Raw genomic sequence first — 115343 nt, 5'->3', positions numbered from 1 at the left:
TTGGCACCAGCCTCCAAGGCTTGTTCGAAGCCTTTTAGGTTTGGTGTCAGGGCTGAATAAGTAACATGATTTCGCCTTGTTATTGCTTTCATGACCTCTGTTGAGTCCGCCATTTGTGGCACCCATTTGGGCGAAACAAAAGAGCCCGCCTCAATATGCGTTAACCCAGTATCAGAGAGTAAGTTGATCAGCCGGATTTTAGTCTGGGTCGCAACAGGAGGTTCATTTTGCAACCCATCTCTAGGACCTACTTCGACAATCTTTACTTTGGAAGGTAGCATTACTTGTCCTGTGACTTGGTGACCCAACTTGGGCTACGTTTTTCAAGAAACGCTTGCAGCCCATCTTGACCTTGGGGTGATACTCTAATGTCCGCAATGAGCTTGCTAGTATAGTGAATCAGTTGTTGATCGATGGGGTTTTGATGACATTGATGGCAGAGCGTTTTCGCTTTACGCATCGCATCTGGGCTATTCAGTAGCAACGTCTTGATTACGCTATCGACCGCATTTTCAAGCTGTTTGGCTTCTTTCACTTCGTGCACAATACCAAACCGTTCGGCATCTTCGGCTGAAATGACTTCACCACTTAAGATATAGCGTCTAGCTTGTCTATTCCCCATCGCGCGCATGACGTAAGGCGCAATGGTCGCTGGAACTAAACCAAGCTTAACTTCACTTAAGCAAAAGTTGGCACTTTGGCTTGCGATGGCGATATCACTACAACAAATCAACCCTAAAGCACCACCATAAGCGGAACCTTGAACAACTGCGATGGTGGGTTGAGGGAACGAATCTAATGTTTCCATGAGTCTTGCCAAGTTTTGGGCATCAACGAAGTTATCTTGCCTCGTGCTGTCGGCCATCGACTGCATCCAATTCAAATCGGCCCCGGATGAAAAGTGCTTGCCGTTACTTCTTAATACCAAGCACCGCACATCCGTTCGTAAAGCGAGATAATCTAGGCGGTGGATCAGCAAGTCGATCGTACAAGCGTCAAAAGCATTGTGTTTAGCTGTTCTGTTTAGGGTAATGGTCGCTACGCCATTATCATCGACATGCCAAAGAACATCATCTTGCCTTTGGGCGTTGGGAATAATGCTTGGTTGCATTTCCTGCATACTAACTTCCTTAATTCATCTTTGGATGTTTACATTCTGAAGACGCCAAACTCGCTATCAGGAATGGGGGCATTTAATGCTGCCATTAACGCTTGACTCAACACCTGACGCGTTTTTTTAGGGTCAATAATTCCGTCATCCCATAGCCGAGCACTCGCAAAATAGGGATGTCCTTGTGTTTCATACAAGCCTATGATCGATTCTCTAAAAATGTGCTCTTCTTGCTCTGACCACTCTTCCCCCTGACGTTCCTTCGCGTCTTTTCGAACTTGTGTTAAAACGCCTGCTGCTTGTTCTCCGCCCATAACAGAAATACGCGCGTTCGGCCACATCCACATCATGGTTGGATCATACGCTCGGCCGCACATGCCGTAATTACCAGCGCCGTACGATCCACCGATGATCACGGTAAACTTCGGCACGTCAGCACAAGCGACTGCCATCACTAGCTTGGCGCCATGTTTTGCGATGCCTTCTTCTTCAACCTTTTTTCCGACCATAAAGCCGGTAATGTTTTGGAGAAAGAGAAGCGGTGTTTTCCGTTTGGCGCACAGCTCAATAAAGTGCGCGCCTTTTTGTGCCGATTCAGAAAACAAGATACCGTTGTTTGCCACAATACCAATCAAGTGTCCTTGAATACGAGCGAAGCCACACACTAGCGTTCTGCCGTACAAGGCTTTGAATTCGTCGAAATCAGAATCATCGACGATGCGGGCAATAATTTCTCGAACGTCGAATGACAGTCGTAAGTTGGCATTCACAATTCCGTAGATTTCTTCTGCGTCGTAGCGGGGAGGAAGCACGGTGTTTTCTGGCTTAACAGGTCTTGTTCTATTGGCATTGGCAATGGCTTCTCTCGCAAGCATTAGGGCATGTTCATCATTTTCAGCGTAATAATCTGCGACACCAGATTTTCGACAATGCACGTCTGCACCGCCGAGCTCTTCACCCGTCACGACTTCGCCAGTGGCCGCTTTCACCAAAGGTGGCCCCGCCAAAAAAATGGTGCCTTGCTCTTTAACCATAATGGACACATCCGCCATGGCAGGAACGTACGCGCCCCCAGCAGTGCAAAGCCCCATCACAACAGCAACTTGGGGGATGCCTTTCGCCGACATTCTCGCTTGGTTAAAGAAAATGCGACCAAAGTGTTCTTTATCGGGGAAGACGTCGGACTGATGAGGGAGATTTGCGCCACCGGAGTCCACCAAGTACACGCAGGGGAGTTGGCAACGTTGGGCAATCTCTTGCGCTCTAAGGTGTTTTTTTACCGTGAGTGGGTAGTAGGTTCCGCCTTTTACCGAAGCATCGTTGGCGATGACCATGCATTGAATCCCCTCTATGATACCAATGCCGGCGATAACGCCAGCGCAGGGGATCGCTTCGTCATACACTTGCCAGGCGGCAAACTGGCTGATTTCAAGAAAGTCAGTGTTGTCATCAAGCAAGCGCGCGATGCGTTCTCGTGCGGGGAGTTTTCCTTTTTGCCTCTGGTGCTGAATGGCTTTTTCACCGCCGCCCTGTTTGATGGTCTCGATGTGTTGATTAAGTTGAGTGACCAACGTTTCCATCGCAGCTTTATTGGAAAGAAATAACTCGTCAGTTGGCTTAGTTTTACTTTTGATAATGGCCATAATGACTTCCTTGTCGTATGTTCCGTTAGCGAGATTCTTCGAACAACTCTCGGCCTATTAACATGCGGCGAATCTCTGAGGTACCCGCGCCGATTTCATAAAGCTTTGCATCACGTAGCAAACGACCAGCAGGGTATTCATTGATGTAGCCATTCCCACCGAGCAGTTGTATTGCATCGAGTGCCATTTGTGTGGCGAGTTCTGCACTGTACAAAATCGCGCCAGCGGCGTCTTTGCGTGTTGCGTTACCTCGATCACAAGACGCTGCGACGGTATATACATACGCTTTTGCTGCACTCATTCGAGAGTACATATCGGCGATCTTGCCCTGAACTAACTGAAACTCGCCAATGGATTTTCCAAACTGCTCTCGTTCATGTACGTACGGGACCACAATGTCCATGCAAGCTTGCATTATCCCGAGTGGTCCGGCAGCGAGGACGACGCGCTCGTAATCCAGCCCACTCATTAACACCTCGACGCCTTGATTCAACTCGCCAAGAATATTCTCTTTTGGCACTACGCAATGGTTAAATACAAGTTCGCAAGTATTCGAGCCTCTCATGCCTAGTTTGTCCAGCTTTTGAGCATGAGTGAAACCTGCGAAGTTACGTTCAATAATGAATGCGGTAATGCCACGTGAACCTGCGCTGACATCCGTTTTAGCGTAAAGCACCACTACGTCAGCATCGGGCCCGTTTGTTATCCACATTTTGTTGCCATTCAGTACAAAATGGTCGCCCTTGTTCTCCGCTTTCAGTTGCATGCTTATCACGTCTGAACCAGCATTGGGCTCACTCATCGCTAGGGCGCCAACGTGCGTACCATCAATGAGTTTGGGAAGGTATTTTTCGCGCTGAGAAGGCGTGCCGTTACGAAAGATTTGGTTGACGCACAGGTTAGAATGAGCGCCGTAGCTTAAAGCGACAGACGCAGAGGCACGGCTAATCTCTTCCATGGCAACAACATGAGCGAGGTATCCCATGCCTGCACCACCAAGCTCTTCATCGACGGTCACACCAAGCAACCCCATTTCTCCCAACAAAGGCCATAAATGATTCGGGAACTGGTTATCGCGGTCTATCTCAGCGGCGATGGGCGCAATGTGTTCCGTAGCAAAGGCATTAACGTGTTCTCGGAGCATATCGATGGTATCACCAAGTCCGAAATTGAGTGGGGTATAGGTGCTTTTCATAACGTCTCCCGGTATCAGAGGTAAGGTGGAAAAGCCGGTAGCGGTGTTGCTAATTGAGTATAGCGTTTATGTCTGCTTGCTTTTGAGTGTTTGAATACAACGCTCCTTAGCGGCATTCAACTCAGCCATAACGACGCTGATGTCGTTGAGTTGTTGTTGTAGGACGGCTTGTTTCTCTTCAATGATATTGAGCATTTTCAATAACTGTCCTTCGGTTTGTTGCATGTCGTAGAGCTCGAAAAGTTCACGAATTTCTGCCAGCGAAAAACCGAGCCGTTTCCCTCTTAAAATCAGTTTGAGGCGAATTCTATCCCTGCGTTGATAAACGCGCATATTGCCTTTTCGCTCTGGTTCAATCAGACCCACGTCTTCATAAAACCGGATACTGCGAGTAGTAATATCAAACTCCTTGGCGAGGTCACTGATCTTGTATTTTTCCATAACATACTTACCTCGAATAAAAATCCAGTTTCTGGAAATCGAACCTTAAATGGGAAGGCCGAACATCAACTTTGAAATATAAACGTCTGCTTGGTGTGTTTTTTCATCTCATTGTAAAGGCTAGTGCTATGCTTACGTAAACGTCAAGAAATCGCGGAATGAAAGTTTGTTAGTGAAAAAGGCGATAAAGGCTGGTGTGGCGCTTGGTGAGTAATTCTATGTAGGGTGTCATCAGTCTGCCAAGTGTTCACATGTACCTTAAGGGAATGCGAATCATGGGAAAAGACATCTGGATTGTCAGCGCGAAAAGAACGCCAATTGGGCGCTTTCAAGGCAAGTTGCAAACTTACTCTGCTCCTCAATTAGGCGCACTGGCGATCAAGGCGGCAATGCACGAAGTGAATGTGACTTCGGTGGATGAAGTGTTCATGGGATGTGTGCTTCCAGCAGGGTGTGGACAAGCTCCTGCGAGGCAAGCATCTATGGGGGCAGATCTTCCTTTGGGTGTAGGGTGCACCACCATTAACAAAGTGTGTGGCTCTGGCATGAAGAGCGTCATGTTAGCGCACGATCTCATTAAAGCTGGAACGATTCGCTCTGCCATTGCTGGTGGTATGGAAAGTATGACCAATGCGCCGTATCTGCTGAGGGAGGCGAGAAAGGGAATGCGTATGGGGCACCAGTCTGCGTATGACCACATGTTTCTCGATGGGCTACAAGATGCTTACGAAGGGCACTTAATGGGTGTTTATGCTCAGCAAGTCGCTGACAGGCTTAAGTTCACCAGAGAGCAAATGGATGAATGGGCCGTGATGTCGGCAAAACGTGCGTTGGAAGCTCAAGAGCGAGGCTTGTTTGCCGATGAACTTTCGCCGGTTTCACTCAATACCAAGTCAGAACAAGCGGTGCTGAACTACGATGAGCACCCTCGCTCGATTGACCTTGGTAAAATTCCTCAACTCAAACCTGCATTCGATGAAAAAGGTACGGTGACCGCTGCTAATTCGAGTGCCATTTCAGATGGCGCAGCGGCTCTTGTGCTTATGGATGAAGACACTGCGCGTCATCAGGGGCTTAAACCACTTGCGATCATCAAGGCGCACTCTACACATGCCAGAAAACCTGCAGAATTTACTTTGGCACCCGTCTACGCAATTGAGCAACTGCTGTTCCAGCTAGATTGGTCAATTTATGAAGTGGACCTGTGGGAAATCAATGAAGCCTTTGCCGTCGTGACACAAATAGCGGTGGCGGAACTTGGACTAGATACGAGCAAAGTAAATATTAAAGGTGGAGCCTGTGCGCTTGGGCATCCGATAGGGGCTAGTGGCGCACGAATTCTGGTGACATTGATTCACAGTTTGCGTCAGCTACAAGCGTTAGGCACCAATGGTGATCTCGAAGCCAAAAAAGTGATGCGGGGTGTTGCGTCACTTTGTATCGGTGGTGGAGAAGCCACGGCGATAGGCATTGAAATACCGCTTTAATTGAAATCAGAAAGGAGTAAATGATGACTCGTTTGGTTCCCTTGTTTATTGGTGGCGAGTTTCGTGAATCTCAAACATCGGATTGGGTTGAGGTAACCAATCCCGCCACTAATGATGTCATTGCGTACGTTCCATGTTCCACAGAGCACGAGATGGAAGCCGCCATTGATAATGCGAAAGAGACATTCCAATCTTGGAAGGAAGTGGCAGTATCCGAGCGTGCCAGAGTCATGCTTCGCTATCAGCACTTGCTCAAAGAACATCATGATGAGCTTGCCACACTGCTTTCTCATGAGACGGGTAAGATTTTAGCGGATGCCAAAGGCGATGTGTGGCGTGGTATCGAGGTGGTTGAGCAGGCGGCAAACATTGCTAGCAACATGATGGGAGAAACCGTCGAAAACGTTGCCACGGATATTGATAGTTACTCAATGATTCAGCCCTTAGGTGTGTGTTGTGGGATCACGCCGTTTAACTTTCCTGCCATGATTCCGTTGTGGATGTTCCCAATCGCCATCGCTGCGGGCAATACGTTTGTGCTCAAACCCTCCGAACAAGTGCCATTGACCTCTATTCGTTTAGCCGAACTATTTGAGCAAGCCGGCGCGCCAAAAGGGGTGTTGCAGATCGTTCATGGCCGCAAAGAGCAAGTCGACTTTCTGCTGGCTCATCCTGATATTCGAGCGGTGTCATTTGTTGGCTCGGTTCCTGTTGCCCGTTATATCTACACTACGGGTACGAAACACTTTAAACGCGTTCAAGCTTTTGCTGGTGCTAAAAATCACATGGTGATCATGCCTGATGCGAACAAGGAACAAGTGGTGAATAACTTAGTGGGGTCCTCCGTTGGGGCGGCGGGGCAGCGTTGTATGGCAATTTCTGTTGCGGTATTTGTCGGCGATTCAAAACAATGGATTACAGACCTTAAACAGGCAATGGCGAAAGTACACCCAGGGCCTTGGGACGATGAGCAAGCTGCTTATGGCCCACTGATCAGTGAGCAAGCCAAACAACGCGTATTGGACCTAATCGAAGATGGCAAACAACAAGGCGCAGTGTGTGAACTGGATGGCAGTCAGTGTGAAGTGGAAGGCTTTCCCGATGGAAACTGGATTGGCCCAACCTTGTTTAGCGGTGTAACAGCGAATATGTCGATTTACACGCAAGAGATATTTGGCCCTGTTTTAGTTTGTATGGAAGTCGAAACGTTGCAAGAGGCCATTGAGTTGGTGAATCGCAACCCATACGGGAACGGCACTTCCATTTTTACGGCTAATGGCGCTGCTGCGAGAAAATATCAGCATGACATTCAAGTCGGTCAGGTTGGGATCAATGTGCCTATTCCAGTCCCTTTACCATTTTTCTCCTTTACTGGTTGGAGAGGCAGTTTCTATGGTGATTTACATGCGTATGGTAAACAAGCGGTACGTTTTTATACCGAGACCAAAACGGTGACGGCGCGTTGGTTTGATGACGATATTCCAACGGGGCTCAATCTGACCATCCAACTGCGCTGAGTGAATAGAAGGAGCTTTTATGGACTTTGAACTTAATGAAGATCAACGTGCATTTGCCGATACCGCTCAGCAATTTGCCGATGAGTGTTTAGCACCGATGGCGGCGGAGTGGGATGAAAAGCAGATCTTCCCCAAAGACGTATTGAGAGAGGCGGGGGAACTGGGGTTTCTCAGTCTCTACACTCCAGAAGCGCAAGGTGGCCTAGGGCTGAGTCGCTTGGATGCTTCAATTATCTTTGAACAACTGGCCATGGGATGTACGTCCACTACGGCGTTTATGACGATTCACAACATGGTCAGTTGGATGATAGCCAGTTTTGCTACCGATGAAGCCAAAACGCAGTTCTGTCCGAAATTAGTTACGGGGGAGTGGTTAGGCTCCTATTGCTTAACCGAGCCTAATGCGGGATCGGATGCCGCTTCGTTGACCACAACCGCGAGCAAAAAAGGTGATACTTACGTGCTGAATGGCGGCAAAACCTTTATCTCTGGCGCAGGAGAGACAGATGTTTTGGTCGTGATGGCGAGAACTGGAGAAGCGGGTGCCAAAGGCGTGTCCGCATTTGTTGTCCCTGCTCACGCTGATGGTATCAGCTATGGGCGCAAAGAACCCAAAATGGGTTGGAACAGCCAGCCAACACGAGCGGTTACTTTTGAAAATGTCGTTATTCCAGCTAGCCATTTACTGGGCGAAGAAGGGCAAGGTTTTGTCTTTGCGATGAAAGGGCTTGATGGAGGGCGTATAAATATTGCGACCTGTTCCGTCGGTACGGCTCAACAGGCCCTTGAACAGGCGACACAGTATATTCAGGAGCGTAAGCAGTTCGGCAAGTCGCTTGCGCAGTTTCAAGCCTTACAATTCAAATTAGCAGACATGGCGACAGAGCTAGTGGCTGCTCGGCAGTTAGTGCGCTATGCCGCCAGCAAGCTCGACCGAAATGACCCAGATGCCACGGCTTATTGCGCGATGGCAAAACGGTTCGCAACCGATGTGGGCTTTCAGGTTTGCGACCAAGCGCTGCAGCTTTATGGCGGCTATGGTTACATCAAAGAGTATCCAATGGAGCGTCATTTCAGAGATGTGCGTGTGCATCAAATTCTGGAGGGAACGAACGAAATCATGCGCTTGATCATCGCGCGCCGTTTGCTCTCTGAGGAATCGGCCTTGCTGTAGCGAAGTATTGGATTTGCTCATTGAGAAAGGATTCAGATATGCCATTAACCCAAGAAGCCATTCAACATACGATCACTAATCACGTTGCGGTGGTGACGATGAACAACCCGCCAGCCAATACGTGGACATCAGAGAGCCTCAAGGTACTGAAGTCGCTGATACTCACACTTAACAATGATAAGCAGGTCTACGCACTGGTTTTAACCGGCAGTGGAGAAAAGTTTTTCTCTGCTGGTGCGGATCTCAAGTTGTTTTCTGACGGTGACAAAGCGGTTGCGTTAGACATGGCGCGATGCTTTGGTGAAGCGTTTGAAACGCTCTCGGAATTCCGTGGTGTTTCCATTGCCGCTATTAATGGTTACGCCATGGGTGGAGGTTTAGAAGTGGCATTAGCTTGTGATATTCGAGTCGTTGAAGAGCAAGCGGTACTTGCTTTACCTGAAGCCAAAGTCGGACTTAAGCCCTGCGCTGGCGGTACCCAAAACCTCACAGCGTTAGTAGGGGAAGGCTGGGCAAAGCGTATCATTTTATGTGGAGAGCAAGTCAGCGCTGACAAAGCAAAAGAACTAGGCTTGGCTGAGGAGTTGGTCTCCAAAGGCGAAGCTTTAAGTAAAGCGATGGAGCTTGCTGAATCTGTTTCGAACCAGTCGCCATCTTCTGTCGCCGCATGTAAGGCGCTCATTCAAAATATGCGCTCTGCGCCACTTAAGCACGGCTTAATGAAAGAGCGAGAGTTGTTTCTGAATCTTTTTGATACGGAAGATCAAGTTGAGGGTGTTCGCGCCTTTTTAGAAAAACGCCCACCGCAATGGAAAAACCGATAGGAGGCCACATGGCAGGGATGGTAGCCATTAGTGAAATAGAGTGCTTCGATGGCGTGCACCGCATTGGTATCGCAACGTTAGACAACACCGCTTCATTGAATGCATTAACGTATGACATGTTAGTCCAACTTAACGATCAGCTTATCAAGTGGCAAGACGATCCGCATGTGACTTGTGTGGTACTCACTGGCGCTGGAGAAAAAGCATTCTGTGCTGGTGGCGATGTTCGAGCTATGTATCACGTCATGCATAACGAGAGTAAAGAAAAAATCGTAGAGTTCTGTACGGACTATTTCTCGTTGGAGTATGAGTGTGACTATCTCATCCACACTTACAACAAACCCATTATCGGTTGGGGAGAAGGTATTGTCATGGGCGGTGGGATGGGGCTTTTTATGGGAACCAGCCATAAAGTTGTGACAACAACATCACGCCTTGCTATGCCAGAAATCAATATTGGACTGTATCCCGATGTGGGAGGTACGTGGTTTTTAAGCCAGATAGATCCGCAAGTGGGTTTATTCCTCGGATTGACAGGTTCCATGGTGAATTCAAGTGACGCTGTCACTATTGATTTGGCCGATTGGTTACTGTTGGAAGAGCAGTATCCCACCTTACTGGATGAGCTAAAGCGGCTCCGGTGGGGCAAAGAAGATGCGAAAGAGTTGGTAACTGCGCTACTACAATTAATGGAAGAACAGGTTATTGATAGCAAACCAACCACGCAAATTGGTCCATACTTAGATCAGATAGAGGAAGCGTGCAAAGGCTTTGATCTTAATGCGATAGCACAGCGAATCATGGCTATCGACGGGAATAGCCAGTGGATAGAAAACGCGAAACAAACGTTCGCATCGGGCAGTCCGATCACCGCGCATATTTGCTTTAGACAAGTGAAAGAGTACCAGAGCTTACCGCTTGCAGATTGCTTCCGTTTAGAGTTGAGTTTGTCGGTTCGCAGTGCCTTATTAGGTGAGTTTAAAGAGGGCGTCCGTTCTCGGCTCATTGACCGGGATGGCGAGCCGAGCTGGATATTTAACAGTGTCAGTGAAGTCGATGAAGATGTTATCGATACTTTGTTTACCTCGCTTTGGTCAGATAACGAGCATCCGCTTGCTAATTTGGGTGAACAAACACTAGGTCAATAAGGAGAATGATCATGAGTACCATCGCATTTATCGGTTTAGGAAGAATGGGGCATCCGATGGCGCAAAACTTACTCGCGTCTGGATTTAACGTGCAAGTATTCGATGTCGATAGCGAAGCCGCAAAGCAACTAGTACCTTTTGGTGCGGTGGTGGCGAGCTCTATTGAGGAAGTCGTGGATGGTGCTAGCACAGTCATCACGATGCTACCAGCAGGGTCTCATGTTCGTTCCGTGTATCTTGGTGACTTACATGGTGGCGTAGGTGTCCTCAATCTTGTCTCGCCAAGTACCTTGATGATTGATTGTTCAACCATTGATCCGGACTCTGCGCGATTAGTCGCCAATGAAGCGGCAAATAAACGCGTGTTGTTTGTCGACGCGCCCGTTTCGGGGGGCGTTGCTGGCGCTAAAGCGGCGACATTAACCTTTATTGTTGGTGGTTCGGATCAAGCGTTTTCTAAAGCCAATGCCATTTTGCAGTATATGGGAAAAAATGTTTTCCATGCTGGCAAAGCAGGCGATGGTCAAATGGCGAAAATCTGTAACAACCTTATGCTCGGCATTTTAATGTCTGGTACGTGCGAGGCATTAAACCTAGGTATCGATCATGGACTCGATCCAAAAGTGCTATCAAACATCATGCTGCAAAGCTCTGGCCGAAATTGGGCATTGGAGCTTTACAATCCTTGCCCAGGCGTGATGGACAGTGCGCCAGCCAGTCACGATTACCAACCGGGCTTTATGAGCAAACTCATGCTGAAAGATCTCGGCTTGGGGTTAGATGCGGCGTTACAAACACATTCTTCGGTTCCGATGGGGTCGTTAGCGCGCAACTTATATTCTTTCCACAACGCGAGCGGCCACGGCGAACTCGATTTCTCAAGCTTATTTGAGTTATACAAGAGTAAGAAAGGCTAGACCGAGTTTTGTGACAAACCAGCCCGAGATGGTGACGTAAAACGCGCATCATTTCGGCCAACTTAGACTGGTTGAGATAGAGAACATTACGAGTTATGGAGTGCACCAATATGGACATAAAAAGTAGTGTTATTGCCATTACAGGAGCAGGGCAGGGGCTTGGGCAAATGATGGCCATTACCCTTGCTCAAGCTGGCGCTGATTTAGCGTTGTTGGATGTAAACGCCAGTGGCTTAATGGAAACACAAGAGCAGTGTCGAATGCTGAGTGCGAAAGCGTTGACATATCAAGTGGATGTTACCAACGAAATCGACGTTGAAACCACGTTTGAAGCGATTATCCAAGATTTTGGTCAACTCAATGGGTTAGTCAATAACGCTGGCGTATTAAGAGATGGGTTACTTGTAAAAGCAAAAGATGGAGTGATCAGTAAGATGTCTTTGGAGCAATTCAATTTGGTCATGAACGTTAACGTGACAGGAACATTTTTGTGTGGGCGTGAAGCTGCCGTCAAGATGATTGAGAGTGGCTCCCAAGGCGTTATCATCAATATTTCTAGTGTTGCGAGAGCAGGGAATATCGGACAAACCAATTATTCTGCATCTAAAGCGGCGGTCGCGACCATGGCGACAACATGGGCCCGTGAGCTCGCAAGATACGGTATTCGTGCGGCGGCGGTTGCACCAGGTGTAGTTCATACCGCGATGGCAGAGCAAATGAAACCCGAAGCCATAGAGCGATTAGAAAAGATGATCCCAGTTGGCAGGATGGGCGAAACAAGCGAAATCGCGCATGCAGTAAAATACATTATTGAGAGTGATTACTTTACTGGCAGGGTTTTAGAAGTGGATGGCGGCATTCGTATGTAAGTGATCACTGAAATAAGGCTCTGATAGACCTGAATAATAAGTCTCTTTCCATTTCAACATTTTCTATGTTGTGGAGTGCTAATTCTGCGCAACCCAAATGTATTTACAACTTATGTTTGGATTTACCTTGAGAATGATTTCTCACAATCCAATAAAGAGATGTAAATACCACTCAAATATTAAGTGAAATCATTAATTTGATTCTTATCACACTTTTGGTTTTTTAGTTTCCGCTTCTGATTAAGGCTATCTGCGTAAATGAAGTTGATAGTCAGTCTCATCAATTTTAAGTTTCAACTATTTGTTTTTAAATAATTAATTGTTGAAGCACGAGAAATTCGTGTTGAGGTTAATATTCGATTTAAAGTGTGTAACTTCCATTAATGGAAGGTTAGTTTCCAGTTGTGGCTAATGAGCTTTAACTTTTTACTCCTCATAATGCGCCAAATGTAACATAGTGTTTCAAAGTGTAACAATAAACTCACACTAAGAGTGTGGTTTTGATCTCCACTCAATTCCGTTTTGTTTCGCTCTGAGCCCGACGTTACTCATGCTCAACACATAAACATTCTAATGACTATAACAACTGGTTCTTGGCTTGATACCAATCGTATCGTAGCAAATAACGGTTCATTCTAGCTGGTTAAATGCTTGATGACGAAGTTGAAAAATTGTAAGTAGAATAACTACTTATCGAAGTTTTTTCTTGTTCTCATACATTACCTCTGCGCTATTTGTGAGCTCTTATTTACTTTGATTGGCATCTGTTTTGAAACCAGACAACCATCGAGAAAGTTAATGGAAGCCTCAAGATATAAACGCATCTTGTCGAGGGGAAGTTTGGCGTCCGTCATACTTATGCTCTCAGGATGTAATTCAGCTTTACTTGACCCCAAAGGTGCCATTGGTGTGCAGGAAAAAGAGCTAATTATTACTGCTCTTTTGCTGATGTTGATCGTTGTAATCCCTGTGATTTTAATGACGATTTACTTCGCTTACCGATACCGCGCCTCTAACACTGAAGAAGAGTACGCACCCGAGTGGTCACACTCGACCAAAATCGAAGTGGTGGTATGGACAATTCCAATCATCATCATTGCGATTCTTGCGACGATCACATGGCGTTCTACTCATGAACTAGAGCCATCCAAACCTTTGGAAAGTGATGTTAAACCAATGACCATCGAAGTGGTGTCACTCGATTGGAAATGGTTGTTCATCTATCCAGAAGAAAACATTGCGACGGTGAACTATGTGGCGTTCCCGAAAGACGTGCCAGTGCAGTTCAAACTGACTTCGGACAACATCATGAACGCGTTTTTCATCCCTCGCTTAGGTACACAGATCTACGCGATGCCAGGAATGGTAACCAAGCTCAACCTGATAGCGAACCACGAAGGTGACTATAAGGGTTTTGCATCGAACTACAGCGGCGAAGGCTTTTCGCAAATGAAGTTCACAGCTTCAGCAATGTCTGATCGTGCTGCGTTCCTAAATTGGGTGCAGAAAGTGAAGGCGAGCCCTGATCGTATTGAAGATTGGGAGCAATACAGCTCACTGGCAGCGCCAAGTATCGCAGAGCCAGTCACTTTGTTCTCTAGCGTTCCTCCGTTCTTGTTCACCGACGTTGTGACTCAGCATCCTGGTTCAATGAACTGTTTGCCTGAAAACCAAGGATAATCGTAATGTTTGGAAGATTAACTCTTGATTCAGTTCCATTCCACGAACCTATTATCGTCATCACCCTAGCGGTTGTGGCGCTGGTTGGTTTAGCCGTAGTTTACGCGGTGACCAAAGCCGGAAAGTGGCAATATTTGTGGAATGAATGGTTTACTTCAGTAGACCATAAAAAACTTGGCTTCATGTACATCGCAGTAGCGATGGTGATGCTTGTTCGTGGTTTTGCTGACGCAGTCATGATGCGTAGTCAGCAACTCCTTTCTTCTGCGGGTGAAGCAGGTTACTTGCCACCGCATCACTACGATCAAATTTTTACTGCCCACGGCGTGATCATGATCTTTTTTGTAGCGATGCCATTGGTCATTGGTTTGATGAACATCATCGTGCCATTGCAGATTGGTGCACGTGACGTGGCTTTCCCGTATCTGAATAACTTGAGCTTCTGGCTGTTTGTTGTTGGTGTCATCCTAACAAACATGTCTCTCGGCTTAGGTGAATTTGGTCGTACAGGTTGGCTAGCGTATCCGCCGCTTTCAGGTATTGAGGCAAGCCCAGGAGTCGGGGTCGACTATTGGATTTGGGCGCTGCAGATATCAGGTGTTGGTACGACGTTAACAGGCGTGAACTTCTTTGCGACCATTTTGCGTATGCGTACACCGTCTATGCCAATGATGAAGATGCCAGTTTTCACTTGGGCGTCTCTGTGTGCAAACATTTTGATCATCATTTCATTCCCAATCCTAACGGTGACTATCGCTCTGCTTACGCTGGATAGATACCTAGGCATGCACTTCTTTACCAATGATCTTGGCGGCAACGTAATGATGTACGTCAACCTGATTTGGGCTTGGGGTCACCCAGAAGTGTACATTTTGATCTTGCCAATTTTTGGTGTGTTCTCAGAAGTCACCGCAACCTTCTCACGTAAAAAGTTGTTCGGTTACACATCGCTAGTTTGGGCTACCGTAGTTATCACGATTCTTGCCTTTGTTGTTTGGCTACACCACTTCTTTACGATGGGGTCTGGCGCGAACGTAAATGCCTTCTTCGGTATTGCCACGATGATCATTTCTATCCCAACAGGGGTGAAGATCTTCAACTGGCTATTCACCATGTACAAAGGCCGCATCCGCTTTACGACGCCAATGATGTGGACGGTGGGTTTCCTGATCACCTTTACTGTTGGTGGTATGACGGGCGTACTAATGGCTGTTCCGGGTGCAGATTTCGTTCTGCATAACTCAGTATTCCTTATCGCTCACTTCCACAACGTTATCATCGGTGGTGTGGTGTTTGGATGTTTCGCTGCGATCACTTACTGGTTCCCGAAAGCGACCGGTTTCACCATGAATGAAACTTGGGGCAAACGTGCGTTCTATCTTTGGATTATTGGTTTCTTAATGGCGTTCCTACCGCTTTATGCGCTGGGCTTTATGGGGATGACTCGTCGTTTAAGCCAAGACATCAACCCAGAATACTTCCCACTGTTGTCGATTGCCGCAGCAGGTACGGTTGTGATTGCGCTGGGCGTATTGTCTCAGTTCATCCAAATTTACGTGAGTATCCGTGACCGCGAGCAAAATCGTGATTTAACTGGTGACCCGTGGGGTGGACGTACTCTTGAGTGGGCAACATCGTCTCCACCGCCGTTCTACAACTTTGCGCACCTACCAAAAGGTGATGTGCTGGATGCCTTCTGGTACCAGAAACAAAGTGGCGAGTTCGATCCAACTAAAGAAGTGGAATACGAACGTATTCATATGCCAAAAAACACGGCAACAGGCATCTACGTGTCGGCTTGGTCGCTCCTATTTGGCTTCGGCATGATTTGGTACATCTGGTGGCTAGCGGCGGCAAGTTTGGTCGGTATTATCGTGACGTGTATTCAGCATAGCTATAACGATGATGTGGATTACTACGTGGAAGTTGAAGAGATCAAAGCAATTGAGGCCGAACGTCGAGCTCAGCTTGAAGAAGCGAAGAAAAACTCAGTGAAAGACAGCGAAAGTAAAGATGATCTGGAGGTGACGTATGCAAACTAATATCGCAGCACATCACGACCATGATCACCACCATGACACGAATGGCAACAAGCTATTTGGCTTCTGGGTTTACCTGATGAGTGACTGTGTACTGTTTGCGACCTTGTTCGCGACATACGCTGTGCTGTCGAGCAATTCAATTGCGGGCCCAACAGGTAAAGACATTTTTGAACTCCCATTCGTGTTTGTCGAAACCATGCTGCTTCTGTTTAGCAGTATCACATTTGGTTTTGGCATTATCGCGATGAAGCGCAACAACGTTGCTGGTCTCAAACGTTGGATGTTAGTCACGTTCGCGCTTGGTCTTGGCTTTATCTGTATGGAGGTCTATGAGTTCCATCACCTGATTGAAGAAGGCTATGGGCCACAAACAAGTGCATTCCTATCGGCATTCTTTACGTTGGTTGGTACGCACGGCCTGCACGTAACCTTTGGTCTGATTTGGTTAGCGGTAGCGTATCATCAACTGTCGACGAAAGGTCTGAACGACAATATGGCAATGCGCTTTAACTGCTTAAGCCTATTCTGGCACTTTCTAGATATCGTTTGGATTTGTGTCTTTACCATCGTTTACTTACTGGGGGTAATGTAATGGATCAACATGTAGAAACCAGTTCGTCAGATTACGTGAAAGGCTTTATTGCCTCACTGATTCTGACGGTAATTCCGTTCTACTTTGTTTGGACGAAATCATTACCAGATACAACGACCTATGCGATTCTATTTGGATGTGCATTAGTGCAGATATTTGTTCACTTTAAATACTTCTTGCACATGGAAACAAAAACATCCGACGGACGTTGGAACCTTGTATCACTGATGTTTACCGCCATTGTTGTACTTATCCTTATCGCTGGCTCGGTATGGATCATCTACAACATGAACGTCAACATGAAGTTGTAGGTCAAGGTATGCTGAAAAGTTATTTGTCTATCACTAAACCGGGCATTATTTTCGGCAACCTGATTTCTGTTGCGGCGGGGTTCTTCCTCGCCGCAAAAACAGAACCAGCCAGTCTAATGCTGTTCGTTACGACGTTAGTTGGTGTTGGGTTAGTCATCGCTTCAGGTTGTGTGGTGAATAATATTTTCGATCGTGATATCGACCAGAAGATGGCACGTACACGAAATCGTGAAACAGTGAAAGGCAACATCAATATCGATATTGCGTTTGTTTATGCACTTGCTTTATTGCTGGTAGGAACCGCACTGTTATTTATCCGAGTGAACCCACTATCCGCTGTCGTCGTGTTGCTTGGCTACGTGTATTACGTGTTCTTTTACACGATGTGGTACAAACGTAACTCGGTGTATGGAACCTTAGTGGGAAGTATCTCAGGCGCAGTTCCGCCATTGGTGGGTTACTTAGCGGTAACAAACTTCATTAGCTTGGAAGCGATTTTACTCTTTACCATGTTCTGTCTCTGGCAAATGCCGCACTCGTATGCCATTGCCATGTTCCGCATGCAAGACTACCGAGAAGCCGGGATTCCCGTATTGCCACTTAAAGAAGGCATTCATAAAGCGCATCGACACATGAAAGCGTATGTCGTAGCGTTTGGAGCAGTATCGTTGGGGTTATTTTTACTAGGTGAAGCAGGGTATGAATACTTAGCAGTTGCAGCGGTTGTTTGCTTTATGTGGACGAAAGTGACCTTTCGCAGCATTGATGACAACAACTACATCGCTTGGTCAAAGTCGGTGTTTAAAGTCTCACTGCTAGTGGTGATGGGGATTAGTGGTGTGCTTGGCGTCGAGTTGATTCCTCTAGCTCTGTAACAACCAAACCTAAGCGTTTGCTAAGCGCCAATATCTTTTGCTGCTGAATGCATGAATGACCTTACCTAGAAGTAAGGTCATTTAACTTTCTATTGTCCTTTATTTTCCCTGTTTTTCCTGTTCCTCCTCTAGCTTCACTATCACGTATTCATATCTAAAAGCAAAAACAACCAGTGTGTAAAACATAGTAGATCGCGCGTTTCCGCTGACTCGTAATAATGTCAAGAGATAGCGACGATTAAGCTAAAAAGTATAAACAGCGCAATAACTCTACTTACCATATGAGAATTCAATATCGATAGTTTGTAATGTAAACATTTGGGGGGAGTGCTAGTTCCCATAGCAGCATACAAACTAACAATGTGAATGTTTGAGTTGAATCACCAGCTAGCGAAATACAAAAGTTTTACGACTGAAAGTAGGTGAGGAAGCATCTTAGCTCCAGTGAAATGAACACGATTAAGAATCATCTTTTTACATAATCTAAAAACTCACTAAACATTAACCCAGATTAAAGTTTTGTCGTCTCCGAGGCATTAAGGTGCGCCTGTAGTTTGCAGGTCTCAAGGATTCAGAGAAGGAACAGCCATACATCGTGTATCGCTGTTCCTTTTTCGTTCTTGTTTACTTGCGAAAAGATAAAACATAAAGACAACTTTAAGAGGACTGGTTTTGAGCATTTTGTTTTCCGAAGCCCGCATTGGCAACATGATCCTAAAGAACCGTTTTGTGCGAAGCGCAACGTGGGAGAACATGGCGACCGAAGATGGTCACATGACGGTAAAGCTTTACGATATTTACGAAACGCTTGCGAAAGGGGAAGTTGGGCTTATTGTCACGGGTTATGCCAATATCGTTGAAGAAGAGAAACCCAACGCAGGTATGATGGGGATCTACAACGACTCTTTTATTGAAGAATACAAAAAGCTAACAGAGCTAGTACATCAACAAGATTCTAAAATCGTGATGCAAATTGCTTACGGTGGCACCAAAACCACCCATAACGTCGGTGAGCGTGTCATCTTCGCTCCGAGTGACGTGCCTGAGCGTGGTACAAATACGCAAGGCAAAGCGATGACAAAGGACGAAATAGACTACATCGTAAAGGCATTCGCATTGGCGAGTAAACGTGCTCAAGACGCTGGTTTTGACGGCGTAGAGATTCATGCGGCGCACACTTATTTAATTAACCAGTTTTTAAGCCCGTACTATAATCGTCGAGAAGACGAATATGGTGGTGACTTAGAAAATCGCATGCGCTTTCTTTTAGAAATTTATTCTGAAACCAGAAAGCTGGTTGGAAGCGAATTTCCCATCCTCGTAAAACTGACGGCAACAGAGTTCTTTGACGGCGGTTTAACGTTCGATGAAACTCGCGTCGTCTGTAAGAAACTTGAAGAAGTAGGCGTTGATGCGATCGTCGTGTCTGGCAATATTCACGGCAAAGCAAACGAACTTGTTGGTCAAACGTTCGATGGTTACACACTACAAGAAGAAGGTTACTTTCACGAATATGGTCACGTGATCAGTCAGGATGTTAGCATACCGGTGATTACTGTCGGCGGGCTGAGCGACATTGATGCGATTGAGAAAATTGCAGAAAACACAGATATCCAATTTTTTGCTGTGTCACGCCCTTTATTGGCTGAGCCACAGTTGATCAAACGTTGGAAAGAAGGCAATCGCGCACCAGTAGATTGTGAACGTTGTTCAAAGTGTCGTACCAAGCGTGGTAACTTTTGCGTGGTGTATAAGAACCGAAATCGTCGCAAAAAATAGAACGAAGCGAATACACAAATACAAATTAGCCTCCACTCTGAATATGGAGGCTTTTAATTATCCGCATGTTAATCGAACCATTATTTATCTTCTTTTTGATAGTTTAAATAATGCACACAAAGATCGTGAAATGCTTTAGCTTGAGGCGAGATCGTGCGATCGGTTAACGTAAATATACCAATTTGCCTTTCAAGTGGTGGATCGATAAGCGGAATCCAAACCAAGCGTGTTTCATTGGTTGGGAAAGCAAGCTTCGGTAGGGTCGTGACACCAATCCTAAGTTCTAAGACAGAAAATAGCGAAGTAATATTTTCGACCGAATAGAGCGCTTGCTGACTCAGAGCTCTTGCTGGGGTTGGATCTAGAAGTGTACAAGTGCCGTTACGGATAAAGGGTTGTTCCAACAAAGTTTGCCACTCGATTCCTTCTGGATGACTCGCAATAGGGTTGTCCTTTAAACACACCACGCCTATTGGATCGGCTAACAGCGGCGTAAAGTCAATGCCGCCCTCATCGAGGTGAGAGGGGTTACCGAGCGCTAAGTCGACTTCACCGGAGAGTAAGCGAGCCTCGACGCCCGCCGCGTTATCATCGATCAAGCTTACTTCTACATTTGGATACTGCTCGCAAAAGGCACCCAACACGCTCGGGATGAGTTTCGCTGCAACAGAAGGAACGCTCGCAATTCGCACTCTCCCTTGCTGTCCGGCCGCGGCAGCTTTGAGATCGTTGTCCAGCGCACTGTAGATATTGAGAAACTGAACCACTTTGGGCAGACAAACTTCACCAAACGGGGTCAATTTGGTTTTGTTTCCGGGTTCAAACAGCGTTTGCCCTAGAATTTTTTCAAGCTCTTTTATCGATGTGGACAGTGCCGCCTGAGAACGATTTGCACGATGTGAAGCGGCTCGAAAGCCTCCTTCCTCGACTACCATCACAAAATGCATTAATTGTTGAAGCTTAATACTCATCCCTAATGCCTCTTAATCCCTTTATTTACGTTATTTTAAATAGAGTGATAAGTTTAATTTATCAAATGTCAAAAATTTACCGTTAGATTTATCGCCTGTCAATGTGCATCATTTAACCATATTGAAACAAAGCTGTTACAAAGGTTGAAAGGCACGTGAATACTCCTACTAAAAAACACCCAGTTAAAACCAGTCTATTTGCTTCTAAAGCGCCGCTTGAATGGGCGATAGTCAACAACGGAACCCTGTATACGGCTCAAATTCCTATTGATGACACAGGCGCGGTTGTGGAAGGCGGTATCGAAGCACAAACACGTCAAACCTTTAACAATCTCATTCACACACTGGAGTGTGCAGGGGAGTCTTTGGACTCGGTGTTGCAGGTCCTGATTTATGTGACCGACAGAGAATACTTAAAGACCGTTAACCAAGTGTACGCGGAATATTTTGAAGCGCCGTACCCAAATCGCGCCGCCATGGTGGTTGCAGGGTTAGCGCGAGAAGAGATGTTGGTGGAGTTTGTCGTCTACGCGTCGGCAAGCCAACCAGAATAAATCCAATAAGAACAATTAGAGATCAGTGAGTGGGTGGCTTGCCATCACAAATCGGAAGAACAAGGAAAGAACCATGACTTTTATTAACAATGTTCAAGCAGAAAAATCCCTCTATATAGCGGGTGAGTGGCAATCGGGCATGGACACCATCGCCAATATTAACCCTTCTGATATCAGCGAAAACATTGGCGATTTCGCACAAGCGAGTGTGTCGCAAGTAGAGCAAGCGATTCAAGCGGCTAAATCAGCGCAGCCAGAGTGGGAAAAAACACCAATCGAGCGCAAGCAAGCAGTGCTACAAGCGATTGGTGATGAGCTCATTGCACGATGTGACGAATTGGGCACCTTACTTTCGCGTGAAGAAGGTAAGCCATTTGCTGAAGGTCGAGGTGAGATATACCGTGCTGGCCAATTCTTCCAATACTTTGCTGCTGAGGTTCTGCGTCAAATTGGCGATAACGCTGCTTCCGTCCGTCCAGGTGTCTCCGTTGAAGTTACTCGTGAAGCCGTCGGCGTTATCGCCATTATCTCTCCTTGGAACTTTCCAACAGCAACAGCGGCTTGGAAAATCGCGCCAGCACTTGCGTTTGGTAACAGCGTCGTCTGGAAGCCTGCCAACCTAACCCCAGCAAGTGCCGTTGCGCTGACAGAGATTATCCATCGCCAAGGTTTACCTGCCGGCACGTTTAACCTCGTTTTGGGTAGCGGTTCGCAAGTCGGTAATACCCTTATCAATTCGAAGGATGTGAACGGCGTGAGCTTCACTGGTTCTGTGGACACAGGCCGTAAAGTTGCAGCGGCAACGGCACCAAATTTTGTGCGTTGTCAGCTAGAGATGGGTAGCAAAAATGCGCTCGTAGTGGCAGATGATGCAGACATTCAAATTGCCGTTGAAGCGACAATCGCAGGCTCATTCTCGGGTGCAGGTCAAAAGTGCACCGCGTCTTCTCGTCTTGTGGTTATGGACGGAATTCACGACGCGTATGTTGAAGCGCTAATCAAACGCATGAGCGAATTAAAAGTGGGTCACGCACTGGAAGAGGGCGTATTCATGGGTCCTGTTGTTGATGGTAACCAGCTGAATGCGAACTTTGAGTGGATTGAAAATGCACGCCAAGCAGGCGCGGAGCTGGCTTTCGGTGGTGAGCGTCTGAGCCTAGAGCATGACGGTTACTATATGTCACCAACCCTGTTCTTGAACACACAAAACAGCTGGGAAGTGAACCAAGAAGAAGTCTTTGCACCAATGGCAAGCGTGATTCGCGTTTCTGATTTGGATGAGGCGATTGCAGTCGCGAACGATACGCGCTTTGGCCTGACAGGCGGCATTATCACGCAAAGTCTGCGCAATAGCGCGATCTTCAAACAGCAAGTCCAAACGGGCTGCGTCATGGTTAACTTGCCAACTGCGGGTACAGATTATCACGTCCCATTTGGTGGCCGTAAAGAATCTAGCTTTGGCCCTCGTGAGCAAGGGCAGTACGCCAAAGAGTTCTACACCGTGGTGAAAACCGCTTATCAGCGCCCTTACTAAGAACAGCAGGGTAGCTGATGGTGTCAGTTACCCGCACTGAAAGGCTAAGAAATTGTTTAAGGAGTGGTTATGTACCAACAACGGATTGTGATTGACGGATTGCAGTACTGCAATTGGGATCGAGAGTATTTCCAAACGCTTAAGGCGAGTGGCATTACCGCCGTTCATGCCACTATCGTCTACCACGAAACTGCGCGCGAAACCTTAACGCGTTTTGCTGAATGGAACTTGCGCTTCGAGCAAAATGCGGACCTCATCATGCCTATTTATTCAATGGCAGATGTAGAAAAAGCCAAAGCAGAAGGCAAAGTCGGCATCTTCTTCGGCGCGCAAAATTGCTCACCTATCGATGATGAAATTGGTCTGATTGAAGTGATGCGCCGCCAAGGTCTGCTGATCATGCAACTGACCTACAACAACCAAAGCTTACTGGCGACAGGTTGTTACGAACAAAACGATTCCGGCGTAACTCGCTTTGGTAAGCAAGCGATTGAAGAGATGAACCGAGTCGGGATGATCATTGATATGTCCCACAGCGCGGAGCGTTCGACGTTGGAAGCTATCGAGCTCTCTTCGCGTCCAATTTGTATCAGCCATGCTAACCCGACGTTTGCGCATGACGCACTGCGCAACAAATCCAACACCGTGATCAAAGCACTGACGGAGCGCGGTGGTTTGATTGGATTCAGTTTATATCCATTCCATTTGCCAAATGGCAGCCAGTGCACGCTGGATGATTTCTGCCAGATGGTAGCGAAAACCGCAGACATGTTTGGCGTCGACCATTTAGGTATCGGTAGCGATTTGTGCCTAAATCAGCCGCAACAAGTGTTGGAGTGGATGCGCAACGGTCGTTGGTCAAAAGCGATGGATTACGGCGAAGGTTCAGCAAGTAACTCGGGATGGCCAGATGCGCTGCCATGGTTCTGCGGCAGCGCAGGGATGGAGAACATCTACAACGGATTAATGGGTCACGGATTCAGTGAATCTGAGGCTGGAAAAATATTGGGTGAAAACTGGTTCAACTTCCTTAAAGAAGGATTAGAGCCTATTTCATAGCATTCCCCAAAGTAGGAACCGCCTGCCCACATAATAACAATACGGCAGGCGTAAAACTCACATTTGTAGCCAGTCTTTGGCTGCTGCAAAGAACCTCTGGAGCCAGAGTATGTCTGATTTAACCAATAGCATGAAAGCTTCCACGATGAACGTGTCATCGGGCAAGTCGAAAGCAAAACACAACACATCAACAACAGAAAACACGACGGACAAATTAGGACTGAATAACCCGGCCTTTTGGTATAGCGGTGGTTTCATCGCGTTGTTCGTTGCTATTGCACTTTATGACGGCGAGCTGTTATCTACGATCGTTAACGCTGGCTTTGGCTGGGCAGTTCAGGTATTTGGTCCATACTGGCAGTTACTGCTGCTTCTCACTTTTCTTATTGGTCTTGGCTTGGCTGCAGGGCGAACAGGCAAGGTGATGTTGGGCGGGATTGCAAAACCAGAAATGGATTCTTTCCGCTGGATGGCGATTATTTTCTGTACCTTATTGGCTGGTGGTGGCGTTTTCTGGGCCGCGGCTGAGCCTATCGCACACTATGTTAGCCCACCCCCTTTATACGGCGCGCAAGATAACCCGCAGCAAGGTGCGGTGAATGCGTTGTCGCAATCCTTTATGCACTGGGGCTTTCTGGCTTGGGCGATTGTAGGTAGCTTAACTTCGATCGTGGTGATGCACCTGCATTACGACAAAGGTTTACCACTAAAACCCCGTATTTTGCTTTACCCAGTCTTGGGCGAACAAGCACTTAAAGGCCAACTCGGTGCATTGATTGACGCGTGCTGCATTATCGCGGTAGCCGCAGGCACCATCGGGCCAATTGGGTTTCTAGGCTTGCAGGTTAGCTACGCGTTAAATGCGCTGTTTGATATTCCTGATGGCTTTACCACTCAGCTTATCATCATCTTGTTTGCGATTGCTCTTTACACCTTGTCAGCACTCAGTGGATTAAGCCGAGGCATGCAACTGCTTAGTCGTTACAACGTGATTCTGGCAATGGCATTGATGGTTTACATCCTGTTTTTTGGCCCTACGAATTTTATCTTTAACGGATACATTCAAGGTGTAGGAAGCATGTTGGATAACTTTATCCCAATGGCGACTTATCGCGGTGACGAAGGTTGGCTAAGTTGGTGGACAGTATTTTTCTGGGGCTGGTTCCTGGGTTATGGTCCGATGATGGCAATCTTTATTGCGCGTATTTCCCGTGGTCGAACTATTCGCCAAGTTATTTCCACCATCAGTATTGTGGCTCCGTTAACCACCTGTTTTTGGTTCACGATTGTGGGCGGCTCAGGTCTTGCGTTTGAAATTGCTGAACCGGGTAGCGTGAGTGCGGCGTTCGAAGGCTTTAACCTGCCAGGTGCTTTGCTTGCGGTGACTCAGCAACTACCAATGCCAATGCTGACTTCAATTCTATTTCTGATTTTAACCACGATCTTCATCGTCACGACGGGCGACTCAATGACCTACACAATCAGTGTCGTGATCAGTGGTGAAACGGAGCCGAATGCGATCATCCGTACCTTCTGGGGAGTAATGATGGGTGTGACGGCATTGATCCTGATTTCTCTTGGCTCTGGTGGCATCTCTGCACTGCAATCTTTCATTGTGATTACCGCGGTTCCGGTTTCGTTGATTCTGTTACCGTCACTTTGGAATGCGCCGCAAATCGCAATCAAAATGGCGAAAGAGCAAGGGCTATAACAATTATCTAATTCAAACAACGTGGAGCTTGTGCGGGTGTTTTCCTCCTGCATCCGCACAAACCCTAGTATTCTTACAATAACAAATAGGTGGTGAGCAAAATGGATGCACATCGTTCTACTTATACGGAAGCAACTATGCGCGATGCAGCGATTGTCATGGCAGCCGAAAGGCTTGGCGCAATGCACCAAAACCGAATCAGCTTTGTTCGCAGTCTGATTCGTAATATGGCAAGCCAAAACTGGCAAGTAACCAAGCATGAGTGGCAGCTTTGTCCTCGTGGTTATGGTCATGTGATTTACAAATTGACCACGCCAGAGCACGTTTATCATTTGGTGGTATTCTGTGATGAAATTGCCGACGACGAGCGTAATGATCGCGTAATTGCTGAAAAGTGGGACGTCACATTTGCACTGGTTCAAGGCTATGTTGATGTTACTTTGTTGGAAAGATTGCGAGAAAATGTACCGCTGCAAGAAGCGGGACGTAATCCAAACAACGTACTTGTTCTTGCTCGCGCAAACAAAAGTGTGCGCGTGTTTGAGCACATTGTTAGCGCGCTTTCTCAAGGCGAGCAGCCTGAGCCGAAAGAATTAGCGGAAGTGGGTTATATCCTGCGTACCACAGCTGTTTATGGTAACGGAAAGTTTGGTATCGCCGACTTCAAACTGTTAGAGAATAACTCAGATTTCAGCCAGTCTTTTAGTGCGCAAATGTGTGCCGTATATATGTTGCGTGAATTCAGCCTAGATTGGGTGCACTATCTGGCACTTCAACAAGGTGGCGACAACGCGGTGGCTTTGCATCGTGGCTTGCAGCGCTACCTTGGTGTCGGTAATGCTACTGGCTTAGGCATGGCTCCATACTTGATTAATCACCCGTGTATTGTTGACCAATGGATGACCTCTCGCGAACGTGCGGTAGCGCGAGTCTTTGCGATGCCGTGTGAAGCGTCGTTCCATGATCCTTTGCAAGGATTGCTGCAAAAAGCACAGCGTCATTTAGAGCAAGTCATCACCATTAATGAACATCAAGACAGGCTCAATCATCAAGCGATAGCAGACATCAAACAACTGCTATCGGAGCTAACAACGTTAATGGCATTACATCCGAACTGGGCGAGTTTGGTCGAGCATAAGAAAACAATGAGTGTGGAAGCCCAAGAAATCCTCACCTCTTGCTTGATCGAACTCTACCCATCTTTAGTGGATGAATTTGCTAGCCAAATGAATACGGATGAAACGTTATCTATTCCGGGCGGGAAAAAGATCCAAGATTTACTGGAAGTGTTGCAAAGCAAGTACCGCTGGGCGATTGATGCGGATTACTCACTAGCCGAGAACAACTACTGGTTCTGGTATCGCTCACAAGATAAAGAAGAGCCAAGGCTTGGTGTTCGCGGGGAAGAGGCTGGAGAAGAAAAAGAACTGCCGCTTGATATTGGCAGACAAGTGAATCGCTTGTACCAGGCCTTGCTTGACTGTGATGTAGAAATGTCCGTAGCAGAGTTTCTATTGCAAAAACCGGCTTATCGTTCGATCACACGTCGCGTATGGACGTTAGGCAACCGTGCGATGGGGGATATTCAAATGAATGTGCTGCGTAAAGATGCGTTACCAATGCACTTACTGCGCTGTAAATTGGCGATCTTTGGTGCGACTAAGTTTGATCCGCGCTCGGATCGTTGGGTTCGAGTAACTTTCTTCCAAGGTGCGCCGTTGTTAGATGAAATTCACGCCCCTAAACTGGCAGACACATGGATTTTCCCTAGCATGCCGCCGCGTGACGAAATTGCGCAAAGTGATAATCAAAAAATCAATGGAGGATTTGCATTATGATCGTCTCTCACAACGAATTGGTGGCCGCGGTTAATAAGGCATTTCTTGGCATGCGCCGTCACTGTGGTGAGGCGGATGTCATTGCGAACATGGTGGCGGACTTGCAAATGGTTGGCTTACATGGAGTTCGCCATTTTAATAACGCCAGTCTGTTTCTTGGGTTAGATTCAGACTGCGCCGTATCGGTGACCAACAGCACACCGTCAAGCATAGAGGTAGAACTGCACAACGGGAGTGTGGCGTGTCATTTACCCGCGGTGTTGGATTTCGCGCTCGAGAAAATGATCAACCGTAAGTCGATTACCATTACGTTGAAACAGTGTCATAACCGTTGGTTGGGTTTCAGTGAGTTGTTGAAGCTCTCTGCGAAAGGCATTGCGTGCCGTGCACAATGGGTCAATGGCTCTAGTCCCAAGCGAACGCTTTATGTGTTAAACCGCGGACGAATCGCACCAGAAGTCTTTTTCTCGGATCAGTTTGATGGGCATGATACGGATTTGCATAGTATGGTTATCGAGCTCTCCGTGAACGATTTCGATATCGAGAAAAGTGCACAAGGATATACCACCCACATTGAAGGCGATGAGTTAAGCCGTACGCAACAAGCTTCTTGGCAAAATGGTATCTTTGTCGAAGACCAAGAATGGGAAACGCTGAAACAAACCGCAACCGCGTTGCTGGTGGAGAACAGTGAGCGTTCTATGCTCGGTGCTGGTGGTGTGGTTTAAGCGATGAAAGGCGATGATTCCAAGTAGAAGTGATGAAGGCTGCTCTTTAGCGGCCTTTTTTGTGCGCGAAGTTTGGTCACTTCTGAAGTTCAAAGACTATGATTACCGTTATCCGCAAGATGGATCAACACAGGTAAGAAAAATGGTTCTGCAAGAGAATAAAAGAAATGCCATTGCGTTTTACGAAACCGCCTATAGAGGTAATCCAAGAAAGGCAGTTGAAGACTACGTAGGTGATGAGTACATCCAGCACAATCCATTAGTTGGAAATGGCCCCGAGGCTTTTATCGAGTATTTTGAGCGGATGCAAAACGAGTATCCCGATAAAGATATTACGTTTGTGCGAGCTATTGCTGAAGGGAATTTGGTGGCACTACACACTCACCAAACATGGCCTAATGATATTGAATACGTGACAATGGATTTCTTTCGTTTTGATCATAATGGGAAGATTGTTGAACATTGGGACGCTCTGCAAGAGATCCCTAAAGAAACATTGAATGGTCACACCATGTATTAACGAGTCGTTGACGAGTCTCCCATGCCGTTTATTCAAACGGTATGGGAGGTTAAATGATTTGTGGCACTCGAAGTATTAATCATCAAAGCGCTTTTTCGATTCTCACCGCGACGTCTTCAGATACCCAGCCTTTCCACAAGTCAGGGTAGGTATTAAAGAAGTAAAACATCGCTTCTTCACCGTCCGCGTAGTTATCTTCCATCCAGGCCAGCATTTCACTCATTTGCTCGTTGGTAAATCCGCGTTTCTGCAAGTACGCGAATGCTTGGGGTTCTTTGCTCGCAAACGCCTCCGTTGTTACTGTGCGAACTGGAGAAGGTGGGTACATTGTTACTTTTGGTGAAGTGCAATCAGGCTGAGTGGTACAGTTGCGATACTCTTCTAAATCTGTTCCGCTACCAAAATCCACTTTGACCATATCATACTTGCCCAATACGGGAGTCGGTGACCAGTAGTAACCAAACCAAGGTATTTTGCGGTCATAGGCTTTAGCGATGGTGCCAGCTAGTGCTGCGCCAGAGCCTGGGTCAACCATCTCAAAGCCGTGCTCACTTAACCCTAATGCATTAAACAAGTGACCGGAGGTGATTTGGCATGTCCAACCAGCAGGGCAGCTATAGAACGCGAACTTGTCATCATCCTCTGGGTGTTCAAATAGTTTGGCGTGCTTGATGACGCCTTCTATCGTCGCGAGTTCTGGATACTGTTTTACCAGATAGGCGGGAACCCAAAACCCTTCTTCACCACCATTGACAAGCGATTCACTAGCGATGCGCAAGCGTTTATCCTCAATCCCTTTATCAAGTGCTTCTTTAATACCGTTTGTCCATAACTCTGGCGCAACGTCAGGCTGTCCCTTTTCAATCATAGAGGTGCCTGTAGGAACGCTATCACCAGGGATCAATTCCGCATCGCACTGGTAGCCTTCATTTAAGACAAATTGGTCGATGTGCGCCATTAAGCTTGCCGAATTCCAATTCATGTCTGCGATGGTTATTTTTCCGCATTCGTCCGCATTTGCATGAGTAGATAATGCTGATAGCAGCAGAACAGAGAGCATTGAAGGTGTCGTCTTCATGTGACTGAATTTCCTTGTCGTTGTCATTTACTTCAGTATATACATCGGTTTATAAAGATTCAGTGAACAAGTTTTTTTCAGTGACGTTGAGCATAAAAACGGCGATTTATGAAGCGTTTGGTGAGAGGGGTTGAAAGGGAGTTAATGTAGCAAGAACACTCCTTCGTAGCCGCCAATCTCAATATGAGAAACATAGTCGCCGATGTTACCGTCTTGATCTACAGGTCGCATAGGCTCTGGAAGCGCGATTGTCATCTTCGGTGAGGTGAAATAATCGATATTCTTGCCAAAGAAATCAGTTCGATACAGAACTCTGCCTTTGGTGAATTCTCGGGCTAACACCATCTCTGTAGGGCCATGCATCACTACCGTATCGTCTGAGTGATACGCAAAGTACGTATGGGTTGGTAACAAATCGATAGAGCCATTGGGCAAGTCAGGATGAGCCACTTTGCTCATAGAAGCATCTCCAATGACTGTGTAATCGGCAGGATAGGGCGTGCTGGTGGACATCATTACCGGAGTCGCCTGATATCCCTCTGGTGTTTGATTGGCAGGCTCTCCCAAATCAACGGCAAGCAAGGTGCTAGGTTGATAAGCAATATTCTTTGGTACGCCTGCTTTCCAGAAGTTGTCACCTGTTGTGTTATTACTTCCATATAAGTAGCCATTGTTCCACTGATTAAAGTAACTGCGCTCAGGGTGATAGTTTAAGTAGAACACCGCTAGTGCAGAGTATTGGTCCTGTTTCCAGTTATCCTCAGTGTTGCCAAAGTATTGAACTCGACCATAACGCGTGGTCGCTTGATAAATCACTTTCTGACCCGCTTTGGCGAGTGCAGAGTTATCCCAAAATTTAGCCAAGCCAGCATAGCCACTAAAGCCGGTAGCAGGGAAAAGGTAGTGCTCGCGCAAGTACAAGGAGCCAGCGTTAACCAAGTGGTTTTGCCCATTACGACCGAATAAGTTTGCCGTACCTATGTTGAGGCCAATTAACGCATCTTCATCCAGCGTTGCCAGTTTATTCAAGAACGCCGAGAATTGCGCTTTGTAAGCATCGTCAGCAGCTTGGCTACCCGCCACCAAACCAAGTTCATCCACTGTGCCTCCGGAATATATGTAGAACTGATTTGCACCGAGTAACTTATTCGTATCGTCGTTGTACGCACCATTTAAACCTTGTTTCGCCCATTCAGCTTGGTAATAGTGGCGCATTGTATTGGTAAAAACGGGATTACCGAGATTGGTCAATGCCCAAGAAGAGGTTTGATTCCACATACGACCAAATGGAATAACCCGTGACTCCCAACGAAATCGGGCCGTTGCATTCTTATTCGAACGGTTTTTGTATTCATTCCAAGAAAGATAATTGTCTTGGTTTCGATCTGCAGATTTGTCGAAGCCACGAATTTTACGCCAGCGTTGAATGGTTTGGCCTTCCGGTGTCTCCGTTGGTGCTCCTGAGATATTGACGGCAGGGAAGCTATCTTTGAGTTGAATGTTTTCGAGACGTGGGCGGTTTTCTATGTTGTCGTCATGCCAAGTAATTTTCGCAACGTAAAGGCGGCCGCCGTCGCGTAAAAAGGTGGAGCCAAAGTACTGACCGCCACCATAAGTTTTTCCGCTACCATCATGCGTTGTAGCGCGAACCCAATCCAAAGGAACAGACCAGCTTACTGTTTGGTTTTTAGTCATGTTCTCAGTTTTGTCTTTTTTAATCGCGAAGATTTTCCATTCAGTTACCCGACTAAACGAGTCGATAGCAGAAGGGTATTCAATCGTGAAGCTGCCGCCTTGAGCAAACTGAGAAAACGTAAAGGTTAAGCGGTCGAACTTCTCTGAGTGATAAACATAGAGCGCACCATCATTATTCGCCTGACCAAATACGTCAGCATCCCATGGCGGTGTTTGATATAGCCAAAAGCCGGCGTGGTCAGCGCTGGCGGTATAGCCAACGATCATCGGTTTTCGATTGAGTAATGTATTTTCACCATGGCTTGAGTCGACTTCAGCTAGGATAGTGTCTTCAGAAAAGTGGAGAAAGAAATCTTCGTAGTCAATTCCATTCAGTTCTGTTTGGTTACGTATATCGTTTTCCAGCCAACCTGAGTTAAGTTCCAGCTTTTGGTTGTGCATGTAACCAAGTGCTTGTACACGCTCATTATGACTTTTACTTTCGTAAGCGCCGAATACGATATCAGCATGATCCAGTTCCCATTCACGTGTAGCAACAGCAGAGATAGGCTTATCTTGAAGATCAATACCCTGTTCATGCAATCCAGGTAACACGATTGATGTTCTACTCCAAACGCTGGGTATAGAAAGTAAGCTCAGAGAAGCAAGTGCAATGAGAGAAAAACAATGCGACTTCAACATGGGGTTATCTCACTCATACTTAGATGACTCGAATTAAGGGCCAGAATACAAAGAGAAATTATAGTCCATTCACAAAGTCCTAATCAGGAACCCGTCGATAGAAGGCTTTACCGGAAATCGAGGGGGGAAGCCCGGCAAAAATGAGAAGGTCTGCGTCGGGTGTAGTACGTTCAAAGACTCAAAATTCCGTCTACACAAGCACAAAAGTAACCAGAATTTTAACCTTATTTCGATTGCCATCATATTGTTGGATTTTCATCAACAATTTCAGTTAAAACCAACTGATTAAACCAGTCATATTCTCTGTTGTATTGATTGCTTATCATACAAAAATTTAACAAAATTAATTTTTATACATTTTTATTGCATAAAAAATCCTTTTGAGTAATATAAATGCCAAGTGACAATTAATGCGGTATGTCAGCATGACTATTCAGGTAAGCGGAATCAATAAATCCTATGGTGAGACACAAGTGCTTCACGATGTCAGCTTTAAGTGTGAAAGCGGCGAAACACTGGTGTTACTCGGTCCGAGTGGTGCAGGGAAGAGCTCTCTACTACGTGTTCTTAACCTTCTTGAAGGAGCGGATAACGGCCAGTTAAACATCGCTAATGACGCATTCGACTTTTCAACTGAAATCAAAGAGAAGCAAGGTTTAGCGCTTCGTCGTAAAGTGGGCATGGTGTTCCAACAGTACAACCTATGGCCGCATATGACAGTGATGGAGAACCTGATTGAGGCTCCGGTAAAAGTCGCTGGCATGGATAAAGAAGAAGCGAAGAAGCAGGCAATGCAAATTCTTGCGACGCTGCATTTGGCAGACAAAGCGGATGCATGGCCGATGCAACTTTCTGGTGGTCAGCAACAACGTGTGGCGATTGCTCGTGCGTTGATGATGAAACCGGAAGTCTTGCTTTTTGATGAACCGACCGCTGCGCTTGATCCGGAAATTACTAACCAAGTCGTTAAGATTATTAAAGATTTAAGCGAAACCGGAATTACACAAGTAGTTGTGACGCACGAAGTGGATTTCGCCAAGAAAATCGCTAGCCACGTACTGTATTTAGAAAAAGGACACATCGTTGAGCACGGCACAAATGATTCGTTTTCTAACCCGCAAACCGCCCAGTTTGCTGACTACTTAAATCACTAAATCACGTTTTTAAAGTTCAGTCTATTTAACAGATAAGCTCGGCTGTCATTGCGAGTGTCAGCCCACTAAGTACACACGGAGTATTGCAATGAAAAAGATTCTACTAGCTTCACTAATCGGACTTGTCTCAGCGAACGCAGCAGCACAAGAAGAGATCAAATTTGCGATGGAAGCGACGTACGCCCCATTCGAATACATGGATGAAAACAACCAAATCCAAGGTTTTGATGTGGATCTGGCGAACGCACTATGTAAAGAAATGGAAGCAAAATGCACCTTCCACAACCAATCTTTTGACAGCCTGATCCCTGCATTAAAATTCAAGCGTTACGATGCGGCTATCTCTGCAATGGATATTACTGACGCGCGTTTGGAGCAAGTGAACTTTTCTGACCCTTACTACGACAACTCAGCAGCGTTTGTTTCTATCAAAGAAAAAGTGGCCGATCAAAAAGCACTAGAAGGTAAGCGTGTTGGTGTTCAAAACGGTTCAACACACCAAAGCTACCTGATTGAGCAAATGCCAGGCGTAACAGCGGTTCCTTACTCAAGCTACCAGGACGCATTCATCGATATGAAGAATGGCCGTATTGATTCTGTATTCGGTGACACAGCAGTCGTAGCGGAATGGTTCAAGAAAGAAGACAACCTAGCGTACGTAGGTGAGCACGTTACTAACCCTAAATACTTCGGTAACGGTTTCGGTATCGCAGTAAACAAAGGTAACGACGAGCTAGTGAACAAGCTGAACACGGCACTGAAAACAGTGAAAGCGAACGGCGAATACGACGTAATCTACAACAAGTACTTCGGTAAGTAATATGGCACTAACGGGTTACTCTTTATCGCTTGTTCAAGCTAGTTGGATGACTGTCCAGCTAGCCTTTACAAGCCTTTTAGTCGGTTTGATTCTGGCAGTGGTATTCGCCAGTGGTGAAATGTCTCGCCGCGTTTTCGTTAAATGGCCAATGACGGCGTTTGTGACGATTGTACGTGGCTTGCCAGAAATCCTTGTCGTGTTGTTCATCTATTTTGGTTCGACGCAGGTTCTGTTTTTAATCACCGGCGATTTTATTGAAGTTAGCCCGTTCTTGTCTGGCGTGGTGGCGTTGTCATTGATCTTCGCTTCCTACGCTTCTCAAACTCTACGTGGTGCATTAAAAGCCGTTGGAAGAGGGCAGAGAGAAGCAGCAAGTGCACTCGGCATCAGTCAAGCACACGCTTTCGTTCGCATTGTTTTACCACAAGCAGTAAGACACGCACTACCAGGTTTAACTAACCAATGGTTGGTTCTGCTGAAAGACACCGCGCTTGTATCACTGATTGGCGTAACGGATTTGTTGAAACAAGCGCAGCTAACATCTGCAGCGACGCATGAAGCGTTTACATGGTACGCAACCGCTGCGGTGATTTACCTAGGCATTACTTTGATTACACAACGTGCCGTCAAACTGATTGATAAGAAGTTCTCAATTCAAGGCATGAGCATGGGACAGGAGGCGACCGCATGAACGAACAACACGTTTGGCAAATGCTGGATGGCTTAGGCACTAGCCTCCAATTGACCGCCGCTTCCTTGGTTGTGGGCTGTCTTTTAGCTCTGATGATGACGCTGACTCTGATCCTACGTACTCCGGGTTTGCATTGGGTAAGTCGTGGCATCATCACCTTGTTCACAGGTACGCCTTTGCTGGTACAGATCTTCTTGGTGTACTACGGTCCGGGTCAGTTTGATGCCGTAAGAGAAAGTGTATTCTGGACATGGTTAAGCCAACCTTGGTTCTGTGCGATGTTAGCGCTAGCACTCAATACCGCTGCATACAGCACTCAGTTGTTCAAAGGAGCGTTTAACGCGATTCCTTCTGGTCAATGGCAAGCGTGTCGTGCATTAGGTATGAACAAAACCGCAACACTAAAAGTGCTGCTGCCATACGCTATTCGTCGTGCGGTTCCGGCTTACTCGAACGAAGTGATTTTGGTCTTCAAAGGTACGTCACTAGCAAGCACGATTACGATCATGGATCTGATGGGCTACGCGCAACGCATTAACGCACAAACCTACGACACGTTGACGGTATTTGGTATTGCAGGCGCATTTTATTTAACGGTAAATGGTGTGCTGACTCTCATTTTCCGTCAGGTAGAGAAGAAAGCATTGGCGTTCGAAGCCGCATAAACCTTCAATCAACACTCATCACTTAGTTTCACAGTGCCTCTGCAAATGACTCTCTTGCAGGGGCATTTTTTATATTCGTTATGGCAAATCCCTCAAGTTCCACCAAACTTAATTCAACGTAATTGCATTGGTGGCACCATGGAAAGAAGACACTTTTTAGCGCTGTGGACATTGTTGTTCGTCCCCTCTTTAAAAGCGAAAACACCAATGCGGCCAACGCCAGCACAAACTGAAGGGCCATTTTATCCAGTAGTGAACATTCCTCTTCGTCAAAACTTGATTCTGCAAACAGAAGGTTTGGTCGGTGAAGCTATCGTGTTGCAAGGTAAAGTCGTAGATACATCGGGAAACCCTGTCTCGGGTATCAAAGTAGAAATCTGGCAATGCGATGGGCAGGGGATTTACGATCATCCTAAGCAGCCAAATAATGATAAGTTTGATGCTCACTTTGCAGGTTTTGGCGCGGTAGAAACTCAATCGGATGGTCGCTACTTATTCCAGACTTTGTACCCCGTGCCTTATGCCTCTCGTCCACCGCACATTCACGTTAAGTTGTGGCGGGATAACCAAGAGCTTCTGACCACTCAGTTGTACTTAAAAGGCAATACTGGTGATGAATGGTGGGGTGGCAAAGCCCGAGATTATCTACAGTTTGAAACCATACGAACCGACGGGCGATTAACTGGCCAATTTAACTTTGTGATTGGCTAGCTAATCCGGTTAAGCCATTAACTCAACCAATTGCGCCAAGCATTCTTTATCCAGTATCGGATGAGGCTCGACGCCCGTGACCAAAACGATATCCACGGAAGGTAGCGATGGCATATCGTCTAAGATCTTAAGATCCTCGCTAACGCTAATACTGCCCATCGCACCGATAGCCATGCCTGAACGTACAATTGCTCGTTGTGCAGAAGCCGTATTGCAACATGCCAGTAGTTGATAAGGAGTGCCACGTTTGGTTAATCCGTCTACTGCTGCCGCATGGTATTTACAGTCGGTTTGGAATAGGGCGAGAGGGAGAGGTTGGGCGTTCTCAATGTCAAAATCAGGATGAGCAATCCACACGCCTTTGTCGCTCGCTAGCCAATAACCTTCTTCACTATCCGGTGCTCTTGTCACAATAGCGGCGTCTAGCTTTCCTTCATCAAGTTTTTCTCTCAAGGTGATGCTCGGCTCACTAAAGACCTGAATCGAACATGTGGGCTCAGATCGCTGTAATACGCGGATGACTTTAGGCAAGATATTGTCGTTGTAATCTTCTGGGCAACCTAAGCGAAGAGGACGCTTATTTTCATAACGTTTCACCTGTTTCAGTGCTTGATTGTGCAAGCTAACCAATTGCTCTGCGTGAGAGCGTAGTGCTAATCCCGCTTCACTTAAGACAAGATTGCGACCTTCTTTTTCAAACAAACTGACGCTGAGTTCGTCTTCTAGCTTACGCATTTGCGCACTGAACGCGGATTGGGTGCGATTGATCTGCTTGGCTGCACGAGTGAAACTTCCCGTTTCGACAAAAGCCAGAAAGCTGCGTAACGCATCGATATCCATATCTAAAACTCATCCATCGTTTTTGTTGAAGTGTTCCATCAAAACTATCCGTTAGTCCCCTTAAATACAATCAGATATTGTGAATGGGTAATCAAAACACGAACCGCATGGAGGCGTCATGAAACTGTTTATTGCTAATCAAAACTACTCAAGCTGGTCACTGCGCGCATGGTTGATCTTTTCTCAATTCAAACTGGATGTGAAAGTCACCAAGCTCAAATTATTCACAGAAGATTTTTATAAGACCTTGGAAGGTATTACACCAACCGCGAAAGTACCTACCTTGGTGGATGGTGACGCAACCGTGTGGGATTCATTAGCGATTTTGGAATACGTTAACGAGCAATATTTACAAGGTAAAGCTTGGCCAAGCAACTCCGCAGAACGAGCTAAAGCACGCGCCATTGCATCAGAAATGCATTCGGGTTTCTTTGATTTAAGAAACGAACTCCCAATGAACATCCGCGCACACAGAAAAGTCGACTTAACGAAGGGTGCGCTTAAAGATATTGCTCGTATTGACGCCATTTGGGTAGAGCAAGCCAAGCTGTATCCCAACGGCTGGTTATTTGGAGAATGGTCGATTGCAGATGCTATGTATGCACCTGTGGCATTGCGTTTCCAAACTTACGGCATCGAGCTATCGGAAGGTGCCAAAGCATACCAACAGAAGGTGCTAGCAAGTGAATCTTTACAGCAATGGCTGGAAGAGGCGAGCCAAGAAACAGATATCGTAGAAGAGGACGAGGCAGGGGAAGAAGTATAAGCGCATCTTGCGATCGCCTGTAGCAAGGGAAAGCATGACAAAGCACGCTTTCCTCTTCTAGGATGGTTGTCGTTTCCGGCGCGTTTAAGCTAGGTGTTCAACAATCGCTCTGCCTACGCCGTGTGCGCTCGTTGGGTTTTGACCTGTGATGACACGATCATCCACAATTACAAACTCTTGCCAAGGTTGCACTTTAGAGTAGCGCGCTGCGCTGCGTGCAAGAGATTCTTCCAATAGGAATGGGATATCGTTGATGGTGCCGAAGTCGATCTCTTCTTCGCGAGTGAAACCTGTCACTGATTTAGACGCAAGTAGCTTCTCGCCATTGCTAAGCGTGATAGGAAGAAGAGCGCCCGGACCATGACAAACTGCTGCCACAATACCGCCATCTTCATAGTGTTTTGCGGAAATCTTGGCAAAATCTTCGTTGCTCGCTAGGTCTGAAAGAAGACCAAAGCCACCCGGATAGAAGATCGCATCATAGTTGTCACCGTTGATTTGTGATACTGGAATCGTGTTGTTGATGCGGTTCTGGAAATCATCATCCGCCAAAATTTTCTCGTTGACTGCGTCGCCTTCGATGTCGGTTCCGTACAGTGGTGCTTGTCCACCTTTGATAGAGGCAATGTCGTAATCGAAGCCTGCACCTAGTAGCTCGCTAAGGGCATGAGTGAGCTCTGGCGCGTAAGTTCCGTTTGCTTGGTCAGTTTCACCAAGAGTCGCATGGTTCGTCACAATGATGAGTACTTTCTTCATGATGGTTTCCTTTTTGGCTTACGTGTATTTGTTGAACACCTTCATACTAATTGCTAAACAAATAAGTGATAATACGATTAATTGGCAAAACATTATTGCTATATAGCAAAGGTAAGTATGGACAGTTTTGAAGGCATCAATGAGTTTGTTACGGTTGCTGAGAGCTTAGGGTTTTCTGCAGCGGCAAAACAGTTAGGTTGCAGTACCAGTCATGTCAGTCGCCAAGTCACAAGATTAGAAGAGCGATTAGGTGTCGCTTTGTTAGCCCGTTCGACAAGAATGGTGAGTCTAACGGAAGCGGGGCAAGCGTATTATCAGCAGTGTAAAGAATTGGTGATTGGGCTTCAGCAAGCCAATGAACAGCTCACCACGCAGCAAACTCAGTTGAGTGGTACGTTACGCGTGAGTGCCGCTGGTGCGTTTTCTGAGAACCATGTAGCGCCTGCCTTGATGGCGTTTGCCAAGCAACATCCTAATCTCACGGTTGAAATTAACTTCAACACCAGCATGGTCAACTTTATTGAAGATGGTTTCGATTTTGCCATTCGTTACGGCAGGTTGAGTGATTCAGGCTTGGTTGCGAGAAAGCTGGTGGATCGTCCCATGGCAGCGGCAGCCAGTCAGCGTTATCTCGATGAACATGGTTTACCAACGCACCCAGAGCAACTCAAGCGTCATAGCTGCATTATTGCCAATAAGGACGTTTGGTTGTTTGAAAAAGACGGCAAGCCTTTAGATGGCGTAAAAGTGCAGGGCAGATGGAAGAGCAATAACGCACACACGGTCTTGCAAGCCTGTGCAGAAGGATTAGGTGTGGCGTACTTACCGAAGAGCAGTTTCAACGGTGCTATTTCGTCTGGTCGTTTGGTGCCAATCCTAGAGCCCTATTGGGGAAGTGGTAACAGCAGCTGGATTGTTTATCAGAATCGTCACTTTCTGCCACTACGAGCGCGATTGGCTATCGACTTCTTGCTTGATCATTTTGCCGATTGGCAGGAGTAATGAGGCTCTGCCAATCGGTTTGTTTATCCATTTGTTAGATCGTCAACATACTAACGTATCTACATGTTTTGATAGCTCGGTCCACCGCCGCCTTCTGGTGCTTTCCATGTGATGTTTTGTGAAGGATCTTTGATGTCACAGGTTTTGCAATGCACACAGTTGGCGGCATTTATCTGAAACTTCAACTTATTGTTCACTTCCACCACTTCGTAAACCCCAGCGGGGCAATAGCGCTGACTTGGTTCGTCATACATACCTAAATTCACATCAATTGGAATGTGAGGGTAAGTCAGAACCAGGTGACAAGGTTGATTCTCTTCGTGCTGTGTTCCCGACAAAAATACCGACGAAGGCTTATCAAAACTGATTTCACCATCTGGTTTTGGGTATGCAATTGGGTGGCACTCTTGTTTAGGCTTTAACTGCTCATGATCGTGCGAATAGTCCTTGATAGACCAAGGTAACGGCTTCTTAACCAGTGGTTGCCACAGGTTGTGTTCAAAAGTCGAAAGAGCACCGCCAAGTATGCTGCCAAACTTATGAATGTTCGCGCCAAAGTTACGCGTTTCGGCGAGTTCGTCATACAACCATGATGATTCAAACAACGACTGGTAGTCTGGCTCAGAAGCTCCAGTTTGTCGGGCCGTATGTACCGCTTCTGCTGCAATGATTCCGGACTTCATTGCTGTGTGGCTGCCTTTAATTTTTGCGACGTTCAAAGTCCCCGCATCACAACCAATCAATAAACCGCCAGGGAATTGCTGTCTCGGCAGAGAGGAAAGTCCACCTTTCGCAATGGCTCTTGCGCCGTAAGCGATGCGTTGAGCACCTTTCAAATGTGGTTCAATAGCCGGATGGTGCTTAAAGCGTTGAAATTCGTCAAACGGACTCAAGTAAGGATTGCTGTAATTCAAGTCGACAATAAGCCCGACGGCGATTTGGTTGTTCTCCATGTGATAGAGAAAACCGCCGCCTGTGGTATTTGTTTCACTCAAGGGCCAGCCAGCGGCGTGGATAACACTGCCAGATACATCCTTGCTGTCAGTGGGTAACTCCCATATCTCTTTTAGGCCAAGCGCGTAGTGCTGTGGTTGCTTTCCTGCGTCTAGGTCGAACCTTTGAATAAGTTCTTTACCCAGATGTCCGCGACAACCTTCAGCAAAAAGGGTGTATTTTGCCCTTAGCTCGATACCTGGTTCAAAGTTAGGTTTGGCCTGGCCGTTCTTATCTAGTCCCATATCGCTCGTGTTAATGCCTGTCACGGCGCCAGTCTGATCATAATTGATGCTTGCAGCGGCAAAGCCCGGAAAAACTTCCACCCCAAGATTTTCTGCTTGGTTAGCGAGCCAACGGCAAAGGTTGGCAAGGCTAATTACGTAATTATTCTCGCCATTTATCATTGGACGCGGTGTAAGGAAGTGGGGAACGCGAATATGGTTTTGTTCAGTAGTAAGATAAAGGAAATTATCTCGTTGAACCGAGGCTGCTAGCGGGGCCTCCATTTCTTTCCAATTGGGGAAAAGCTCATCTAAGGCACTAGTTTCAAAAACAGCGCCAGATAAAATATGTGCGCCCACTTCTGAGCCTTTTTCTACAACGCAAATTGAAAGTGCGTCACCTTCACTGTCTTGGCTGAGTTGAGCTAGCCGACAAGCGGCGCTTAAGCCTGCAGGTCCGGCCCCCACGATCACGACATCAAACTCCATGCATTCTCGTTCCATCTCTATGCTTCCTTTCTATTATCGTCATCTGCGTGACAGGTTTTTGGTTTCCATACAGAAAACTATAGCTCAGTTGACGTTAACGTGAAGTGGACTAAGCTCAAGTAATGGATCTGACGTGTTATATGAGGCATGACCATGGAAGACCGACCATTAGCAACACTTGTGCTCGCAGAGCATGACAACCAATCGTTGGCTGTAGGGACGCTGTGTGCAATTAAAGCGGCATTTGAGATTAAGGATGATGATAAATCGCTTCCTGTTTCTGTGTTGCTTATTGGTTATCAGTGCCAATCAGTTTTGGATGAGTTGAATTGTGTTCAAGGTGTTGCAGAAATTATCTGGGTTGATGCGAAGGGATATGAACATGGATTAGCGGAAAATATCGCACCTTTGATCTCACAAGTAGCCAAAAACTACTCACACATTCTTTCTCCTGCCAGTACATTTGGTAAGAATGTGATGCCTCGTGTGGCGGCGTTGCTTAATGTTGGTCAACTTTCTGACGTGATGACAATCGAGTCTATCGATACGGTGATTCGTCCAATTTATGCTGGAAATGCATTGGCGAGAGTCACGTCGAATGATCCCTATAAAGTGATGACCATAAGAAGTACGGCTTTTGATGCCGCAGAGTTATCTGACACGCCAGTTGTCCCTAAGCTTACTCAAGTCGACACGGTGATTATCAATAAACTTAGTGAGTTTGTTTCGCAACAAACGCCAGAAAGTGAGCGACCAGAATTGCCAGCGGCTAGAGTAGTAGTGTCGGGTGGTCGTGCATTCGGGAGTAAAGAGAAGTTTGTTTTAGTAGAACAATTGGCTGACAAGCTAGGTGGAGCGGTAGGGGCGTCACGAGCGGCGGTCGATGCGGGCTATGTGTCTAATGACCATCAAGTTGGGCAAACCGGCAAAATTGTTGCACCGGAGTTATACATTGCCGTCGGAATTTCTGGCGCGATCCAGCATTTGGCGGGAATGAAAGATTCCAAGGTGATTGTTGCAATTAATAGCGATCCTGATGCGCCTATTTTTGACATTGCAGATTATGGATTGGTCGGCGATTTGTTTGTGGTAATGCCTGAGCTGTTAGAGAAGCTGTAGATATAGTCTTGTTCCCTAAAACAAAAGGCTTCCAAATTGGAAGCCTTTATCATTTGATTTTTATAAGTTACTTTTCGCTCGGACGTTGCAGGTGCTCTGCAAGTACTTTCGTAAACCTTGCAGCTTCACCACCAGTACAAGCGCGATGATCAAACGTTACGGATAGCGGCATTGCTTTCACCGAAATTGCTTGACCGTTTCTTATCACTACTCGGTCGAGTATTCGGCCCGCGCCGACAATAGCGACTTGTGGCGGTGTGACGACAGGTGTTGCGTAAATACCGGCAATCGCGCCGAAGTTGGAAAGCGTAATCGTCGCGTGCTGCAATTGCTCACGACCGATTTTTCTCTCTCTGATCCCTTCAACGGTTTGATCGAGCCAACGACGAACATCTTGTGGCTCGTATTCATCTGCGTGGCGCAAGACTGGTACGTACAATCCATGACGGCTATCTACTGCAATTCCTACATTGACCGTTGTGTGTACACAGCGTGTCATGGTTTCGGCATCAAACCAAGCGTTTAAAGCAGGCTCTTCTTGACACGCATGAACAATCGCTTGAACAAGGCGGATACTGATATCTTCGTTTGGCAGCCAATCTTCCAACAACGCTTCTTCCGTAATGGTTACGGCGGCAACATGTTCGTGCGATTCGGTCATAGACGATACCATGGTACGTCGAGCACCTTTCAAAACTTCGGTGCCTGGACGCTGTTTTCCGGCTTCGTCGTAAATATCGGCATCTACGATAAGTCCGTTCGGGCCACTACCTGACACGAGGTTAAGATCTACCCCAAGTTTTTGTGCCAACAAGCGAGCCGAAGGCAGGGCGGTAACGAGGTTACTTTCTGTCGTGTTGTGGTTGCCACCAATCCAGAAATCATCAACGTTTACATGATGCGCTTGGTGAGAAACGCTGCCGACGACGGTTGCGGCGTCAGCAGTGGCTTTTTTCTCTGCCGTTACTTCTCTCCCGGCACCTGTTTCATCAATCTCTAGCAGTAATGCACCAATATTGACGATTTCACCTTCCTCACCATGACGGCTGACCACACGGCCCGAATAAGGGGCAGGGACGTCTACCGTCGCTTTTGCTGTCTCTACGGTTAAGATCACTTGATCTAATTTAACCATGTCTCCGACATTAACGTGCCATTTCACAATTTCTGACTCAGCGAGACCTTCACCGAGATCGGGTAAATTAAACGTCTTCATTTCCAATCCTCCACGAGTTCGCGCGCCGCGGTCACAATGTCTTCTTCCTGAACCATGAAATAATCTTCGTTACGGTAATAAGGCATAATGGTGTCCATTCCAGTTACTCGTTTAGGTGGGGCTTTAAGTAAGCACATGGCGTGTTCAGCGGTTCGAGCTAATAGCTCAGATCCCACACCACAAGTTTTACTCGCTTCATGAACAACGAGTAAACGTCCAGTTTTTTCTAGTGAGCTGAAAATCGTCGCGGTATCAATTGGCTTAATACTCGCCAAATCAATCACCTCGACTTCAATTCCCTGACTAGACAAGGTTTGTGCGGCCTGAAGTGACTCTACGACGCATGCGCCCCAAGTAACGAGCGTGATATCTCGCCCCTTACGTAAGGTGAAGCAGGTGTCGAGTGGTAGTGCTTCGCCGTTATCGACTACTTCAGATTTAACGGTGCGATATATGCGCTTCGGTTCGAAGAACATGATGGGATCATTGCTTCTAATTGCGGCGAGAAGTAAGCCGTATGCGCGTTGTGGTGAAGAAGGAATCACCACTTTAAATCCAGCAGTGTGAGCAAATAGCGCTTCCACGCTTTCTGAGTGGTGTTCCGGAGCGTGGATACCGCCGCCAAATGGCGCACGGAAAACCGCGGGACAAGTGAGCCGACCGCGAGTTCTGTTACGCATTCGAGCCGCGTGGCACATTAAGTGCTCCATCGCAGGAAAAACGAAACCTTGAAACTGAAATTCGGCGACAGGTCGTAATCCTTGCGTTGCCATACCGACCGCAACCCCGCCGATTAAGGCTTCAGCGAGTGGCGTATCGATGACTCGTTTAAGACCAAACTCTTGCTTGAGTCCAACAGTGGCACGAAATACACCACCATTATCGCCCACGTCTTCACCTAATACGACAACATTGGGGTCTTGTTGCATTTCGTGGTGCAGGGCAAGGTTTACTGCTTCAACCAACGTTAGCTCAGCCATGTCTGCCTCCCTGCATTCTCATTGCCTTGTTGATGAGTTCATCTCTTTGTGCATGAAGCTCTTGAGGTAGCGATTCATACAAATAATCGAAACCGGTTTCTGGTGCTTGTGGCGGTAAGCTCAGATAGCGTTCAACAGCTAACTCTACTTGCTCTTTACAGTAATCTAGCCATTGCTGTTCTTGTTCGTCGCTCCAAGCGCCTTGATTAAGGAGGTACGTTTTAAGACGTGCGATAGGTTCGTATTGCCATGCGGTTTGAACATCATCTTCTTTACGATAACGAGTCGCATCATCGGCCGTAGTGTGGTCACTCAGTCGGTAACTCACCGCTTCGATGAGTGTTGCGCCTTTCCCTTTTCTTGCTCTCTCAAGGGCGGTTTTAGTTGCATCATAAACGGCGACGACATCGTTACCATCGACAGTAATACCCGGTATACCTGCACCTTGCGCTTTTTCTGATAAGAAATCGGCGGCACATTGGAGACTACGCGGCACTGAAATTGCCCACTGGTTATTGTTTACGACGAAAACAAGTGGAATATTCCAAGTACCTGCGCAGTTTATTGACTCAAGAAAGTCCCCTTTGGATGTACCACCATCGCCGCACATGACTAGCGCAGCTTCATGGTTACCTTGAATTTTTAGCGCGGAAGCCACCCCGACAGCATGCGTACATTGCGTCGCTATGGGTACACAGTAGGGAAGGTCTCGGCTAGGAACCGGACTTCCTTCAGGAGCAAAATCACTCCCGCGCTCATCGCCACCCCAGTATTGAAGGTTCTTTTCCATGCCAATGCCACGACACCACATCGCAGGCATATCGCGGTAGTAAGGGACAAACACATCATCGGCTTTAAGTGCTCTGCCGACCGCAATGCCTATGGCTTCCGCGCCTAAGTGTGAGGGATAGGTCCCTAGCTTACCGGTGCGTTGCAAGGCAACTGCTTTGTTGTCGTAAGTGCGAGTTAATACCATGTCTCGGTAAAACCCGACCAATGTTTCAGTGTCAGCCCAGTTGGGTAGTTGGCCGACGAGGTCCCCACGATGGTCGATAAACCGATGCATGGGTAATGCCTGAACGTTCATCTCAAGCTCCTTTTGACGCTGCGGGTCTTTTGGACTGCAGCTGTTCATACAAAACCAGAGTTTGTATGGGTACTCAAACTCTGATATCAGCGCAAAGGCCATACCTAAGGTTGCGTGTGCTTTCGATAGCGGTAGGCATCTGTTCGTCCCTTAAACTATTTGTCGATAACATCGCTGCGATTATTTCACCGCAAGATACAGAGAAAGGCTTTTCTGTATCTAACCCTCTAACTAAATCGTGGTATAGCCAGATACAATAAGTGTAAACAAATTGTTAAATTATGCTTCATTTTGACTTTCGCTCAGTAGTAAAGTTTTGCTTACACCCTGATTTTGCAGAGTAATATGCTGCTATTTTGTTGGTGGTATTTTTAAACTCGAATTTAATTACTGGTTAATGAAACATATTTGCAACAAAATTTGGCTGTAAAATTTGACAAAGTGAGTCATTATTAATGAATCAACTCAAACAGTTGCTATATGATGAATTGCAAATTTTTGTTGTGCTCGAAGCCTCGACCTTATGAGAATGCATAACTTCTTCCCAACTGAGTGGAATCAAGGTAGGGTGACGGCATTACAAATGTATACCCTCGGCAGTCCTTGAGCTTATCCAAAGTAGGTAGTGCTCAAGTGGAAGTGATTATGGAGAAGTTATGTACCACGCTCATGTTTATTTTCCCCTAAGAGAACAAGATAAAGCGCAAGCCTTGAACGAGATCATCCGTCAAGAGCGTCAAGATGTGCTGCGTGTGTTTCCATTAGTTGGAAGGTTAGTTGGCCCACACAAGATGCCGATGTTTGAAATTCACCTAGAATCATTGAGTGAAGAGTTCTTGGCGTGGCTTGATACGATTCGAGGCGATTTTTCTGTGCTTATTCACCCAGTAAGCGAAGAAGAGTTGCTCGATCACACAGAACGCGCGATTTGGTTGGGCAGAGAGATTGGTGTATTTGAAGAAAAGTTAGAGAAATAGTTGCTCCTCTCGCCCATGCATGACCGCTTTGAATCCTTCTCTTCTCATTGCGGTCGCAGCTTCTGCTTAACGCCTCATCTTCATTGATGGGTGCGGAATCCCTATCTTACGCTTTGCTGTAGCTATTTTTGTGCTAAACCTAAAAGTAGGCTTTCGAACTTCACACAAAGCGTGAAAATGTCGCTGTTTAGTATGCCGTTGAATGAATTTTGGTGGTAATAAAATAATAAGTCTTTGATAAATCAAATAGGTATAGCAGGGAAGTGCAGTTTACGACCCCAACGCCATTGGCAGTGGCGCCGATAATTTCTGAGGGGGAAGGGTATGTTTTCAATACTCTTGGTTATACTTGCACTCTATATATTTTGGCTGTTGTTTCGCAACGGGCCTGAGTTTGCCGGGCGTACCGCCCAAAAAAAACGTGACTGGGTTGGGCCTACCGCCAACAAAGAAGAGTGGCGAGGATTTTGTACGGATGTATTTCAGCCGTTCAGTTCTCAAACGACTTTCTACGCCATTGCTTATTTTGCCAATTACGTAGCAGCAGCGAACGCAATATCTTGGTCAACGATATACGAAGGCGATTATCCGGTCATCATAAGCCGATTTGGTAGCTACTTCATTTTAAGCACGCATGATGCACTGGTCGTAGCTGGGTTTATTGCGCTTGCTTTCTTTATCATTAATTGGCAACTTGCCATGCGCTGCTCTGGTATTCTTAGCCAGTATCTAGTGCGGATTCTTATTATTAATCAAAAGCGCTTTGTCGCGATTAGCTTGGTGTTTTGCAGCTACTTTTCGTACCTACTGACGCTTGGTATATTCTGGCTGTTCCATGATGGGTATTCAATCTGGCATGGATTAATGCTTAGCCCCGTGTTCCTGTTGTTAGCTTTACTGGTAGCGGTTGTTGTGCCATCTGCAAAAAGAGAAAGTAGTGTACCTTAGATAGATTTTCCACGTTAAATTACACTTGATTTTGGGATAGTAATTCTTATGCCATTAAGTTAGCATTGCCAGCTTTTTAACGGTCAAAAGGCCACTAATCAGTGGGACAGTGGGAGAAACAATGTTTATCGGCTTTGACTATGGTACTGCAAACTGTTCAGTGGCTAAAATGGAATCGGGTGATCCAGTACTGCTTAATCTAGAAGGAAACAGCCCTTTTATTCCTTCCACCCTTGCTGCACCGACTCGTGAATCGGTATCCGAGCATTTATTTCGCCATCGAGATATTAAACCATTAGATCAAGTTGGTGAGCAGGTTTTACGCCGGGCAATCAATTTAAACCGAGAAGAAAGTATTGACTTAGAATCCGACGACATCGCGTTTGGTCAGGCTGCACTTAATCTCTATTTGGAAGATCCTCGCGATATCTATTATGTGAAATCGCCGAAGTCTTTTCTTGGTGCATCTGGCTTGCGTGATGTGCAATTGGCTTTCTTCGAAGACCTTGTCTGCGCGATGATGGACAATATTAAGTCTCAAGCCGAAAACGATGCGCAGCAAAGTATTACCGATGCTGTGATCGGCAGACCAATTAACTTTCATGGGCGTGGCGGTGAAACGGCTAACATTCAGGCTGAACGCATTTTGTTGCGGGCAGCGAAACGTGCGGGCTTCCAAAATGTGGAGTTTCAGTTTGAGCCTGTCGCGGCGGGCCTAGAGTATGAAGCGACACTCAGCGAAGATAAAATCATTCTAGTAGTCGATATTGGCGGTGGTACAACGGACTGTTCGTTGATCCAAATGGGACCGTCTTGGCGCGGCAAAGCAGATAGGACCGCAAGCTTGTTAGCTCACAGTGGCCAGCGTGTCGGCGGGAATGATCTTGATATCGCGCTAGCATTTAAGCAGCTCATGTTCCCTTTTGGCATGGGAAGTAAAATGGAGTCAGGCATTGTGATGCCGACTACCCAATTCTGGAACCCGATAGCAATCAATAATGTAGAAGCGCAGAGTGACTTCTATTCGCGAGAGAACCTATCAGCGTTAAAGTTGCTTCAAAAGCAGGCACAAGAGCCAGAAAAACTTGCTCGTTTGCTAGAGGTGTATCATGAGTCTTTAGGCTACAACATTGTTCGCCGTGCCGAAGAGGCAAAAGTGGCACTTTCAGAACAAGCTTCTTACCGAACTGGCATCAACTTACTATCAGAAACGATTGAAGTTGATGTACAACGTGACGAAATGATCGAAGCGATCCAGTCGCCAAAGAATAAAATGACGGCGTTGGTGACAGAAGCGGTAGAGCAAGCTGGAGTTAAACCCGATGCTATCTTTATGACTGGAGGTTCGGCACGCTCGCCAATCTTGCGCGATGCGGTGCAAACCGTACTGCCAAGTATTCCGGTTGTCAGTGGAAACTATTTTGGCTCAGTAACTGCCGGCTTAGCTCGTTGGGCTGAGGTTTGTTTCAAGTAGAAAGAAAGCCGATTAACAGTGGGTCTTTGTTGCCAAACTTATGATTTCATTTAGGCTTGCCAAGTGATGGTTGGAGAACTTTGTCGAGAGGTTGAGTTTTAAGCGGGTAGGGAACCTTTTTAGGATCTTAAGTCTTTCAAGGTCATTCTGAATAGTGAGGGACGAGCGTGATTTAGAATCTCTTGCCCGAGCACGCTGTTATGATATGTGACCCCGTTTCGCCGAGCGTTATTCATCACCATTATTCTGAAGAGTCGAGTTAGGATCTACCGGAATAATGATTTTGACTAAGCTGAGATAAAAATGCCCGCTAAATCAGCGGGCACTTTTGTTTACGTCATTAATGGTGCATGTGTTTTTCCATGTGACCTTGTTTTTCAACCGCCATTTCTACTTCCACTTTACCCGCGTTTTTGAATGTTAACGTCATAGGGAAGCGGTCGCCTTCTTTAAGAGTTTGTGTTGGGTTAAAAATCATTAAATGGAAGCTGCCTGGCTTAAACAACACTGAGTCATTGGCTGGAACGCGCACTTCGTCAATCTTAATCATTTTCATCACACCATCTTCTTTCTTATGCGTGTGAATTTCGACATGCCCTGCGATTGGGCTTTCTGCTGCGATCAATGCATCTTCACTGTCACCGTGGTTGGTTAATTGAAAAAAACCACCGATAACAGGTGCGTTTGGTGGCGCTTCGCGGCTCCATGGATGGTCGATATGAATTTTTCCTGCTTCATAATCGTGCGCTAAACTCAGTGGGCTAGCGATGACAGCAATAAGCGCGATAGCGGCGGTTTTTAATGATTTAAGCATGCGTTTTTCCTTTTGAATTAATAGCTTCTCTGAATGGACAACAAACAGAGTCATCGTTATTTTTGAATAAAGTTGTCAATGATTAGATGCCTGTTAGGCAGGAAAAACACTCGGCGGAGAGTGCTTAGGCGCGATGTGTTTGTAAACGAACTTATCGCATTTTGAAAAGTGATAAGTCGTCAGTGCATACTTTACTCGGCGCAGCCAATGGATGGTTGTCAGGTAAAGCCCAATCGCAACCAGAAGAAAGAATTGAACAGCTTGAAGAAGCGGACATTCAAACTGAAAGCCGTCGTGTAAGTTAAGATCTTGGATGAGCTTAGAAGAAGATTGAGCGTTAGCCTCAATCAACGTATTGATATCCACCCATTTGAAACCATCTGCGGTACACAGTAAAACCTTTTCACTTTGGACTTTGTTGAGCCAAGTTGTGCTGTGAACTTGTGTAGGGTTAAGAGCGGCTGTGGACGCTAAATACAACTGAAACAACACCGCGATAATAACCGCAATAGCGTGCAAGCGATGGTGTTTGTGCTGTATTAGAGTGTTTTCCATACAATTGAGTGCTTATCTTCTTCGGCGCGGGATACTAACAAATTAACCAAACAATGTAATTATCAGTTTACTAAAAGGTGATGCAAGTGTGCATTATTTGTTTTATTGCCTATTTTTAACGCTTTAATGTTTTGATTCGGCTGACATTCACAACCTCCAATTCAACTTGTCAGTCTTGCCTAGTCGCTTTTGAAGATACCGAATTAATCTCTCTTATATGCCACTGAAGCTTCGGTTAGTGGGTGTCGTGGTGGTGTTTTTACGTGCTAGATTTGGCTGATATCGATTCAAAATGCACACCGAATCTTCACTTGTTTTCCATTAACGGAATTATGACAGTAATTTAATAAAGGATACGGTATTCTGCGCTCCTTTGTACATGCCAGAAACGTCCGTCCTACTTAGTCGGAGGGGCGATTAATCTTAAGAAATTTCTCAAATGAAATACGAACAACAGATTGGATATCGATACCCTAAAGGTCGATTTGCCATGGTGAGTGTATATGCATTCACCGGTGCTGCGATTTTAGCATCGACTATTTTTTCTCTATTGCTGTTTTTGTCTATCGACGAAAACCCGATGATGCAAACCTTATTTGGTGGTTTAGCGATCATTTTTGAAGCAGGTAAATTTTACGCTTGGTATGAATACGGTGAGCGCCGAGCCCATCGCAACTACACAGGAGCAGCAACCGCTCTCGTGTTTTATTTAGTTTTAGCTGCGATTTCCATTGGCGGTAGTATTGGTGGGATTAATAGTGCAACCAATAGTGCACAAAGTCATATTTCGGTAGAGCAGGCGAAAGTGGAAGCGTTTAATCGTCAGATTGCGGCAATCGATAAGCAGATTGAGCTCAACAATATGGCAGCGCAGAAATACATCGAGATGGAGCGTATCGCGACTGGTGTAACTCGCATTCAGGATCAAAACAAAACCTTACGTGAAGAGCAGCAACGCTTGGCTATGGAGCGTGATAGTTTACCGCCGGTGACGCAAGGCTCAGTGATTGGTTTGATTGATAGCCTAGCCAATGCATTTGGTACCACCTCTCAACAAGCTCAGCTTGGCTTGGTTGTATTTCTTTCGATTCTTTTGGACTTCTTTGCTGCATTTTTTGTTGGCTTGATTGGTGAAGAGCAACGGTTCCGATATTTCTATCGCAGAAATGAGGGCATGATATTGAAAACAGTTCGCGATATAGACCCAGCGCCTGCGGGTTATCTTCCTCATATAAAAGAGGAAGAAGAGCAAGAAATACCAGCTGCGCCGGAGCCAGAAGAACCAAAGGAACCGAAAACCTTGTTAGAGCAAGTTAGCGATGCACTTAAAACGCATCAAATTACGTGCACCAAAAAAGCCGTTGCTAAACAGTTTAGGCTGTCTGCGGAAGAGGTAGACAAGGTATTTGAAGAATTGGCAGAGCTCGGTTTAGTGGGGAAAAAAGCCAACCACCATTATCATTGGATAGGTGAAGCAGAAACCGCATAATTGGTTATCTATTAGAGTTCGGAAAGAGCGTCAATCGGCGCTCTTTTTTTTTGGGGAGGGGGGAGTTTCGCTATTAAAGTTAACTACAAGAAAGCGTATCAATCTTTATTGAGCTTTTTGGTTACGTCTTTCACCGTTTTCTTCTCTTTTTCCGGTGTCATTGCATCAACAGCTTTACCCGCCACCCCTTCATCTGGCAATTTGTCTTTTCCTGCATCAACTGCGGTATCTTTCAGTGCCTCTTTAGGCGTACAGCGACCCCCAACACCAACCACGGCTTTTGTCGCAGCGGCTTTAGCTGCCTTTTCTGCATCGCAGTCAGGCTCCATAACGCTAGCTAAGCTCGTGGCTGAACCAAAAAACAAGATTAACAAAATGAGGTTGCGTTTTTTCATATTCGTCACCAATGTTGTGAAACATAGGTAAAGTGTAACGGAGAGAAAAGGCTTTGGCTGAGAATTTGTTGGTTTGAGCTTGGGAAGCAAAGTAAGGTGAAAAGAAAAAGTGCCACCGAAGTGACACTTTTTCTTAAGCGTAGAAGGGATTAGTAGTCGTAAACGTCTAACTCCACTTCACGGGCAATATTTTGCTCGTTAATGATCACACCTTCGACTTCGACACGAGCACCATTTAGGTTAAGTTCTTCAATGCCTTGGAAGCGTGTTTGTGCATCAATCACAACGGTGGTGTTACTTAGTACTTGATCAGCATCATTCTCACAATGCTCAATTTCAAACACTCTTGAATCAGCATCGTAGTTTGATACATAGCCTTCACATTCAAACTCTTTACCCCGCCATTGGTTGTCATTGTCAAACTCCGACCGCTCAAATTCGATGACGGTAGCTGTGCGTTTGCCATTTTTCATCACAGAGGTCACTTCTACTTCTTGACCTTGTTCTAGATTAGCTTTGCTACCATCCTCAAATCGTGTTGCGTTATCGATGAAGAATGCACCTCGGTAGTTTAGTGAGAACTCACTGTAGTCATTTGCAACCCAAGTGACGATGCCTTCCACATCGCTGTCATTGCTTATGACGTCGTAGCCTTCAACTTCTACCTCATGTGCCATGAAGATACCGTTTTGCATTTCACCTTCTACTTCCACCCATTGGCCGATGCTAAGTTGGCTAATGTTGTCGTAAGATACGGTTATATTTGTACCAAGCTCAAACGTGCCAGCATTTTCATCGATACTGGTAATACGGCCTTCCAGTTCGTAGTCGTTATCAAGTACTGGGTAATCGTTATCTACGTCGAGTTCGACCACAGACAACACTCGATAACCCGCATCCGCAGTCGGCAAGGATGACACCATCACCCAGTCGTTGACCTCTATATCATCACTTAAACCGTCAAACTGCAGATCTACGCCGTTTACCGTAAATGTTTTCTTCACATGATCAATCGCTGTGACACGTCCTGTAATGGTTGGTTCAAGTGTGACTCGGACGCCATTATTCGAAGCTTGCCGAATATCTGACCCCACGCGAACCACCATTTTTGGTTTTACATCGGCCAATTGCACTTGTGTGTCGTCATAAACCACCTCAGACACACGATACGTATGTCCATTGACGGTTAACGTGCTTTCTTCAGCGTTGACCGCTTCAACAGAGCCAATCGCTACACTTGGTTTCACTGCTGGTTGAGTTGATGTGCTATCGCTATTGCTGCCACCACCTGAACCACCACAACCAGACAATGCCAAACCTACTACAGAAATAAGAGCGAGTTTTTTCATTGTATTAACCTCAATTTACGAGCGAGTTTAGGAAATTGCCTGTATCTTATTGGGCATATCGTGAAGAGATCGTGAAGAAATGTGATTTTATGAAAATTTTAATTGTAGATGACAACCATAACGTCTCGGAGACGATTGCAGACTATCTTGAGCTAGAAGGCATGATTATCGATTGTGCGTTTCATGGAGAGGCTGCGATTAAGTTAATCGAGGAAAATCATTACGATGTAATCATCATGGATATCATGATGCCGAAGCTCGATGGCATCAGTACGGTACAGAAGCTTCGACAAGATAAGTTATGTGGAACGCCAATTCTCTTCCTAACGGCAAAAGATACGCTAGATGACAAAATCGCGGCTTTTAAAGCGGGGGGAGATGATTATTTAATGAAGCCATTTGCGATGGAAGAGCTCAGTTTGCGTGTTCATGCTTTGGCTAATCGTGGTCCAAGACAAGATGTCGGAACGCTCAAATTTGCAGATATTTGTTTAGATGCGCGTACAGGAAAAGTAACGAGAAAAGACAAAGAAATTAAGCTGAGTCGAATTCAAACTAAAATTTTAAAATTGCTCCTCCAACGTGCTCCAGCAGCGGTCTCGCGCACAGAAGTGATCGATAGTGTGTGGGGAGACGAACCACCCGGAAGTGATGCACTTCGTAGCCATATTTACGGTTTAAGAACCGCGCTAGACAAAGGTTTTGAAGAATCACGATTAGAGACTATTCATGGACAAGGTTACCGACTTAAAGCATAACGAATATCCAAGCATTTATCGCAAGATCCGTTGGGGTTTTGGGGTCATGACTTTTGTGATGTTTACTCTTTTTTGGTCGCTGATTTATGTGGCAGAAAACAAACTGGAAGTGCTGAGTTTACATCACTGGCTAGATACTGAAGCTGCGCTTTATAGTGAGAATTTCGAGAAACAGGGCTGGGATGCGCCATTGCCAAACGTATTGGAATTCAACTCATATTGGAGTGAAGCACCGACACCCGATTGGTTGCTCTCTTTTACTTCACCTGGTTTTTACGAATACCTGCTTGGTGAAGAAGACAAACACTTTGTTGTATTGAACCATCCCTCAGGGAAGGGGCTTATGTATATTGTGTTTCAAGATGACTCAGATGATTACTTGGACGAATACGAAAGCTCGCTGCATCAGTTTACGCTGCTGCTCGGTGGTTTGTTTTCATTTGTCATGGTTGGGTATGGCATTTACATGGTGCGAATATTGTCTCGGCCATTAGCGCAAATTGAAGACAAAATTAGCCAAATGTCACCGGATCAACCCGCTTTCCAAGTTGAAACTAAGTTCAGCGAAACACGCCAGATAGAGCAGACTTTGCTGGATAATAAGAACGATATCGCGGGCTACTTCAAACGAGAACAAGAGTTTAGCCGTTTTGCATCGCATGAGTTGAGAACGCCAATCATGGTGATTAAAGGCTCAACAGACATTCTGACGCGTCTTCCTGATCAACCTCGAGTTGCGCAAAAAGCCATCACGAGGATGCAGTCAGCTTGTGACGAGATGCGTGTACTGACAGAAGCGTTTCTCTTACTTGGTAAAGAGAAAATAGAGCCTCAACATTACGGAGAGCATCAGCTTCTTACTTGTTTACAAAAACAAATGGAAGAGCTGGCTCCTTTATTTGCCAAGCAAGATTCGAACTACGCTTTGCACGAACAACATAGTGGTGTCGTGAATGCACCGGAGAGTTTTGTGACCATTGTAATCAACAATCTGATTAAAAACGCCTTTAGCTATAGTGTGGGAGATATTGAAATTGAGTTGAAAGGTCATGCGCTTAAGATCCTAAACCGTCACGATGGCAACGAGACGTACAACGCTGGTTATGGTTGTGGGCTTGTTATCGTACAACGAATATGTGAACGGATGGGGTGGGCGTTAGTACTGGACGATGATGGTGTTCGATTTAGTGCAAAAGTGGAGTTCTGCTCTTAGCTTTGTGCGTATTGATTCAAGTGAGACTTAACGCTCTGGCTTTTTCTTGTCGTACGCATCTAACCCGCAGTCAAACAAGAAAAAACTGGAATTTGAATTAGACTGAAGTTAGTGAAGCGGAAACTCGAGGAACCGTTATGCTCTCTTATCAGGTCAGCCGAAGTATTGAAATTAATAAGAATCAAAGTGAAATTATTGGCTATCTCAAGAACTTCAAACACTGGCCCAGCTGGTCACCATGGATCATTCTTGAACCAAGCTGCGAGCTGACATTCAGTGATAATCAGGGCCACGTTGGAGCTGGTTATCAATGGAATGGTCAGCGTATTGGGACTGGCGCGATTGTACTGGAAAGTACTCAAGAGCATCGATTAGATATGGAGCTACATTTCTTTCGCCCAATCAAGAGCCATGGAAAGGTGACTCTAATCGTGACGCCGTCACAAAATGGCTGTTTAGTCGAATGGCAAATGCAATCTCGCGTCCCTTGGTATCTGTTCTTTCTGAAAAGTATGTTTAAGTCGATGATAGAGATGGATTATCAACGTGGGTTACGCATGCTCAAAAGTAAGCTTGAAACCGGAAGAGTGCATTCAGACTTAGTCGAAATAGGTAACCGAACGTTGCCTCAAATTCATTACATTGGGATCAAGGGTGTGGCTAGCTTGCAGGAATTAGGTTCGGTAATTGAGAAGCATGTTCAGCAACTAGAACAGTTAATTAGTGACGAAACCCTATCCGTGAATGGTGAATTGTTTTGTTATTACCAGTCGATGGATATGCAGAAAGGTACATTCGAGTTTATCACTTGCTTTCCTCTTCATAACTCAGTACCAGCGCCTCAAGGGGCGGTTACCGGTACCATTCCTGAGAGTGAAACATTTGTCGTTGAACACCGAGGTGAATATCAGTTTTTGGGAAATGCATGGGCTTTAGCGATGAACTTGGTTCGTCAGAGTGGTATGAAAGTCAAAACCAGTCCTTTAGGAATCGAACGCTATCTGAATAGCCCGAAGGAAACCACGGAAGAAGAGCTAAGAACGGAAATTATTTTGTTTAAGAAATGACAGGCGCAGGCGAGTAGGGTGTTTAGGTATCATACTGGTTATGCGAAATGTTATTAAAGAATAATAGCCTATCTGTTCCTACCCATAAAAATGCCTCAGCAATCGCTGAGGCATGGTTTTACAGGCCAACTTCTCTTGTTAGAGAATTATTGTGCACGGTATTTACCGCTGTTTAGTTCAATTTTAGACGCTTTTACCCGGCTGTCTGCGTTTAGGTAGTCGCTAATACTTAGCAGATCTTGATCTTGAGATGCTTTTAACACCGCTGATTCCCCCTCTGCGAAGATAACTTCTAATTTTAACTCTTTGGCGACTGCTTTCGCTTCGTTAGGATTGTTTACGGTGATATAAACCAGTCCAGTGGCTTTGGATACGTTACTAAACGCATTCTTAAACACCTCATCACCCGCTTGAAGTTTTACGTCTTCAGATAGGGTTCTAATAGTGCCAGTTTGCACTTTTCGATAATCTTGGCCATTAATCTCAACCGCTTCTGATGGCACAAACAGTTCTGGTGCAGGCTGTTGAGAGAGCTGTTGCTCAGCGTATACACTCGACGTCATGATAACGAGAGCCAGCATAGAAAATGATTTGTATTTCATGTTATTGACTCCTTAGTGTCCAAATATGCGCATCGACCAGTTCTTAATAACACCGGGCTGAGCGTTGTTTGCCATCGGAACGTCATAGATGGTGGAAGAGTTGAAATATGCAATGTAAGAATAGACTTCATCGCCGTTCGTATCTATTGCTCGCAACGTCCATTCGCCTTTTGCATCTTCGCCATAAAATTGGTTAGACAACATTAATTGATCTTTGTAGCCAGTAATCGATGAATCAAGAGATTGACCAACAAGACCATTGCGCGGTGTTTGCAAAACGGAACGAGTCCCTGATGGCGAAATGAGCTCGATAGCTAAGTCGGGCAGACGAGCGTGGTCCAGTGTCAATGTCACTTGAACGGATTCTACTGTCAGCTCATCGGCAATGGCGATACTTGAAGAACCACCAACTAGACTTGCATCGGGTACACTTACTTCTGTAGCGTTATTAACCCATGGCGTAATGACTTGAGTTGGCAAAACACGATTCGTCATGCGAGCACGTTGCATCGCTTCATCTAAATCTACAGCGCCGAAGCCATAAAAAGTATGGAAATCTACGCCTGCTGCGTTTTTTTGCCAAGGGGCAATTGCCTCGTAGCTAACCTGTTCACCTTTATGGTTAGTAAATTCAAGCTGTACGCCTGGATGCGCTTTATCCGTTACTTTTGCTGTCTCCGCTAGTAAAGCACGTACATCACGAGCAGAAAGTGCGTGGTTGGTTGACATGATTGCCGCGATGGCACCCGATGTGTTCGGCGCAGCCGATGAGGTTCCGTTCATCGTACTGGTATAGTTACAGTTCGGATCGAGCTCCGTTCCGCCGTGTAACCCATTAATGCCAAGGCCATCACTGGTATTTTGCCCTTCTTCACAACCCATTAAATCAGTGGTGACCATAGCAGGGAAATCTTGCCCATATTCACCTGCTGGTGCTGCAACCCACACGTTCGAACCCACAGATGAGTAACTCGCTCGCGTACCATCCGCTCGTAGTGCACTAATGACTAAATTGAAGTAATTGGCGTTATCATAAGACTGAGCAGAGTTGTGCATCGGTAAGCCTTGATTGTCTCCACCAGCAAAGAAGTTACTTGGCAATACGAAGAATCGCCCTGCATTGAAATAGCGGTAACCATTACCTGCTGACTTTACAAATACAGCACCTCGACCCCAGGCGTTACTGTTGCTGACGTTTTTCATCACGTCCATTTCAAGTTTTAGCTGAGGGTCGCTTTCATCAAAAGTAATCGGGTTTATAGGGCTGAAACCGTAACTTTGGTTAAATACGCGAACATCGCGTGTTGCTGGGTCCATGCCATGGGAGATTAACCAGCCTTCTAATGTCTGGTTGGCTAACCAGTTAAAACCGATGAGGGAAGAGTGAGAAGCGACACCGCGTCCGCCTTCACCGTTGTTGCCGACGGCGCTAATCAAACCGGCTACAGCAGTGCCATGACCATTAGTATCAACCGGATAACTTGGTGGGAATGAAGAGTCTTCGACGAAGTTTCTGCTACCTGTAACTATATTACCTGCAAGGTCGGGGTGATCGATCTGCACTCCAGAATCAATAACGGCAACTTTCACACCAACACCTGCAATCCCCATTGCCTGAGTGAGCTTAGTGTTTAAGTCGTTCCCAGCAACAGCAGGATTAGCCGCAAACGCAGTTTGCCCCGTGTTGTCTAAGTGCCATTGTTCAGAATAGAGTGGATCAAACGCCGAGACGGCAGGTGCAATGCCTACTGCCAACATAGCAGCAAATAGGCGATTAATGCGTATTTCCATTTTTGACCTCATGTCTTTGTTTGGAATTTTTTAGTTCCTGTTTCATACTCCGCTAACAGGAACAAACAAAGCTAACGACAAAGAATAAGGACGAAAACCATTTACAACTTGTTTACATTAAAAGTTCGATGGACAACATAAGTCTTTGTTAATTTGCTGAAACTATGAGGTTTTTATATGTCGTATCGAACATGCATGAAAAGTGAAAAGCAGAAAATACGAGTGTACCGTCTGCTTCAAGAGAGGAGTTATTTAGTTGAAGCGGGTTGAATAGTTGCCATTGGTTTTTTAGGTTCGGCTTTTTCCTTAGGCAGCACGTTATCAATCCATTTTTTAATGTACAACTTATCGAATTCTTTATCACACCACTTTTTGTTTAATCCACGTCGATTGAACTCAGCACCAATCGCCACTTTGGTTTGGTTAGTTGCACGGTTGTAGTAGAGAGTTTCACATAGTTGAGTGTTACTCATTTGCTGGGCATATACGTTGACACTGCTGCTGCGCATTCCCAGTTGAGATGCTTGCTGATTACTGCACGCCATAAGAAATAGAGGCGCAAAAGTAATAATGATTAGATTTTTTTCCATGTGTGCTTTTTTATGATGTAGGGTGAATGATGAACTGGTTTCTGCCAGCTTGCTTCGCATCATACAAAGCTTGGTCTGCCAAGAAAAACCACTGATCCCATTCTTGTTTAATTGTTTGTGCCGACAGTTTGTCCACTGCTCCAAGGGAAATTGTCGCGCTTAATGGTTTAGAGTCAACCACCAATGGTGTGTTTTCAACAGTATATCTCAATCGCTCCAAAAACTTAGCGCAATCTTCAACTCGCTGTACTTCGAATAATAGGACAAACTCTTCTCCACCCCAACGAATGAGTAGGTCACCAGAGCGGGTGGATTCATTAAATAGCGTGGCAATATGAGTCAGCATTTTATCGCCAATATCGTGTCCATATTGATCATTAAAGGTTTTAAAATGATCGACATCTAAAACGGCTAAGGCAAATGTTCTATCTGGGCTTCTACGAGCCATTTTGTCCAACCAAATGTGAAGATAGCGACGGTTATGCAGTTGAGTTAATGGATCGGTAGTATTTTCTTGAGTGAGTGCTTTATTAATACGTCTAACGCGCAGTACGTAACGAAAACCAACGACTCCAATTGCCGCAATAGCGATAAAGTAGAACATTTCTCGATAGCGCTGTGAACGCAGTTCAGAGGCTTGTAGCGCATTTTTTGTTTCTAGCAATTTGAGTTCTTTCTGGGCTAACTTAGCTTCGAGGTCAAACTTAATGTTAATCATCTCTTCACCATGAATATGATGAGAAAACTCAGCCTCTAGCTCTCTTAATTGGGTTAAATAATGAAAAGCAGCTTCATAGTCATTAAGAATTTGATGAGCGTTTACCAGTACCGAAAGCATATCAATACGCTGACGCAGCTCTAATTCACTGGTTGATTTGGTTTGTTCTAGAACGTTAAGCGCTGTTGTAATAGCTTTATCGTATTGTTTGTTTGCGAGGTAAGCCTCTGCAAATGCCTCGTAACAAGACGTTTTTAGCATTTCTAGATTTTTTGGAATGGGCAGGTCTACGCAACGTTGTGCGACCATTAATGCATCATCAATTTTTCCTACCGAGCTCAACATTTGTGAAAAGCTGGATAAAGAGTGGTGCTTGACTGTGTCCGACCCCGTTTGCATTGAAAGTCGAATGGCTTCATTGAAATAATATTCCGCTTTTTTGTTATCTCCGAGGCTCGAGTGAACGATGCTAAGGTTTGCGTAGATAACCCCCATAAAAAAGCTATTATCGTATTGATATTCGCTCTCTAGGTAAGTGTCGAGAGCTTGCGTTAGGTAACTGTTGGCCCGAGCCCAATCTGATGCGTCGATGTAGACCGTCCCAATGTTGTTCAGTGTCATCGCGACTTGTATTTCAAACACTGTTTTTTCTAATAACTCATAGGCATTGCGATAATATTTTAGGCCACTGCGTAGTTGATTTCGAGATACTTCTAGATTGCCTAACCAGCGGTAAGCACGGCCTTCTAATGCTAGATAACCAAGATCACGGGCTGTAGAAACAACGTCATGGAGTAACAATTCTGCGTTCCAGTTATCGTCTTGCTCAATCATTGTTACAGCCTTATTGAGCTGTGCTTCAGCGACGACCCATTCCAAATGGTGCTTTTTACCGAATTCGATTAAATCGGGCATATCTTTCGGTAATGGAACGCCTTCGTAACGCTTAAGGTACTTTCGTGCAAAGTAATACAGAGCAAGAGACTCCGCTGATGCATTCTGTGGCGCATTTAACTCATCTTTTTGAATTGATCGCGGCTTACCCATCGAGCGAAAGTAGAGTTTTAACATGGGCTTGCTTTCTGCTGAAATGTGTTCTTCCAGATAAGCTTGCTTTTCGGTACTCGCCAGTACGTTAGTCGGATGCAAGAAAAGTCCAAGTGCAGTACAAAGTGCGCAAGCCAGGGTTTTAATTGAGAAGTGCATGAGCGTATTAATAAAATCTGATCTCTTAACCGAATACCAGTTAAGTCTACCATTTCTTGTTGGTTAAGTGCGGATGGATTCTCAATGGCAAAGTGTTTTGGGAGTGAGAGACGAGAAGGATCTCTATAATATTATGATTTATAAAAACAAAATCTATTGAAAACTTATGTAATGATTGGAAGATGGCATAGGTAGGGTAACGATGGAAGGTAAGTGAGCATATTCGGTGGACTCAATCTAATGATTTAAGCCGCGGATTCATCGCTCAAAATCAGGGCGAAGTGTAAAAAATTACGTTTCTGTCATAAATATTTAATGTTTGTATGGGTTGTTAAAAAACTGGATATTAGACATAGTGTTATTAAGCCAATAAAAAATGGCTTTTATAATAAATAGGAGATTAACTATGCATAATGAAATGATTCAACCTTCGCACTTCGGCATTATCGGCCGTACCTGCATCGCTTCAGTACTTATGATTGCGGGTGTTTTCGCTCTTATTTAAGAGTCAAGGGTAACGATGATTACCTTTTAAAGAGTAAGAAAATTCAGGGAATCACCTTAACCTTGTGTAAGGTATTCCCCTGAAAATCCAAGCTAGTCTTTAGTTATTAGCTGAAGAAGCTAAAAATTAATGCACTTACCGCCACAATGCCTGCTGCTAGAACAAAGTAAGTAGAGACATTTCCTCGATATTGTTTCATCGCCTCGATTTTATACACCGCTAACATTGGCATAATAAATAAGATCATTGCAATAACAGGCCCTGACAATGCTTCCATCATACCAAGAATACTTGGGTTCATGATCGCCGCCGCCCAGATTGAGAAGAACAGTGCTGCCACGCTGATACGATCAACACGCTTCTCAGATAGGTTAAAATGCTTGGTAATTAAACCATTTAAGCTTTCACGCGCACCTAAAAAATGCCCAAGGAAAGATGAAGTGATAGCAACAAACGCTACTAAAGGACCAAATGTTGCAATAAATGGATTATCGGTTGCGTTCGCTAAGTAAGACAATACGGATACGTTTTGTTCTTTTGCTTGAGCCAATTGTTCAGGTGACAGTGTTAGCACACAGGAAAATACAAAAATAAGAACAAAGGCAATCAGCATGATGCTAGTGCGACGAAGAACAACTTCGGATTTGGCATCTGCCTGCTTACCGTAATGGCGACGTTGTACATTTGCAAAGCTTGAAATTGCAGCTGCGTGACTAAACGAGAAAATCACTACAGGAACTGCTAACCACATAGTGCTAGCAAAAGCTGACGCTTCTGGCACATCCATGACAGGCATGGTCCAGTTCGGTATTAAGTAAAATGATAGAAAGGCAAGAATGGCAACAAGTGGGAACACCATAATGGCAAAGGCCCGTAGCATTACTTTTTCACCCGCCATCATAATAGCAATTAGTGCAAACACTAGTACGCCAGAAAGCAAAGGTCTAGGTAAAGAAGCCATATCAGCCTGATTTACCATGAAGCTATCTACTGTGTTTGTTATTCCAACACCATATATCAACAGGATCGGGAAGATCGAAAGAAAATACAGCAGTGAAATAGAACGACCTGCTTTTGCGCCGAAGTGCTCTTCCACTACATCAGTGAAGTCTGCGTTTTTGATCTTAGAAGATAGTACAAAACGAGCTAAGCCACGGTGCGCAAGATAGGTCATTGGAAAAGCAAGTACTGCCATCGCGACTAAAGGCCAAAAACCACCAATCCCAAGGTTAATTGGCAGAAACAGGATGCCTGCGCCAACGGCTGTTCCAAATAGGCTAAGAACCCAATGTGTATCATGTTTTGACCAAGCTGTGGTTGTGTTTATTTCACTAGGATTTAAGGCATTTCGAGATTCTTTCACTTTAAAACTCGCTTTTATAAAAATAATAATGCTGAAAATGGTAAAGGTTTTAGTGTTTATTATCACACGCGAAGCTTGGTGAATAATGCTGTGAATTTGGGGTGGTTGTAAATTATCAAACTATGAATTTTTCAATAAACCAGAATAAAGTTCTTAAATGTAATGCATTTAATGGTTATATGTATTGAAATTTTCATCTTGTGTGGTTTTTGATTTTGCGGTTAAAACTTAATCACGGATGTATGTTCTAAGTGAGTTAGGCCTAATTTTCAGGAAGAATATTACATTTCTTAAGCACTTAATTGAGATGTTTGTGTCCCGTCATTTAGATGAGATTTAGGTATACTGCTGCCATTCATGTTAAAGAAGGAGTCATTGAATGGACATCTTGTCTGCGCAAAAAGAGGACTTATTTGCCATATATAAGCTCGAAAATACTTTATTTGGAGAACACGCCTATCCTCAATTTTTCTTTCGGCAAGCTTTTGATTGTTGGGGAGAGAGTTTACTGGTAGCAAAAGAGGGAGAGCAGGTCGCAGGGTATATATTGCTAACGACTAGCACAAATGCACATCAATATTGGATCATGTCATTGGCCGTCGATATTCAACATAGAGGTAAAGGTATTGCGCGTTCCCTCCTAGAAAACGTTATTGCGTCGTTGACGTTAGGCTCAAGCGTGAAATTGACTGTCGATCCTAAGAACCAACCTGCATTGTCTTTATACCTCTCCCTTGGCTTTAAAACGTTAGAAGAAGAAGCGCATTATTTTGGTGACGAAGAATCCAGGTTAGTTATGGAATTAGTAAAGTAATACTGCACGATAATGACCGAAATTTGCACACAATCAGTGCGTAGCATTACGTTGCTATAATTGGTTTTAAGCTAACTCTTTGTATGGTAAGGGTTTTTAATCTTGGCACCTCACTTGCTTTACATAAACGTTCATCGATAACTCGATGCGCCGCTCTTAATAGCAGGCGAGAGCGGTATAGGGTATTACTTTTTGAAAATGTACTAACAGCGTTAAAGGCATTGCTGCCTCTCTCGATTCGGGAGAGGCTTTTTTTTTGCTAGTAAGTTGGGCTGAATCGCACTGGAGGTGTTATGTCGCAAGGATGCAAAAAAACCACTTGTCCCTATTGTGGTGTTGGATGTGGTGTCGAGGTCAATGCGAAAGGAATCGTTGGGGATGCGTGTCATCCTGCAAATGCGGGCTCACTGTGCGTAAAGGGTGTCGCGTTGGCAGAGAGCTTGAATATGCCTTCGCGCTTGCTGTATCCAAAGCTTGTCACCAAGCAGCGACCTCAAGGGCAAGAAGTGCAATGGCAACAAGCCACGGATCTGATTGCAGAAAAGATTCATCAAGCGAGAGCGGAGTTTGGATCGGATTCCGTCGCTATGTATGTTTCTGGCCAGTTGTTGACGGAAGACTATTACGTCGCCAACAAACTCATGAAAGGCTATGTTGGCAGCGCAAACATCGATACGAACTCCCGTTTGTGTATGTCTTCGGCGGTTGCGGCTCATGTACGAGCATTTGGTGAAGATGTCGTTCCCGTCAATTACGACGATATTGATAAGACTGAGCTATTGATAATTTGCGGTGCTAATACCGCTTGGACGCATCCTGTTTTATTCCGACGTATTCAACAAGCGAGAGAGAGCAATCCTAACCTCAAGCTGGTGGTCATTGACCCGCGTGAAACGGTCACCGCGCAGCAAGCCGATTTGCATCTACCGATTAAAAACGATGGGGATGTATCACTTTTTAATGGGCTGCTTAAGTTTCTTATTGAGCAGCAATGCGTTGATTCTCAATACATAAATTCCTATACCGACGGGTTTGATACACTTAAAGAAGAAGTCTCTGACTTGCGTTACGATGTCACTAATCTAGCGTCTTCAATTGGGATTTCAGAAGAAAAACTCACGACATTCTTCCAATGGTTTGCGCAAAGCCCAACCGCAATCACGTTGTTTTGCCAAGGGGTTAACCAAGCCGAAAATGGTGTCGATAAAGGCAATGCCATTATTAATGCACACTTGGCGACAGGTAAAATTGCCAAGTCAGGTTGCGGGCCGTTTTCTATTACAGGTCAACCGAATGCAATGGGTGGGCGAGAAGTCGGTGGATTGGCCAACCAGTTAGCGGTACATCGTGCTTTTGACGCAGAGTCCATCAAGCAAGTGCAGGCGTTTTGGGATTCACCAGAAATTGCCACTCAGCCCGGTTTAAAAGCCGTTGAGCTGTTTGAGGCGGTAGAACGTGGTGAGATTAAAGTTCTCTGGATCATGGCAACCAATCCCGTTGTCTCTTTGCCAGATAACCAATTGGTAAAACGTGCACTAGAGATTTGTCCGTTTGTGATTGTTTCCGATATCACAGCGGATTCGGATGTCGCGCATTACGCGGATCTGTTGCTGCCCGCCGCTGGCTGGGGGGAGAAGCAAGGCATGGTTACCAACTCTGAGCGTCGACTTTCAAGGCAGCGCCAGTTTCAAATGCCTCCGGGTGAAGCAAAATCAGATTGGTGGGCGATAAGCCAAGTCGGACAAGCTCTGTGTGCATTGGAAAAGACACAAAATGGCTTTGCGTTTACTTCTGAGCGGGCGGTATTCAGGGAATATGCGGCGATGACAGGTATGAATGCAGATTCGCCATTGAAGCTAGATCTTTCTCAATACGCCAACTTAACCGAGCAAGAATACGAAGAGTGGGTGCCAACACAATGGGGAGGAGAGCGTCCTTTTGCTGATGGCGTCTATTCGCACCCAGATGGTAAAGCGCGTTTTGTCGTGACCAGTGAATCTCCAACGCGTTTAGAAAGAACAAAAGGCTGGTGGCTCAATACGGGCAGGCAACGTGACCAATGGCATACCATGACGCGCACAGGGCATATCGCCCACCTTGCCGCCTCAGAGTTAGAACCAACCGTGTACATGAACACGCTCTCTGCCACTCAAAATCGCTTAAAAGCAGGACAACTCACCAAGCTGTTTCAGCCTGCTTCAAACACCGGTATTTATGCCAAAGTTGCCATTGATGAAGGTTTGGGTTTTCAGGAGCTGTTTATGTCAATGCACTGGGCGGGTCGATATGGCGGTGAAAGCAGTGTTAATGCGATAGTAAACAGCGCAAAAGACCCTATTTCAGGGCAGCCTGCGTTTAAGTCGTCTTATGTTGAAGTGCAAGACGCCGCGGTCAAAACCTACGGTATGTTCATCGGTACGCAGTTTGATTCCGGTAAATTTCTCTACAGCGCATTTCAAGCAGAAAGCAATTTGGGCATTTGGCGCTTTGCACATGATAAGCGACCAAAGAAGCAGAGTTTTTGTCGAACGGAAAAGAGCCGCAGAATTACGATAGATATTGCCCAGGGTTGGCTAGCGGTGGATTACGACCTTGTTGGAGACGTTCGTATCATTCGCTCTGTTTTAGTGGTGTCTAGCGAACCGATTCAAACTGACTACACCAACTTTACTGGCTTGATTGGCAAGCCGATGGAGCTATCGCAACTGCTTACCATCACTCAATCGCAAAGCAGTGCCAAACTGGTTTGTAGTTGTTTCCGCGTTACCGATAAACAAATACATGACGCGATGGAGAAACAAGACTGCACTTCACTGACCCAACTTCAAAACAAACTCAAATGCGGTACTAACTGTGGCTCGTGCGTCTCTCAAATCAAACAAATGGTCGACAGCCATCAGCATCAAAAGGGCAAACAGCAAGCGAACCAGCAAAGTTTGGCTATTCAAATAAAGTAAGTCATAAAGAGGATAAGCACATGGAAGCGCCTTATCAAAAGTCTTGGTTTAAGAAAGGACAAGCGAGTCAGAAACAAGAACGCTCGTCTCGCTTTTCTAAGCATGATCAAGCAAGCAAACTGACCCAACTTTTAGAAGACCATTCACTAGACCTGGACGCGAACCACAAAGGTTTTGTCTCGATTGTCGGAGCAGGGCCGCACGATCCTGACTTGTTAACGGTAAAGGCTGTGAAAGCGATTATGTCGGCAGAGGTACTGTTGTACGACCGTTTGGTTAACAAAGATATTTTGGAGTTGGCTTCGCCACAAGCCGATTGGATTTACGTGGGCAAAAGATGCGGACAACCTAGTATTGGTCAGGAAGAAATTTGTGACTTGATGGTATCGCTCGCTCAACAAGGAAAGCGAGTTGTACGCTTAAAAGGGGGAGATCCTTTTGTATTTGGCCGTGGAGGTGAAGAGGCGTTAGCACTCGTCAAACACTCAATCGCGTACGAAGTCATTCCCGGCATTACCGCTGCGATTGGATGTTCAGCAAACAGCTTGATTCCGCTGACTCATCGTGGCGTTGCTCGTAGCGTTACCTTTGTGACGGGGCAAGTGGTAACAGGCGCATTTGAAGCGTGGAGCCAACTGATGCAAAGCGGACAAACGTTAGTCTTCTATATGGGGTTAGAAAAGTCATCGCAAATACAAACGAGTTTAATAGGCTCTGGTTTGAGAGAAGATTTTCCAGTCGCGATCATCACTCATGGTTGCAGCCCTCAACAACAAGTGCATGTTACACAACTCAATCAGCTCAATGATTTATCGATTACACTTAAAGGCGTGAGCCCAGCATTGATTGTGATGGGAGAAGTTGTCAAACTGCGCGAACAACTAATAGAAACCGTACAGTCAGTGACGGAATACGAGGGAATATGAGCAGCATTTTGGAATGTATTAGAACAGTCGGTCGTGGCGAACGTGGTAGAAAACCACTGAACTTTGACCAAGCGTTTCGAGTTATGGATGAATACCTAAACGGTGAGTGCGATGATGATCAGATGGCGATGTTATTGATGCTGATCCGCGTACAGAACGAGACTCAACAAGAAATCGCTGGCTTTGTGAAAGCATTCCAATCCCGCATGCCAGCTATTGGTGCAGATATTGATTGGCCATGTTATGCGGGCAAACGTGAAGCGGCAGGTCAACCTTGGCACCTGTTGGCAGCGAAGATCCTCGCCGATAATGGCCATAAAGTGCTGATGCACGGCTATCATGACCGTCAATCTGGTCGTTTGCATGCCGAAGATTACCTCGACAAGTTCGCTATCAAGAAAGCGGAATCAGCCGAAGACGCAAAACGTGTCTTAGAAACACAAAACATCGTGTATCTGCCGCTGAGTTCGTTTGCACCCCAAGCAGAAACCATGATCGGTTGGAAGAATCGTTATGGGCTTAGAACGCCGATTAATACCGTGGTTCGTGCATTGAATCCGGGGCAGGCGACGGTTGGTATTCGTGGTAGCTTCCATCCGGGATTCCAACAACTTCATGCTGAAGTCGAATACGAGATTGGTCAAACCGCTCATGCCGTTGTGTCATTCAAAGGACAATCTGGTGAGTCAGAATACAACCCGAAAGTAAGTCAAACCGTATGGTTAAGCCAAACAAGCGGCGTGACATCGCACTACTGGACGGAGCAAATGCTGTCTGAGGTGCCAATGCCTGCGAACTGCCCGTTTGGGACGTCAGAAGATGACATGAACCAAATGGCGAATACGGTTCTCGCCACAATGACAGTGGTCTTGTTTGCACAAATGCACGACAGGGAAAAAGCATTCGAACGTGCCTTCTCTTACTGGCAAGCCTATTGCGGCCAGCAATAAGATACTATTGTCAATTAATGTAAAACCAACGACGCAAAGTTGTTGAATCTGAATCCATTATCTATTGTTTGAAGAAGGTAAAAGATCCTAGCTCGCCAATGATGTGTTTCACCACCTTGCTCCGTATCAGAGTGGTGAAACCGCAGTTTTAGCCTCAATCGCGTTCGTTTTTAGCTTCGCGTTTGAGAATGAGAAAATCCCATATGGTAAGACACAGAGGACATGGATAATGGTTCTAAAGCATACCACTCCTAGTGAAAAGGCTTCTCATCCGATCCCGCAAGAAGCCTTCGATTGGTACGACGAATACGCCCACGGAAAAATCACGCGCCGTGAGTTTCTTAACAGGCTCGGTGGCCTTGCGGTGCTTGGCTTTAGCATGACAGCCCTGGTCGATGCGTTAACCCCGAATTACGCACTTGCAGAACAAGTTTCATTTAACGATCCTGACATCAAAGCAACTTACGAAACCTTTCCATCTCCAAATGGGCATGGAGAAGGGCGTGGTTATTTGGTGATGCCACAGAAGAAGACCTTAAAATCGCCGACCGTGTTGGTGATCCATGAAAACCGAGGTCTGAACCCTTATATCAAAGATGTCGCAAGACGACTTGCAAAAGATGGCTTTATTGCTTTCGCTCCAGACGCACTTTATCCACTCGGCGGCTATCCGGGGAACGACGATGAGGGGCGCGCCATGCAGAAAGAGATGGACAGAGCCAAGATCGAACAAGACTTTATTGCAGCCGCGAACTTCCTCAAACAATACGAGGGTGGCAACGGTAAATTGGGCGCGGTTGGATTCTGCTTCGGTGGATACATTGTCAACATGCTTGCCGCGGTAATGCCAGAAGAGCTCGATGCAGGTGTGCCTTTCTATGGAACACCAGCGGCGCAAGAGATCCAAAAGCAAGTCAAAGGACCGTTGATGATTCACTTTGCAGGGCTCGATAAGCGTGTTAACGACACATGGCCTGCTTATGAGCAGCAATTGATCGCAACCGACGCACAGTATCAAGCGTTAATGTATGAGAACGTCAACCACGGCTTCCATAACGACTCAACAGCACGCTACGCACCGGAAGAAGCAGCACTCGCTTGGGAACGCACACTCGGCTTCTTCAAAGAACATCTCGCCTCTAGTTAAAACGCTTCAACTTTAGTTGGCACATTCCTTGTTATGTCTCTCTTAGTGAGTGAGATATAAACAAGGAATGTGCATGACTCAATCAACGTCAAAAACACCCATCATAGTATGCTGCGATAGCCTCGAAGAGCAGGCTCGATTGTCCGGCTTATTGAGCAAAGATTACGACAACATCATCGGTTGCCAATTGGCACAACTAGAAACGTTAATGCAACGAGAACCGTCAGCAAGCGTTGTGGTTGGATGGCAGCAACCAACCGCGGAACTGCGTTTGATCGTCGATTTCTGCCGCAGAAAATCGGCACCACTTCTTATCGTCTTAAAGCAATTATCATCCAATGATATCAATCGGTTATCAGAAAAAATGGACTATGTGCTCATGCCCCACGATAGTGAGTTTGCGCTTCAACCTTGGATTGAACATGCGACATTAGTGAGAGCGAAATTCGAAAGTATGCAATCGGAAATTGAATCGCTGACCCATAAGATCGAAGAGCGCAAGCTGGTGGAAAAAGCCAAAGGTTTGCTTATGAAGATGCACAGCGTTGATGAAGATCAGGCTTATAAAGCGCTTAGAAAATCTGCCATGCAATCGAGCCAAACGCTCGCACAGGTTGCCAAGAATTTGATAACTACTTTGGAAGTGTTGGATTAGTTGTTCTACCACTTTGGGGGTAGGGTGCGTTTTCTAACGTGGTGCGTGTTGCACTATCAGCAAGCAATAACAGGGAATAACAAACGACAAGATATACTAATCTATTGTATTTACTGTAAAAAATAAGTTGGCACAGTAATTGGATTAGAAGAATTGGGTTTATTGTTGAATCGCTTATCTCAATTATCAACGGCGGTAATTGTAGACTTAGCAACGGCGCTACTGCTCTTCGGAGTAGTGGCGCTTTTTTTTATGGGAGCAAACCAATGAAATGGAGTTCGATGCTGAAAGTGTCAGCAATTTCGTTATCGGTATTCACCACGGTCAGCGTAAAGGCAGAGTTGGGTGAGCCAGAAATTGAAGACCTGAAGTTTGGTTTTATTAAGTTAACCGATATGGCACCGCTGGCGGTTGCTTATGAGAAAGGCTTTTTTGAAGACGAAGGCTTGTACGTCACTTTAGAAGCGCAAGCAAACTGGAAGGTGCTATTAGACCGAGTCATCGATGGTGAGCTTGCGGGCGCGCACATGCTTGCTGGTCAGCCATTGGGCGCGACGATTGGTGTCGGCACAAAAGCAGAAGTGATTACCGCGTTCAGTATGGATTTGAACGGCAACGCAATCACGGTTTCCAATGATACTTGGGAGCAGATGAAGCAATACATTCCAAAGCAACCAGATGGCAAGCCAGTTCACCCAATCAAAGCGGATGCACTGAAGCCTGTGGTCGACAGCTATCTGGATAAAGGCAAACCGTTCAACATGGGGATGGTGTTCCCTGTATCGACGCACAACTATGAGTTGCGATACTGGTTAGCGGCAGGGGGGATTCATCCAGGCTTTTACGCACCAGACTCAGGCGATAACAGTGGCCAGTTGGATGCTGATGTTCTTTTGAGTGTTACACCGCCACCACAAATGCCAGCGACGATGGAAGCGGGCACGATCAAAGGGTACTGCGTGGGCGAACCATGGAACCAGCAAGCCGTATTCAAAGGCATTGGCACACCAGTCGTGACCGACTACGAAATCTGGAAGAACAACCCAGAGAAAGTGTTTGGTGTTTCCAAAGCTTGGGCTGAGAAGTATCCAAACACACACATTCGCGTAGTGAAAGCCTTGATTCGAGCTGCACATTGGTTGGATGAAAACGATAACGCCAACCGCCAAGAAGCAGTGAAGATGCTATCAAAAAGCGAATACGTTGGAGCCGATGCCGAAGTTATCGCCAACTCAATGACCGGCACGTTTGAATACGAGAAAGGCGACAAACGAGACGTGCCAGACTTCAACGTGTTCTTCCGTCATAACGCCACATATCCGTACTACAGCGATGCGATTTGGTATCTGACTCAAATGCGCCGCTGGGGACAGATCTCAAGCGAGAAATCCGATGATTGGTACATGGATGTGGCCAAAGAGGTTTACCGTCCAGATATCTACCAACAAGCAGCTCAAGCGCTAATTGAAGATGGTGTGTTGAGCAAAAAAGACTTCCCAGATTTTAGTGCTGAAGATGGTTTCCGTGCGCCACAAACACACTTTATCGACAACATCGTTTATGACGGTCGCGAGCCAAATAAATATCTAGAGAAGTTCTCCATCGGGCTTAAAGGAAAAGACAAGGTTTAACCATAACGATAAACGCCACAGGCGAGGGGATTCGCTTGTGGCAACAAGGATGTAAATTTCTTAGGAGTGAGTATGTCTAGTAATGTCATTTCCCTGTTTCCTGCTAAGCAGGTAGTGAACCGAAGTCGGTTGGTGCTTTTGCCCTTCATTGGCTTGCTGATCTTTTTGGCAATGTGGCACTTAGCAGCGAGAGAAGTGCAAACTTCATTAGGTACGCTACCGGGACCTGTGCAAACTTTTCAGCAGTTCAGCAATCTTGTCGATGACCATTGGCAAGAGCGAGAAAAGGAACAAGCGTTTATCGAGCGTCAGGAAAAGCGCAATGCTGCGAAGTTAGCCAAGAATCCAGACGCGGAAGTGAAGATTCGTCCCTACACAGGTAAGCCGACGTTCTTCGACCAAATCATAACAAGCTTAGTGACTGTGACAGCGGGCTTTTTGTTGGCGACGGTTATCGCGATTCCGCTTGGCATCGTGCTTGGTCTTAATCAAGGGCTGTATCAAGCGTTCAACCCAATCATTCAATTGCTTAAGCCTGTTTCACCTTTAGCTTGGCTACCCATCGTTACCATGGTTGTAAGTGCCACTTATGTGAGTGATGACCCGATGTTTGCTAAGTCGTTCATTAACTCTCTGATCACAGTAGCGCTATGTAGCTTATGGCCGACGCTGATTAATACCGCTGTGGGTGTAACGAGCGTTGATAAAGACTTAATCAACGTGAGCAAAGTGCTCCAACTTTCGTGGTGGCAGCACATTCGCACTATCGTTTTACCTTCTGCCATTCCAATGATCTTCACAGGTTTACGTCTCTCTTTAGGTATCGCTTGGATGGTGTTGATTGCGGCAGAAATGCTCGCTCAGAACCCGGGGTTAGGCAAGTTCGTTTGGGATGAATTCCAGAACGGCAGCTCGGCATCATTGGGGCGCATCATGGTGGCAGTCATCACCATTGGTTTTATCGGTTTGATGCTCGATAGAGGCATGCTGCAACTTCAAAAGTGGCTGTCTTGGAATAAACAACAAGCGTTGAGATAAGGGAAACGATCATGGAAAAAGCATTATTAGATCTAACGCGTTTAGGGATGCGATTCCCAACGCCAGATGGCGAGTTCATCGCGCTTAAGAACGTCGATTTACAAATCAATAAAGGTGAGTTTGTATCCCTGATTGGCCACTCTGGCTGCGGTAAATCAACGGTATTGAACTTAGTTGCGGGTCTACACATGCCAACAGACGGCGGCGTGATCGTCGATGGACGAGAAGTAGCTGGACCAGGACCCGACCGCGCAGTGGTGTTCCAAAACCATTCATTATTACCTTGGTTAACCGTGTATCAAAACGTTGAGCTTGCAGTAAAACAAATTGCCGGCAAAAAGGGCAAAGCGTGGATTCAGGAACAAGTGAACCACTATTTGGAGTTGATTCAAATGCAGCATGCCGCGCACAAAAAGCCCGATGAAATCTCGGGTGGTATGAAGCAGCGAGTCGGCATCGCCAGAGCACTGGCACTTCAACCAAAGGTTCTGCTGATGGATGAACCATTTGGCGCGTTGGATGCGCTAACACGCGCGCATTTACAGGATGCACTGATGAAGATTCAAGCCGAGCTAAACAACACCGTCATCATGATTACCCATGACGTGGATGAAGCGGTGCTGCTATCCGACAAAATCGTGATGATGACCAACGGACCGGCAGCGACCATTGGTGAAGTGTTGGAAGTGAATCTACCGCGCCCTCGTGAGCGTGTAGCACTGGCGGATGATGCGCAGTATCAGAAGTGTCGACAAGCGGTGCTGAAGTTTCTTTACGAGAAGCAATCCAAAGTCGAGATTCCTGCTTCGAAAGAAGACAAACCCAAAACCGCAGCGCAAACGGCATAAGGAGGCAACGATGAACAGTCCTTTAACGATTCCAGTAAAGAACGCATTGAGCCACATCATTGTGGTAGGCAACGGTATGGTCGGGCAACACCTCGTCGAGCAATTAGTGCAGAAAAACGCGCATTTGGAGCACCGAATTACCGTGATTGGTGCAGAGCGTTTTATCGCGTATGACCGTGTACAGTTGTCCTCTTTGTTTGCGGGTAAGTCTCATGATGATTTAATGCTGAGTAACCAAGAATGGTACGACATGCATGGCATCCAACTCGTACTTGGCAGCCAAGTAACAGGCATAGACAGAGAGCAAAAGCGTATTCTGCTTGATGGTGAAGATGTGCTGGGTTACGACCAACTCGTGCTCGCGACCGGTTCTTACCCGTTTGTGCCTCCAATTGAAGGTAAAGACCGAGACAACGTGTTTGTCTACCGCACGCTTGATGACCTTTCACAAATCAAAAAAGCATGTGAAGGCGCAAGAACGGGCGCAGTGATTGGCGGCGGCTTGTTGGGTTTAGAAGCGGCAAACGCACTCAAACTATTGGGGCTAGAAACTCACGTTATTGAATTTGCACCCCGCCTGATGCCCGTGCAGTTAGATGATGGTGCTGGCTTAGTGCTAAAAGAGAAGATTGAAGCGCTTGGGCTAACCGTTCACACCTCGACGGGTACGGAACGAATCTGCGATGGTGAAACGGCTAAGCATCGTATGGTGTTTAAAGACAAAGATCCTCTCGAAGTGGATGTGATTGTCTTCTCCGCGGGCATTCGCCCTCAAGATGAGTTGGCAAGGCTGGCTGAGCTAGAAGTAGGCGAGCGAGGCGGCATTGTGATTAATAACCAATGCCAAACCAGCGATGAGAACATATACGCGATTGGCGAATGTGCGCTGTGGGAACAGAAGATCTTTGGTTTGGTCGCTCCCGGTTACACCATGGCGAGAACCACTGCCGATGTTTTGACTGGTATGCCGAGCGAAGGTTTTAAAGGTGCTGACATGAGCACCAAACTCAAACTACTTGGGGTAGATGTGGCGTCTATCGGCGATGCACAAATGCAAACCGAAGGCGCACAAGAAATGGTCTTGCAAGATGCGGTTGCAGGCATCTACAAAAAGCTGGTGGTTGATGCGAGCGGTACCCAATTACTTGGTGCGATTCTCGTCGGTGACAACAGTGACTACGATGCGCTCTTACAGTGTTATTTGAACAAAACGGTCCTGCCAGACCACGCTGCGAACCTGCTATTTGATACCGGAATGCTGGACGGAGAGATGCCAGACAGCGCCATCATCTGTTCTTGTCACAACGTCACAAAAGGCGACTTAGTTGCCGAGATTCAAGCTGGCACCACCAACCTGACGGACCTTAAAGCGAACACCAAAGCCGGTACTGGCTGTGGTGGCTGTAGCAATATGGTGAAGTCGGTATTGGATACTCAATTGGCAACCATGGGGGTAGAGGTTAACAATCACCTTTGTGAGCACTTTGAGCTTAGTCGCCAAGAGATGTTCCATATTTGCCAAGTGGGACAAATCAAAGACTTCGACACCTTAATTGCACTGTATGGCAAAGGGCATGGGTGTGATATCTGTAAGCCAACGGCGGCATCTGTGTTCGCTTCTTTGTGGAATGAACACATCATGGAGCCTCAACATCAATCTCTGCAAGATTCTAACGATGCCTTTATGGCAAACCTGCAAAAAGACGGCTCTTACTCGATTGTACCTCGTGTTCCGGGCGGCGAAATCACACCAGACAAACTTATCGTGCTAGGCGAAGTTGCTCAGCAATACGATCTATACACCAAGATCACTGGCGGTCAGCGCGTGGATTTATTTGGCGCGCAGTTAGAACAACTCCCAGAAATCTGGCAAACCTTAATCGATGCTGGTTTTGAAACAGGGCACGCCTACGGCAAATCGGTGCGCACCGTGAAATCTTGCGTCGGTTCTACGTGGTGTCGCTATGGTGTTGATGACTCGGTCGGATTAGCCATTGAGTTAGAGAACCGATACAAAGGATTGCGAGCGCCCCATAAGCTTAAGTTTGCCGTATCGGGCTGTACTCGCGAGTGTGCAGAAGCGCAAAGTAAAGACATTGGGGTGATCGCCACCGAAAACGGCTGGAATCTATACGTTTGCGGGAATGGCGGCATGAGACCAAGACACGCGGATTTGTTTGCATCCGACTTATCCAAGTCAGAGTTGATCACCATGATCGACCGAGTCTTGATGTTCTACGTCAGCACCGCTGATCGCTTGCAGCGCACGTCGGTGTGGATGGAGAACATGGAAGGGGGCCTAGACTACCTTAAACAAGTGATTTTGGATGACTCTCTCAACCTATGTGACTCTTTGGATGAACAAATGGCACGAGTCGTAGATACCTATCAGTGTGAGTGGAAGAGCACGTTGGATAATCCTCAAAAATTGCAACGCTTCCGTCCTTTCTTGAACAGCTCGTCGGGCAGCAAAGTCTTGCCGTACCAACGTGTGCGCGGTCAGCGTATTCCAGTGAAACAGGAGGTGTAAATGGCAGCTTTAACCAAAGTGAAATTGTGTCAGCTTGATGACTTAATGCCGTTTATCGGTGCTACTGTATTGATTGAAGGCGAGCACGTTGCGCTATTCTACATTCCAGATAGCGGTGTTTACGCCGTTCAAGATTGGGACCCAATTGGTAAGGCTTATGTGATGAGTCGAGGGATTGTCGGTGATATTGATGGTGAGATGTGTGTTGCATCACCACTGTATAAACAGCACTTCAGTTTAAAGAGTGGGCAGTGTTTAGAAGACGATGCGCACTGTCTAAAAACGTGGCAAGTAACAGTCGACGATAATCAGGTTTGTTACTTAGTCGAAGAATGACCCTCGAAACTAGCTTGCTCGAAATGAGTAAATTCTTAGCGTAAGAGACAAGCGAATAAAGCTCCAGAGACAGCACAGTATGGCTCTGGAGCTTTTAATTATTCGGAAGGATTCACTTGTAGTTCGGTATAGCCAGTCGAGTCGTCCATCGCTCTAGTGAACTCAAGTTCTGAGTAAGAATGGATGATCAATTCTGCGGTGGTATCTATAACCGTGCCTTCCATTAAATGCCCACCCCAAACTCGTCCTTCACGATCAGACACCGAGATATGAACGTGCTGATGTTCGGGCGTTAGGGTTCCCATCACAGAGACGATTTCAAATGGCTCTTGTTTGGTTAACGTACTCTCTGCACCTGCCAAACGAAGGTTGAGGTGAGAGATACAGCCAACGCATGAGGCAATCGAGCCTGCTTTGATACCATGCTGCTCGACCAATTTCGCTAGCCTCAGCTTTAAGTCCATGCCTTTGGTAAGGCGTACTGCTATCACTTCAATCGACATGTTATTTCCTAATCAAAACCAGCAAGCAGGAAAGCGCCGTATCCAAGTCGGCATAACGTTTGGCTTTGCCAAGTACGCGCATACCTTGCATGTTGTTGAGAACAAAACGAGCAAGCTCTTCTGGTTTCAGCGTTTTCGGCACTAAGGTTTCTTTTTGTGCATTGGTCAGCGCATCCGCAATGATGTCGATAAGATGGTCAAACAAAAAATGCCCTTTGCGCAGTACATCATCGTCTTCACCAGCGTGCTCAATCAACGCATTTTGAATAAAACACCCACAGCTGCGTTTGCGTTGCAGCTCAGCAAAAGATTTAAGGAACGATTCCAACTCAGGTAAAGACGCGTCGTCTTTTTCCAAATCATTGAGTGACGGTAGCGAGACCTTTTTTAAGTAAGTATCGAGCGCTTCGTAGTAGAGCTGTTGCTTGTCACCATAGGTGTTGTAAAGACTGAAGCGGTTGATGTTCAGTTCGTCGGTGAGATCCGAGATAGACGTGTTCGCAAAGCCCTTGCGCCAAAACACATCCATAGCCACGAGAAGCTTTTCATCTCGGTCGAAGTTGGCTTTTCTTGCCATAAATTACCTGCCTGGGTCTGCTTATCGGGTAATTAAATTGCTTTGGAGGGATGGTACAGAGAACCTCTAGCGTTCGAACTGAACCAATATGATGAATACCCATCTATTCTTGGGTATCAGCCTCCAAATTCATGTGAACTCACAAACGGCATCAAAAATCTCGCTCAGCAAACAGACCCACAACTGTTTGAAAATTTTTGATAGTGAAGTTCTTGACTGATCGTTTATAAACTGGCTACAGTATATCCTAACCAATCGGTTAGAAAAAGATAAAAGGATGTGAAATGAAGCTCTATGAAACCGCAATGACTCCAAGTTGTAAGCGAGTTAGCATTTTTCTAAAGGAAATCGGTGGCGAGGTTGAGCGAATTGCGATGAACGTTCGTGAGGGCGATAACCTATCTGAACCGTTTAAATCGAAAAGCGTGAACGGTAAAGTGCCTCTGCTGGAACTGGATGATGGTACGACGATCTGTGAAAGCGTGGCGATTTGTCGCTACCTAGATGAAGCGTTTGAAAATGATCTGGCGTTGTTTGGTGCTAACCAGCTCGAACGTGCTCAGGTAGAAATGTGGCATCGTGTGGTGGAGTTCCAAGGACTAAATGCGGCATTTCAGGCGTTTCGAAACATGACCGGAGTTTATGGAGACAGAGAACGTTGCGTTGAAGCATGGGGCGAAGAATCAAAACAACGCGTCTATGAATTTCTGCCTGTCTTAGACAAGCGGCTTGAACATAATGATTTTATCGCCGTAGACCATTTTACTATCGTCGATATAACAGGCTTTATTTTGATCAGTTTCGCAATTAAAGGCCTAGAAATTGATGTGCTATCGACGTCGCCAAACATTGCTCGATGGTATAACCAAATTTTAGCTAGACCTGCATTTCAGAGTTAATGTATTGCAGCGAGTGGATGATAGCTCGCTGCTACCACCTTAGCGATTCTTAACTCAGCAGGATATTCAAATTTTTTCAGATTTTTCTTATTTTTTCTCCTATAGCCTATAATTGGAAAAACAACCTCAATTTGCTTCGTTGCGTTTTAGAGCCTCGAGCTCTTGGTCCGTAGACGCTCTCTTTCATCATGGAAAGTCTAATAATAGACAAGGAGAGGTCATGAATATTCAAGTGAAAACTATCAATAATATTCTAATAGCCCTGTTAATGGTTTCGGTTTTTGGTCTATTCGCACTGTACCTCAATTACACACAGCAGAATGAACAGATTGAAAGGCTGCAAAGTCAGTTAATCGAAAAAGAGCATCAGATACTAATTTCTAATGAAGCGTTGTCTTACACTCGATATCAACACCAATTATTAGCCGAAGACTACAGCCGTTTTAGAAATGAGCAGTCAGTGACTAGTGTTTTGCGTTAGCCAGTATAGCAACCACTTTAAGGAGGCAGATGAAACCCATTCTTTTGGTCGATGACAGTAAAACAGTACTGCTTTACATCAGCAGTGCATTGGAAAAGCAAGGCTATGAAGTGCTTGCTGTTGAAGACGGACGAGCGGCGCTCGAAGTGCTAACCCACCGCCCTGATATTCAGTTTGTGCTGAGTGATTTAATGATGCCTGGAATTAATGGTATTGAATTGTGTCGCCAATTAAAATCTAAAGTTAGCGAACGCTACATTTTCTTTGTTCTACTGTCTTCTAGAAATGACCAAAGTTCGATCGTGAAAGGCATTGATGCTGGCGCAGATGATTTCGTAGATAAGAAGACGTCTGTAGAGGAACTTCAGGCCAGAATCCGTGCGGGGTTTCGTACTTTAGAACTGCACAACAAACTCGTTGAGAGAAATAAAGAGCTAGATGCGGCCTATCAAACAATCCACCAAGACCTACAGTCTGCTAGTCATCTGATGGAGCAACTACTCCCTGCTGAATCAACTATTCAGAATGTAAATTTTAGCTATGTCTACAAACCATGCTCCCAGATTGGTGGTGATATGTTGGGGTATTTGGAGCTCGATGAACAACATGTTGCGTTTTATGTATGTGATGTTTCTGGTCATGGTATTTCTTCAGCTTTGATGGCTTTTTCTATTCAACAGACGCTATCTCAAAGTCAGGGACCTGATTCGATCACGATGGAGTTGAGAGATGACGGCTATTGCGTAAGTGAGCCAGCATCTGTGATTGAACGGCTAAATCGGCGTTATCAGCAAACTAGAAACAGTCAACTTTACTTTACTATGGCTTACGCCATTCTTAACACAAAATCAGGGCAACTTAGCTATTGCACGGCTGGCCACCCCAGGATCTTAGTTTGGCGAGCGAGTACGAAAACGATGGAGCAGATAGGTGATGATAACTTTATCGTTGGTGCAATGCAGCCGATGGAATATATCGGTAACCAAATTAGTCTGGATGAGGGCGATGCATTGTGGCTTTATTCGGATGGTTTGATTGAAGCGAGGCAGGGTGAGGAGATGTTTTCACTACAACGATTGGCATCGAGTATAAAAGCTGTTTGCACGCTGACAGTTGAAGATCAAGTGGGAGACGTCTTTAAAAAAGTACAATCTTGGCACAACGAAGATGAGTTTGATGATGATGCCAGCCTTTTACAGGTAAAATGGCATGGTGAGAGGCTCGATTTTAAGGAAAAGAATGTCAAAGAGCGAATTTAAACGAACTTACGGGAGCTCCCTTACTCACTCACGAAGTGCGAGCAAAGACGTTGTTCGGTTTTTGATGGGTCATCAAATCCCCTTAAATGCAATTCAATCATTGGAGCTTTGTGTCGTTGAGCTCATGAATAACGCTTATATTCATTCTTACAGTGAAATAGAAGGCCTGCCAATTGAAGTGGAGTGTAGGGTTGGGGATGACCAAGTATCCGGTTTCGTGGAACTGAGAGTCTCTGATTGCGGAGCGCCGATCAATGAGAAGACGTTCATCCAACATAAAAATAAACAGATTGAGGCACCTAACTTAATGGATGACGATAGTTGGTCCTCCTCTGGTCGCGGACTGATGTTAGTCGCTCAATTATCTGACCTGTTTAAATTGGAAAAAGGTTTCGAAAACAATACGTTTGTTGTAGTGAAAAGGAATTGGGAGAGAAACTAACAACCAAGCAAAGTCGATTTGCTTCACTTGGTCCCTAGCGTTAATCTGACGGTTGCGTTGTATATCATTGTTATTTTGTATTCGTTGTTGGTGCTGGTGATAGTAACGCCTCCAACTCTTCTGGTGTTAGAATATCACTGATGTTTAACATATTATTTTCATCATCTAGCGCCATCTTTGTACGGCTAAGTAAGTACCTTTTTTGAGTTGGTGTTAGGTCTTTGAGAGACTCAATCAACTCCCTGAAATTGCTATTATTCATTGCCATATTTCCCCCAGTTAAGCCTTGAATTTCTTTATTGCATATTCTTCAAGTAAGCGAAGATTTGTTGATTAATTGCAGCTAGCTCTTCAGTAACTATAGCTATATCTGAGCTATCTGGCGCTGTATCGTTTCTGGTTTTTTCTTCTATTCTTTGAAACGCAATGACCGCAGTGTCTTCTCCGAAACTCTCTAGAATGCCCTTTAAACTATGCGCTAATAGATAGAGTTCTGACCAACATCTGCTTGTATATAGCTCATCTATACGCTCTATATCATTCGTGTGATCTTCAAGGTATGTAGAAAAAACAGTGACGATCAGATCTACGTCGTTATCCATGTATGTATTGAGAACATCAAAATTAATCATGTATACCCCTATTAAACGTTGCGGTAGAGGAATGTTTCGGATAATGAAGGCTTAGCCGAAGGTATGAATGGCATAACCAGTATTTGAGCAGAAATAGTTTGCTTGTCGCTTGAGATAAACTTACAAAAAGAAAGTCATTGTTAAAGATATTTTGACTTATATCCAAACGGCAATGGTCGAAATGTAGGGATGAAAAAACTTCAACTCGCGTGTTTTTAACACAAGTAGCAAAGGGGACGTTTCCAAGTAAAACGCCGAGTCGGTAAGTGTCTTGCAGTCCTAGTTTAAGGCTATCGTTACATACGGACGCCCGACGTTCGCCAACTTTGACTATTCCTTCAGTCAAGGCTAACTCTCCTCATTAAGTACAAGTATAAATTAGCAATCTAGTTGCATATTGGCAAGTGATCTGCGGCAAAAAAGGGACTCGCGTCCCTTTTGTATTACTAGCTTTGCTTAGAGTCCTGTTCTATTTGCTTCATAAGCTCGTTGGCTTTCTTCATAGCGCGTCTTGCGCTTGAAGTCCTTCGCTTATTAAGTAATATATCGGAGAAGCGTAAGTATTTATCAGCAGTTTTGAATCTTAAATCGTTAACATCCTGAAAACCAATAGGAAAGTTTTTCGAGAACAGATCCACATCCTTCACCAAGTTATCGAGATGAGTTGTCGTCCTTGCCTTTTCTAGGCGAGAATAAAAGTTTTCAAACTCTTTTTGGAACAGGATTCTAGCGGCATCTTCTGGAAACGGTAGAGGGCTGTTGGAATCTAGCGCTGTCTCATATAATTTCATTTCCAGCACTGCATCTTTCATCGCATTACTTATCTGTAAGTTCTCTTGATGCTCTTCTACGTTTGAAAAGAAGGTGTTCCCAACCTTAATAAGAGCAACAAGTGCAGCTGCGTCTTTCTTTTGGAGTGCTTCAGTGAGGTGCTGACCGAAAACATCGCTAGATAACGAACTTGGCGTGAAAGGATAACCTTGATGAATCTGATTTAACTCATCCTTGAGCTCATAGATGGATTTACTGCCGTCTTCTTTACTGTACCGAGACTTTTCAAGTTGACTGTTGATTTGCCTTGCTATCGAAAGTAAAGTGGAGTGCTTGCTTGACTGAATATCTAAGGCAAGAACTTCTATTTTATGTGAGTCAGGGTAGTAGGTTTTTGCTTTATCAAGTATGGACTCAATTTCATCATAATTCGGGTAGTTGTTGGCATCAGAATTCAAAACCTGATCAATTTCAGATTCAAACTCGCTGAGAATATAGGTCTTGTGTAAGCGTAATAAGCCAGCCTTAACGACTGGATGTAAGCTTTTTTCACTATCAATCAGTGCCAAACTTTTTTCTGCTGGCGTATCAAGCTGCCACTCTTGTCCGGCAATTTGATCATTTTGCTTGCTAATAACGGTTTCCAAATTGGCGATGGTTTCTTGTTGCTGCTGATAACCAAATACAATGCCGCTAACTAATAATATACTCGCTGCCGCGCCGCTAGCGATAGGCCAATAGCGCATATTCAATTTGCGTTTCAACTGCTCAGGGGTCAGCTCGTTCGGAATGATGCCAGTTGAAAATACGCTTGAAAATATTGGCCACTTAGATGCAGGCATGTTAGTTGGTTTAGAGACCTTGATCTTCTTTTTGAGAGCTTCATTAACTGGAGTTCTTGCGTAAGGGTGTTTGCAACTCAATAGCTCGTAAGCAATACAAAATAGAGCAAACATATCGTCGCTTAAGTTCGGTTCCTTACCGGATAACAGGTTGAGTGATGCATAGTTGGGAGTATAACCAAGCGTTTCAACATTTTCGGATTTACGTTTAGCCGCATATTGATCCTGCTTTAATTGATGAGTTTTAGATACACCAAAATCAAGCAACTTAACGTTACCCTCAGACGTTAAAATCACATTAGCGGGCTTTAGGTCGGCGTGCACTACACCAAGAGAGTGAGCATATGAGAGTGCATCGAGTACCTGATTTAGGATTGATAAAGTTGCATTAAACTTCAGCCCATGGGGCCTAGAACGCTGTATTAAACTCTCTAATGTTTCTCCGTTAATATACTCCATAACTAAAAAGTATATTTCGCCATCAACACCAAAATCAAAAACCCTAATGATATTAGGGTGGCTTAACCTTTGAGTTTGTTGAGCTTCACGTATTAACATGCGTGCAGTCTCTGGTTGAGAAGCAAACTCTTTCTGTAATATTTTTAACGCAACGTAGGGTGTTTCTGAACCTGAAGATTCAAGAATCCTATCTTTAGCTAAGTAAACATCGCAAAGCCCACCATGTCCAATAACCGACTCAATTTCATACCGATTTTTAACGGTCGCTCCTATTAAGCTTTCGTTAATAACATCTTTGTTATTATTTAATGAGTCATCTTTATTGTTTTTTTTCTTATTAACTAACGGAGTGTTTTCTTTTTGAGACAGTTTTGTATTTGTTTCATTTTTATTTTTAACGGAGGTTTCATTATTAGTGAGTTTGGTTGATTTAACTGCATTGTCTCGTTTTTGAGTCTTTACAATTTTAGTTTTATCTCCGCTTTCTTCGTTATTTATAGAATTGTTTTTATTACTGTCTTCCATCACAAGAACTCCGTATAAATGATGGGGGAATATATACCTTTCTGCTCAATGAAAAGTCATTATGTTAGAATTTCTCGGCCAAACTAACATTCGTTTTTTTATTGATGAAAGTCTAAGTGTCAAAAATTTGAACTTGGTTGGATAATTAAAATTGTTGAACAATACGTGATTGCTTTGATAAAAAAATGATTCATTATTCCGTGCATGATTTTCAATGGCAGTATTAAGATTTTTATTAATCTTACTGTTAATAAGAAAGTAGTTAATAATAAAATTAAAAATAATATCTAGCAGGTCTTTGGCGAGGTTTACATGAAGTTGGTTTTAACCATAACAAGTTTTCACAAATTTACTCCAGAGATTGAGAGTGAGTTCGTGTTTGAATCAAGTGATGAACATGCCAAGGTTACATTTGGTAGGTCTGAACAATGTGATTGGACACTACCAGATCCTGAAAGAGTGGTATCCGGAACCCACGGAGAACTGATTAAGTTTGGTGACAAATACTTGATAAAAGACCTCTCAACTAATGGTACTTTTGTAAATAATGCTGTAACTCCTGTGGGTCAAGGAAATGAAATAGCACTAAGCGATGACGATATGGTTAGCTTAGGGGATTATCAAATTTCAGTTTCTATTCAAACAGATACAGATGTATTCAGTCTTGAGACAAGTAAAAGTCTTTCTAGCGCACCCCCTGAAGTAGTCTCAAGTCCATCGGAAGCAGAATTTGTTGACCTAGGCCTTAGTGCTAGTGAACTCTTAAACGAAAGTGTTCCTTCTGACTTTCAGCTAGATATTGGTTTAGTCGATGATTTTATTGATATCCCAAAGCCCGAAAAACAGAGCACCGTATCTGAAACTTTACCGAAAGTTAACCGACAATCAGAACACCTATCGACTCCCAACTTTGATACCAATGGGGGTGAACTTGCGGCTTTTGTTAGAGGGGTGGGTATAGATCCAATGATGATTCCCAGCGATAACCGAGAGGAATGGTTCGAACAACTGGGGGAGTCATTTTCTTTGATGCTAGTTGGTTTAATGGAAACACTGCATAACAGAGCAGTGTTTAAACAAACAAATCGACTTAGTCATACCGCATTTCGTAAGTCAGAAAATAACCCTTTAAAGTTTTCTGCAAACTTAGAAGATGCGATTCATAACTTATATAACCGTCAAACCGCTAGCTTCTTAAAGCCAAATGCAGCCATTAAAGAAGCATTTAATGACATCGAAAGTCATGAGCAAGCCTTAATGAAAGGTGTTGAAGGTACGGTTTCGAGTGTTATGTCACTTGTTGAACCTACTTCTATATACTCAGATGCTTTAGCGAAAGACACGGTTATTAATAAGGTTATTCCAGCTAGGAAATATGCTCAAAGTTGGAAGAGGTTTGAGGATATTCATGAAAAGCTATCCGATGATATTATCAATAAAGAGTCTCCGTTCTATTTAGAAGACTTCGCTAAGCACTATGAATTAGCATTAAAAAACAAAGGCTAGGAATTAGGGTGATGAAAAAGTTTTACCAATATATTTTGTTATTAATTTCAATAGCTTTATTTGGGTGCTCAGCAGCGAACCTAGTTGTTGATCCATACTCAGATTTAGAAATAGCAGCAAGTCATAACATTAATCCTGATTCAAACGGCAGGCCTTCTCCTGTAGTGGTGTATGTATTTGAATTAACGTCAAATACCATTTTCGAAAGCCAGGACTTTTTTTCTATTTATGAAGAAAGTGAAAAAGTCTTAGGACCTGATTTAGTGAATAAATATGAAGTTTCATTAACTCCAGGTCAGAAAGAAACATATCAAGCAAGTATGTCTCCAAAGACAGAATATTTAGGCATTGTCGTAGCGTTTCGAGATATTGAAAACTCAAATTGGCGACAAGTCATTAAAGTGGATAAGACCGGTTACAACACATATCAAGTATTGTTAGAAGATCTGTCTTTGGTCGTTAAATAACGTTTAGTTGGCTAATTATAAATGACGCAATACTCCAAGACGGCTTGGTGCGAAGGAATGTTTTTACGTCCCCAGCACTTCCAACAACAAGAACGCGCAACCTCTCAAGAATTCAAGGGCTTACATCAGTTAGGTGGGGCTTACAATTGGGGAGTTTGGAAATGTCGAGTAAAAAAACACGCGCTAAAAGATGGTCTTATTGAACTTGAGCATCTTGAAGCTGTTTTGCCAGATATGACGTTGGTTAATACGTTAATATCCAACGATTCAGTTTCGCCTCTACTTATTGATAAAAACACTGAAAATACGTTAGTAAAAATAACTCTCCCTCTTTCAAGTGTTACAGGTAAAAACGTTTCGGATGTAAGCGAATCGATCGTCTCTCGTTATGTACTTCAAGATATCGACGTGATAGATAACCTTACAGGACAAGATGAAGAAACCATCCAAGTTGCAGCCCTTAACCTAGAGTTGAAAGCGAGTAATGACAAATTAGCGGGTTATGTGGAGTTACCTATCTTAAGGATCAAAGAGGTAACTCCTGAAGGGGAAGTTATACTAGACGATGAGTACGTTCCTCCGCTTATCAACCTCCTTAGCGACAAAGTTATGTCAGCTTATCTACGTAACGTTATCGCGATGACAAAGATGCGTGCTGACGTTATTGCACAGCGCTTGATTAAGGGTAAATCTGCATCGGCATCTGCTGTTGATTTCATCATGCTCCAAATGCTGAACCGATATGAGGCGAAGTTAAAGCATTTCAGTGAGTTAGATAGGTTACATCCACTGGAATTAGCGACGACACTTAAAGGTTACATTGGTGAGTTAGCCACTTTTTCTAATAAAACTAAAAGAGTCCCAAGTTTGCTTGCGTATGATCACTTAGATGTATCAAGTGTCTATAGCGAGTTGAATCAGATACTCAGTCAGTACCTCAGTGTTGTCCTTGACCAAACTGCGACCAAACTTCCGTTGGAGCCTCGCCAATACGGTATTCAAGTGACGCCGCTTCCAGATAAACGCTTGCTTGAGTCATGCCAATTTGTGCTAGCAATTAAAGCAGACACCACAACAGATGAAATAAGACGCCTGGTCCCAGCGCAACTCAAGTTTGGCCCGGCAGAACAGATTCGCGATCTAATTAATAATCAGATCAACGGTATAAACGTAGTGCCGTTGAGTGTCGTCCCGAGACAGATTCCTTACCAAACGGGCTATGTTTATTTCGAAGTTGTCAAGAAAGGGCCATTTTGGATGAGGCTAAAAGATAGTGGCGGTATTGCGCTTCACCTATCAGGGCATTTTCCGAATGCTGAACTTGAGCTTTGGAGTATTAATCAATAGGCGCGCTCTGTATGGAACAAACGATAGTAAAACCAACACCGGGTGGAAGAGCACCCGCATCGAAACCACAATCAGAAAAGTCTGTGGATAATACCGTAGTTATCTCAAAAAGTCCTGAATTGGTGAACAATGATTCAGTGGTCGCTTATGGGAATAACTCTCTACTAGCAGAGGCGAATGGCCTGTTATCTATTATCGGTCAAATTCGCTCGACAGCGACTCATTCCGATCCGTTGTTTCTAAAAGAGACATTGGCACAAAAGCTTAGAGATTATGAGAACCGATTACGTCAGCATGACGTTGATTTGGATACCATTGATACAGCTCGTTATTGTTTATGCTGTTCACTAGATGAAGTTGTCCTTAACACCAATTGGGGTGGGAATTCATTCTGGAGTCACGATTCATTACTTAGCTCCTTCTATGCTAGCAGTCAAGGTGGGGAAGCGTTCTTTAAGCATCTTGATAAGTGCATGGCGAAACCAGATGTGAACTTAGATTTGCTTGAACTAATGTATGTGTGCTTATCTCTCGGGTTTCTGGGTCAATACCGTTTAGAAAAAAATGGACTGGAATCGCACCGGAAATTGAGAAGACAGGTTATTGCTACTCTTAAGACTTATGGGAGAGGAGTCCCTCAGGAACTAAGCAATAGTATCGACCAACACATTTTGAATGGCTCAAAGGCTTCTGATAGAGCTCCTCTTTGGGTTGTATGTTCTGTAACGGCGGCACTATTGGTCTGCATATATATGTATTTTAGTTATGAGCTAAATAAGGCATCCAATCGCACCTTTTCTCAATTAGTCAATTTGATTCAACCGCAACAACTTAACCAAGATGCAACGTCAGAATCAAAATCAGCGCCAATTGCAGAAAAGATTTCAATGTATCTAGCAACTGAGATCGGTAAGGGGCTAATCAATGTTGAGCCGCTGCAAGACAGGGTAAGAATTTCGTTAAAGTCTCAAGATCTATTTGAATCAGGTAGTGCTGATGTTGTCGCTTACATCCAACCCGTTATTTCTAAGCTTGCGAGAACATTGGAGTCGACCCAAGGCAAGATCATTGTTACTGGTCACACCGACGATAGGCCTATTTTCACGAGTAAATATCCCTCGAACTGGCACCTATCATTAGCTCGAGCCACTGCTATGTCTGAACAACTGATCTCGAATAGTGCATTAGAAGGGCGAGTGATACCCGAGGGATTGGGGGATGCAAGACCATTAGTTGAAAACAGTAGTGATGAAAACCGAGCTATTAACCGCCGGATTGAAATCGACCTTCTTGTCGCGAATTAATAATAGGTAGATAGAGATGCGTATTAAAGAAATTGGCAGAATATTTACTCAAAGATGGTTTCTCGGTCTTATAGGTGTCGCTGCTTGTTCTATTTTCATTTGGGTTGTTGGTCCACTTATTGCGATAGCGGGATATGAGCCCCTAAAGAGTGACTTTCAACGGCTAGTCACTATTCTAGTGTTGGTGTTGCTTTGGGCGATATTTAACGTTACCAAGCAGCATAAGCAAAAGGTGAAAGAAGACGAAAGTATTCAAACGTTGCTTGAGGTTGATAGCCTATCAGATAAAGAAGCGGCAAGTGAAATTGACTTAATGCGCGAGCGTATTGAGCAAGCTGTCAAAGTAGTGACGAAAACACACAAAGGCAAGAGAAGCTTGTATGACTTACCGTGGTATGTGTTGATTGGCCCTCCTGGAACGGGGAAAACAACCGTATTAAAGCAGTCGGGGTTAGAGTTTCCATTAGGAGACAGCCTTGGCTCTGACTCTATTGCCGGTGTAGGTGGCACTCGCCACTGTGATTGGTGGTTTGCAAATAAAGCAGTTCTTATAGATACGGCTGGCCGGTATACGACACAAGACAGTCAAGAAAAGGTCGACTCTAAAGCGTGGCATGGTTTCTTAGGATTGTTGAAAAAGTATAGAACGCAAAGACCAATTAATGGTGCGATTGTTACGATAAGTTTAGCCAGCGTGATGTCTCAGACTCGAACCGAGCGAAGTCTTCATGCTCGAGCAATTAAGTCGAGACTTCAAGAACTGAAAAACCAGTTAGGCATGCAGTTTCCGATTTACGTATTGCTCACCAAAATGGATTTAGTTGCCGGTTTCAATGAGTTTTTTGCCGATTTAAGTAAGGAAGAGCGAGAGGAATTATTTGGTTTCATGTTCCCTCGTGAAGTGGATGATGAAAGAGGCGTTATTTCTCTATTCAACAAAGAATTTCATGGCATGTTGGAGCGCCTTGATGCCCGTATGCTTAGAATACTTGAAACAGAGGACGATTTAGATAAACGCGCGCTTATCTTTGAATTTCCAAAGCAATTAAGAGTGCTACAAGCTAATCTTGACGAGTTTTTAGCTGAAATTTTTGCACAAAACAGTTTTGAAGAGCCTGCCTTGATTCGTGGTGTGTTTATGTTGAGTTCGGTTCAAGAAGGCTTACCAGTCGATAAGCTGATGAATGAATCAACCAATGGACTTGGGTTAAATCGTTTAGCTCTAGCAAAGAGTCAGACTGGTTCTCATAGTTATTTCGTAAAGAATCTTTTTGACAAGGTTATTTTCAAAGAGCAACTGTTAGGAACAGTTAATCGTCACTATCAAAAGCAGTCAGGTTGGATGCGTCGAGGTGTTTACATTGGATGTACAACGCTACTGCTAGGAGCTTCTGCGCTTTGGTTTATGAGTTATAAGTGGAACTCACAGTTAATTGTCGATACCAATGAACAAGTGAGCCATATTGATGCAATGATTGGCGCTCAAAGTTTAGATTTTGAAGCGGATATTGTTTCAGCTGTAGAAACATTAGATAGGTTGATGACGCTTCCTCTCGGAAAGCAAAGCGACTACGGTGATGCCGACTCTGTAAAGAGGTTTGGTCTCTATCAAGGAGACAAAGTGTCTCAGGCGGCAAACAATGCATATTCTGATGCTTTGACCCAATATTACGCCCCTCTGCTTCTTGATAGCTTGGTGTCAGAAATGGAGAGCAATCAACAGCATCGTGAGTATTTGTACGAAACGTTAAAAACGTATTTGATGTTATTCAATCCAGACAAATATCAACAAGATGAAGTGTTGGCTTGGTTTAACTTTTATTTCGAACGTCAATATCCGGGTGAGCTAAACGCAGACTTAAGAAGACGTTTGCTACAGCACACTCAATATTTATTAGGCAACGATGGACAAGGCTTTACTTACAACACTGCTGCCGTGACGAGTGCTCGAGAAGTGTTGACTCAAATGTCTCTACCTGAACGTGCTTATCAGCGAATGAAAATACAATTTTCTAAGAGTCATGTACCTTCATTTCGCTTGACTGATGTATTGGGACCTAAAGGGCTTGAGCAGTTCGAGCGAGCTAGTGGAAAACCGCTATCACAAGGCATTTCGGGTTTCTACACGTACAATGGTTTTCATAGCATTTTTCAGATTCAGATCAACCGTACAGTAAAAAGCCTAATGGAAGAGAACTGGGTTTATGGTGACGATCTTAAGGCTCATGAAATTGATCAAGATAGTGCCATCCAAGGCGTTCAGTCTCGATACTATCAAGATTATGTTAATGAATGGAAAACGTTGATCGAAGATATTCAATTGAAGCAGGCTCCGAGCCTAGAACTTGCGACAGAGCAAGCGAGGGTTTTATCTGGAGTTGAAAGACCAATCGAATCTTTGTTGAGAGCAATCCAAAAAGAGGTTGCTCTATCAAAAGTATCATTGTCAGAAAATCAAAAAGCCGCTTCTGAAGTTGCTGGTAAAGTTGCCAAAGTTAAGTTTTCAAATACGGCAGATAGACTAGACATGTATTTACCTGAAGAAAACGGCTTCAATGTTGCTCTGCCAGGTAAAGAAGTCGAATCGCATTTTTCAGAGATCTTACGCCTTGGTGAGCAAGACTTTGATGATATTCAACAAGCAATGGTTAACTTGCGTTCGTATTTAAGTGACTTATCAAGCTCTGGTAACAATCAGAAAATTGCCTACAAAAGTATTTTAGATGGAACCGTTACACAAGATGTCGCAGCTTCCTTCGCTCGTGCTAAAGAACTTTTGCCGAGACCATTTAATCAATGGCTAGGTGAGCTTTCTCAAGAGTCGGTTAAGTTTGCGGAGAGCGGTTCGAAGGATCATCTAAATCAACTTTGGGTAACACAGGTGGTCCGCCCTTATCAGCGGACTATTGCTGGCAGATATCCATTCGAGCCCAACGCGAGCAGAGAAGTTAGATTGAAAGACTTTAAGCGATTCTTTGGTTATGGAGGTACGCTTGACGCATTCTTCCAAGAATACCTCGAACCGTTTGTGGATACTTCGAAAAGTCGTTGGCGATTAGAAAAGGAAATTGGAGTTCGTCCAGAAACACTAATGGTCTTTCAAAGAGCGCAACGTATCAGGCAGTCTTTCTTTGAATCTGATAATTCATTACGCGTAGAGTTTGGGATGAAGCCTGTTTATCTAGACCAGCACATTACTCGATTTGTCTTAGAGTTGGGTGGACAAGATTTGGTTTATAAGCATGGACCAGCAAGAGCTAAATCGTTGAGTTGGCCTGCCGGTCAAGATCAGACTCGAATTGTGTTCACACCACCTGAATCTAAACGTGAAATTGCGCATACCTATGAAGGTGAGTGGGGCATATTCAAGCTTTTGGATCAATCACTTAAAGCAAGGCCAGAATCGCGTAAAGACAATATAGTTATGATTGATTTAAAGGGAAATAAGGTGCAGCTAGAGCTTATTCCTTCTAGTGCCATTAATCCGTTTTGGTCAAATGAAATGGAGAGGTTCAGATGTCCACGAACCTTATAACATCAGGCTGGGGCTATATCGGTAAAATGCCTGCAAAAGGGGACTTTGTGAAAGATGGTTTATCACAAGATTTCTCGGAGCGTTGGCATGATTGGCAACAGGCGGTTATTGCAGTCAGCAGGGAACAACTGGGTGAAAGCTGGAATGAGCACTTTTTAACGGCTCCTGTGTGGCACTTTGCTTTGGATATTAGCTATTTAGAAGACTCAACCTACATTGGTAGCATGATTCCTAGTGTTGATGCATGCGGTAGATACTTTTTCTTTACTATAGCTCGTGCCGTAAAAGGTGAAGCTGCGCAATATTGGGGTGACAGAGCTTGGACCGAGGACAGTGCCGCTCTTGCTCTTTCAGTACTTGAGGACGACTTTGTCTTTGATGTTTGGCATAAGAGTACTCAAGAAAAAAATGACCTCGTTGCGAATGTAACAAGTGAAGTGAAGCCTCTAGAGTTTCTTTATCAAAGCCAAATATCTACAGTTTTTCATGATCACGGCAATACTGATCAAAACACGCTTTTGAATTACCTCATTAAAGAAAAATTGAGTAAACCATGTTTTTGGTGGACTGAAGGTTCAACGAAGGTTGAACCATGCATGTTCATTACTAGTGGATTTCCTTCAATTGGTCAGTTTTCAGCCATGCTTGATGGCGGCTGGAAAAAGTGGAATTGGTAGGATAGAAGAATGAATTGGAACTATTTTACCTTTGCTAAATCGCACGCAGGAAAAGTACGCCCTTATAACGAGGATGCTCTGTTGGATATGACAGAACAGCATATTTGGGTGGTTGCCGATGGAATGGGTGGACACAGTGCTGGCGATATAGCAAGCCAGATGCTAGTGGATAGAGTCGCGCGCCACATGCAGGATGTCTCCAATACTAATATCGATGATATCCGAAGAGTGGTTCAAGAAGCGAACTTAGAAATTTACCAATACGCACAAAATCACTTAGACGGTAAAACGATGGGAACAACACTTGTTTTGTTGTTTATTCAGGATGGGTATTACCACTGTCTTTGGGTGGGTGATAGCCGAATTTACCAGCTTAGAAGTGGTAATTTTGTCCAAAAAACACGTGATCATAGTCAAGTCATGGACTTAGTGGATCAGGGCTTATTGGCATTTGAAGATGCCGAATCGCACCCTCTTGCAAATGTTATTACCAGAGCTGTTGGGGTCGACGAAAGTGTCACTATTGATCAAGTTTCAGGGCAGTTGGCTGACGGCGATCAGTTTCTACTCTGTAGCGATGGACTCTCTAAGGAACTTACGAGTGATGAAATTCATCGGACATTGTATGCAGACTCAGTCAACCAAGCTGGATTAGCGCTCATGCATTCGGCTTTGGTTCGGGGCGCAAGTGATAACGTAACTTGTGCTTTGATCAAAGTTCGCCAAGCGCAAACGGAGTGCGAAACAGTAACTAGAGAAGACGCGACGATACCTGTCTTTCTAAGAGGGAGAGCTTATGAGTAATGAAATGTTTGATTGGTATGAACAAGCGTTGGCTCCTATATCTCAAGAAAATCCTACAGGTATTGATCCTAGAGAGGATGTATCACCACAGTCTGCTTACTATCGGTTGAAAGATCAGCGTATGGCCGCCCGCAACGCTGAACGTAATGCTCTTATAGAAGAAGAAAGTATCTATACCCACAGTAATTTATGGCGAGTATTTATTGAAGATGTCCCAGAAATACTCACGAATCAGTCTAAAGATTTGGAATTTGTTGCCTGGCTTATAGAAGCCCTAACTCGATTGTATGGTTTTCGTGGTATGGGCGTTGGCTACAAACTCGCAACCAGTTTAATTGAGAACTTTTGGGATGATCTGTACCCAATGCCTGATGAAGATGGTATTGAGACAAGAATATCGGCGATTATTGGCCTCAATGGTATCGATAGTGAAGGAACACTTATTTTTCCAATTGCTTGTATACCATTGACTGACTTAGGCGTGGAGCAAGCTTATGCCTATTGGGAATATCAGCAAGCTATAGAGCTTGAGCGCTTAGACGAAGATAAGCGCCGAAATCGAGTCGAGCTTGGGGCTGTTGAGTTATCTGAAATTATAACTACGGTTAAGTCGACTTCTGATACGTTTTATCAAGAATTAATCACGGATTTGGAGTTCGCTACAGAATCATTTAATGAATTCAGTCAGCGATTAGACGAAGTGGTCGGTGATGTGACTCCTAGCTCTTATATATCAAAAAGACTTGAATCAATACACTCGGCATTAAAGCACCTTCTAGGAGATCGTTTCAATCAACCACAAGCCGTGTTTGAAGAGCTAGAGGATCTTGATGAATCTTCTTCTGAACAACCGTTAAGTTCACAAAGTTGTGATGCATTATTAGCGACAAACATGAAATCACGAGAGCAGGCAATTAGACAATTGCAGCAAGTAGCTGATTTCTTCCGAGAGAGTGAACCTCACTCACCAGTTTCTTACTCCATCGAACAGATTATTCGTTGGTGTGGGATGCCTCTGCCGGAGTTACTGGCGGAACTTATCTCCGACGGGGATGCAAAGAAAAGCTACTTCCGTTTGGTTGGCATAGCAGAACAAAATGAAAATTAATAAAGGGAGAATGGTATGACGAGTATCCACTCGAAACTATCACGAGTACGGAAGCCTCGTGTCCACATTACCTATGATGTTGAAACTGAAGGTACGACTCTTAAGAAAGAACTGCCTTTTGTTGTAGGTGTAATGGGTGACTTCGCTGGTCAAAACACAGAAGCGTTGAAGCCATTAAAAGACCGCCGTTTTATTCAGATCGATCGAGATAACTTTGACGATGTACTCAAAAAAATGAATCCATCGGTGAAGTTTAAAGTTGCGAATAAGCTTGCGAATGACGATTCACAGTTTGAGGTCGATTTAAACTTTAAATCAATGCAAGACTTTGAGCCTGCTGCGATCGTAAATCAAGTTGATCCACTACGCCAATTGATGGAAACGCGTAATAAACTGCGTGATTTGATGACAAAAGTTGACCGCTCAGAAGAGCTTGAAAATATCCTAGAGGATGTTTTGAACAATACAGACAATCTGGCAAGACTTGCAGGCGAGTTAGATCTTGGCAAGAAAGCGAAGTCAGACAGTACTGAAGGAGCGGAATAATGACGACTGAAGCTGAAAAACAGTTAGATCCAACTGTTAATGAACAGACAACTTCATTCTTAGATCAAGCTATTGGTGCGACTAAGCAGACCGAGGCTTCTCGTGCTGAGGAGCTGATTAAAACGCTCGCTGAAGAAGCAATGAAAGGGACAGTTACTTGGAACAAAAACCTAACAGTAACTTTTCGTGAAGCGATTAATTTGCTCGATAGGCAGATTTCTGATCAGTTGTCTGAAGTAATGCATCACCCAGAATTACAGAAACTCGAAGGTTCTTGGCGCGGCTTAAATTATCTAGTGATGAATTCAGAGACCAGCTCTACTCTGAAAGTTCGCATGATGAGCATGACCAAGAAAGAGCTACATAAAGACTTGAGCAAAGCTGTTGAGTTTGATCAAAGCCAGATCTTTAAAAAGGTTTACGAGTCTGAGTTTGGTAGTGCTGGTGGTGAACCGTATGGTGCATTGATTGGAGACTATGAGTTTACCAACCACCCAGAAGATATTGAGTCGTTACGCCTAATGTCAAATGTAGCGGCTTCTGGCTTCTCTCCATTCTTGTCCGCAGCTTCACCAGCACTATTCGGCTTTGATGAGTGGACTGAGTTGTCAAAACCACGCGACCTAGATAAGGTATTTGAATCACTAGAATACGCCCAATGGCGTTCGTTCCGCGAGAGTGCCGATTCGCGCTTCGTTAGTCTGACGATGCCAAAAGTCCTTGCTCGTTTGCCATACGGACAAGCTACCGCTCCAGTCGAAGAGTTTGGGTTTGAAGAGTTCGAAGTAGATCCTGTTTCAGGTATTGCTGTTAACGCTGAACATAACGACTACTGTTGGATGAACTCTTCGTATGTTCTTGGTGTTAAGTTAACCGACGCATTTTCAAAATATGGATTTTGTACTGCCATCCGTGGTGCAGAAGGCGGCGGTCGAGTGGATAACTTGCCAACGCATTTCTTCATGAGTGATGATGGCGACCCTGATATGAAGTGCCCAACAGAGATTGGTATTACCGACAGACGTGAGGCGGAGCTTGGTAAGCTTGGTTTCTTACCGCTTTGTCACTACAAAAACACCAACTATGCAGTGTTCTTTGGTGCGCAAACCTGTCAAAAACCAGCGAACCATGAATCCCCTGAAGCAACGGCCAATGCGGCCATTTCTGCCCGCCTACCTTATATGATGGCAACATCTCGTTTTGCGCATTATTTGAAAGTAATGGCTCGAGATAAAATTGGTAGCTTTATGGAAGCAGAAGACGTTGAGTCTTGGCTGAACCGCTGGATCCTAGGTTACGTCAATGCTTCTGAAGGCGGTGGTCAAGAGATCAGAGCGAAATACCCTCTAGCAGACGCTCGTGTTCAGGTTAAGGAAATTCCTGGCGCACCTGGTTCTTACAATGCCGTAGCATGGCTGAAGCCTTGGTTACAAATGGAAGAACTGACCACATCTTTGCGACTTGTGGCAAAGATCCCTCAGTCAGGTGGATAAGAAATGAATTGGCTGGTCGAAAGGCCAGCCATGACCAATCTTTATGTTCTAGATGGAATTAGCAGTGTCACTTAACTTTCGCGACCCTAGCAAGCTAAAACATGAGTTCAGTACCGGAGGCTATGCTGAACTTGATAGCCCGTGGTTGACTCGATTCAATGAATCTTCTGATCTTGTAGCGTCAGCGCGAATTTGGCTAGAAGGTACACGTTCAAGAGATTTGGACAGCTTTCGTCATAGTGTGATGAACACAATTAACCGCATTGATGAGCTATTAGAATCTCAACTAAATGAAATATTACATCATCCTGAGTTTCAACAGCTCGAAAGGGGGTGGGTTGGAGTTAGGTATTTATGTGAACAGGTTGATTCTCGTTCATCGGACTCTGTAAAAGTTAAGGTTTTAACGGCGACATGGAATGAAATCAGTAAAGATGCTTTAAAAGCCATCGAGTTTGACCAATCAGCACTATTTAAGTTGCTCTATCAAAATGAATATGGCATGGCAGGGGGAGAACCCTTTGGTGTGGTGGTTGGAGATTATCAGCTTCGCTGTGATCCTAGTAAAAATTATTTTGATAGAGATCTGTCTGTGTTGAGTAAGATCTCTCAGTCTGCAGCTGCAGCATTCAGCCCATTTATCATGTCTGCATCGCCAGAGATGTTTGGTGTTGATAGTTTCGCTCAACTCTCTGCGATAAGAGATATAGCAGCCCAATTTGAACAGGAAGATTATGCAAAGTGGCGTAGTTTGAGAGATAACGATGACGCTAAATTTATTGGTTTGACTGCACCTAACGTCTTGTTCCGTCAGCCATACAAAAGTGATGGCTCGCGGAATGATAAATTCAATTTTCAAGAACACATCTACGACTCCAACCGAGATTTGCTATGGGGGAGTAGTGCGTACTGTTTTGCTGCTGTATCAATTAGAGCATTTCAGGAACATGGTTGGTTCACGCATATGCGAGGGATTAAACAAGGCGATTACAGTCAGGGTATTATCGTCGCTCCTACAAGGAGCACGATGCGTGTTAATGGCAAGAATGATCGTGAAAGATGTCCGTTAAACTTGAAAATCACTGAGAGAAAAGAACAAGAATTGTCTGAGTGCGGTTTTATTTCTATTTCTCCAATACCTGAGACTGATATGGTAGGGATGACCTCGAATGTATCTCTCTACAAGCCCAAACAATACGCAGAAAAGCATATTTCAACGAATGCAAAACTGACATCGATGTTGCAATACACATTGTGTGTATCGCGAGTCGCACATTATCTCAAGGTTATGGGGCGTGACAAAATTGGTGGGTATCAAGACGCAGAAAGCCTAGAGCGTGACTTTCAACGCTGGTTACACCAGTACACTACCGCATCAGATGAAGCGTCTGATGAGCTTCGAGCTAAATACCCCCTAAATGAAGCGAAAATTACAGTTCGAGAGAAAAGAGAAACTCCTGGACATTATTACTCAGTTATCCATTTGCGACCGCATTTTCAACTCGATCAAATGGTATCTAGCATTAAATTAATTACCGAATTATCACCAGAGCACATGGTGTAAGGAAATAACAATGACTCAATGGAAAAATGCTTTGTCCCAAGGCCTATTGCAACACGCTCTAGAGCAATTAACTGATGAAATTAAAGCAACACCTAAAGATGCGAGCTTGAGAAGTTCCTTCATTGAGCTTCTTTGCATTGATGGGGACTTCGAGCGTGCGGACGCTCAGCTCATGCAATCGATTAAATTGTTTCCTGAGTATCTGCCTGGTGCAAGTCAGCTACGACATTTAGTGAAAGCAGCTCAAGCTAGAAAGGATTTTATCAATGGTGCGGCTAGTGCCAAAGTAATAGGTGATGAGGAATTAACTAAAGAGCTTGTTCGATTTAATCTTGCTCTCGGAAATCAAGAGTACGAAGAAGCGTCACGTCTATCGCATCGCATTGAAGAGCATCGTACTATTAAAGGGTTTAACGTAAACGGCACAAACTACGAAGATGCTAGAGATATTGATGATCGTTTAGGTGGTTACATTGAACTGTTTTCTACAGCAGGTAACTATTTTCTTGTACCCATATCGAGCATCCATACGCTAGAAGTTAAAGCACCTACTTCTTTGTTAGAGAGTATTTGGCGACCTGTCGAGTTTGATATCGATGGACTTGGTGAAGGCGAAGGCCATATGCCGTTGACATATGTTGACTCAGAGACCGATGCGCAAAAGTTAGGTCGAGAAACGGATTGGAAGCAGATTGGTGAGCAAGAATCTTTTGTTGGCTTGGGTCAAAAATGTTGGTTAGTCGGTGATTCGGCGCTTCCAATCTGTGATTTGACTACATTATTAGAACAGAAACAAATAGCGTAGAAATATCATGTCGTTAACCGTTTCTCTGCTCGACAAATTGATAGATAGTGATCCTCTCACTCGAGATGAGAAAGACTTCCCTGCAAGCCAGCAACAGATGTTGAGCAGCTTACTTAGAGATCTAGAGTCGATGCTGAATAGTCGTATTGGATGGAAAAACATTCCTGATGATCTTTTAGAGGTTCGTTATTCAATATTGAATTATGGGCTGCCAGATTTTTCCTCAATGCCCTATAGCAGCCAAGAAGGGCAGAATCAGCTTTGCGACATCGTTCATGATGCAATTAAAGAGTTTGAGCCGAGGTTAAGGAACCCTCATGTCCAGATTTCAGACGAGAAAAACGCTATTGATAGGGTATTGAGGTTACAGATAAATGCCACTTGCTTAATTGATAACAGTATTCATGAAGTGCGATTCAATTCTGAAGTAGAGCCGGTAAATTTAGGTATGAAACTGAGTAGAGCAAAATGAGTGAAGAGTTTCTCAAGTACTATAATCGCGAGTTAGCTTATTTGCGTCACAAAGGGCAAGAATTTGGGGAGCAGTATCCTAAGATTGCTGCGAGACTTCGTATTAGTGAGGAACAGGTTGACGATCCGCACGTAGAAAGATTGTTAGAAGGCTGCGCATTTCTAACAGCAAGGATTAGACAAAGCTTAGACAATAGTTACCCTCAATTTACAGAGTCTTTGATGGGACAGTTATATCCTGATTTTCACGCCCCAATCCCGTCAATGTCAGTCATTAAAATGAGCTGTTCTAACTCCACTTCCTCTTATTTTGATGTAGAAGAAGGCGAGCGAGTTGTTATCGGTGCTCCTGGATATCATGAGTGCGAGTTTAGAACTTGTTATCCGGTCAGAATGTATCCTGTTGATGTGACCTCTGGCGTTTTTAAAAATGCGCCTTTCAAGCCAGTTGGCTCACGATGGGAAAGCAATGCTCATTCAGTTTTGAAAGTACAGCTCACGGCTCAAGATGAAGAGACTCCTCTTGGTGAAATGGGGGCAGAACGGCTGCGCTTCTATTTAAACGGTCAATCTCAATTGACTTTTAAGCTCTACCAAATGCTGTTTCAAAACCTAATTGGTTTATCTGTTGTTGTGGATGGCAAAGAAGTTCGTCCTTTAACCAAAAGGCATCTTTCTGAAGTGGGATTTTCAGAAGATGAGAAAGTTGTGCCATACAGTAAAAGAAGCTTTTCAGGAGCAAGATTACTTGTTGAGTATTTGCACTTTCCTGAGAAGTTTATGTTCTTTGATATCATCGAACTTGGATTATCAGAGCTAGATCTTAGAGAGCAAGTCGAACTGTATTTTTACTTTGATACCAACGATGACTGGCTTCCAAAGCAAGTGGACGAAGAAAGCTTAATGGTAGGCTGTGTGCCTGTGATCAACTTATTTAAAAGTATTATGGAGCCTAAGCGTATTCTACCAACTGAATACGATTACCACTTGTCTCCACAATACCAAGAAGCTGAAAGTAATGAGGTTGTCTCAATTTCTGACGTAACGTTGAGAAACTGGAACAAAACGTACCACAATTTGCCATGTTATCACGCTGGTGAGCACACGCATTATACGAACACTAGTGAGATTTATTGGTTGATGAGACGTGAGGATAAGAACTGGGCTGGTGGGTATGATGAGCCCGGTAGAGAAACTTACATTTCTTTTGTTGATAAAAAACATCAATTGTTCAGCCCGGATAGCCGGGAAAACTGGTTAATGTACGTGGAAGCTGAGTGCTGTAACCGCAACTTAGCGCAGAAACTTCCATTTGGAGGTGGGCTGCCGCAAGTATCTTTACCGGAGGTAAATGACAATTTCGAATCTGTTCGTTGTTTAGTTTCTTTATCAGAAACCATTCGGCCAGAAATGGATGAAAGCACACGATGGCAGTTAACTAAGCTTTTAACTTTAAACCATTTTACCGAGGAAGATGGTTTAGCAACTTTGAAGCAGACCCTTAATCTCTATGCATTTTCTGGGACAGCAGAAACGAAAGCGGTAATCGATGCTTTAACTAAGTTAGAGTTTGAGCCTACTACAGGAAGAATTAGTCAGAAAGGTAAAGCTGGATTTGCGCACGGTATAAAAATTATTTTGACGGTTTCTGATCAAATTTTACCTAAAGAGCAGATCTTTCTCTTAGGTAGTGTTTTATCTGTTTACTTCTCGCAATATGCTGAAATTAACATTTTTACGCAGTTAGAAATAAGACTTAAGTCCACGGGAAAGTCTTTCCATCTATGGCCCGCATTAACTGGTGATAAGGTGTTGCTATGAGCGCGGAACAATTTTATCGAGAATTAAAGCAACATCCATTGTTTGAAGCGATTCATCTTATTGAACACGAAGTCCTGCAAGCAGAGGCGCAAATAGGAACAGATGCGTTACCGAAGCATGAAAAGCTAAACTTAAAGGTTAATCCATCATTAGGTTTTGAAAATGCTCAGCTTTGTGAACTGAAAAATATAGATGACAGCAAGTTAGAGATTGAGACCAATTTAATTGGCCTAACGGGTGAGCAAGGTGTGCTTCCCCAGCACTATAGTGAATTAGCTTTACATCGCCAAAAAGAAGGCGATACGGCTATGGTGGACTTCTACGATATTTTCAATCATCGCTTATTATCTCTTTATTATCGATGTTGGCAATTGAGTCAGCTGACTGTTCAGTCTCGTGCGCATGCGCAGGGCGCGCGTTCTCCGTTAGAAAGCTGTAAATCGGCATTAACTGGGAAAGGGAGTTCACTGTCCCGGCACTATGGTGGTGTGTTTGCTTCACCAGTGAGAAGTAAAGGTGGACTAAAAAGTATTCTTGAATGTTTATCTGGATGCCAAGTAAAAGTTCATGAATTTCAAGGACAATGGTTACACCTTACGAAAGAAGAGCAAACACGCCTTGCATCCCGAACTATGCCTGAAGGGCAGTTTGCTCAACTTGGTTTAGGAGCGTCTTTGGGTTCGAAAGCATGGAACATCAACGCGGGGACAACAATAGAATTTCTGCCAAAAGATAAACAGCTAGTTAGTAAATTGCTTCCTAACCAACCCAATATAGCAATCATTAAGAACGCTGCTTATGAGTTGATTGGAAAACATAAACAACTGAAGTGGCAGCTCACCACCAAACATAGTTTGCTACCACAAGCTTGTTTATCGAAACAGCAGGGGCAGTTAGGTATTGGTTCTGTGCTTAAAAAACACGAACGTACAAAAGATCGAACTATAACAATTACTATTTAAAGGAAATGTAATGGCTTCACTCTCACTTTCAGCGTTGGTCGAAAGATTGTCTCCTCAGGCTAAGGAAACGCTTGAACAGGCAGCTGCTATGGCAAGCTCCCGAACTCATCACAGTATTGAAATGTCTCACTGGTTAATGATGATTATCCGCCATCCTGACGATATTTACTCTGAAGTTTTTGACGAATTTGATGTCGATAAAATCAAGGTTGAAACCGATATTCAAAAGGCATTAGAAAAATACAAAACAGGATGCCAGTCGGTGCCTGGGCTATCAGCTCATACGGTGACTGTTATGCAAAATGCCTTGTTGTCTGCAACCATTGAATTCAATCAAGAACAGTTGGGGTGCATCCATCTTTTATTTGCCTACTTGTCTGATGATACGTTAGTCAACATGGCTGGTTCGATTAGTCCTGAACTAAACAAGATAGAACCATCTCGCTTATTGAACTTTAAAGAAAGTAATGCGCCTCAATCAAGATCGAATGACTTAGCGCAGTCAAATGCGAATTCCGCCTTGAATCAATTTACAACAGACCTTACTGAGCAAGCTAGGGAAGGTAAAATAGATCCGGTGATTGGTAGAGATAATGAAATTCGCCTAATGATCGATATTTTATTAAGACGCCGACAAAACAACCCGATTCTTACGGGAGAAGCTGGTGTTGGAAAAACAGCCGTTGTTGAAGGTTTGGCGCAAAAGATCATTGATGGCGATGTACCTCCCGCTCTGCAAAATGTGGCAATTAAGTCTCTGGATTTGGCGTTACTGCAAGCCGGCGCAGGCATGAAAGGTGAGTTTGAAAACAGGCTTAATAACCTTGTTAAGGAAGTAAACGACGCTCCACAGCCTATTATATTGTTTATTGATGAAGCTCATGGCCTAATTGGCGGTGGTGGGCAAGCGGGCCAAGGTGATGCGGCGAATATTCTGAAGCCAGCATTAGCGAGAGGTGAACTCAGAACGATCGCAGCAACAACGTGGGCAGAGTATAAAAAGTATTTTGAAAAAGATGCAGCTTTAACTAGGCGTTTTCAAGTCGTAAAGGTTGATGAGCCTGCCCCTGAACTCGCGATCGAAATGTTACGAGGCTTACTTGATGTAATGGCACAACACCACGATGTTCATATCACTAACCAAGCTCTCAATGCAGCGGTCCAACTCTCAGCTCGATACATTAATGGTCGTCAACTGCCAGATAAAGCGGTTTCTGTTTTGGATACGGCCTGCTCTCGAGTTGCGTTAAGTCAGTCATCTACACCGGGAGGCCTAGATGCGAAAAGAAATAAACTTAAAGCAAAGCAAGCTGAGTATGAGCATCTTAGCCAAGAGAATCGGCTAGGAGCATCTCTTGATGTGCAGCTGCAAAGTGTCCGAAAAGAGATTGATGCGCTATCTAATGACATTATTGAATTAGAAGTACTTTGGGAAAAAGAAAAAGAATGGGTAAGTGAAGCTAAGTCACTTAGAACCCAAATAATCCAGGAGGGTTCTGAGACTGCGAGAGACAAGTTACAAGAGCTTGAAAATAACCTCTCCGCTAACTCACAGCCCTTAGTTTTTTCGCATGTAAATGAAGCGCTAATCGCAGAAGTTATTTCGGATTGGACCGGTATACCGTTGGGTAAACTTCAGGATGATGAAATCCAAGCAGTATTGGGTTTGAAAGAAAGTTTGTGTAAGCGAGTTGTCGGGCAGGATCACGCTTTAGAGCTCATGTCTGAAGTGATAAAAACCGCGAGTGCGCAGCTCACGGATGAGACACGACCAAATGGTGTATTTCTCCTGACCGGACCAAGCGGAGTGGGTAAAACCGAATCGGCTTTGGCGATTGCAGAGAAAGTGTATGGTAGTGAAGAAAATGTCACGACTATCAATATGTCGGAATTTAAGGAAGAGCATAAAGTCTCATTGCTATTAGGTTCTCCTCCTGGTTATGTCGGTTATGGAGAAGGAGGTGTACTGACTGAAGCTGTTAGACGTAAACCTTATAGTGTAATTCTCCTCGATGAAATGGAAAAAGCGCACCCTGGTGTTCAAGATATTTTTTATCAGGTATTTGATAAAGGCTCAATTAAAGACGGTGAAGGTCGAGATATAGACTTTAAAAACACTATTATTATTATGACCGCGAACACAGGGACCGAAACGACGATGTCTTTGTATTCTGATCCTGATTTAGCTCCTGAGCCGTCAGCACTAAAAGATTCTTTACGCGATGATTTGTTGGTTGACTTTAAACCAGCATTTTTAGGGCGTGTGAATGTATTACCTTATTTGCCTCTATCAAGAAAAGTATTGATAGAAATAACAAAATTAAAGTTGGATAAAATTACGACTCGTATTCGTAAGCACTATAACGCTGACCTATTTTTTGATGAGGAACTGATTAATGATATTGTAGACAATAGCAATGAGTCTGGGAGTGGTGCGCGTGTGGTACAAACAACCATAGAAAATACATTGCTTCCGAAGATTTCTCATGAAATATTGCATGCAATTCTTAATGATAAGACGTTTGATGAAATTATTGTTAAAGGTACAACTAGTGGACTTGATGTCTCAATAGTTTAACATCCTTTACACTCTCAATAATAATTGGGAGTTGGTTCATATTAACTATTATTTTTTATAAAAAACGCTTAAATTAAATCTTATTTAAAGATATAACAGGGCGTATTTAAAATGAAGTTTTTGATACATTAATCACTAATTATCACCAAACGTCAGATAATTAAATTACTACGATATATGTCAATTAATAATGCTATAGGAGATTAGCATGCAGTCTAATACGTATCTTAAATACGCAGATATTAAGGGTGAGGCAACAGCCGAGCAATACAAAGATTTGATTACACTACTATCTGTAGATTGGAGTGTAGGTCGTGAGATCTCATCATACACTGGTACAGCGATGGACCGTGAAGCGAGCGCTACTCGTCTATATGATTTGACTATCACTAAACTTCAAGACCGTTCTTCTCCTGACTTATTTAAAGAAGCGACGATTGGTAAAGGTAAACCAGCGGTTTTCCATATTACTAAGCAGGGTGAGAAGGTTGAAGAGATCATGAAGATCGAACTGACTGATGCGATGATTTCTAACTACTCAGTTTCTATCCAAGACGATCGTCCAGTTGAAACTATCACAATTTCTTACACAGAAATGATGATGACAGTGACTCCTACTGACGATAAGAACAACACTTCTGCTCCATTGGTATACGGCTACAGCGGTGTTAAAGGTCAACAAATGTAATTTTCATGCGGGGGAGTATTCCTCCGCATTTTTTTGAAAGAAGTATTTAATGAAAAGAGCAACTCAAGATAACAATTTCATCCGAATTTCTTCGCCATTCGGTAAAGATGCCATCATACTAAACTCGTTTGAGTATAGAGAAGAGATCTCAGAACTTTTTTCATTGCGTGCTAAAGCTTACTTTAATGATCAACGAAGTGAGTTAAACGAAATTATTGGTAAGGAAGTTACCATTACCCTTGAAAATAATGAGGATGTTTCTTCAAATCCTCGTTATATGCATGGTTATGTTTCTGCTGCAAGATTAGAAGGGAAAAGGGTTTCTAATACACATAAAGGCGAAAATTATAAAAACATAGAATTATTAATAGAGCCTAAATTACGTTTCGCTGAATATCGAAAAAATTGCAGAATATTTCAGCATAAAGATATAAAGGAAATTATCTCTGAAGTACTATCGGAGCATAGTGTTGCCTTTAGTTTTGAGTTAACCAAGTCCTATCCTAAATACACATACAAAGTACAATATGAAGAATCAGATCTTGAATTTGTTCGACGTCTGTTATCGGAGGAGGGGCTATCATTTTGTTTTACACATACTAAGTCTGCCCATACGCTCAATATTTTTGATGACATCAGTTTTTATAAGCCGGGTACTGAGTTTTTAGTCGATTTTGATACAGGTACGGCGAAATCTAGCCACATTTCTTCTTGGCATGAAACGCAAATTCTGACTACTAAAGCGAGTCAAAAGTCAGGCTATAACATGCTCAAGCCTTCTTCGAATCCTAAAAATACTGCAAAGGGTGAAAGTGATTTTTTTACAGTACCTGGAAGCGAGTATTTTGAATACATGGGTGAAATGGAGAGCAATGATCAATACGCACTGAGAAACACGCATGCAATAGAAGCACTACAGCAAAATGCATATTTGTGTCGTGGCGAGGCTACGTGCAGAACATTCAGTGTGGGCAAGTGCTTCAAGTTTAAAAAGCATGAAGATAAATCTCGAGTCGGCAAAGAATATGTACTGTCTTCTGTTTTTTTGTCTGCTGCTGTTTATAACCAGACTGGTCAAGGTGGGACCGGTGCGCAAGGTGTCAAAGTCTCGTTTAGTTGTGTTGACTCAAAGACAATCCTGCGTCCTTCAGTTAACTACCCGAAACCTCAGATGAAAGGTTTGCAAACCGCAGTAGTTACGGGGAACAAAGATGGTGAAATTTACATAGACAAACATGGCCGTATCAAAGTTCAGTTTCACTGGGACCGTGTTGGTAAATACGATGTAAATAGTTCATGTTGGATTCGTGTTGCGCAAAATATTGCAGGTAACGGATGGGGGTCGGTGTTTCACCCTAGAGTCGGACAAGAGGTCATCGTCGAGTTTGTTAACGGAGACCCTGATCAACCAATCGTTACGGGGTCACTATATAACGGTAGTCAACTCCCTCCTTACGCTTTACCAGAGCAAAGTTCTCAGAGTGGTTATAAATCACGCTCTGTACAAAAAGGTACATCCAATTTTAATGAGTTGCGCTTCGATGATAAGCCTGGTGAAGAGCACATTTATCTTCATGCTGAAAAACTGTTCCAAATGCTAGTTGAAGACTGTGTTGATATCGCCGTTGAAAACAGTAAAACCGAAAAAGTGACCAATGATGTTAATCAAGAGGTTGGTCAGAACGCGAGCTTGAAAGTAGGTAAAAACTTTTCGAATGAAACGGGTGAAGTACTGTCTTTTAATGCAGGAAAGAGCGTCGAGATCAAAGTAGGTGGTGCTTCTATTCAGATGTCTAGCTCTGGAGAAATCAATATCAAAGGTAATAAAATATCCATTAACGGCTCAGCTATTGCTCTTAAAGCTGGGCAAATTTCATTGAACTAAGGTGATTTAAAGTGGGTAAACCAGCCGCAATTTTGGGCAGCTTTCATCTTTGCCCTAAAAAAACAGGAAAGATACCGCATGTCGGTGGTCCCGTCGTTGTTGGTTCACCAAACGTAACGATTGGCGGGATACCTGCGGCAAGACAAGGCGACAAGCTTATTTGTATCGGTCCTCCGGATAGTATCTCTGCAGGTTCTTCTAGCGTAACAATCAACGGTAAACCAGCCGCGAGAGTCGGCGATTCAACGTCTCATGGTGGCAAAATTCTATCTGGTATGCCTACGGTTTTAATCGGAGGCTAGATGCCACTCGCATTTCAAACGCATCTTCTATCCTTTAATGGCCGTTCACACACCGTTCGCGAGATAGCTGATGATTCTTTTAGATTGTCCGAGGAAATCCGACCCCCTGACTTTGCTCAATCAATAGATGAGCATATATTAAGCCTCGTGCGCTCTGAGCGCGAGAGTCTTGAGCAAGCTGATATCAAGGGGAATCTCTGTGTTCTTTTACCATCTTCGGTGGACAAAAGTTTGCTTAAAGCATTGATAAGCGAGCTTTCTATTTTCGTTGGCCAAACTGTCAATACTGAAATTTACTTTTATCCTTATGGCCAAGCTGCATTTTTGATGGCACTAAATCGGATAAATCGTGAAGTTAATGAAACGCAAGCGACTTGGATACTGGCTATAGAGGTTACGAGTGATGTAGAAGGGCATGTCAAACCTCAAAGCTCTATCATTTTAACCAAGTGTTTTTTTCGACATTCAGGTCTTGTGCCTGATGTTGTTCGAATTGATTTAGATGCCAAACAACAACGCATCGCCGTGGACAAGGTGTTTAAGCAATTAGGAGTAAGTTGTGAACATCCACTCAGTCAATTGTATTTATCCGTTAATAAGGAAGAACCGCAATGGTTAAACTCAATGCAATTCTTGTCTCCGTGGGTGACCGATCAAACTCAGTATCAATTTGTTGATATCAAACTTGGCGGATTGGGTGCATGTGGCGGCGTTTTAAAAGCGTTAGTGATTGATGAGCTTCAAAGAAGCAGCCCCTGCCCAGACTTTCACGTGTTGCAAGCGGACATCGAGTCAGATGGCTATGCGGTAGGAGTAATATACAATTGGCGTAGTTAATAGGTCTGGCTATTGCTTTTCCTTCTAGTAGTAGCTGAGGTTTTAGTGATGCAAATGTTATGGGGGATTGACTCGAAACTGGCCCTTTAATGATGTTTGGACAATGACTAGGCGCAGCTTGCTTTTCAAAATAGCTTTGCTCACCGCGTTTTTACAGTGTTCTTCTCGCTTTCTGATTAAATAGCCAGCCATAGAACACAAACCACATGAAAAGCTGTTCGACTCAAGATATCCTTACCGAAATAAAATAACTTGAGTTTTGGCTTGTTCGAGATCCCACCCGTAACGCATTCCTTTTTATAAACGGTACATGGACTCTGACAGAAGCAAGCCTACTCATAGAATTGGCGGAAAGTGAATTCGAATGAAGTTTATCCACACCTCAGATTGGCATCTTGGTCGACAATTCCACAACGTATCACTACTCGAAGATCAACAAGCAGTACTCGAACAACTGATTAACTATATTGAACACAATCCCGTCGATGCGGTTGTAGTGGCGGGAGATATTTATGACCGTTCGGTGCCACCAACGGTTGCAATAGAACTGTTAAATCGAGTCGTGAAACGCATTTGTACCGAGTTAGAAACACCAATGATATTGATATCTGGCAACCATGATGGTGCAGAAAGGTTAGGTTTCGGCTCAGAGCAAATGAAAAATGCAGGTCTCCATATTGTTAGCAACTTTGAAGAGATGCTCACTCCCATCATCATAAAAACGGACTCTGCGGATGAGGTCGCGTTTTATGGTATGCCTTATAACGACCCTGAACAGGTTAGGTTTGCCTACAAAGCCTCGGTATCCACTCATGATGAGGCTCATCGATTGCTTGTTGAGCAAATTAAAGAGCGCTTTATCTCTAAGCAAAAGCGCGTGCTCGTGAGCCACTGTTTTGTTGATGGGGCCATCGAGTCAGACTCTGAACGACCATTATCTATTGGTGGCTCAGATCGCGTGAGTCATGAACACTTCTTAGATTTTGACTACGTCGCACTTGGTCATTTGCATCAGCCTCAAAAGAAAGGCGCAGAGCATATCCGTTACTCTGGCTCTCTCATGAAGTATAGCTTTGGTGAACAGAACCAGAGAAAAGGTTTCACGTTAGTTGAACTGGACAAGAAAGGATTCGTTTCTGCAAAGCATATTGATCTTACGGCTCCCCATGAAATGCGTATTGTAGAGGGCGAGCTGGATAAAGTTATTGAGCAAGGGAAAACAGACCCCAAGAATGAAGATTATTTGTTAGTTCGTTTGATGGATAAACATGCGATTTTAAACCCAATGGAAAAACTTCGTTCAGTGTATCCAAACGTTTTACACCTTGAGAAACCTGGTATGTTAATTGGGGTAGAGCAGGAAATGGCGCAAGCAAAGTTGGCGCGAAGCGAAATTGATATGTTCCGAGATTTTTTTATTGAGGCGCAAGATGGCCAGTTGTCTAAAGAGCAAGAGCAAGCTGTTACTGACATTATTAAGCAATTATCACAGCAATAGGGACCAAAGATGAAACCAATTAAACTAACCATGCAAGCCTTTGGTCCGTTTGCAAAAACTGAAATCATTGATTTTGAGAAGCTTGGCAGTAACCCTCTATTTTTGATTAATGGTCCTACAGGTTCCGGTAAAACGTCGATCTTAGATGCCATTTGCTTCGCCCTTTATGGTGAAACCACAGGTAATGAGCGACAAGGTATTCAGATGCGGTGTGACTTATCCGCGCAAGATTTACCAACCGAAGTAGTTCTCGAATTTTCGTTACACGGCAAACAATACCGAGTTGTTCGATCCCCTGAGCAGGAAGCGCCAAAGGCCCGTGGTGAAGGGATGACGATTAAAAAGCACACTGCGGCTCTTTATGAACTCGGTGAGACTGAAACGCTTATCACCAGCAAGACGACTCAGGTTAAAACTGAAGTTAGCAATATTATTGGCTTGAATGAAACTCAATTTCGTCAAGTTATGGTGTTGCCTCAAGGAAAATTCCGAGAACTGTTGCTTGCTAGTTCTAAAGAGCGTGAAGAAATTTTTGGCCAGCTCTTTCAAACTGACATATATAAAAAAATTGAGTACGCGCTCAAAGATAAAGCGAGTGCAATTAGTAAAGCGAAAGGCGAATTTGATAATCAAATTCGAGGTGCTTTACAAGTTGCAGAAGCGAGTTCTGAACAAGAACTATTACAACAACTGGAACAAGTAACTAAGCAATTAGAGTCTGATAAAAAGAATGAGCAAGCAGCGTTAGATAAGCTCAATACTGCTAAATCTGAATTGCAAAAAGCGGAAACCTTGAATGGAGAGTTTTCGAAACGAGAGCAAGCAGAAAGCGCACTCAAGCTGCATCTAGAACACTCAGATTCGATAAAAGCTCGTCAACAGCAATTAGAAAACGCTAAGAATGCCAATAAGATAGAGTTGCCCTACGTCTCATTACAAAATGCAAAAGCTCAAACGCAAGAGCTTAGGCAAAAAATCGTAGCTTTGAAAGAGAGTCTCGAAAAAGCTCATGTCGTTGCGAGAGAACAAGAAAACTTGCAGCAAAGTGCAAAAGAGGCCGCGGCAAAGGTCCCGCAGTTAACGCAACTGCAGTATCAGCTTGAAAGTATGAAAAACAAGTTGGTCGAGAAAGACAATTTGGAAAGTAAAATAACGGCGGGTTATCAACAAAAACAACAATTTGAAGCAACGTTAAAACAGTACATAGAACTAAAAGATAAGTTAACGTTACAGGCCCAGCAGGGACAGAAGGAGCTAGAGAAAGCACGAGTTGATGTTGCGCTTATTGGCAGCATCGATGCGGAAATAAAACAAAAACAACGGCTGTTACAGGATCTACAAAAGCTGCATGATCTTACTTTAGAGCTCTCTAAACTCAATGCGCTAACTGTAGGCAAGCAGCAGTCACTACACGAAGCCAGTCAGCGCTATATGCAGCGTCAACAAGCCGCTGATACGATAGAGCTTAAGTGGCACAACGCTCAAGCGGCAGTATTAGCGCAGCGACTAAAAGCAGGTGAAGCATGCCCGGTGTGTGGTAGCGAAACGCATCCTAACCCCGCAACGTTTGTTGAAGAAGCCGTTACAAAAGAGCAAGTTCAGGCGGCTAGAGCGAAAGAGCGAGAAGCTCAAACCTTGTTGAACCAACTAAGCAATCAGCTAGAACAACATAACGTTGTCATTAGTCAGTATCAGAATCAGTGTAACCAGTTGAAAGAGGAGTTGGGTGAGTATGCTACATCTGAGATCTCGACGGTTCAAAATGATTTGCAAGCGATCAATGCTCAACTCCTACGTCTACAAGCTATTGATATTGAAAAACTAGAAAGGAACGTTGAACAGCTTAATCAACGCTGCGTCGTGGGTGAAAATAAAATTCATGAGCTGCAGAATCAAATGGCGGCAAATGAATCAACCGTTAAAGCGAACCAAGAACAATTGGCTCAATTACAAGCTTTTATTGACCCAAAATACAGTTCCGCTGACTTGCTTGAACGTGAAATTTTGCTGACAAAAGAGCAAATTCTGAGTTTGAACACAGGCTTAGAAAAGGCGCAAAACGCTTTGCAGCAAGCGATATTGGAGAAATCAAATGCGGAAAGTCACTTAGCGACGAACAAGCAGTGGTTATCTGAGTCAGAGCAAAAACTTAGCCAAGCAGAATTAGCGTGGAATGAGGCACTACAGGCGAGTAAATTTGAAGATGAAAGCCATTATCTAAGTAGTCGAGTGGGAGATGATGAACTTCAAGCCTGGCAGCAAGAAATAGACAGCTTCAAACAGGCACAAACCAAGCTTGAGCAAACACTACATGATTTAAATCATGCATTGAAAGATCTTGAAAGGCCTAATTTAGAGTCGTTTAACGACAGGTTAACCACTCTGCAGGCGCAATATATTGAAGTAAGGAATCAACTTGATACCACACGCTCAATATTTGAACGTCTTGAAAAGGTTCGTAAAGATATTGCCGTGTTGCATGAGAAAAATAGTAAGTTAGAAGAAGAATACAAAGTCTTTGGTACGTTGTACGACGTTGCTAGTGGTAAAACAGGCAGCAGGGTTAGCCTACATCGCTTTGTTCTTGGTGTACTGTTGGATGATGTGCTGATTCAGGCCTCTCAACGTTTAAGCCTTATGAGTAAAGGGCGCTATATTCTTGCTCGAAAAACAGAGGGCTTCAAAGGTGCTGCGGGTCGCGGCTTAGATTTAATGGTTGAAGATGGCTACACAGGAAAAACGCGTGATGTTGCGACACTTTCCGGCGGTGAATCATTTATGGCAGCGCTTGCTCTGGCACTTGGTTTGTCGGATGTTGTGCAATCCTATAGTGGCGGTATTCGTTTAGACACTTTATTTATTGATGAGGGCTTCGGTAGTTTAGACCCAGAGTCTTTAGATCTTGCTATTCAAACGCTAGTGGACCTGCAACAGACTGGGCGCATGATCGGTGTTATTTCTCACGTTTCTGAGTTGAAAGAACAAATGGTGCAGAGGATTGATGTAGAACCATCAAGACTTGGTTCAACGGTGTCGATTAAATCTCAATGTCGCTTCGCTGTCTAATTCAGTGACTACTGTTAGATCAAAAAGCCCCTAATGTTGGGGCTTTCTGACTAAGTCGCTACTGTTCGCAAAAGTGGCCTTCTTTTGGCGATTGGGTAATCGCATATTCGCCATCGAGGTTGCGATAAACAATCGTGTTCCAAACAGAGCCATCATCCAATTCAAACTCAATAGCATAGTTGACGCCGCTAACGATTTGCGCGTGAACATTCAGTATTTGTTTAAACGACGCTATTGTGTCCATTTTCTCTAAAACAAAGGCCATTGCCTTTTGTGCATCAGGGGTCGCGTTAAACTCATTCCACCCACCTGGCATGTTTCCTTGTGCATTACATACATCTGCTGAGGTCGTTAATTGTGTCGTTTCGCTCGGCTTTTCCTGCTGACAACCTGCAAGTAACACCAAAAGTGCACAAACTGACACTGTTTTTAATTTCATAACAATAACCTCTGTCTATAACGCAACGTATTATAGGAGGGTGATATGCCTACGAATGTCTATGTTGTGCAAAGTTTCTATATGCATAGGGTTAAATGCTGACAAAATGTACAAGCATGGTCAGCTTGTAAGTCAAAAATAGAGCAATCTTGTTAACGATTTGCTGAGATGACGAGGTTTCGGTGTTCAGTGCGCTATTGATGAAGAATTGTGATGTGTACCTATGAAGGTGATGGTGCGGCTTAGTGATCGATTTGTTATCTTCTAGAGTAAAATCAATCACTAATTAAAATTTAGGTGTTGTATGAAATCGATAAAAATATTTTTACTTTTGTCACTTGCAACTTTATTTGGTTGTACCTCGAAGCCGGATGGGGTGGAACCCGTCAATAATTTCGATTTAGAGCCATATCTAGGTAAGTGGTACGAAATTGCACGCCTAGACCATTCATTTGAGCGAGGCTTATCCAACGTTACCGCTGAGTATCAGGTTCGCGAGGATGGTGGGGTTAAGGTGATAAACCGTGGATATTCCGAAGAAGAGCGACAGTGGTCAGAAGCTGAAGGCAAAGCTTATTTTGTTGAAGATAAAACGGTTGGACACTTAAAGGTTTCCTTTTTTGGGCCAATATACTCTTCTTACATTGTTTTTGAGCTAGGTGAAAACTATGACTATGCGTTTGTTTCCGGTTACAACCACGACTATTTGTGGCTATTGTCTAGAACGCCTAACGTTGATGAGAGAGTAGTGGAGCGCTTTAAGTACGTAGCTAAAGAGAAAGGTTTCGCTATCGACGAGCTCATTTTTGTTGAACAAGAGAAACAAAGACAGCTTTAAGTTCATCAGCGTGGCTGAAAAAGCGGACAGAGGGGCAGCTTCCTAATTAAGAGCTCAGTTTGTCATTTCGCTTAACAGTAATTTGTTACCGCGTAACTTAATGTGGTCAAAATGGATATAGCCCCATCATTTGTGATTACTCGTGATGGGGCTTATATAAATTTGAGTGAGCGTCGAAAGGTTGATCTATCAACAAACGGTTATGGTTTACTTAATCAAACGAACGATCAGGGAACCTGGTGCTCGAATAGATTCAACATTGTGGCTAAGTACTGTGCC

General features: G+C 44.5%; 104 protein-coding genes (2 of these 104 only partly in view). 74 read left to right on the top strand and 30 right to left on the bottom strand.

Annotated elements, in window-relative coordinates; translation table 11 throughout:
* The 5 genes from R8269_RS04485 to R8269_RS04465 all read right to left on the bottom strand — a co-directional run.
* Window positions 1-281: the start of a hydroxymethylglutaryl-CoA lyase gene (locus R8269_RS04485; RefSeq protein ID WP_042521094.1), read on the bottom strand. It extends 628 nt beyond the left edge of the window; the window shows 281 of its 909 coding nt (coding positions 1-281); it begins with the start codon at window positions 279-281; the stop codon falls past the left edge of the window.
* Window positions 281-1120, bottom strand: a complete 840-nt coding sequence (locus R8269_RS04480; RefSeq protein ID WP_042521092.1) for an enoyl-CoA hydratase-related protein — start codon at window positions 1118-1120, stop codon at window positions 281-283. Before R8269_RS04480 ends, R8269_RS04485 begins: the two co-directional genes overlap by 1 nt.
* Window positions 1121-1149: 29 nt before the next feature.
* Window positions 1150-2754, bottom strand: a complete 1605-nt coding sequence (locus R8269_RS04475; protein ID WP_025767660.1) for a carboxyl transferase domain-containing protein — start codon at window positions 2752-2754, stop codon at window positions 1150-1152.
* Between the two features lie 25 nt (window positions 2755-2779).
* Window positions 2780-3949, bottom strand: a complete 1170-nt coding sequence (locus R8269_RS04470) for an isovaleryl-CoA dehydrogenase (protein ID WP_169628816.1) — start codon at window positions 3947-3949, stop codon at window positions 2780-2782.
* Between the two features lie 66 nt (window positions 3950-4015).
* The gene (locus R8269_RS04465) at window positions 4016-4390 is read right to left on the bottom strand and encodes a MerR family transcriptional regulator (protein WP_017821195.1); all 375 of its coding nucleotides are present in this window, start codon (window positions 4388-4390) and stop codon (window positions 4016-4018) included.
* Window positions 4391-4665: 275 nt separating this feature from the next.
* On the opposite strand from R8269_RS04465, the gene R8269_RS04460 reads away from it, so the two are divergent.
* The 13 genes from R8269_RS04460 to R8269_RS04400 all read left to right on the top strand — a co-directional run bounded on the left by R8269_RS04460 (window position 4666) and on the right by R8269_RS04400 (window position 19605).
* Complete coding sequence (locus R8269_RS04460; protein WP_025767662.1) at window positions 4666-5877, top strand: acetyl-CoA C-acyltransferase; 1212 nt, start codon at window positions 4666-4668, stop codon at window positions 5875-5877.
* A 23-nt stretch (window positions 5878-5900) separates the two neighbouring features.
* Window positions 5901-7394, top strand: coding sequence for a CoA-acylating methylmalonate-semialdehyde dehydrogenase (locus R8269_RS04455; protein WP_318222466.1), 1494 nt, complete (start codon window positions 5901-5903; stop codon window positions 7392-7394).
* A 19-nt stretch (window positions 7395-7413) separates the two neighbouring features.
* On the top strand, window positions 7414-8568 hold the full coding sequence (locus R8269_RS04450; RefSeq protein ID WP_169628815.1) for an acyl-CoA dehydrogenase family protein: 1155 nt from the start codon (window positions 7414-7416) through the stop codon (window positions 8566-8568).
* 38 nt (window positions 8569-8606) lie between these two features.
* Window positions 8607-9392, top strand: a complete 786-nt coding sequence (locus tag R8269_RS04445) for an enoyl-CoA hydratase (protein WP_318222465.1) — start codon at window positions 8607-8609, stop codon at window positions 9390-9392.
* 8 nt (window positions 9393-9400) lie between these two features.
* Window positions 9401-10540 carry an enoyl-CoA hydratase/isomerase family protein gene (locus R8269_RS04440; RefSeq protein WP_169628813.1) on the top strand — a complete coding sequence of 380 codons (1140 nt, stop codon included), beginning with the start codon at window positions 9401-9403 and terminating at the stop codon, window positions 10538-10540.
* Between the two features lie 11 nt (window positions 10541-10551).
* The gene (gene mmsB / locus R8269_RS04435) at window positions 10552-11457 is read left to right on the top strand and encodes a 3-hydroxyisobutyrate dehydrogenase (RefSeq protein WP_005375775.1); all 906 of its coding nucleotides are present in this window, start codon (window positions 10552-10554) and stop codon (window positions 11455-11457) included.
* A 110-nt stretch (window positions 11458-11567) separates the two neighbouring features.
* A complete protein-coding gene (locus R8269_RS04430; RefSeq protein WP_169628812.1) occupies window positions 11568-12326 on the top strand; it encodes an SDR family oxidoreductase in 759 nt (252 codons plus the stop codon).
* A gap of 798 nt (window positions 12327-13124) precedes the next feature.
* On the top strand, window positions 13125-14006 hold the full coding sequence (gene cyoA, locus R8269_RS04425) for a ubiquinol oxidase subunit II (RefSeq protein ID WP_005388604.1): 882 nt from the start codon (window positions 13125-13127) through the stop codon (window positions 14004-14006).
* Window positions 14007-14011: 5 nt separating this feature from the next.
* The gene (gene cyoB, locus R8269_RS04420; protein ID WP_005375781.1) at window positions 14012-16048 is read left to right on the top strand and encodes a cytochrome o ubiquinol oxidase subunit I; all 2037 of its coding nucleotides are present in this window, start codon (window positions 14012-14014) and stop codon (window positions 16046-16048) included.
* Window positions 16038-16640, top strand: coding sequence for a cytochrome o ubiquinol oxidase subunit III (gene cyoC, locus R8269_RS04415; RefSeq protein ID WP_005375782.1), 603 nt, complete (start codon window positions 16038-16040; stop codon window positions 16638-16640). Before cyoB ends, cyoC begins: the two co-directional genes overlap by 11 nt.
* Entirely contained in the window at window positions 16640-16951 is a 312-nt protein-coding gene (cyoD, locus tag R8269_RS04410; RefSeq protein WP_005375783.1) for a cytochrome o ubiquinol oxidase subunit IV, read from the top strand. Before cyoC ends, cyoD begins: the two co-directional genes overlap by 1 nt.
* On the top strand, window positions 16912-17826 hold the full coding sequence (gene cyoE, locus R8269_RS04405; RefSeq protein WP_165401665.1) for a heme o synthase: 915 nt from the start codon (window positions 16912-16914) through the stop codon (window positions 17824-17826). The genes cyoD and cyoE overlap by 40 nt, the downstream gene beginning before the upstream one ends.
* A gap of 672 nt (window positions 17827-18498) precedes the next feature.
* Window positions 18499-19605: an NADH:flavin oxidoreductase gene (locus R8269_RS04400; RefSeq protein WP_171345438.1), complete on the top strand. Its 1107-nt coding sequence runs from the start codon at window positions 18499-18501 to the stop codon at window positions 19603-19605.
* 80 nt (window positions 19606-19685) lie between these two features.
* Here R8269_RS04400 and R8269_RS04395 read toward each other — a convergent pair whose 3' ends face one another.
* Entirely contained in the window at window positions 19686-20576 is an 891-nt protein-coding gene (locus tag R8269_RS04395) for a LysR family transcriptional regulator (RefSeq protein ID WP_318222464.1), read from the bottom strand.
* A 155-nt stretch (window positions 20577-20731) separates the two neighbouring features.
* On the opposite strand from R8269_RS04395, the gene R8269_RS04390 reads away from it, so the two are divergent.
* The 7 genes from R8269_RS04390 (at window position 20732) to R8269_RS04360 (ending at window position 28520) form a co-directional block, all read left to right on the top strand.
* Window positions 20732-21130: a RidA family protein gene (locus R8269_RS04390; RefSeq protein ID WP_005375789.1), complete on the top strand. Its 399-nt coding sequence runs from the start codon at window positions 20732-20734 to the stop codon at window positions 21128-21130.
* 73 nt (window positions 21131-21203) lie between these two features.
* Window positions 21204-22664 (top strand): aldehyde dehydrogenase family protein, encoded by a 1461-nt coding sequence (locus R8269_RS04385; protein ID WP_053349978.1) that lies wholly within the window; start codon window positions 21204-21206, stop codon window positions 22662-22664.
* Window positions 22665-22733: 69 nt separating this feature from the next.
* Complete coding sequence (locus R8269_RS04380; RefSeq protein WP_053303711.1) at window positions 22734-23723, top strand: membrane dipeptidase; 990 nt, start codon at window positions 22734-22736, stop codon at window positions 23721-23723.
* 109 nt (window positions 23724-23832) lie between these two features.
* Window positions 23833-25434 (top strand): BCCT family transporter, encoded by a 1602-nt coding sequence (locus R8269_RS04375; protein ID WP_318222463.1) that lies wholly within the window; start codon window positions 23833-23835, stop codon window positions 25432-25434.
* Window positions 25435-25535: 101 nt separating this feature from the next.
* Window positions 25536-27272, top strand: coding sequence for a hypothetical protein (locus R8269_RS04370; protein ID WP_169644561.1), 1737 nt, complete (start codon window positions 25536-25538; stop codon window positions 27270-27272).
* Window positions 27269-28000 carry a DUF3726 domain-containing protein gene (locus tag R8269_RS04365; protein WP_025767672.1) on the top strand — a complete coding sequence of 244 codons (732 nt, stop codon included), beginning with the start codon at window positions 27269-27271 and terminating at the stop codon, window positions 27998-28000. Before R8269_RS04370 ends, R8269_RS04365 begins: the two co-directional genes overlap by 4 nt.
* Window positions 28001-28142: 142 nt before the next feature.
* Window positions 28143-28520 (top strand): nuclear transport factor 2 family protein, encoded by a 378-nt coding sequence (locus tag R8269_RS04360; RefSeq protein ID WP_104976614.1) that lies wholly within the window; start codon window positions 28143-28145, stop codon window positions 28518-28520.
* Between the two features lie 82 nt (window positions 28521-28602).
* Here R8269_RS04360 and R8269_RS04355 read toward each other — a convergent pair whose 3' ends face one another.
* Complete coding sequence (locus tag R8269_RS04355) at window positions 28603-29598, bottom strand: ABC transporter substrate-binding protein (RefSeq protein ID WP_268208333.1); 996 nt, start codon at window positions 29596-29598, stop codon at window positions 28603-28605.
* A gap of 141 nt (window positions 29599-29739) precedes the next feature.
* The gene (locus R8269_RS04350) at window positions 29740-31974 is read right to left on the bottom strand and encodes a hypothetical protein (protein WP_318222462.1); all 2235 of its coding nucleotides are present in this window, start codon (window positions 31972-31974) and stop codon (window positions 29740-29742) included.
* Window positions 31975-32399: 425 nt separating this feature from the next.
* Here R8269_RS04350 and artP point away from each other — a divergent pair, with 425 nt between their 5' ends.
* From artP to R8269_RS04325, 5 genes are all read left to right on the top strand, one after another.
* Window positions 32400-33128, top strand: coding sequence for an arginine ABC transporter ATP-binding protein ArtP (gene artP, locus R8269_RS04345; protein WP_017634245.1), 729 nt, complete (start codon window positions 32400-32402; stop codon window positions 33126-33128).
* Window positions 33129-33216: 88 nt separating this feature from the next.
* Window positions 33217-33948, top strand: a complete 732-nt coding sequence (locus R8269_RS04340; RefSeq protein ID WP_005443853.1) for an arginine ABC transporter substrate-binding protein — start codon at window positions 33217-33219, stop codon at window positions 33946-33948.
* 1 nt (window position 33949) lies between these two features.
* On the top strand, window positions 33950-34639 hold the full coding sequence (gene artQ / locus R8269_RS04335; protein WP_042521067.1) for an arginine ABC transporter permease ArtQ: 690 nt from the start codon (window positions 33950-33952) through the stop codon (window positions 34637-34639).
* Window positions 34636-35304 carry an arginine ABC transporter permease ArtM gene (gene artM, locus R8269_RS04330; protein WP_005388569.1) on the top strand — a complete coding sequence of 223 codons (669 nt, stop codon included), beginning with the start codon at window positions 34636-34638 and terminating at the stop codon, window positions 35302-35304. Before artQ ends, artM begins: the two co-directional genes overlap by 4 nt.
* 138 nt (window positions 35305-35442) lie before the next feature.
* Window positions 35443-36015, top strand: coding sequence for a protocatechuate 3,4-dioxygenase (locus R8269_RS04325; protein WP_042521065.1), 573 nt, complete (start codon window positions 35443-35445; stop codon window positions 36013-36015).
* Between the two features lie 9 nt (window positions 36016-36024).
* Here R8269_RS04325 and R8269_RS04320 read toward each other — a convergent pair whose 3' ends face one another.
* Window positions 36025-36855, bottom strand: coding sequence for a LysR family transcriptional regulator (locus R8269_RS04320; RefSeq protein WP_238972444.1), 831 nt, complete (start codon window positions 36853-36855; stop codon window positions 36025-36027).
* Between the two features lie 118 nt (window positions 36856-36973).
* Here R8269_RS04320 and R8269_RS04315 point away from each other — a divergent pair, with 118 nt between their 5' ends.
* Entirely contained in the window at window positions 36974-37621 is a 648-nt protein-coding gene (locus R8269_RS04315) for a glutathione S-transferase family protein (RefSeq protein ID WP_238972443.1), read from the top strand.
* 84 nt (window positions 37622-37705) lie between these two features.
* On the opposite strand, the gene R8269_RS04310 is transcribed toward R8269_RS04315, so the two are convergent.
* Window positions 37706-38377 (bottom strand): type 1 glutamine amidotransferase domain-containing protein, encoded by a 672-nt coding sequence (locus tag R8269_RS04310; RefSeq protein WP_005388562.1) that lies wholly within the window; start codon window positions 38375-38377, stop codon window positions 37706-37708.
* A 117-nt stretch (window positions 38378-38494) separates the two neighbouring features.
* On the opposite strand from R8269_RS04310, the gene R8269_RS04305 reads away from it, so the two are divergent.
* Window positions 38495-39379, top strand: a complete 885-nt coding sequence (locus R8269_RS04305) for a LysR family transcriptional regulator (protein ID WP_238972442.1) — start codon at window positions 38495-38497, stop codon at window positions 39377-39379.
* A gap of 59 nt (window positions 39380-39438) precedes the next feature.
* Here R8269_RS04305 and R8269_RS04300 read toward each other — a convergent pair whose 3' ends face one another.
* Window positions 39439-41100: an electron transfer flavoprotein-ubiquinone oxidoreductase gene (locus R8269_RS04300; RefSeq protein WP_238972441.1), complete on the bottom strand. Its 1662-nt coding sequence runs from the start codon at window positions 41098-41100 to the stop codon at window positions 39439-39441.
* A gap of 138 nt (window positions 41101-41238) precedes the next feature.
* Between R8269_RS04300 and R8269_RS04295 the strand changes: the two genes are divergently transcribed.
* Entirely contained in the window at window positions 41239-42204 is a 966-nt protein-coding gene (locus R8269_RS04295; RefSeq protein WP_005375829.1) for an electron transfer flavoprotein subunit alpha/FixB family protein, read from the top strand.
* A gap of 67 nt (window positions 42205-42271) precedes the next feature.
* Here the strand turns inward: R8269_RS04295 and R8269_RS04290 are convergent, their stop codons facing one another.
* The 3 genes from R8269_RS04290 to pdhA are packed head-to-tail and all read right to left on the bottom strand — an operon-like array spanning window position 42272 to window position 45487.
* Window positions 42272-43420: a dihydrolipoamide acetyltransferase family protein gene (locus R8269_RS04290; protein WP_005375831.1), complete on the bottom strand. Its 1149-nt coding sequence runs from the start codon at window positions 43418-43420 to the stop codon at window positions 42272-42274.
* Window positions 43417-44400, bottom strand: a complete 984-nt coding sequence (locus R8269_RS04285) for an alpha-ketoacid dehydrogenase subunit beta (RefSeq protein WP_005375834.1) — start codon at window positions 44398-44400, stop codon at window positions 43417-43419. The genes R8269_RS04290 and R8269_RS04285 overlap by 4 nt, the downstream gene beginning before the upstream one ends.
* Window positions 44393-45487, bottom strand: a complete 1095-nt coding sequence (gene pdhA / locus R8269_RS04280) for a pyruvate dehydrogenase (acetyl-transferring) E1 component subunit alpha (RefSeq protein ID WP_025998586.1) — start codon at window positions 45485-45487, stop codon at window positions 44393-44395. Before pdhA ends, R8269_RS04285 begins: the two co-directional genes overlap by 8 nt.
* A 65-nt stretch (window positions 45488-45552) precedes the next feature.
* Here pdhA and R8269_RS04275 point away from each other — a divergent pair, with 65 nt between their 5' ends.
* From R8269_RS04275 to yegD, 4 genes are all read left to right on the top strand, one after another.
* Window positions 45553-45747 carry a hypothetical protein gene (locus R8269_RS04275; protein ID WP_152560954.1) on the top strand — a complete coding sequence of 65 codons (195 nt, stop codon included), beginning with the start codon at window positions 45553-45555 and terminating at the stop codon, window positions 45745-45747.
* 396 nt (window positions 45748-46143) lie between these two features.
* Window positions 46144-46464 carry a DOPA 4,5-dioxygenase family protein gene (locus R8269_RS04270; RefSeq protein ID WP_005375836.1) on the top strand — a complete coding sequence of 107 codons (321 nt, stop codon included), beginning with the start codon at window positions 46144-46146 and terminating at the stop codon, window positions 46462-46464.
* Window positions 46465-46788: 324 nt separating this feature from the next.
* On the top strand, window positions 46789-47412 hold the full coding sequence (locus tag R8269_RS04265) for a hypothetical protein (protein ID WP_005375837.1): 624 nt from the start codon (window positions 46789-46791) through the stop codon (window positions 47410-47412).
* Window positions 47413-47533: 121 nt separating this feature from the next.
* On the top strand, window positions 47534-48886 hold the full coding sequence (gene yegD / locus R8269_RS04260) for a molecular chaperone (protein WP_005375838.1): 1353 nt from the start codon (window positions 47534-47536) through the stop codon (window positions 48884-48886).
* Between the two features lie 340 nt (window positions 48887-49226).
* Here yegD and R8269_RS04255 read toward each other — a convergent pair whose 3' ends face one another.
* Both R8269_RS04255 and R8269_RS04250 read right to left on the bottom strand, forming a co-directional pair.
* Window positions 49227-49700 (bottom strand): copper chaperone PCu(A)C, encoded by a 474-nt coding sequence (locus R8269_RS04255; protein ID WP_005375841.1) that lies wholly within the window; start codon window positions 49698-49700, stop codon window positions 49227-49229.
* 93 nt (window positions 49701-49793) lie between these two features.
* Entirely contained in the window at window positions 49794-50255 is a 462-nt protein-coding gene (locus tag R8269_RS04250) for a hypothetical protein (protein WP_005375842.1), read from the bottom strand.
* Window positions 50256-50694: 439 nt separating this feature from the next.
* Here R8269_RS04250 and R8269_RS04245 point away from each other — a divergent pair, with 439 nt between their 5' ends.
* Window positions 50695-51744 (top strand): hypothetical protein, encoded by a 1050-nt coding sequence (locus R8269_RS04245; RefSeq protein WP_017634220.1) that lies wholly within the window; start codon window positions 50695-50697, stop codon window positions 51742-51744.
* 98 nt (window positions 51745-51842) lie between these two features.
* On the opposite strand, the gene R8269_RS04240 is transcribed toward R8269_RS04245, so the two are convergent.
* Window positions 51843-52139: a hypothetical protein gene (locus R8269_RS04240; protein ID WP_318222461.1), complete on the bottom strand. Its 297-nt coding sequence runs from the start codon at window positions 52137-52139 to the stop codon at window positions 51843-51845.
* Between the two features lie 149 nt (window positions 52140-52288).
* Window positions 52289-53488, bottom strand: a complete 1200-nt coding sequence (locus R8269_RS04235; RefSeq protein WP_215810412.1) for a DUF5666 domain-containing protein — start codon at window positions 53486-53488, stop codon at window positions 52289-52291.
* An 89-nt stretch (window positions 53489-53577) separates the two neighbouring features.
* Between R8269_RS04235 and R8269_RS04230 the strand changes: the two genes are divergently transcribed.
* The 3 genes from R8269_RS04230 to R8269_RS04220 all read left to right on the top strand — a co-directional run bounded on the left by R8269_RS04230 (window position 53578) and on the right by R8269_RS04220 (window position 56526).
* Window positions 53578-54246 carry a response regulator transcription factor gene (locus R8269_RS04230; RefSeq protein WP_138940335.1) on the top strand — a complete coding sequence of 223 codons (669 nt, stop codon included), beginning with the start codon at window positions 53578-53580 and terminating at the stop codon, window positions 54244-54246.
* The gene (locus R8269_RS04225; RefSeq protein WP_158155235.1) at window positions 54218-55459 is read left to right on the top strand and encodes a sensor histidine kinase; all 1242 of its coding nucleotides are present in this window, start codon (window positions 54218-54220) and stop codon (window positions 55457-55459) included. Before R8269_RS04230 ends, R8269_RS04225 begins: the two co-directional genes overlap by 29 nt.
* A gap of 137 nt (window positions 55460-55596) precedes the next feature.
* A complete protein-coding gene (locus R8269_RS04220; RefSeq protein ID WP_005375849.1) occupies window positions 55597-56526 on the top strand; it encodes an SRPBCC family protein in 930 nt (309 codons plus the stop codon).
* Window positions 56527-56672: 146 nt separating this feature from the next.
* On the opposite strand, the gene R8269_RS04215 is transcribed toward R8269_RS04220, so the two are convergent.
* From R8269_RS04215 to R8269_RS04195, 5 genes are all read right to left on the bottom strand, one after another.
* Window positions 56673-57128 carry a hypothetical protein gene (locus R8269_RS04215; protein WP_005375850.1) on the bottom strand — a complete coding sequence of 152 codons (456 nt, stop codon included), beginning with the start codon at window positions 57126-57128 and terminating at the stop codon, window positions 56673-56675.
* Between the two features lie 12 nt (window positions 57129-57140).
* Complete coding sequence (locus R8269_RS04210; protein WP_005375852.1) at window positions 57141-58919, bottom strand: S8 family peptidase; 1779 nt, start codon at window positions 58917-58919, stop codon at window positions 57141-57143.
* A gap of 248 nt (window positions 58920-59167) precedes the next feature.
* Window positions 59168-59509: a hypothetical protein gene (locus R8269_RS04205; RefSeq protein ID WP_005375861.1), complete on the bottom strand. Its 342-nt coding sequence runs from the start codon at window positions 59507-59509 to the stop codon at window positions 59168-59170.
* Window positions 59510-59519: 10 nt separating this feature from the next.
* Window positions 59520-61433, bottom strand: coding sequence for a tetratricopeptide repeat-containing diguanylate cyclase (locus tag R8269_RS04200; RefSeq protein ID WP_005375864.1), 1914 nt, complete (start codon window positions 61431-61433; stop codon window positions 59520-59522).
* 611 nt (window positions 61434-62044) lie between these two features.
* A complete protein-coding gene (locus R8269_RS04195; protein WP_318222460.1) occupies window positions 62045-63301 on the bottom strand; it encodes an aromatic amino acid transport family protein in 1257 nt (418 codons plus the stop codon).
* Between the two features lie 379 nt (window positions 63302-63680).
* Here R8269_RS04195 and R8269_RS04190 point away from each other — a divergent pair, with 379 nt between their 5' ends.
* From R8269_RS04190 to nirD, 11 genes are all read left to right on the top strand, one after another.
* On the top strand, window positions 63681-64115 hold the full coding sequence (locus R8269_RS04190) for a GNAT family N-acetyltransferase (protein WP_017634213.1): 435 nt from the start codon (window positions 63681-63683) through the stop codon (window positions 64113-64115).
* 293 nt (window positions 64116-64408) lie between these two features.
* Window positions 64409-67072 carry a nitrate reductase gene (locus tag R8269_RS04185; RefSeq protein WP_318222459.1) on the top strand — a complete coding sequence of 888 codons (2664 nt, stop codon included), beginning with the start codon at window positions 64409-64411 and terminating at the stop codon, window positions 67070-67072.
* Window positions 67073-67092: 20 nt separating this feature from the next.
* Window positions 67093-67998, top strand: a complete 906-nt coding sequence (cobA, locus tag R8269_RS04180) for a uroporphyrinogen-III C-methyltransferase (protein WP_318222458.1) — start codon at window positions 67093-67095, stop codon at window positions 67996-67998.
* Window positions 67995-68948, top strand: a complete 954-nt coding sequence (locus R8269_RS04175) for a glycosyl transferase family protein (protein WP_104037393.1) — start codon at window positions 67995-67997, stop codon at window positions 68946-68948. Before cobA ends, R8269_RS04175 begins: the two co-directional genes overlap by 4 nt.
* Before the next feature lie 229 nt (window positions 68949-69177).
* Window positions 69178-70095: a dienelactone hydrolase family protein gene (locus tag R8269_RS04170; RefSeq protein WP_005375880.1), complete on the top strand. Its 918-nt coding sequence runs from the start codon at window positions 69178-69180 to the stop codon at window positions 70093-70095.
* Between the two features lie 73 nt (window positions 70096-70168).
* Window positions 70169-70750 carry an ANTAR domain-containing response regulator gene (locus R8269_RS04165; protein WP_252045208.1) on the top strand — a complete coding sequence of 194 codons (582 nt, stop codon included), beginning with the start codon at window positions 70169-70171 and terminating at the stop codon, window positions 70748-70750.
* 266 nt (window positions 70751-71016) lie between these two features.
* A complete protein-coding gene (locus tag R8269_RS04160; RefSeq protein WP_005375887.1) occupies window positions 71017-72381 on the top strand; it encodes a CmpA/NrtA family ABC transporter substrate-binding protein in 1365 nt (454 codons plus the stop codon).
* Window positions 72382-72453: 72 nt separating this feature from the next.
* Entirely contained in the window at window positions 72454-73419 is a 966-nt protein-coding gene (locus R8269_RS04155; RefSeq protein ID WP_258476911.1) for an ABC transporter permease, read from the top strand.
* A gap of 11 nt (window positions 73420-73430) precedes the next feature.
* On the top strand, window positions 73431-74267 hold the full coding sequence (locus R8269_RS04150) for an ABC transporter ATP-binding protein (RefSeq protein WP_005450080.1): 837 nt from the start codon (window positions 73431-73433) through the stop codon (window positions 74265-74267).
* A 10-nt stretch (window positions 74268-74277) separates the two neighbouring features.
* Complete coding sequence (nirB, locus tag R8269_RS04145) at window positions 74278-76797, top strand: nitrite reductase large subunit NirB (RefSeq protein ID WP_258476914.1); 2520 nt, start codon at window positions 74278-74280, stop codon at window positions 76795-76797.
* A complete protein-coding gene (nirD, locus tag R8269_RS04140) occupies window positions 76798-77133 on the top strand; it encodes a nitrite reductase small subunit NirD (RefSeq protein WP_042764613.1) in 336 nt (111 codons plus the stop codon). It abuts the gene before it with no gap.
* A gap of 98 nt (window positions 77134-77231) precedes the next feature.
* Here nirD and R8269_RS04135 read toward each other — a convergent pair whose 3' ends face one another.
* Together R8269_RS04135 and R8269_RS04130 are read right to left on the bottom strand one after the other, a co-directional pair.
* Window positions 77232-77636 (bottom strand): PPC domain-containing DNA-binding protein, encoded by a 405-nt coding sequence (locus R8269_RS04135; protein ID WP_258476916.1) that lies wholly within the window; start codon window positions 77634-77636, stop codon window positions 77232-77234.
* A 1-nt stretch (window position 77637) separates the two neighbouring features.
* Entirely contained in the window at window positions 77638-78213 is a 576-nt protein-coding gene (locus tag R8269_RS04130; RefSeq protein ID WP_005387553.1) for a TetR/AcrR family transcriptional regulator, read from the bottom strand.
* 284 nt (window positions 78214-78497) lie between these two features.
* On the opposite strand from R8269_RS04130, the gene R8269_RS04125 reads away from it, so the two are divergent.
* The 4 genes from R8269_RS04125 (at window position 78498) to R8269_RS04110 (ending at window position 81294) form a co-directional block, all read left to right on the top strand.
* A complete protein-coding gene (locus R8269_RS04125) occupies window positions 78498-79112 on the top strand; it encodes a glutathione S-transferase family protein (protein ID WP_258476917.1) in 615 nt (204 codons plus the stop codon).
* A gap of 220 nt (window positions 79113-79332) precedes the next feature.
* Window positions 79333-79593 carry a hypothetical protein gene (locus R8269_RS04120; RefSeq protein WP_005375908.1) on the top strand — a complete coding sequence of 87 codons (261 nt, stop codon included), beginning with the start codon at window positions 79333-79335 and terminating at the stop codon, window positions 79591-79593.
* 29 nt (window positions 79594-79622) lie between these two features.
* A complete protein-coding gene (locus R8269_RS04115) occupies window positions 79623-80852 on the top strand; it encodes a PP2C family protein-serine/threonine phosphatase (protein WP_258476918.1) in 1230 nt (409 codons plus the stop codon).
* Window positions 80833-81294 (top strand): ATP-binding protein, encoded by a 462-nt coding sequence (locus R8269_RS04110; protein WP_005375914.1) that lies wholly within the window; start codon window positions 80833-80835, stop codon window positions 81292-81294. Before R8269_RS04115 ends, R8269_RS04110 begins: the two co-directional genes overlap by 20 nt.
* A gap of 70 nt (window positions 81295-81364) precedes the next feature.
* Here the strand turns inward: R8269_RS04110 and R8269_RS04105 are convergent, their stop codons facing one another.
* From R8269_RS04105 to R8269_RS04095, 3 genes are all read right to left on the bottom strand, one after another.
* The gene (locus tag R8269_RS04105; protein WP_005375916.1) at window positions 81365-81556 is read right to left on the bottom strand and encodes a hypothetical protein; all 192 of its coding nucleotides are present in this window, start codon (window positions 81554-81556) and stop codon (window positions 81365-81367) included.
* Window positions 81557-81590: 34 nt separating this feature from the next.
* Complete coding sequence (locus R8269_RS04100; RefSeq protein WP_005375918.1) at window positions 81591-81926, bottom strand: Hpt domain-containing protein; 336 nt, start codon at window positions 81924-81926, stop codon at window positions 81591-81593.
* A 446-nt stretch (window positions 81927-82372) separates the two neighbouring features.
* Complete coding sequence (locus R8269_RS04095; RefSeq protein WP_193837721.1) at window positions 82373-84523, bottom strand: serine/threonine-protein kinase; 2151 nt, start codon at window positions 84521-84523, stop codon at window positions 82373-82375.
* Between the two features lie 312 nt (window positions 84524-84835).
* On the opposite strand from R8269_RS04095, the gene tagH reads away from it, so the two are divergent.
* From tagH to R8269_RS03985, 22 genes are all read left to right on the top strand, one after another.
* Window positions 84836-86029 (top strand): type VI secretion system-associated FHA domain protein TagH, encoded by a 1194-nt coding sequence (gene tagH, locus R8269_RS04090; RefSeq protein ID WP_005375931.1) that lies wholly within the window; start codon window positions 84836-84838, stop codon window positions 86027-86029.
* 11 nt (window positions 86030-86040) lie between these two features.
* Window positions 86041-86496, top strand: a complete 456-nt coding sequence (gene tssJ / locus R8269_RS04085) for a type VI secretion system lipoprotein TssJ (protein ID WP_005375933.1) — start codon at window positions 86041-86043, stop codon at window positions 86494-86496.
* Window positions 86497-86517: 21 nt separating this feature from the next.
* Window positions 86518-87843: a type VI secretion system baseplate subunit TssK gene (gene tssK / locus R8269_RS04080; RefSeq protein WP_080276943.1), complete on the top strand. Its 1326-nt coding sequence runs from the start codon at window positions 86518-86520 to the stop codon at window positions 87841-87843.
* 11 nt (window positions 87844-87854) lie between these two features.
* Window positions 87855-89147, top strand: coding sequence for a type VI secretion system protein TssL, long form (gene tssL / locus R8269_RS04075; protein ID WP_005375939.1), 1293 nt, complete (start codon window positions 87855-87857; stop codon window positions 89145-89147).
* Window positions 89148-89163: 16 nt separating this feature from the next.
* Window positions 89164-92682 carry a type VI secretion system membrane subunit TssM gene (tssM, locus tag R8269_RS04070; protein ID WP_005375942.1) on the top strand — a complete coding sequence of 1173 codons (3519 nt, stop codon included), beginning with the start codon at window positions 89164-89166 and terminating at the stop codon, window positions 92680-92682.
* Window positions 92664-93359: a type VI secretion system-associated protein TagF gene (tagF, locus tag R8269_RS04065; RefSeq protein ID WP_005375944.1), complete on the top strand. Its 696-nt coding sequence runs from the start codon at window positions 92664-92666 to the stop codon at window positions 93357-93359. The genes tssM and tagF overlap by 19 nt, the downstream gene beginning before the upstream one ends.
* A gap of 9 nt (window positions 93360-93368) precedes the next feature.
* Complete coding sequence (locus tag R8269_RS04060; RefSeq protein ID WP_005375947.1) at window positions 93369-94163, top strand: PP2C family protein-serine/threonine phosphatase; 795 nt, start codon at window positions 93369-93371, stop codon at window positions 94161-94163.
* Window positions 94156-95271: a type VI secretion system protein TssA gene (tssA, locus tag R8269_RS04055; RefSeq protein ID WP_005375948.1), complete on the top strand. Its 1116-nt coding sequence runs from the start codon at window positions 94156-94158 to the stop codon at window positions 95269-95271. The genes R8269_RS04060 and tssA overlap by 8 nt, the downstream gene beginning before the upstream one ends.
* Window positions 95272-95286: 15 nt before the next feature.
* Window positions 95287-95817, top strand: coding sequence for a type VI secretion system contractile sheath small subunit (gene tssB, locus R8269_RS04050; RefSeq protein ID WP_005375949.1), 531 nt, complete (start codon window positions 95287-95289; stop codon window positions 95815-95817).
* Complete coding sequence (gene tssC, locus R8269_RS04045; protein WP_005375950.1) at window positions 95817-97310, top strand: type VI secretion system contractile sheath large subunit; 1494 nt, start codon at window positions 95817-95819, stop codon at window positions 97308-97310. The genes tssB and tssC (R8269_RS04045) overlap by 1 nt, the downstream gene beginning before the upstream one ends.
* A gap of 52 nt (window positions 97311-97362) precedes the next feature.
* Entirely contained in the window at window positions 97363-98874 is a 1512-nt protein-coding gene (tssC, locus tag R8269_RS04040; RefSeq protein ID WP_053303680.1) for a type VI secretion system contractile sheath large subunit, read from the top strand.
* Between the two features lie 10 nt (window positions 98875-98884).
* Entirely contained in the window at window positions 98885-99679 is a 795-nt protein-coding gene (locus tag R8269_RS04035) for a type VI secretion system accessory protein TagJ (protein WP_005375952.1), read from the top strand.
* A gap of 7 nt (window positions 99680-99686) precedes the next feature.
* On the top strand, window positions 99687-100151 hold the full coding sequence (gene tssE, locus R8269_RS04030) for a type VI secretion system baseplate subunit TssE (protein ID WP_017635621.1): 465 nt from the start codon (window positions 99687-99689) through the stop codon (window positions 100149-100151).
* A complete protein-coding gene (gene tssF, locus R8269_RS04025; protein ID WP_005375954.1) occupies window positions 100148-101971 on the top strand; it encodes a type VI secretion system baseplate subunit TssF in 1824 nt (607 codons plus the stop codon). Before tssE ends, tssF begins: the two co-directional genes overlap by 4 nt.
* Window positions 101968-102933, top strand: a complete 966-nt coding sequence (gene tssG / locus R8269_RS04020) for a type VI secretion system baseplate subunit TssG (protein WP_005375963.1) — start codon at window positions 101968-101970, stop codon at window positions 102931-102933. The genes tssF and tssG overlap by 4 nt, the downstream gene beginning before the upstream one ends.
* Window positions 102934-102943: 10 nt before the next feature.
* Window positions 102944-105511: a type VI secretion system ATPase TssH gene (gene tssH, locus R8269_RS04015; protein ID WP_005375965.1), complete on the top strand. Its 2568-nt coding sequence runs from the start codon at window positions 102944-102946 to the stop codon at window positions 105509-105511.
* A gap of 208 nt (window positions 105512-105719) precedes the next feature.
* Complete coding sequence (locus R8269_RS04010; protein WP_005375967.1) at window positions 105720-106199, top strand: Hcp family type VI secretion system effector; 480 nt, start codon at window positions 105720-105722, stop codon at window positions 106197-106199.
* 49 nt (window positions 106200-106248) lie between these two features.
* The gene (gene tssI / locus R8269_RS04005) at window positions 106249-108084 is read left to right on the top strand and encodes a type VI secretion system tip protein TssI/VgrG (protein WP_005375968.1); all 1836 of its coding nucleotides are present in this window, start codon (window positions 106249-106251) and stop codon (window positions 108082-108084) included.
* 11 nt (window positions 108085-108095) lie between these two features.
* A complete protein-coding gene (locus R8269_RS04000) occupies window positions 108096-108386 on the top strand; it encodes a PAAR domain-containing protein (protein WP_005375969.1) in 291 nt (96 codons plus the stop codon).
* A complete protein-coding gene (locus R8269_RS03995; RefSeq protein ID WP_213907645.1) occupies window positions 108387-109223 on the top strand; it encodes an NAD/NADP transhydrogenase subunit beta in 837 nt (278 codons plus the stop codon).
* Between the two features lie 364 nt (window positions 109224-109587).
* Window positions 109588-110721: an exonuclease SbcCD subunit D gene (locus R8269_RS03990; protein WP_215810399.1), complete on the top strand. Its 1134-nt coding sequence runs from the start codon at window positions 109588-109590 to the stop codon at window positions 110719-110721.
* A 9-nt stretch (window positions 110722-110730) separates the two neighbouring features.
* Window positions 110731-113787 carry an AAA family ATPase gene (locus R8269_RS03985; protein WP_215810398.1) on the top strand — a complete coding sequence of 1019 codons (3057 nt, stop codon included), beginning with the start codon at window positions 110731-110733 and terminating at the stop codon, window positions 113785-113787.
* Window positions 113788-113845: 58 nt separating this feature from the next.
* Here R8269_RS03985 and R8269_RS03980 read toward each other — a convergent pair whose 3' ends face one another.
* On the bottom strand, window positions 113846-114226 hold the full coding sequence (locus tag R8269_RS03980) for a cystatin family protein (RefSeq protein ID WP_054576743.1): 381 nt from the start codon (window positions 114224-114226) through the stop codon (window positions 113846-113848).
* 304 nt (window positions 114227-114530) lie between these two features.
* Between R8269_RS03980 and R8269_RS03975 the strand changes: the two genes are divergently transcribed.
* The gene (locus R8269_RS03975; RefSeq protein WP_054576742.1) at window positions 114531-115064 is read left to right on the top strand and encodes a lipocalin family protein; all 534 of its coding nucleotides are present in this window, start codon (window positions 114531-114533) and stop codon (window positions 115062-115064) included.
* A gap of 207 nt (window positions 115065-115271) precedes the next feature.
* Here R8269_RS03975 and R8269_RS03970 read toward each other — a convergent pair whose 3' ends face one another.
* Window positions 115272-115343 carry the 3' portion of a succinylglutamate desuccinylase/aspartoacylase family protein gene (locus R8269_RS03970; RefSeq protein ID WP_054574303.1) on the bottom strand. The gene runs 924 nt beyond the window's last position, so 72 of the gene's 996 nt are visible here — the last part of the coding sequence; its start codon lies beyond the right edge, outside the window; it ends in the stop codon at window positions 115272-115274.

It is taken from the genome of Vibrio sp. Vb0667 (assembly GCF_033391095.1).
Note: the sequence above shows the minus strand (reverse complement) of the source record. Positions and strands in the feature narration are given on the sequence as shown.

Coding starts and splice junctions, on each gene's coding strand:
- pdhA (WP_025998586.1), bottom strand. CDS start 45,487: ATGAACGTTCAGGCATTACCCATGCATCGGTTTATCGACCATCGTGGG.
- tssM (WP_005375942.1), top strand. CDS start 89,164: ATGCGTATTAAAGAAATTGGCAGAATATTTACTCAAAGATGGTTTCTC.
- R8269_RS04440 (WP_169628813.1), top strand. CDS start 9,401: ATGGCAGGGATGGTAGCCATTAGTGAAATAGAGTGCTTCGATGGCGTG.
- R8269_RS04225 (WP_158155235.1), top strand. CDS start 54,218: ATGGACAAGGTTACCGACTTAAAGCATAACGAATATCCAAGCATTTAT.
- R8269_RS04450 (WP_169628815.1), top strand. CDS start 7,414: ATGGACTTTGAACTTAATGAAGATCAACGTGCATTTGCCGATACCGCT.
- R8269_RS04035 (WP_005375952.1), top strand. CDS start 98,885: ATGACTCAATGGAAAAATGCTTTGTCCCAAGGCCTATTGCAACACGCT.
- R8269_RS03975 (WP_054576742.1), top strand. CDS start 114,531: ATGAAATCGATAAAAATATTTTTACTTTTGTCACTTGCAACTTTATTT.
- R8269_RS04105 (WP_005375916.1), bottom strand. CDS start 81,556: ATGAATAATAGCAATTTCAGGGAGTTGATTGAGTCTCTCAAAGACCTA.
- R8269_RS04355 (WP_268208333.1), bottom strand. CDS start 29,598: ATGAAGACGACACCTTCAATGCTCTCTGTTCTGCTGCTATCAGCATTA.
- R8269_RS04455 (WP_318222466.1), top strand. CDS start 5,901: ATGACTCGTTTGGTTCCCTTGTTTATTGGTGGCGAGTTTCGTGAATCT.
- R8269_RS04120 (WP_005375908.1), top strand. CDS start 79,333: ATGAATATTCAAGTGAAAACTATCAATAATATTCTAATAGCCCTGTTA.
- R8269_RS04285 (WP_005375834.1), bottom strand. CDS start 44,400: ATGGCTGAGCTAACGTTGGTTGAAGCAGTAAACCTTGCCCTGCACCAC.
- R8269_RS04250 (WP_005375842.1), bottom strand. CDS start 50,255: ATGGAAAACACTCTAATACAGCACAAACACCATCGCTTGCACGCTATT.
- R8269_RS04465 (WP_017821195.1), bottom strand. CDS start 4,390: ATGGAAAAATACAAGATCAGTGACCTCGCCAAGGAGTTTGATATTACT.
- nirB (WP_258476914.1), top strand. CDS start 74,278: ATGAACAGTCCTTTAACGATTCCAGTAAAGAACGCATTGAGCCACATC.
- R8269_RS04445 (WP_318222465.1), top strand. CDS start 8,607: ATGCCATTAACCCAAGAAGCCATTCAACATACGATCACTAATCACGTT.
- R8269_RS04205 (WP_005375861.1), bottom strand. CDS start 59,509: ATGGAAAAAAATCTAATCATTATTACTTTTGCGCCTCTATTTCTTATG.
- tssJ (WP_005375933.1), top strand. CDS start 86,041: ATGAAAAAGTTTTACCAATATATTTTGTTATTAATTTCAATAGCTTTA.
- cyoC (WP_005375782.1), top strand. CDS start 16,038: ATGCAAACTAATATCGCAGCACATCACGACCATGATCACCACCATGAC.
- R8269_RS04470 (WP_169628816.1), bottom strand. CDS start 3,949: ATGAAAAGCACCTATACCCCACTCAATTTCGGACTTGGTGATACCATC.
- R8269_RS04200 (WP_005375864.1), bottom strand. CDS start 61,433: ATGCACTTCTCAATTAAAACCCTGGCTTGCGCACTTTGTACTGCACTT.
- cyoE (WP_165401665.1), top strand. CDS start 16,912: ATGGATCATCTACAACATGAACGTCAACATGAAGTTGTAGGTCAAGGT.
- cyoA (WP_005388604.1), top strand. CDS start 13,125: ATGGAAGCCTCAAGATATAAACGCATCTTGTCGAGGGGAAGTTTGGCG.
- R8269_RS04125 (WP_258476917.1), top strand. CDS start 78,498: ATGAAGCTCTATGAAACCGCAATGACTCCAAGTTGTAAGCGAGTTAGC.
- R8269_RS04185 (WP_318222459.1), top strand. CDS start 64,409: ATGTCGCAAGGATGCAAAAAAACCACTTGTCCCTATTGTGGTGTTGGA.
- R8269_RS04360 (WP_104976614.1), top strand. CDS start 28,143: ATGGTTCTGCAAGAGAATAAAAGAAATGCCATTGCGTTTTACGAAACC.
- artM (WP_005388569.1), top strand. CDS start 34,636: ATGAACGAACAACACGTTTGGCAAATGCTGGATGGCTTAGGCACTAGC.
- R8269_RS04315 (WP_238972443.1), top strand. CDS start 36,974: ATGAAACTGTTTATTGCTAATCAAAACTACTCAAGCTGGTCACTGCGC.
- R8269_RS04325 (WP_042521065.1), top strand. CDS start 35,443: ATGGAAAGAAGACACTTTTTAGCGCTGTGGACATTGTTGTTCGTCCCC.
- R8269_RS04245 (WP_017634220.1), top strand. CDS start 50,695: ATGAAATACGAACAACAGATTGGATATCGATACCCTAAAGGTCGATTT.
- tssA (WP_005375948.1), top strand. CDS start 94,156: ATGAGTAATGAAATGTTTGATTGGTATGAACAAGCGTTGGCTCCTATA.
- R8269_RS04155 (WP_258476911.1), top strand. CDS start 72,454: ATGTCTAGTAATGTCATTTCCCTGTTTCCTGCTAAGCAGGTAGTGAAC.
- R8269_RS04215 (WP_005375850.1), bottom strand. CDS start 57,128: ATGAAATACAAATCATTTTCTATGCTGGCTCTCGTTATCATGACGTCG.
- R8269_RS04175 (WP_104037393.1), top strand. CDS start 67,995: ATGAGCAGCATTTTGGAATGTATTAGAACAGTCGGTCGTGGCGAACGT.
- R8269_RS03980 (WP_054576743.1), bottom strand. CDS start 114,226: ATGAAATTAAAAACAGTGTCAGTTTGTGCACTTTTGGTGTTACTTGCA.
- tssL (WP_005375939.1), top strand. CDS start 87,855: ATGGAACAAACGATAGTAAAACCAACACCGGGTGGAAGAGCACCCGCA.
- tagH (WP_005375931.1), top strand. CDS start 84,836: ATGAAGTTGGTTTTAACCATAACAAGTTTTCACAAATTTACTCCAGAG.
- R8269_RS04160 (WP_005375887.1), top strand. CDS start 71,017: ATGAAATGGAGTTCGATGCTGAAAGTGTCAGCAATTTCGTTATCGGTA.
- R8269_RS04115 (WP_258476918.1), top strand. CDS start 79,623: ATGAAACCCATTCTTTTGGTCGATGACAGTAAAACAGTACTGCTTTAC.
- R8269_RS04320 (WP_238972444.1), bottom strand. CDS start 36,855: ATGGATATCGATGCGTTACGCAGCTTTCTGGCTTTTGTCGAAACGGGA.
- R8269_RS03985 (WP_215810398.1), top strand. CDS start 110,731: ATGAAACCAATTAAACTAACCATGCAAGCCTTTGGTCCGTTTGCAAAA.
- R8269_RS04130 (WP_005387553.1), bottom strand. CDS start 78,213: ATGGCAAGAAAAGCCAACTTCGACCGAGATGAAAAGCTTCTCGTGGCT.
- tssH (WP_005375965.1), top strand. CDS start 102,944: ATGGCTTCACTCTCACTTTCAGCGTTGGTCGAAAGATTGTCTCCTCAG.
- R8269_RS04395 (WP_318222464.1), bottom strand. CDS start 20,576: ATGAGTATTAAGCTTCAACAATTAATGCATTTTGTGATGGTAGTCGAG.
- R8269_RS04275 (WP_152560954.1), top strand. CDS start 45,553: ATGGGTACTCAAACTCTGATATCAGCGCAAAGGCCATACCTAAGGTTG.
- tssK (WP_080276943.1), top strand. CDS start 86,518: ATGACGCAATACTCCAAGACGGCTTGGTGCGAAGGAATGTTTTTACGT.
- R8269_RS04340 (WP_005443853.1), top strand. CDS start 33,217: ATGAAAAAGATTCTACTAGCTTCACTAATCGGACTTGTCTCAGCGAAC.
- tssC (WP_005375950.1), top strand. CDS start 95,817: ATGACGACTGAAGCTGAAAAACAGTTAGATCCAACTGTTAATGAACAG.
- R8269_RS04165 (WP_252045208.1), top strand. CDS start 70,169: ATGACTCAATCAACGTCAAAAACACCCATCATAGTATGCTGCGATAGC.
- cyoD (WP_005375783.1), top strand. CDS start 16,640: ATGGATCAACATGTAGAAACCAGTTCGTCAGATTACGTGAAAGGCTTT.
- R8269_RS04430 (WP_169628812.1), top strand. CDS start 11,568: ATGGACATAAAAAGTAGTGTTATTGCCATTACAGGAGCAGGGCAGGGG.
- R8269_RS04220 (WP_005375849.1), top strand. CDS start 55,597: ATGCTCTCTTATCAGGTCAGCCGAAGTATTGAAATTAATAAGAATCAA.
- artQ (WP_042521067.1), top strand. CDS start 33,950: ATGGCACTAACGGGTTACTCTTTATCGCTTGTTCAAGCTAGTTGGATG.
- R8269_RS04480 (WP_042521092.1), bottom strand. CDS start 1,120: ATGCAGGAAATGCAACCAAGCATTATTCCCAACGCCCAAAGGCAAGAT.
- R8269_RS04310 (WP_005388562.1), bottom strand. CDS start 38,377: ATGAAGAAAGTACTCATCATTGTGACGAACCATGCGACTCTTGGTGAA.
- R8269_RS04190 (WP_017634213.1), top strand. CDS start 63,681: ATGGACATCTTGTCTGCGCAAAAAGAGGACTTATTTGCCATATATAAG.
- R8269_RS04305 (WP_238972442.1), top strand. CDS start 38,495: ATGGACAGTTTTGAAGGCATCAATGAGTTTGTTACGGTTGCTGAGAGC.
- R8269_RS04240 (WP_318222461.1), bottom strand. CDS start 52,139: ATGAAAAAACGCAACCTCATTTTGTTAATCTTGTTTTTTGGTTCAGCC.
- R8269_RS04170 (WP_005375880.1), top strand. CDS start 69,178: ATGGTTCTAAAGCATACCACTCCTAGTGAAAAGGCTTCTCATCCGATC.
- R8269_RS04370 (WP_169644561.1), top strand. CDS start 25,536: ATGGATGCACATCGTTCTACTTATACGGAAGCAACTATGCGCGATGCA.
- cobA (WP_318222458.1), top strand. CDS start 67,093: ATGGAAGCGCCTTATCAAAAGTCTTGGTTTAAGAAAGGACAAGCGAGT.
- cyoB (WP_005375781.1), top strand. CDS start 14,012: ATGTTTGGAAGATTAACTCTTGATTCAGTTCCATTCCACGAACCTATT.
- R8269_RS04230 (WP_138940335.1), top strand. CDS start 53,578: ATGAAAATTTTAATTGTAGATGACAACCATAACGTCTCGGAGACGATT.
- R8269_RS04270 (WP_005375836.1), top strand. CDS start 46,144: ATGTACCACGCTCATGTTTATTTTCCCCTAAGAGAACAAGATAAAGCG.
- R8269_RS04010 (WP_005375967.1), top strand. CDS start 105,720: ATGCAGTCTAATACGTATCTTAAATACGCAGATATTAAGGGTGAGGCA.
- artP (WP_017634245.1), top strand. CDS start 32,400: ATGACTATTCAGGTAAGCGGAATCAATAAATCCTATGGTGAGACACAA.
- tssI (WP_005375968.1), top strand. CDS start 106,249: ATGAAAAGAGCAACTCAAGATAACAATTTCATCCGAATTTCTTCGCCA.
- R8269_RS04235 (WP_215810412.1), bottom strand. CDS start 53,488: ATGAAAAAACTCGCTCTTATTTCTGTAGTAGGTTTGGCATTGTCTGGT.
- R8269_RS04295 (WP_005375829.1), top strand. CDS start 41,239: ATGGAAGACCGACCATTAGCAACACTTGTGCTCGCAGAGCATGACAAC.
- R8269_RS04135 (WP_258476916.1), bottom strand. CDS start 77,636: ATGTCGATTGAAGTGATAGCAGTACGCCTTACCAAAGGCATGGACTTA.
- R8269_RS04060 (WP_005375947.1), top strand. CDS start 93,369: ATGAATTGGAACTATTTTACCTTTGCTAAATCGCACGCAGGAAAAGTA.
- R8269_RS03995 (WP_213907645.1), top strand. CDS start 108,387: ATGCCACTCGCATTTCAAACGCATCTTCTATCCTTTAATGGCCGTTCA.
- R8269_RS04460 (WP_025767662.1), top strand. CDS start 4,666: ATGGGAAAAGACATCTGGATTGTCAGCGCGAAAAGAACGCCAATTGGG.
- R8269_RS04265 (WP_005375837.1), top strand. CDS start 46,789: ATGTTTTCAATACTCTTGGTTATACTTGCACTCTATATATTTTGGCTG.
- R8269_RS03990 (WP_215810399.1), top strand. CDS start 109,588: ATGAAGTTTATCCACACCTCAGATTGGCATCTTGGTCGACAATTCCAC.
- R8269_RS04300 (WP_238972441.1), bottom strand. CDS start 41,100: ATGGAACGAGAATGCATGGAGTTTGATGTCGTGATCGTGGGGGCCGGA.
- R8269_RS04150 (WP_005450080.1), top strand. CDS start 73,431: ATGGAAAAAGCATTATTAGATCTAACGCGTTTAGGGATGCGATTCCCA.
- R8269_RS04350 (WP_318222462.1), bottom strand. CDS start 31,974: ATGTTGAAGTCGCATTGTTTTTCTCTCATTGCACTTGCTTCTCTGAGC.
- R8269_RS04375 (WP_318222463.1), top strand. CDS start 23,833: ATGTCTGATTTAACCAATAGCATGAAAGCTTCCACGATGAACGTGTCA.
- R8269_RS04475 (WP_025767660.1), bottom strand. CDS start 2,754: ATGGCCATTATCAAAAGTAAAACTAAGCCAACTGACGAGTTATTTCTT.
- yegD (WP_005375838.1), top strand. CDS start 47,534: ATGTTTATCGGCTTTGACTATGGTACTGCAAACTGTTCAGTGGCTAAA.
- mmsB (WP_005375775.1), top strand. CDS start 10,552: ATGAGTACCATCGCATTTATCGGTTTAGGAAGAATGGGGCATCCGATG.
- tssC (WP_053303680.1), top strand. CDS start 97,363: ATGGAATTAGCAGTGTCACTTAACTTTCGCGACCCTAGCAAGCTAAAA.
- nirD (WP_042764613.1), top strand. CDS start 76,798: ATGGCAGCTTTAACCAAAGTGAAATTGTGTCAGCTTGATGACTTAATG.
- tssF (WP_005375954.1), top strand. CDS start 100,148: ATGAGTGAAGAGTTTCTCAAGTACTATAATCGCGAGTTAGCTTATTTG.
- R8269_RS04380 (WP_053303711.1), top strand. CDS start 22,734: ATGTACCAACAACGGATTGTGATTGACGGATTGCAGTACTGCAATTGG.
- tssE (WP_017635621.1), top strand. CDS start 99,687: ATGTCGTTAACCGTTTCTCTGCTCGACAAATTGATAGATAGTGATCCT.
- R8269_RS04095 (WP_193837721.1), bottom strand. CDS start 84,523: ATGGAAGACAGTAATAAAAACAATTCTATAAATAACGAAGAAAGCGGA.
- R8269_RS04255 (WP_005375841.1), bottom strand. CDS start 49,700: ATGCTTAAATCATTAAAAACCGCCGCTATCGCGCTTATTGCTGTCATC.
- R8269_RS04290 (WP_005375831.1), bottom strand. CDS start 43,420: ATGAAGACGTTTAATTTACCCGATCTCGGTGAAGGTCTCGCTGAGTCA.
- R8269_RS04210 (WP_005375852.1), bottom strand. CDS start 58,919: ATGGAAATACGCATTAATCGCCTATTTGCTGCTATGTTGGCAGTAGGC.
- tssB (WP_005375949.1), top strand. CDS start 95,287: ATGACGAGTATCCACTCGAAACTATCACGAGTACGGAAGCCTCGTGTC.
- tssG (WP_005375963.1), top strand. CDS start 101,968: ATGAGCGCGGAACAATTTTATCGAGAATTAAAGCAACATCCATTGTTT.
- R8269_RS04365 (WP_025767672.1), top strand. CDS start 27,269: ATGATCGTCTCTCACAACGAATTGGTGGCCGCGGTTAATAAGGCATTT.
- tagF (WP_005375944.1), top strand. CDS start 92,664: ATGTCCACGAACCTTATAACATCAGGCTGGGGCTATATCGGTAAAATG.
- R8269_RS04385 (WP_053349978.1), top strand. CDS start 21,204: ATGACTTTTATTAACAATGTTCAAGCAGAAAAATCCCTCTATATAGCG.
- R8269_RS04110 (WP_005375914.1), top strand. CDS start 80,833: ATGTCAAAGAGCGAATTTAAACGAACTTACGGGAGCTCCCTTACTCAC.
- R8269_RS04100 (WP_005375918.1), bottom strand. CDS start 81,926: ATGATTAATTTTGATGTTCTCAATACATACATGGATAACGACGTAGAT.